The organism is Cupriavidus basilensis (genome assembly GCF_008801925.2).
Classification (GTDB): Bacteria; Pseudomonadota; Gammaproteobacteria; order Burkholderiales; family Burkholderiaceae; genus Cupriavidus; species Cupriavidus basilensis.
In genome coordinates this window covers 2997433-3111217 of record NZ_CP062803.1, presented here as the reverse complement: position 1 = coordinate 3111217, position 113785 = coordinate 2997433, and the positions used below count along the sequence as shown (strand labels likewise).

General features: G+C 65.4%; 100 protein-coding genes, 2 tRNA genes and 4 pseudogenes (2 of these 106 running past the window's edge). 69 read left to right on the top strand and 37 right to left on the bottom strand.

Annotated features, from left to right (window positions below):
- From trbB to F7R26_RS14290, 15 genes and pseudogenes are all read left to right on the top strand, one after another.
- On the top strand, window positions 1–373 hold the 3' portion of the coding sequence (gene trbB, locus F7R26_RS14360) for a P-type conjugative transfer ATPase TrbB (protein ID WP_050873413.1). 665 nt of this gene lie to the left of the window's left edge; 373 of the gene's 1038 nt are visible here — the last part of the coding sequence; its start codon lies off the left edge, out of view; the stop codon is at window positions 371–373.
- The gene (locus F7R26_RS14355) at window positions 370–753 is read left to right on the top strand and encodes a TrbC/VirB2 family type IV secretion system protein (protein ID WP_050873415.1); all 384 of its coding nucleotides are present in this window, start codon (window positions 370–372) and stop codon (window positions 751–753) included. Before trbB ends, F7R26_RS14355 begins: the two co-directional genes overlap by 4 nt.
- A complete protein-coding gene (locus F7R26_RS14350; RefSeq protein WP_050873417.1) occupies window positions 750–1046 on the top strand; it encodes a VirB3 family type IV secretion system protein in 297 nt (98 codons plus the stop codon). Before F7R26_RS14355 ends, F7R26_RS14350 begins: the two co-directional genes overlap by 4 nt.
- Window positions 1047–1065: 19 nt before the next feature.
- Entirely contained in the window at window positions 1066–3531 is a 2466-nt protein-coding gene (gene trbE / locus F7R26_RS14345; protein WP_050873419.1) for a conjugal transfer protein TrbE, read from the top strand.
- Window positions 3528–4283, top strand: a complete 756-nt coding sequence (trbJ, locus tag F7R26_RS14340; protein ID WP_043373357.1) for a P-type conjugative transfer protein TrbJ — start codon at window positions 3528–3530, stop codon at window positions 4281–4283. The genes trbE and trbJ overlap by 4 nt, the downstream gene beginning before the upstream one ends.
- Before the next feature lie 12 nt (window positions 4284–4295).
- Entirely contained in the window at window positions 4296–5663 is a 1368-nt protein-coding gene (gene trbL / locus F7R26_RS14335) for a P-type conjugative transfer protein TrbL (protein WP_043373355.1), read from the top strand.
- A gap of 11 nt (window positions 5664–5674) precedes the next feature.
- The gene (gene trbF / locus F7R26_RS14330; protein WP_043373352.1) at window positions 5675–6379 is read left to right on the top strand and encodes a conjugal transfer protein TrbF; all 705 of its coding nucleotides are present in this window, start codon (window positions 5675–5677) and stop codon (window positions 6377–6379) included.
- On the top strand, window positions 6376–7389 hold the full coding sequence (trbG, locus tag F7R26_RS14325; protein ID WP_043373349.1) for a P-type conjugative transfer protein TrbG: 1014 nt from the start codon (window positions 6376–6378) through the stop codon (window positions 7387–7389). The genes trbF and trbG overlap by 4 nt, the downstream gene beginning before the upstream one ends.
- A 2-nt stretch (window positions 7390–7391) precedes the next feature.
- Window positions 7392–8659, top strand: a pseudogene (locus F7R26_RS14320) (TraB/TrbI/VirB10 family type IV secretion system protein).
- The gene (locus F7R26_RS14315; RefSeq protein ID WP_027015124.1) at window positions 8656–8889 is read left to right on the top strand and encodes a DUF2274 domain-containing protein; all 234 of its coding nucleotides are present in this window, start codon (window positions 8656–8658) and stop codon (window positions 8887–8889) included. The pseudogene F7R26_RS14320 and the gene F7R26_RS14315 overlap by 4 nt, the downstream one beginning before the upstream one ends.
- Before the next feature lie 152 nt (window positions 8890–9041).
- Window positions 9042–10184, top strand: a complete 1143-nt coding sequence (locus F7R26_RS14310) for a hypothetical protein (protein WP_050872232.1) — start codon at window positions 9042–9044, stop codon at window positions 10182–10184.
- Window positions 10181–11431, top strand: coding sequence for a trypsin-like serine peptidase (locus tag F7R26_RS14305; RefSeq protein ID WP_193692076.1), 1251 nt, complete (start codon window positions 10181–10183; stop codon window positions 11429–11431). The genes F7R26_RS14310 and F7R26_RS14305 overlap by 4 nt, the downstream gene beginning before the upstream one ends.
- Window positions 11365–11935, top strand: a pseudogene (locus F7R26_RS14300) (TraB/TrbI/VirB10 family type IV secretion system protein); the annotation flags it as partial. The gene F7R26_RS14305 and the pseudogene F7R26_RS14300, both read left to right, overlap by 67 nt.
- A pseudogene (locus F7R26_RS14295) lies at window positions 11932–12176 on the top strand (DUF2274 domain-containing protein). The pseudogenes F7R26_RS14300 and F7R26_RS14295, both read left to right, overlap by 4 nt.
- 141 nt (window positions 12177–12317) lie before the next feature.
- The gene (locus F7R26_RS14290; RefSeq protein ID WP_027015119.1) at window positions 12318–13046 is read left to right on the top strand and encodes a hypothetical protein; all 729 of its coding nucleotides are present in this window, start codon (window positions 12318–12320) and stop codon (window positions 13044–13046) included.
- Between the two features lie 216 nt (window positions 13047–13262).
- Here F7R26_RS14290 and F7R26_RS14285 read toward each other — a convergent pair whose 3' ends face one another.
- The 9 genes from F7R26_RS14285 to F7R26_RS14245 all read right to left on the bottom strand — a co-directional run bounded on the left by F7R26_RS14285 (window position 13263) and on the right by F7R26_RS14245 (window position 21534).
- The gene (locus F7R26_RS14285; protein WP_150986364.1) at window positions 13263–14939 is read right to left on the bottom strand and encodes an L-lactate permease; all 1677 of its coding nucleotides are present in this window, start codon (window positions 14937–14939) and stop codon (window positions 13263–13265) included.
- Window positions 14940–15428: 489 nt separating this feature from the next.
- Window positions 15429–16073, bottom strand: a complete 645-nt coding sequence (locus tag F7R26_RS14280) for a glutathione S-transferase family protein (protein WP_150986435.1) — start codon at window positions 16071–16073, stop codon at window positions 15429–15431.
- A 156-nt stretch (window positions 16074–16229) separates the two neighbouring features.
- Window positions 16230–17417 (bottom strand): aminotransferase-like domain-containing protein, encoded by a 1188-nt coding sequence (locus F7R26_RS14275; protein ID WP_150986362.1) that lies wholly within the window; start codon window positions 17415–17417, stop codon window positions 16230–16232.
- Between the two features lie 39 nt (window positions 17418–17456).
- A complete protein-coding gene (locus F7R26_RS14270; protein WP_150986360.1) occupies window positions 17457–17786 on the bottom strand; it encodes a DHCW motif cupin fold protein in 330 nt (109 codons plus the stop codon).
- Between the two features lie 126 nt (window positions 17787–17912).
- Complete coding sequence (locus F7R26_RS14265; RefSeq protein ID WP_035873879.1) at window positions 17913–18371, bottom strand: RidA family protein; 459 nt, start codon at window positions 18369–18371, stop codon at window positions 17913–17915.
- Window positions 18372–18382: 11 nt separating this feature from the next.
- Window positions 18383–19372: a DMT family transporter gene (locus tag F7R26_RS14260; protein WP_170301881.1), complete on the bottom strand. Its 990-nt coding sequence runs from the start codon at window positions 19370–19372 to the stop codon at window positions 18383–18385.
- 10 nt (window positions 19373–19382) lie between these two features.
- Window positions 19383–20021, bottom strand: a complete 639-nt coding sequence (locus tag F7R26_RS14255; protein ID WP_150986359.1) for a LysE family translocator — start codon at window positions 20019–20021, stop codon at window positions 19383–19385.
- A 17-nt stretch (window positions 20022–20038) separates the two neighbouring features.
- Window positions 20039–20755, bottom strand: coding sequence for an alanyl-tRNA editing protein (locus F7R26_RS14250; RefSeq protein WP_150986358.1), 717 nt, complete (start codon window positions 20753–20755; stop codon window positions 20039–20041).
- Between the two features lie 86 nt (window positions 20756–20841).
- Entirely contained in the window at window positions 20842–21534 is a 693-nt protein-coding gene (locus F7R26_RS14245) for a VOC family protein (RefSeq protein ID WP_150986357.1), read from the bottom strand.
- 198 nt (window positions 21535–21732) lie between these two features.
- Between F7R26_RS14245 and F7R26_RS14240 the strand changes: the two genes are divergently transcribed.
- The 6 genes and pseudogenes from F7R26_RS14240 to F7R26_RS14215 all read left to right on the top strand — a co-directional run.
- The gene (locus F7R26_RS14240) at window positions 21733–23154 is read left to right on the top strand and encodes an aminotransferase-like domain-containing protein (RefSeq protein WP_241754535.1); all 1422 of its coding nucleotides are present in this window, start codon (window positions 21733–21735) and stop codon (window positions 23152–23154) included.
- A gap of 169 nt (window positions 23155–23323) precedes the next feature.
- The gene (gene htpG, locus F7R26_RS14235) at window positions 23324–25237 is read left to right on the top strand and encodes a molecular chaperone HtpG (RefSeq protein ID WP_150986355.1); all 1914 of its coding nucleotides are present in this window, start codon (window positions 23324–23326) and stop codon (window positions 25235–25237) included.
- 127 nt (window positions 25238–25364) lie between these two features.
- Window positions 25365–25883, top strand: a complete 519-nt coding sequence (locus F7R26_RS14230) for a DNA-deoxyinosine glycosylase (protein WP_150986354.1) — start codon at window positions 25365–25367, stop codon at window positions 25881–25883.
- 169 nt (window positions 25884–26052) lie between these two features.
- Entirely contained in the window at window positions 26053–27186 is a 1134-nt protein-coding gene (locus F7R26_RS14225; protein WP_150986353.1) for a PLP-dependent cysteine synthase family protein, read from the top strand.
- Between the two features lie 39 nt (window positions 27187–27225).
- Entirely contained in the window at window positions 27226–27753 is a 528-nt protein-coding gene (locus F7R26_RS14220; protein WP_150986352.1) for a hypothetical protein, read from the top strand.
- A 31-nt stretch (window positions 27754–27784) separates the two neighbouring features.
- Window positions 27785–27958: pseudogene (locus F7R26_RS14215) on the top strand (AMP-binding enzyme); the annotation flags it as partial.
- 177 nt (window positions 27959–28135) lie between these two features.
- On the opposite strand, the gene F7R26_RS14210 reads toward F7R26_RS14215, so the two are convergent.
- Window positions 28136–28831 carry a P-loop NTPase family protein gene (locus tag F7R26_RS14210; protein WP_150986351.1) on the bottom strand — a complete coding sequence of 232 codons (696 nt, stop codon included), beginning with the start codon at window positions 28829–28831 and terminating at the stop codon, window positions 28136–28138.
- 248 nt (window positions 28832–29079) lie between these two features.
- Here F7R26_RS14210 and F7R26_RS14205 point away from each other — a divergent pair, with 248 nt between their 5' ends.
- Complete coding sequence (locus F7R26_RS14205; RefSeq protein WP_150986350.1) at window positions 29080–29835, top strand: tetratricopeptide repeat protein; 756 nt, start codon at window positions 29080–29082, stop codon at window positions 29833–29835.
- A gap of 75 nt (window positions 29836–29910) precedes the next feature.
- Entirely contained in the window at window positions 29911–30807 is an 897-nt protein-coding gene (locus tag F7R26_RS14200) for a class I SAM-dependent methyltransferase (protein ID WP_150986349.1), read from the top strand.
- A gap of 61 nt (window positions 30808–30868) precedes the next feature.
- Here the strand turns inward: F7R26_RS14200 and F7R26_RS14195 are convergent, their stop codons facing one another.
- Window positions 30869–32503: an ABC transporter substrate-binding protein gene (locus F7R26_RS14195; protein WP_241754321.1), complete on the bottom strand. Its 1635-nt coding sequence runs from the start codon at window positions 32501–32503 to the stop codon at window positions 30869–30871.
- Window positions 32504–32761: 258 nt separating this feature from the next.
- On the opposite strand from F7R26_RS14195, the gene trmB reads away from it, so the two are divergent.
- Complete coding sequence (gene trmB / locus F7R26_RS14190; protein ID WP_193692075.1) at window positions 32762–33436, top strand: tRNA (guanine(46)-N(7))-methyltransferase TrmB; 675 nt, start codon at window positions 32762–32764, stop codon at window positions 33434–33436.
- Window positions 33437–33493: 57 nt separating this feature from the next.
- On the opposite strand, the gene F7R26_RS14185 is transcribed toward trmB, so the two are convergent.
- The 8 genes from F7R26_RS14185 to F7R26_RS14150 all read right to left on the bottom strand — a co-directional run bounded on the left by F7R26_RS14185 (window position 33494) and on the right by F7R26_RS14150 (window position 43900).
- Window positions 33494–34696 (bottom strand): DUF2863 family protein, encoded by a 1203-nt coding sequence (locus tag F7R26_RS14185; RefSeq protein ID WP_150986348.1) that lies wholly within the window; start codon window positions 34694–34696, stop codon window positions 33494–33496.
- 132 nt (window positions 34697–34828) lie between these two features.
- Window positions 34829–34975, bottom strand: a complete 147-nt coding sequence (locus F7R26_RS14180) for a hypothetical protein (RefSeq protein ID WP_170301880.1) — start codon at window positions 34973–34975, stop codon at window positions 34829–34831.
- Window positions 34976–35249: 274 nt separating this feature from the next.
- Window positions 35250–37955, bottom strand: coding sequence for an aconitate hydratase AcnA (gene acnA, locus F7R26_RS14175; RefSeq protein ID WP_150986347.1), 2706 nt, complete (start codon window positions 37953–37955; stop codon window positions 35250–35252).
- Window positions 37956–38248: 293 nt separating this feature from the next.
- Complete coding sequence (locus F7R26_RS14170; protein WP_150986346.1) at window positions 38249–39700, bottom strand: bifunctional 2-methylcitrate dehydratase/aconitate hydratase; 1452 nt, start codon at window positions 39698–39700, stop codon at window positions 38249–38251.
- 119 nt (window positions 39701–39819) lie between these two features.
- The gene (locus F7R26_RS14165; RefSeq protein WP_150986345.1) at window positions 39820–40356 is read right to left on the bottom strand and encodes a hypothetical protein; all 537 of its coding nucleotides are present in this window, start codon (window positions 40354–40356) and stop codon (window positions 39820–39822) included.
- 196 nt (window positions 40357–40552) lie between these two features.
- Entirely contained in the window at window positions 40553–41716 is a 1164-nt protein-coding gene (prpC, locus tag F7R26_RS14160) for a bifunctional 2-methylcitrate synthase/citrate synthase (RefSeq protein WP_193692074.1), read from the bottom strand.
- Between the two features lie 91 nt (window positions 41717–41807).
- Window positions 41808–42788, bottom strand: a complete 981-nt coding sequence (locus F7R26_RS14155; protein WP_150993522.1) for an HpcH/HpaI aldolase/citrate lyase family protein — start codon at window positions 42786–42788, stop codon at window positions 41808–41810.
- A gap of 128 nt (window positions 42789–42916) precedes the next feature.
- Complete coding sequence (locus F7R26_RS14150) at window positions 42917–43900, bottom strand: malate dehydrogenase (RefSeq protein ID WP_150993520.1); 984 nt, start codon at window positions 43898–43900, stop codon at window positions 42917–42919.
- A 340-nt stretch (window positions 43901–44240) separates the two neighbouring features.
- Between F7R26_RS14150 and F7R26_RS14145 the strand changes: the two genes are divergently transcribed.
- The 29 genes from F7R26_RS14145 to F7R26_RS14005 all read left to right on the top strand — a co-directional run bounded on the left by F7R26_RS14145 (window position 44241) and on the right by F7R26_RS14005 (window position 77000).
- Window positions 44241–45062, top strand: coding sequence for a GntR family transcriptional regulator (locus tag F7R26_RS14145; protein ID WP_150993518.1), 822 nt, complete (start codon window positions 44241–44243; stop codon window positions 45060–45062).
- A gap of 260 nt (window positions 45063–45322) precedes the next feature.
- Entirely contained in the window at window positions 45323–45730 is a 408-nt protein-coding gene (gene sdhC / locus F7R26_RS14140) for a succinate dehydrogenase, cytochrome b556 subunit (protein ID WP_150993516.1), read from the top strand.
- A 13-nt stretch (window positions 45731–45743) separates the two neighbouring features.
- Window positions 45744–46109, top strand: a complete 366-nt coding sequence (gene sdhD, locus F7R26_RS14135; RefSeq protein ID WP_043348033.1) for a succinate dehydrogenase, hydrophobic membrane anchor protein — start codon at window positions 45744–45746, stop codon at window positions 46107–46109.
- A gap of 3 nt (window positions 46110–46112) precedes the next feature.
- On the top strand, window positions 46113–47891 hold the full coding sequence (sdhA, locus tag F7R26_RS14130; RefSeq protein WP_150993514.1) for a succinate dehydrogenase flavoprotein subunit: 1779 nt from the start codon (window positions 46113–46115) through the stop codon (window positions 47889–47891).
- 31 nt (window positions 47892–47922) lie between these two features.
- Window positions 47923–48624: a succinate dehydrogenase iron-sulfur subunit gene (locus tag F7R26_RS14125; protein ID WP_043348027.1), complete on the top strand. Its 702-nt coding sequence runs from the start codon at window positions 47923–47925 to the stop codon at window positions 48622–48624.
- An 81-nt stretch (window positions 48625–48705) separates the two neighbouring features.
- Entirely contained in the window at window positions 48706–48993 is a 288-nt protein-coding gene (locus F7R26_RS14120) for an FAD assembly factor SdhE (RefSeq protein ID WP_006161620.1), read from the top strand.
- 40 nt (window positions 48994–49033) lie between these two features.
- The gene (gene gltA, locus F7R26_RS14115; RefSeq protein WP_006161619.1) at window positions 49034–50335 is read left to right on the top strand and encodes a citrate synthase; all 1302 of its coding nucleotides are present in this window, start codon (window positions 49034–49036) and stop codon (window positions 50333–50335) included.
- 641 nt (window positions 50336–50976) lie between these two features.
- Window positions 50977–52092, top strand: a complete 1116-nt coding sequence (locus F7R26_RS14110) for a branched-chain amino acid ABC transporter substrate-binding protein (protein ID WP_150993326.1) — start codon at window positions 50977–50979, stop codon at window positions 52090–52092.
- A 195-nt stretch (window positions 52093–52287) separates the two neighbouring features.
- Window positions 52288–53214, top strand: coding sequence for a high-affinity branched-chain amino acid ABC transporter permease LivH (gene livH / locus F7R26_RS14105; protein WP_150993324.1), 927 nt, complete (start codon window positions 52288–52290; stop codon window positions 53212–53214).
- Window positions 53215–53221: 7 nt separating this feature from the next.
- A complete protein-coding gene (locus tag F7R26_RS14100) occupies window positions 53222–54496 on the top strand; it encodes a high-affinity branched-chain amino acid ABC transporter permease LivM (protein WP_150993322.1) in 1275 nt (424 codons plus the stop codon).
- Window positions 54493–55272 carry a high-affinity branched-chain amino acid ABC transporter ATP-binding protein LivG gene (gene livG, locus F7R26_RS14095; protein ID WP_150993320.1) on the top strand — a complete coding sequence of 260 codons (780 nt, stop codon included), beginning with the start codon at window positions 54493–54495 and terminating at the stop codon, window positions 55270–55272. The genes F7R26_RS14100 and livG overlap by 4 nt, the downstream gene beginning before the upstream one ends.
- Window positions 55272–55973, top strand: a complete 702-nt coding sequence (locus F7R26_RS14090) for an ABC transporter ATP-binding protein (protein ID WP_043348012.1) — start codon at window positions 55272–55274, stop codon at window positions 55971–55973. The genes livG and F7R26_RS14090 overlap by 1 nt, the downstream gene beginning before the upstream one ends.
- Before the next feature lie 294 nt (window positions 55974–56267).
- Window positions 56268–57677 (top strand): 3-isopropylmalate dehydratase large subunit, encoded by a 1410-nt coding sequence (leuC, locus tag F7R26_RS14085; RefSeq protein ID WP_150993318.1) that lies wholly within the window; start codon window positions 56268–56270, stop codon window positions 57675–57677.
- Between the two features lie 16 nt (window positions 57678–57693).
- The gene (locus tag F7R26_RS14080) at window positions 57694–57825 is read left to right on the top strand and encodes an entericidin A/B family lipoprotein (protein WP_043348007.1); all 132 of its coding nucleotides are present in this window, start codon (window positions 57694–57696) and stop codon (window positions 57823–57825) included.
- A gap of 10 nt (window positions 57826–57835) precedes the next feature.
- On the top strand, window positions 57836–58486 hold the full coding sequence (leuD, locus tag F7R26_RS14075; RefSeq protein WP_150993316.1) for a 3-isopropylmalate dehydratase small subunit: 651 nt from the start codon (window positions 57836–57838) through the stop codon (window positions 58484–58486).
- A gap of 52 nt (window positions 58487–58538) precedes the next feature.
- Window positions 58539–59606 carry a 3-isopropylmalate dehydrogenase gene (gene leuB, locus F7R26_RS14070; protein ID WP_150993314.1) on the top strand — a complete coding sequence of 356 codons (1068 nt, stop codon included), beginning with the start codon at window positions 58539–58541 and terminating at the stop codon, window positions 59604–59606.
- Between the two features lie 328 nt (window positions 59607–59934).
- Window positions 59935–61071 (top strand): aspartate-semialdehyde dehydrogenase, encoded by a 1137-nt coding sequence (gene asd, locus F7R26_RS14065; RefSeq protein ID WP_150993312.1) that lies wholly within the window; start codon window positions 59935–59937, stop codon window positions 61069–61071.
- 326 nt (window positions 61072–61397) lie between these two features.
- Window positions 61398–64280 carry a motility hub landmark protein FimV gene (locus tag F7R26_RS14060; RefSeq protein WP_193692073.1) on the top strand — a complete coding sequence of 961 codons (2883 nt, stop codon included), beginning with the start codon at window positions 61398–61400 and terminating at the stop codon, window positions 64278–64280.
- 187 nt (window positions 64281–64467) lie between these two features.
- Entirely contained in the window at window positions 64468–65292 is an 825-nt protein-coding gene (truA, locus tag F7R26_RS14055; protein WP_150983117.1) for a tRNA pseudouridine(38-40) synthase TruA, read from the top strand.
- Window positions 65276–65977, top strand: a complete 702-nt coding sequence (locus F7R26_RS14050) for a phosphoribosylanthranilate isomerase (RefSeq protein ID WP_150983118.1) — start codon at window positions 65276–65278, stop codon at window positions 65975–65977. The genes truA and F7R26_RS14050 overlap by 17 nt, the downstream gene beginning before the upstream one ends.
- A gap of 127 nt (window positions 65978–66104) precedes the next feature.
- Complete coding sequence (gene trpB / locus F7R26_RS14045) at window positions 66105–67298, top strand: tryptophan synthase subunit beta (RefSeq protein ID WP_150983119.1); 1194 nt, start codon at window positions 66105–66107, stop codon at window positions 67296–67298.
- On the top strand, window positions 67298–68206 hold the full coding sequence (locus F7R26_RS14040) for a DNA-methyltransferase (protein ID WP_043347990.1): 909 nt from the start codon (window positions 67298–67300) through the stop codon (window positions 68204–68206). The genes trpB and F7R26_RS14040 overlap by 1 nt, the downstream gene beginning before the upstream one ends.
- 2 nt (window positions 68207–68208) lie before the next feature.
- Window positions 68209–69006, top strand: coding sequence for a tryptophan synthase subunit alpha (gene trpA, locus F7R26_RS14035; RefSeq protein WP_150983120.1), 798 nt, complete (start codon window positions 68209–68211; stop codon window positions 69004–69006).
- Between the two features lie 182 nt (window positions 69007–69188).
- The gene (gene accD / locus F7R26_RS14030) at window positions 69189–70061 is read left to right on the top strand and encodes an acetyl-CoA carboxylase, carboxyltransferase subunit beta (protein ID WP_043347984.1); all 873 of its coding nucleotides are present in this window, start codon (window positions 69189–69191) and stop codon (window positions 70059–70061) included.
- Window positions 70062–70995: 934 nt separating this feature from the next.
- Window positions 70996–72306: a bifunctional tetrahydrofolate synthase/dihydrofolate synthase gene (folC, locus tag F7R26_RS14025; RefSeq protein ID WP_150983121.1), complete on the top strand. Its 1311-nt coding sequence runs from the start codon at window positions 70996–70998 to the stop codon at window positions 72304–72306.
- 110 nt (window positions 72307–72416) lie between these two features.
- Entirely contained in the window at window positions 72417–73160 is a 744-nt protein-coding gene (locus tag F7R26_RS14020) for an SPOR domain-containing protein (RefSeq protein WP_150983122.1), read from the top strand.
- 78 nt (window positions 73161–73238) lie between these two features.
- Entirely contained in the window at window positions 73239–73736 is a 498-nt protein-coding gene (locus F7R26_RS14015; RefSeq protein WP_150983341.1) for a CvpA family protein, read from the top strand.
- Between the two features lie 98 nt (window positions 73737–73834).
- Window positions 73835–75370, top strand: a complete 1536-nt coding sequence (gene purF / locus F7R26_RS14010) for an amidophosphoribosyltransferase (protein WP_150983123.1) — start codon at window positions 73835–73837, stop codon at window positions 75368–75370.
- Window positions 75371–75794: 424 nt separating this feature from the next.
- Entirely contained in the window at window positions 75795–77000 is a 1206-nt protein-coding gene (locus F7R26_RS14005) for an O-succinylhomoserine sulfhydrylase (RefSeq protein WP_150983124.1), read from the top strand.
- 29 nt (window positions 77001–77029) lie between these two features.
- On the opposite strand, the gene F7R26_RS14000 is transcribed toward F7R26_RS14005, so the two are convergent.
- The 6 genes from F7R26_RS14000 to nodI form a co-directional block, all read right to left on the bottom strand.
- Window positions 77030–77323 (bottom strand): hypothetical protein, encoded by a 294-nt coding sequence (locus F7R26_RS14000; protein ID WP_206702524.1) that lies wholly within the window; start codon window positions 77321–77323, stop codon window positions 77030–77032.
- Window positions 77324–77446: 123 nt separating this feature from the next.
- The gene (locus F7R26_RS13995) at window positions 77447–79495 is read right to left on the bottom strand and encodes an ABC transporter permease (RefSeq protein ID WP_150983126.1); all 2049 of its coding nucleotides are present in this window, start codon (window positions 79493–79495) and stop codon (window positions 77447–77449) included.
- Complete coding sequence (locus F7R26_RS13990) at window positions 79489–80691, bottom strand: efflux RND transporter periplasmic adaptor subunit (protein ID WP_241754320.1); 1203 nt, start codon at window positions 80689–80691, stop codon at window positions 79489–79491. Before F7R26_RS13990 ends, F7R26_RS13995 begins: the two co-directional genes overlap by 7 nt.
- Window positions 80688–80831, bottom strand: a complete 144-nt coding sequence (locus F7R26_RS13985) for a hypothetical protein (protein ID WP_170301714.1) — start codon at window positions 80829–80831, stop codon at window positions 80688–80690. The genes F7R26_RS13990 and F7R26_RS13985 overlap by 4 nt, the downstream gene beginning before the upstream one ends.
- A gap of 195 nt (window positions 80832–81026) precedes the next feature.
- The gene (locus tag F7R26_RS13980) at window positions 81027–81887 is read right to left on the bottom strand and encodes an ABC transporter permease (protein ID WP_150983128.1); all 861 of its coding nucleotides are present in this window, start codon (window positions 81885–81887) and stop codon (window positions 81027–81029) included.
- 24 nt (window positions 81888–81911) lie between these two features.
- Window positions 81912–82823 carry a nodulation factor ABC transporter ATP-binding protein NodI gene (gene nodI / locus F7R26_RS13975; RefSeq protein ID WP_150983129.1) on the bottom strand — a complete coding sequence of 304 codons (912 nt, stop codon included), beginning with the start codon at window positions 82821–82823 and terminating at the stop codon, window positions 81912–81914.
- 202 nt (window positions 82824–83025) lie between these two features.
- Here nodI and F7R26_RS13970 point away from each other — a divergent pair, with 202 nt between their 5' ends.
- Both F7R26_RS13970 and F7R26_RS13965 read left to right on the top strand, forming a co-directional pair.
- A complete protein-coding gene (locus tag F7R26_RS13970; RefSeq protein ID WP_150983130.1) occupies window positions 83026–83559 on the top strand; it encodes a PaaI family thioesterase in 534 nt (177 codons plus the stop codon).
- A 97-nt stretch (window positions 83560–83656) separates the two neighbouring features.
- Window positions 83657–84274 carry a LysE family translocator gene (locus tag F7R26_RS13965; protein WP_150983131.1) on the top strand — a complete coding sequence of 206 codons (618 nt, stop codon included), beginning with the start codon at window positions 83657–83659 and terminating at the stop codon, window positions 84272–84274.
- Window positions 84275–84677: 403 nt separating this feature from the next.
- Here the strand turns inward: F7R26_RS13965 and rpsU are convergent, their stop codons facing one another.
- Both rpsU and F7R26_RS13955 read right to left on the bottom strand, forming a co-directional pair.
- A complete protein-coding gene (gene rpsU, locus F7R26_RS13960) occupies window positions 84678–84890 on the bottom strand; it encodes a 30S ribosomal protein S21 (RefSeq protein ID WP_006158571.1) in 213 nt (70 codons plus the stop codon).
- A 34-nt stretch (window positions 84891–84924) separates the two neighbouring features.
- On the bottom strand, window positions 84925–85122 hold the full coding sequence (locus F7R26_RS13955; protein WP_006158572.1) for a cold-shock protein: 198 nt from the start codon (window positions 85120–85122) through the stop codon (window positions 84925–84927).
- Between the two features lie 129 nt (window positions 85123–85251).
- On the opposite strand from F7R26_RS13955, the gene F7R26_RS13950 reads away from it, so the two are divergent.
- Window positions 85252–85327: transfer RNA gene (locus F7R26_RS13950), tRNA-Met, on the top strand.
- A 199-nt stretch (window positions 85328–85526) separates the two neighbouring features.
- On the opposite strand, the gene F7R26_RS13945 is transcribed toward F7R26_RS13950, so the two are convergent.
- Entirely contained in the window at window positions 85527–86855 is a 1329-nt protein-coding gene (locus F7R26_RS13945; RefSeq protein ID WP_150983132.1) for an ATP-binding protein, read from the bottom strand.
- On the bottom strand, window positions 86856–87590 hold the full coding sequence (locus F7R26_RS13940; RefSeq protein ID WP_150983133.1) for a response regulator: 735 nt from the start codon (window positions 87588–87590) through the stop codon (window positions 86856–86858). It lies immediately after the preceding gene.
- Window positions 87591–87845: 255 nt separating this feature from the next.
- Here F7R26_RS13940 and F7R26_RS13935 point away from each other — a divergent pair, with 255 nt between their 5' ends.
- From F7R26_RS13935 to F7R26_RS13910, 6 genes are all read left to right on the top strand, one after another.
- Window positions 87846–88580, top strand: coding sequence for a MipA/OmpV family protein (locus tag F7R26_RS13935; protein ID WP_150983342.1), 735 nt, complete (start codon window positions 87846–87848; stop codon window positions 88578–88580).
- A 10-nt stretch (window positions 88581–88590) separates the two neighbouring features.
- Complete coding sequence (locus tag F7R26_RS13930) at window positions 88591–89787, top strand: SDR family oxidoreductase (RefSeq protein WP_150983134.1); 1197 nt, start codon at window positions 88591–88593, stop codon at window positions 89785–89787.
- Entirely contained in the window at window positions 89784–92186 is a 2403-nt protein-coding gene (locus F7R26_RS13925; protein ID WP_170301715.1) for a penicillin acylase family protein, read from the top strand. The genes F7R26_RS13930 and F7R26_RS13925 overlap by 4 nt, the downstream gene beginning before the upstream one ends.
- 201 nt (window positions 92187–92387) lie before the next feature.
- The gene (fusA, locus tag F7R26_RS13920) at window positions 92388–94496 is read left to right on the top strand and encodes an elongation factor G (RefSeq protein WP_150983136.1); all 2109 of its coding nucleotides are present in this window, start codon (window positions 92388–92390) and stop codon (window positions 94494–94496) included.
- 75 nt (window positions 94497–94571) lie between these two features.
- Window positions 94572–94853, top strand: coding sequence for a hypothetical protein (locus tag F7R26_RS13915; protein WP_150983137.1), 282 nt, complete (start codon window positions 94572–94574; stop codon window positions 94851–94853).
- 81 nt (window positions 94854–94934) lie between these two features.
- Window positions 94935–95996 (top strand): tripartite tricarboxylate transporter substrate binding protein, encoded by a 1062-nt coding sequence (locus F7R26_RS13910; RefSeq protein ID WP_150983138.1) that lies wholly within the window; start codon window positions 94935–94937, stop codon window positions 95994–95996.
- A gap of 176 nt (window positions 95997–96172) precedes the next feature.
- On the opposite strand, the gene F7R26_RS13905 is transcribed toward F7R26_RS13910, so the two are convergent.
- The 3 genes from F7R26_RS13905 to fdxA form a co-directional block, all read right to left on the bottom strand.
- Window positions 96173–96248 (bottom strand) — tRNA-Asn (locus tag F7R26_RS13905).
- A gap of 209 nt (window positions 96249–96457) precedes the next feature.
- A complete protein-coding gene (locus F7R26_RS13900; RefSeq protein WP_150983139.1) occupies window positions 96458–97567 on the bottom strand; it encodes an NAD(P)/FAD-dependent oxidoreductase in 1110 nt (369 codons plus the stop codon).
- Between the two features lie 98 nt (window positions 97568–97665).
- Window positions 97666–97989, bottom strand: coding sequence for a ferredoxin FdxA (gene fdxA / locus F7R26_RS13895; protein WP_045235607.1), 324 nt, complete (start codon window positions 97987–97989; stop codon window positions 97666–97668).
- Between the two features lie 353 nt (window positions 97990–98342).
- Here fdxA and F7R26_RS13890 point away from each other — a divergent pair, with 353 nt between their 5' ends.
- From F7R26_RS13890 to F7R26_RS13865, 6 genes are all read left to right on the top strand, one after another.
- Window positions 98343–98876 (top strand): hypothetical protein, encoded by a 534-nt coding sequence (locus tag F7R26_RS13890; protein WP_150983140.1) that lies wholly within the window; start codon window positions 98343–98345, stop codon window positions 98874–98876.
- 89 nt (window positions 98877–98965) lie between these two features.
- A complete protein-coding gene (gene pncB / locus F7R26_RS13885; RefSeq protein WP_150983141.1) occupies window positions 98966–100144 on the top strand; it encodes a nicotinate phosphoribosyltransferase in 1179 nt (392 codons plus the stop codon).
- A gap of 84 nt (window positions 100145–100228) precedes the next feature.
- Window positions 100229–100915, top strand: coding sequence for a LutC/YkgG family protein (locus F7R26_RS13880; protein WP_150983142.1), 687 nt, complete (start codon window positions 100229–100231; stop codon window positions 100913–100915).
- Between the two features lie 177 nt (window positions 100916–101092).
- A complete protein-coding gene (locus F7R26_RS13875) occupies window positions 101093–102535 on the top strand; it encodes a sodium:proton antiporter (RefSeq protein WP_193692071.1) in 1443 nt (480 codons plus the stop codon).
- Between the two features lie 8 nt (window positions 102536–102543).
- Complete coding sequence (locus F7R26_RS13870; protein ID WP_150983143.1) at window positions 102544–103542, top strand: 2-hydroxyacid dehydrogenase; 999 nt, start codon at window positions 102544–102546, stop codon at window positions 103540–103542.
- Window positions 103543–103584: 42 nt separating this feature from the next.
- Entirely contained in the window at window positions 103585–105054 is a 1470-nt protein-coding gene (locus F7R26_RS13865) for a DNA recombination protein RmuC (protein ID WP_150983144.1), read from the top strand.
- A gap of 73 nt (window positions 105055–105127) precedes the next feature.
- On the opposite strand, the gene F7R26_RS13860 is transcribed toward F7R26_RS13865, so the two are convergent.
- The 5 genes from F7R26_RS13860 to F7R26_RS13840 all read right to left on the bottom strand — a co-directional run bounded on the left by F7R26_RS13860 (window position 105128) and on the right by F7R26_RS13840 (window position 112060).
- On the bottom strand, window positions 105128–105394 hold the full coding sequence (locus F7R26_RS13860) for a hypothetical protein (RefSeq protein WP_006158586.1): 267 nt from the start codon (window positions 105392–105394) through the stop codon (window positions 105128–105130).
- A 192-nt stretch (window positions 105395–105586) separates the two neighbouring features.
- Window positions 105587–106864: a molybdopterin molybdotransferase MoeA gene (moeA, locus tag F7R26_RS13855; protein ID WP_150983145.1), complete on the bottom strand. Its 1278-nt coding sequence runs from the start codon at window positions 106862–106864 to the stop codon at window positions 105587–105589.
- A 30-nt stretch (window positions 106865–106894) separates the two neighbouring features.
- The gene (gene mobA, locus F7R26_RS13850) at window positions 106895–107494 is read right to left on the bottom strand and encodes a molybdenum cofactor guanylyltransferase MobA (protein ID WP_150983146.1); all 600 of its coding nucleotides are present in this window, start codon (window positions 107492–107494) and stop codon (window positions 106895–106897) included.
- Window positions 107495–107540: 46 nt separating this feature from the next.
- Window positions 107541–108665, bottom strand: coding sequence for a GTP 3',8-cyclase MoaA (gene moaA, locus F7R26_RS13845; RefSeq protein ID WP_150983147.1), 1125 nt, complete (start codon window positions 108663–108665; stop codon window positions 107541–107543).
- A gap of 227 nt (window positions 108666–108892) precedes the next feature.
- The gene (locus F7R26_RS13840; protein ID WP_150983148.1) at window positions 108893–112060 is read right to left on the bottom strand and encodes an Rne/Rng family ribonuclease; all 3168 of its coding nucleotides are present in this window, start codon (window positions 112058–112060) and stop codon (window positions 108893–108895) included.
- A gap of 767 nt (window positions 112061–112827) precedes the next feature.
- Here F7R26_RS13840 and F7R26_RS13835 point away from each other — a divergent pair.
- Window positions 112828–113785: the 5' portion of an RluA family pseudouridine synthase gene (locus tag F7R26_RS13835; protein ID WP_150983149.1), read on the top strand. Its footprint extends 44 nt past the window's final position; only the first 958 of its 1002 coding nucleotides appear in the window; its start codon is at window positions 112828–112830; the stop codon falls past the right edge of the window.

The window sequence follows — 113785 nt, the reverse complement described above, 5'->3', positions numbered from 1 at the left end:
GGATCGCGTCGTCGTCGGCGAGGTGCGCGGCGCCGAGGCACTGGATCTCATCAAGGTCTGGGGCACGGGTCACCCCGGCGGCATCGCCACGATCCATGCCGGCTCCGCGCTGGGTGCGCTGCTGCGCCTGGAGCAACTGATTCTCGAAGTGGCGGTGAACCCGCCCCGTGCGCTGATCGCGGAAGCGGTCAACGTGGTCATCCACATCGCCGGGCGCGGGCGCAAACGCCGCATCGAGAGCATCGCCCGCGTCGTCGGTTTCGATGGCGTGGGCTACCACCTGGCGGATGCGCTGGAGGCTCCATTCCCGGAGCTGCTGCCGCAGTCCGACCTTTCTTCTCTGTCCCCTGACCACTCTGGAGAACTGCCATGACGCAGATGATCGTTCCTGCTTTCCGTACTTCCGCAAATCCTCTTCGCCAGCCCGCGCGACTGGATAGCCTGGCTCGCCCGGCCATGCAGGGCTTGTTGCTCGCGGCGCTGATGCTGCTGCTCGCAGGCACTGCTCAGGCCGCCGGCTCCAGCATGCCCTGGGAAGGGCCGCTGCAATCCATCTTGGAGTCAATCCAGGGGCCGGTGGCCCGAATCATTGCGGTCATCATCATCATCGCCACGGGCCTGGCACTGGCCTTTGGCGATACCTCGGGCGGGTTTCGCAAGCTGATCCAGATCGTCTTCGGTCTGTCGATCGCGTTCGCGGCTTCGAGCTTCTTCCTGTCGTTCTTCAGCTTCTCGGGCGGGGCCGTCGTATGAACGCGGCCCACGATGGCGTGCAGGGCAATTCATACGGTTCTTTACCCGGCTTCGAGGTGCCACTGCACCGCTCGCTGACCGAGCCGATCCTGCTGGGCGGCGCGCCGCGCACGGTGGCGATTGCCAATGGCACCTTGGCCGCGGCCGTGGGCTTGGGCCTGCAACTGTGGATTCCGGGCCTGGTGCTCTGGATCGCCGGCCATGCGTTGGCGGTCTGGGGCGCGCGTGTCGATCCGCAGTTCATGCAGGTCTTCGCGCGCCATATCAAGCACCGGCCGCTGCTGGACGTGTAGGGGCAAAGGGAGATATCGCATGCTGAACCTTGCCGAATACCGCCAGCGCCCGGCCTTGCTGGCTGACTGGCTGCCTTGGGCCGGGCTGATCGCTCCGGGCGTCGTGCTGAACAAGGATGGCTCCTTCCAGCGCACGGCGCGCTTTCGGGGGCCAGACCTCGACAGTGCCACGCAGGGCGAGCTGATCTCTACGTCAGCACGGTTGAACAACGCGCTGCGCAGGCTGGGTTCGGGCTGGGCCTTGTTCATCGAAGCCGAGCGCCGGCCCGCCGCCAACTACCCGCACTCGGAGTTTCCCGAGCCGCTGTCCTGGCTGGTGGACGAAGAGCGACGGGCAGCCTTCGAGGACTCCGGCAACCATTTCGAGAGCGGCTATCACCTCACGCTGGTGTATCTACCGCCCGAGGAGGCCCGCGCCCGTGCGGTCGGAATGCTGTACGAGAACCGTCCGACCGAGGGCGTGGACTGGCGTGAGCGCCTGACCGCGTTCGTCGCGGAGACGGATCGGATTTTCGACCTGCTCGATGGTGTGATGCCGGAGATTGCGTGGCTCGATGACAGCCAGACGCTGACCTACCTGCACTCGACTATTTCCACGCGGCGCTACCGCGTGGGCGTGCCAGAGGTGCCATTCCACCTCGATGCCTTGCTGGCCGATTCCGCGCTGATCGGCGGACTGGCACCGATGCTGGGCGACCAGCACCTGCGCGTGGCGACGGTGCGGGGATTTCCAACTTCGACTTGGCCGGGGATTCTGGATGACCTCAACCGTCTCAGCTTTGCGTACCGCTGGAGTACGCGCTTTCTCTGCCTCGACAAAGCCGATGCGGAAAAAGAGCTTTCCCGCCTACGCCGCCAGTGGTTCGCCAAGCGCAAAAACGTCATCGCGCTGCTGCGCGAGACGATCTTCCAGCAGGAAAGCCCGCTGGTCGATACCGACGCCAGCAACAAGGCCACCGATGCGGATGCTGCCTTGCAAGAGCTGGGCAGCGATCAAGTGGCCTTCGGCTACGTGACGGCGACCGTCACAGTCATGGACGCGGATGCCGCCGTGGCCGACGAGAAGCTGCGCAGGGTGGAGCGCGTCATCCAGGGGCGTGGCTTCGTCACCATCCCCGAAACGCTCAACGCCGTGGATGCGTGGCTGTCGTCCATTCCGGGCCATGCCTACGCCAACGTCCGCGAGCCCATCGTCTCGACGCTGAACCTGGCGCACCTGATGCCGGTGTCGGCGGTATGGGCCGGGCCGGAGAAGAACGCGCATCTCGACGGCCCGCCGCTGATCGTCACGCGCACTGAGGGCGCGACGCCGTTCCGGCTGGTTACGCACATCGGCGACGTGGGCCACACGCTGGTGGCTGGGCCAACCGGTATGGGCAAGTCCGTGCTGCTCGCCACTTTGGCGATGCAGTTTCGGCGCTATCGCGGCTCGCGCATCTTCGCCTTCGACATGGGGCGCTCGATGCGCGCCACGATCCTGGGCCTGGGCGGCGAGCACTACGACCTTGGGCTGGATGGCGAGATCGCTTTCCAACCACTCGCGCGCATCGACCGCGAGGGCTACCGCACCTGGGCGGCTGAATGGATCGAAGGCCGTTTGCGGCATGAGGGCGTGGCCGTCGGCCCCGAGGAGAAGGTGGCCATCTGGTCGGCGCTGGGAAGCCTGGCCGGAGCTCCGGTGGAGCAGCGCACGATGACGGGCCTTTCCGTACTGTTGCAATCGAACGCGCTGCGGCAGGCGCTCGCGCCCTATGTGCTCGGCGGCGCCCACGGCAAGCTGCTGGACGCGGATTCGGATCGACTGGGCTCCGGCTCCGTGCAGTGCTTTGAGATGGAAGAGCTGATGCACAGCAAGGCCGCCGTCATGGCCGTGCTGCATTACCTCTTTGCACGGTTCGATGAACGCTTTGACGGCGCACCGACGCTGCTGATCCTCGATGAAGCATGGCTGTTCCTCGATGACCCGGTGTTCGCGGCGCGCATCCGCCAATGGCTCAAGACGCTGCGCAAGAAGAACGTGAGCGTCATCTTCGCCACGCAGAGTCTGGCGGACATCAAGGATTCGAGCATCGCGCCCGCGATCATCGAGAGCTGCGCGAGCCGCATCTTTCTGCCGAACCCGCAGGCGACCGAGCCGCAGATTCGCACGATCTACGAGGGCTTCGGTCTTAACAGGCGGCAGATCGAAATCGTCACTACCGCGCAGCCCAAGCGCGACTACTACTACCAATCGCGCCTCGGCAACCGTCTGTTCGACCTCGACCTGGGCGCCGCGACTTTGGCCTTCGCGGGCGCCTCCACGCAACAAGACCAGCGTGACATCGACGCGGTGCTCGCTGCCGCTTCATCCGTCTCCACCCCGTTCGCAGCCGCATGGCTGCGCCACCGCAGCCTCGATTGGGCGGCCGATCTGCTGCGCGATTTCCCCGGCCCCGCGCCGGGTGCCGCCCCCATCCCCAGCCATCTCCAGGAGAACCTGCCATGAAGCCCCATGCCCACAAGCTCGCTGCGCTGACCACCGCCTGCGTGCTCGCCTTCGGCATCGCGCAGCCCGCGCATGCACTGTTCGGCGTTGGCGACATCGTGTTCGATCCGACCAATCTGGTGCAGAACACGCTCACCGCCGTTCGCACGCTGGAGCAGATCAACAACCAGATCCGCCAGCTCCAGAACGAAGCGCAGATGCTCATCAACCAGGCGCGCAATCTGGCCAGCCTGCCGTCCAGCGTGGTGGGCCAGTTGCGCGCGAACCTGGCGACCACTCAACGGCTGATCGCCCAGGCCAAGGGCCTGGCCTACGACGTGACGAGCATCGACCGCGAATTCGCACGCCTGTATCCCGAGCAGTACGCCGCCACGGTGAGCGGCAATCAGATGTACCGCGATGCGCGGGAGCGCTGGAAGCATACGCTCAATGGCCTGCAGACCACCATGCAGATGCAGGCCCAGGCCTCGCAGAACCTGAGCGACGACGAAGGCGCGCTGGCCGACCTCGTGGGCAAGAGCCAGTCGGCCGTCGGCGCCCTGCAGGCGATGCAAGCCATGAACCAGTTGCTGGCCCTGCAGGCCAAGCAGTCCATCCAGACGCAGCGGCTGCAGATCACGCAGGATCGCGCGGCCTCGCTGGAGCTGGCGCGGCAGGCCGCTGCCGTGGAGCGTGGCCGCGAGGTGAACCGGCGCTTCGTGGGCACTGGTACGCCGTACACGCCGCAGCCCGTGAACTTCTACAGCCGCTGACGGAGCCGGGCCATGAACGATGTTTCGGTCATTGACCGCTTCCTCGACGTTTTTTCGCGCTACATCGACTCGGGATTCGGCCTGGTGCAGGGCGAGGTGGCGTTCCTGACCGCAACGTTGATCGTCATCGACATGACGTTGGCCGGGCTGTTCTGGGCGATGGGGCATGCCACCGGCCAGGGCGAGGACGTGATCGCCAAGCTGATCCGCAAGGTGCTGTACGTGGGTGCCTTCGCCTACATCATCGGCAACTTCAACACCCTGGCGGGCATCCTGTTCCGTTCCTTCGCCGGGCTGGGCCTGACGGCCAGCGGCTCGACCTTGAGCATGGGCAACTTCCTGCAGCCGGGACGGCTGGCCAAGGCCGGTATCGACGCGGCGGCACCCATCCTCGACCAGATCCGGGAGATGGCGGGCTTCCCCGAGGTGTTCATCCACATCGCGCCCATCGTCGTGCTGTTCCTCGCGTGGCTGGTGGTCATCGTCAGCTTCTTCGTGCTGGCGGTGCAGCTCTTCGTCACGCTGATCGAGTTCAAGCTGACCACGCTGGCGGGCTTCGTGCTGGTACCGTTCGCCCTCTGGAACAAGACGGCGTTCCTCGCCGAGAAGGTCTTGGGCAACGTGGTGTCCTCAGGCATCAAGGTACTGGTGCTTGCCGTCATCGTGGGCATCGGCTCGGGGCTGTTCGCCGAATTCCGGATACCGCCTGGCTCCGAGCCCTCCATCGACCAGGCACTGGTCATCATGCTGGCCTCGCTGTCACTGCTGGCCCTGGGCATCTTCGGGCCGGGTATCGCGACGGGGCTGGTGTCCGGCGGGCCGCAGCTCGGCGCGGGTGCGATGGCCGGTGCTGCCATCGGCGCGGCCGGAACCGCCGTGGTGGTCGGCGCCGCGGCCTCTGGCGTCGGCAGCGCCGTGGCGGCCGGAGCGCGCATGGCACCTGCCGCCGCCAGGATGGCTGGGGACGGTGTCCGCTCGATGGCATCGACCGCCAGCGGCGCCCGGTCGGCGTACCTGGCGGGCTCCGCCTCAGCCGGTGGCGGCCTCAAGGGGGCCGCCGCTGGCGTGGGCAATGTCGCCAAGACCGGCGCACACGCGGCCGGGCAGAAGGTGGCCGACGGAGCGCGCTCGATGAAGGAGCGCGTCGCCGCCGCCTTCCGACCCGATGACGCCGAATCGACGTCGGGGGCAGCTGCTGGGACGCAGAGCAGCAGCGAAGCCGCCGCACCGCCCCCATCCACCGAGCAGCCCGCCTGGGCCAAGCGCCTGCATCGCAGGCAGCAGCTCACCCATGCCGCGACCACCGCCGCCCACACGCTGCGCGGCGGCGATGGCGGCAGCTCCAGCCAGGGCCCAAGCCTTCGCGATTCCGATTCATAAGGAGAACTTCCATGCGATTCAAACGACCGCAGGTGCGCTACGCCGACACACCGCAACCTGCCACTCCGTACCAAGCCGCAGGCCAGGTGTGGGACGAACGTATCGGCTCGGCCCGCGTGCAGGCAAAGAACTGGCGTTTCATGGCACTGGGCTGCCTCACCTTGGCCGTGCTGATGGCGGGCGGCCTGGTCTGGCGTTCCGCGCAGTCCATCGTGACGCCCTACGTGGTGGAGGTGGACAACGCGGGCCAGGTGCGCGCGGTCGGCGAGGCCGCCACGCCATATCGACCCAACGATGCGCAGATGGCCTATCACCTGGGCCGCTTCATCGGGCTGGTGCGCTCGCTGTCCATCGACTCCATCGTCGTGCGACAGAACTGGCTCGATGCCTACAACTACACCACGGACAAGGGTGCCGTGGCGCTCAACGAGTACGCCCGCGTGAACGATCCGTTCGCGCGCATCGGCAAGGAGTCGGTGACGGTGCAGATCAGCAGCGTGACCCGCGCCAGCGACCAGTCGTTCAACGTGCGCTGGACGGAGACGCGCTTTGTGAACGGTGCGCTGGATCGCACCGAACGCTGGAACGCAGTGGTTTCCATCGTGCAGCAGACGCCGCGCACCGAGCAGCGGCTGCGCAAGAACCCCCTGGGTATCTACGTCAACGGCCTGTCGTGGAGCCGCGAACTGGAAGGAAGCGAAGGAGCAAAACCATGAATTATCTTTTGCGTAAATCCGCCTTGCCGGTGATCCTGCTGGCATCCACCGTCCTGTTTGCAGGCTGCGCTTCGCAGGGCAAGCCGCCGCCGGCCATCTCGCTCGATGAGCCGGTACAGGCCCAGCCGCTGCCGGAGCCGCCTGCGCCTGTGGAGGTGGTGGCCGTGCCGCAGGTATTGCCGATGCCGGCGCAAATAAAACCTGTGCCGGATACCAAGCCCACGCCGGAGCCCGCCGATGAAACCGTGCGGGTGTCCCGCGCCAACGCCGAGGCGCGCATCGCGCCGACGCGCGAGGGCTACGTCAACGCAATCCAGGTCTGGCCCTTCACCGATGGCGCGCTGTACCAGGTCTATGCGGCCGTGGGCCGCGTGACGGTGATCGCGCTCCAGCCGGGTGAGGAACTGGTGACGGTGGCCGCTGGCGACACGGTGCGCTGGATCGTTGGGGACACATCGAGCGCCAGCGGCGATGCGTTGCGCGTGAACGTGATGGTCAAGCCGATCCGCTCGGGGTTGAAAACCAATCTCGTCATCACCACCAGTCGCAGGACGTATCTGCTGGAGCTGACCTCGACCGAGAAGACGTGGATGGCTTCGGTGTCCTGGGAGTATCCGAAGGACAAGATGCTGGCCTTGCAGCGCCAGGCACAGGTCGCGAATGCGGCTGCGCCGTTGGACGCTGGCCTGTCGCTGGAGAAGATCCGTTTCCGCTACGCCGTCAGTGGCAGCAATCCGCCGTGGAAGCCGCTGCGGGCCTTCGATGACGGGGAGAAGGTCTACATCCAGTTTCCGCCGGGCATCGCGCAAGGCGAGTTGCCGCCGCTGTTCGTCATCGGCGCGCAGGGTGACGGGCAGTTGGTGAACTACCGCTTCCGCTCGCCGTACTACATCGTGGACCGCCTGTTCGGCGCGGCCGAGCTGCGCCTGGGTGGTGGCAAGGGCACTGATGGCGACGTGGTGCGGATTGAGCGCACGGATGGCGCTTCGAGTGGCACGCGGAGGAACTGACCATGAGCCAGGACGATTCTCCTGACCTTGCGCCGCAGGCGGGCAAGGTGGCACCCGAGGCGGTGGCGCTGCGCGCGCAGCCGCGTCCGGTCACGCGCCTGAACCGGCGCACGCTGGCCATCCTTACCGGCGGGCTGTCGGTCGCGGTGCTCGGGGCCACGATCTGGTCGCTGCAGCCGCACCGGCGCAATGCGGGCGAGCAGCCCGAGCTGTACAACGTCGATCGTGTCTCGAAGTCAGAAGGGCTGGATGGCCTGCCTTCGGACTATTCCAAGCTGCCGGCCAAGGTGCCGGAGCTGGGGCCGCCGCTGCCGGGCGATCTGGGCCCGGCCATCGTGAAGTCGCAGCAGCCGGTGACGCCCACCTATGCGCCACCAGGCCACGATCCAGAGGATGCAAGGCGCAAGGAGGCCGACGCGGCCGCAGCATCCTCGGTGTTCTTCCGCTCGGGCACGCCCGGCAAGGGTCTAGCGACAGGCTCGGCGCAAGTCGCCGCCGCCGGTCCTGCATCGGCTTTGGCGGGATTCGATCCACTGGCCGCCGGGCCGGCCTCGACGGCGGCTCAGCCCACCGACCCCACCGCAGCGCAGAACCGGCAAGATCAAAAGAGGCTTTCCTGAAAGGCGGCTCTACAGAAACCCGCAATTCCGGGAATCTGCAAATGCCGGCCTCGCCGTACCAGGTCATGGCAGGCACCGTGATCGCCGGGGCGCTGGTGACGGGCATCAAGTCCGATCTGCCGGGCGACGTGATCGCCACGGTGACGGAGCCGGTCTACGACACGGCCACGGGCAGGTTCCTACTGATCCCGCAGGGCTCGCGCATCCTGGGCAAGTACAACAGCCAGGTGAGCTACGGGCAGAGCCGCGTGCAGGTGGTGTGGAACCGCATCATCCTGCCAGACACGTCTTCGCTGAAGCTCGACAACCTCGCGGGCACTGATCCGGCCGGCTACGCCGGCCTGGAGGATGGCGTCGATTGGCATTGGGATCGCGTCTTTGCCGGTGCGGCGCTGACAACGCTGCTGGGCGTGGGTGCCGAGCTGGCCGCACCGGAGAACCGGCAGAACGGCAACCGTATCGTGATTGCCGGGCGCGACAGTGCGCAGGACAACATCAGCCAAGTGGGCCAGGAGATGACCCGGCGCAACATGAGCATTCAGCCGACCTTGACGGAGCGACCGGGCCTACCAGTGCGGATCATCGTCAATCGCGATCTGGCGTTGCGACCGTACCAGCCGGTGTTCTTCCAGCGGGGAGCAATGCGATGAGCACCACCAAGAAGCTGCGGCTCGGGCCGCTGCCCAAGACTGAAAGCGTCAAGCTGACCTTTGCCTGCCCGGTCAGCCTGAAAGCCGACCTTGACCGCTACGCAGCGCTACACGCGCAGACTTATGGCGAGGCTGTGGACGCAGTGACGCTGATTCCGCACATGCTGGAGGCATTCATCGCTGGGGATCGGGGGTTTAAGCGCAAACATGAAGCAAGTCGCGGCCTATAGGTGAGTGATCCCGAAGCCGGGTGCGTACCTCGGAGATCTTGGTCAACAAATTTCGCGAGAACTCTCCCTTGGGGGATGCGTCGGAGCAGACCTCCCATTAAAATTTTTAACAGAGTCGCTACGACTCTGCGGCAGCACCACAGGAGGGAACTATGAAGCGTCTCTGGATCGTACTGGGAGTGTCCGTCGCGTTTGCACTGGGCGGGTGCAGCGCAACAACGTCAGCCTATGTGAAGGCGGGCGAAGGTTTCACCGAGACCATGGATGGCGCGAAAGCCAGCGTCAAGCTGCTGGCCGACCAGCGCACTCGCGTGGCGCGCGTAGCGTATGCCGACAACTTGATCGTGCGTGGCCAGACTGCTGGCGGCACGGTAGAGAAGGAATTCGGCGACTTCGTCTGCAAGGGTGCAGGCGCGTTGGTCGACGCGCGTTCCGGCATGAAAGTGCTAGGGCAGTACGGCAAGTCTGTGAACGACCTGCTCAAGAAGCCTGATCAGGACGTGGCGAGCTTGTGGGAGTCGATGGCGACGATCGAAGAGCGGCAGGCAAAGCTCAAGAAGCCCAAGCAGTCCACGGAACAGTCGGATTGCGCAGACGAAGTGGCTGGACTGCTAGCGATGAATATGCCCACCGTGCAGGAGTCAGGCCTGCTCGCAGGCATCCTGACGATTCAGACGGTGATTGATGGTTTGAACAAAGCGGTAGTGGCCGTGATGAGTATGCAAGACGAGGCGGCCCGAGCCAAAGCATTGCAGGTCTACATCACCGCCAACACGAAGACGGTCGCTGACTTGATCGACAAGGTTGGCCAGATCAGCCCCGAATACGATGATCTTTGCCGTAGTGATACTGGTAAGCATCGCATTTTTTGCAAGGTCTACACAGAGAGGCCCGATGGCGCAGCGGCGGACTACGTGATCCCCGAGCCGAACAAACTTGCGGCGCAATTGCTGTGGCAGAAGTGGGCGTCGCTGCGCCAGCCGTACCTACACTTCCAGTCCTTTTCAGCGGCCGCTCCGGCCGCGCGCACGCCGCAGGAAAAGGCGCGCGCCATGGACATGGCTTTGCGCATCCATCGACAACTCGGGGAATACGACGCACTGCGCGTCACCCCGTCGCCGCAGATGCTGCCCGGCGGCCTGCGCGAGGCACAACAGGCGCTGGTTGACGTAGCCGAAGGCAAAGTGCCACCGGGCACTGGCTGGGGCCGCATCATGGCCTGGGCTAAGACTTTGGGTGACGTAGCGTCAGGCCTGGGCGATGCGAAGAAGGCCATTGAAGGGGATGCTGAATGAGTACACACCGTCAACACTGGCTTCGTCGAGGCATTGTGGTCGCGGTGTTGTGGGGCAGTACGGTTTGCGCCTGGGCACAGGTGGAGAAAATCGCGTCGCGGATAGAGGAGCTGGGGCCGACACAGCAGCGTCAGCTCCAGGCGCTGATGGCGTCACGCCAGGAGCGAGGTGGCGCTCAATTGTTCACCGACGAGGAGGTCCGCACCGTCCGCGCCGCTGTGCCGACCGCGGTAACACCGCTGCCCAAGTCGGACATCGATCAACTATCACTGCGCATTCACAATGTGTTTGGCTCACGCGGCAATTACATGGATCGCATCGTTAGCGGCGATCCGGTATTTCCGGTCTGTCCAGGGTGCAACGATGGACTCGGTAAGACTTGCCACCAATCATCGTCGCAATCTCGCAGAGCCACTGCCAGTAGTCTGCTGACCCAGCGCCCTCATTTGGCTGAAGCGGTTGGTGGTCTGTACTTGATACAGGTGGATAGTCCACCGCAGCTCATGGGCACGGTTTTCGTGCTGCAAGGGCGTATCGTGACCAACGGGCATGTCTTGCTTAATGCAACTCAACCGACTGGGTCAGCCGACGTGCGTAAGCTCAAGCCTCAATACCGTTTGGAGGCAGTGTTCGGTGCCGGTGGAGTACGCCGAGTGGTCTTACCGGCAGATTCACCTTGGCGCCGTCATCCAAGTCTGGATCTCATTGTGACTGCATGGCCTGTAGGCGCGGTGGCGCCAATGGGGCTGACGCTTGCGACAGGGACACTCGCCACCAGCACGTCCGTGGCGCTGCTGGGTTTTCCGTCGGTAAACAACAATACGGATCGGCCTGAGGACGTTGATCGGGCTTTTGGCCGCTGCCCGGAGGTGCCTGTCTCCGAGCCGTCCATGGTGATATCAATGGGCCAGATCACGTCAGTGTCTGATGTGACCTTGGAGCACGATGCCAACACCATGGGCAACAGTTCCGGCTCACCGCTCATTCGAATGGCCGACGGCGGTTGTCGGAGTGCAGCGTGCCGACGGCCTGTCGTCGGATCGCAATTTGGCTGTGGTAGCAAGCGGGCTGGCCGAACTGGTGCTGGCCGCAGCGCCATGACTAGCGATGCGTACATTGGCAGCCGCGCACTCGTGCCTGCTGATGCGGCGGTCCATGCGCTACCTAACATTCCATATGGACAAGTTTTGATTCCGTCCCAGCCACCGCTGTGCGGAACCGGCAAGACCAGAAAGAGGCTTTCCTGAAAGGCGGCTCTACGGAAACCCGCAATTCTGGGAATCTGCAGATGCCGTCCTCGCCATACCAAGTCATGGCCAGGACGGTAATTGCGGCGGCGCTGGTGACTGGCAGCAAATCCGATTTGCCGGGCGACGTGATCGCCACGGTGACTGAGCCTGTCTACGACACGGCCCAGGCAAGCTCCTGCTAATCCCGCAGGGCTCGCGCCTCATGGGCAAGTACAACAGCCAGGTGAGCTATGGGCAGAGCCGGTGTGGAATCGCATCGTCCTGCCGGACGCGTCTTCTCTGAAGCTCGACAACCTCGCGGGCATCGATCCGGCCGGCAACGTCGGCCTGAAAGATAGCGTCGATTGACATTGAGATCGGTTTTTTGCTGGCGCGGCTCTGGCCACGCTGTTGGGCCAGGGCGCCGAGCTGGTCGCGCCGCAGAACCGGCAGGACGGCAACCGCGACCTCGTGCTGCTGCCGTGCCAGCCTCTGTTCTTCAACCAGGGAGCCGCGAAATGAACACCACCAAGAAGCTGCGTCTTGGGGCGTTGCCCAAGACCGAGGCCACGAAGCTTACGTTCTCTTGCCCAATCAGCCTGAAGGCTGAACTCGACCGCTATGCCGCGGTGTATGCACAAACCTACGGAAAAGCGGTTGATGCGGCTACGCTGATTCCGTACATGCTGGAGGCTTTCATGGCGAGGACCGGGGCTTCCACCGCAAAGCGCAGAAGAGCCTGCCGGTGCGCGCTCCAGCCTGAACTTGCTAAAATGGTGCCATGCACGGGTAGGTGCTGGCCGTCCGCAATGGCAAAGTTCACTCACTACCAATGGCGATTTCCATTGGAATCTTGATCGGATTCCTACTGAGCGGGCCCTAGGAGTCTTCGATTGAGAAACCAATGAAGATGAACACCATCACATGGGTCGATCTGGCCCGCCTCAAGAAGGCCGCCAAGGCGGCCAAAGCAACACTCCCCGACCTGACGCATATGCAACGGCTCAATGCCATTGCCGCGGCCGAGTATGGAGTGCGCCACTTCCACGAACTGGAGAAGCGCTACGACGCGCAAGTGGCCAGCCACGTTGACGTGGACGGCGGTGCGCACCACTGCCGCTTCTGCTCCTTCACCTTTGATGGGACGCTGCCAGCTGACATCAAGGCGCACAGCGAGCGGCATCAGCTCTTCGCGGAAGCGCAGGCGACGCTGGGCTTCGTACCCATGTCGTACAAAGAGCGCGAGCAGGTCAAACGCACCGGATACGAATGGATGCGTTCGCCCGATCCGGGAACTCAGCGGCAAGGTGCGCTGGCTGTTCTGCTGTCCCACTTCGAACGCTCGATGGAGCACGCCGTCGACGGCGGGCGTTGGCACAAGCACCCATACTTCGTGGAGTACCTGGCGTATGCGCTGCCCGGCGCTGGCTTTGTTCCTGAGTCGATCCGACAGCGGCTTGCCAAGGAGTTCGGCGATAAGCCTGGGGGCATTCCGGCTGGCGCTACGGACTGGCCGTCGCAGGCCGCCGTCAAGGTGACCCGTTCGGCCTCAGATGCCGCTGCCTCTGTGCGGCTTCGCGAAAGTGTGTCGCAGGCGGCGAAAACTGCCGCAGAAGGATTGGTCGCTACCTGACTTGGGCTGCCCAAAGGAGGGGGAATTCCCCCTCCCGAGCATGACGGTGTTTGCCACCGCCATGCTCCCATATGGCACCTAGCTCACGAAGGCCAACCGCCGAAGAGTGCCCCGATCCGAGCCTAACTGCTTGTGGCGTATGGGAATTTACGCCCGATGCAGATCCACCTTGGGGACTTGACATTGGACATTTTTCATGGCCGCTGGTTTGCCAGCTCAGTGAATCACCATCTGCGTGAACGGATGCACATAAGCCTGCAGCGTAATGAACAGCCCCACCAGGATCGCCAGCGCGATCGAGTGGAAAAACACATAGCGCAGGATCTCGCCTTCGTGTCCGTACCACTTGGTGGCGGTGGACGCCACCACGATGGACTGCGCATCGATCATCTTGCCCATCACGCCGCCCGAGCTGTTGGCCGAGGCCATCAGGATCGGCGATAGGCCCAGCTGCTCGGCCGTGGTTTTCTGCAGGCCGCCAAAGAGCACGTTGGAGGCGGTGTCGGACCCGGTCAGCGCCACGCCCAGCCAGCCCAGCATGGTGCCGAACAGCGGGTAGAGCACGCCGGTGTGGGCAAAGGCCAGGCCCAGCGTGGCATCCAGGCCCGAGTAACGGGTCAGGTAGCCCACGCCGAACATCGCACAGATGGTCAGCAGCGAATACTTCACCAGCTTGATGGTTTCCCAGTATTCCTTGACCAGGCGCGGCACGGAATAGCCCATCAGCAGGCCGCCGAGAATGCCGGAGACCAGGATGCCGGTGCCGGCCATCGACAGCACGTTGAACGTGAAGACGGCGCCTTCGGCAGTGGCCTTCGGCACCACCGGCGGCACCTTGAACACGGCTTTGTCGAGGCCGGGGATGGGGAATTTCCATTGCCACAGGCCGTCCATCAGCTTCTTGAATTCCGGCACGCCCCAGACAAAGACGAACACGGTCAGGATCACCCAGGGCATCCAGGCCTTGACCACCGAGATGCCGGCGGAGGCGGCGCTGGCGCGGGCTTCGGCGGCTACCGCTTCAGGGTCGTCGACCTTGGAGTCGTCCTTGCGGCCGAGGATGCGCGTGGAGGTCCAGATTTCCTTGGGCTTCCAGACCTTCAGGAACAGCGTCAGGCAGCCCATCGACACCAGCGCGGCAATCACGTCCACCAGCCAGGGGCCGTGGTAGTTCGACACCAGGAACTGCGGCACGGCAAAGGTGACGCCGGCCACCAGGATCGCCGGCCAGATCGCCAGCATGCCGCGGAAGCCGGCAAAGGCCCAGATCAGCCAGAACGGCACGAGCACCGAGAAGAAGGGCAGCTGCCGGCCGACCATGGCCGAGAGATGCAGCAGGTCCAGGCCCGTCACCGCGGACAGGCCGATCAGCGGCGCGCCCAGCGCACCGAAGGCCACTGGCGCGGTATTGGCGATCAGCGCCAGGCCGGATGCCGCCAGTGGCGAGAAACCGAGGCCGATCAGGATGGCGCCGGTGACTGCCACCGGCGTGCCGAAGCCTGCTGCGCCTTCGAAGAATGCGCCGAAGCTGAAAGCCACCAGCAGCAGTTGCAGGCGCCTGTCTTCGGTGATGCCGGAGATCGAGTTCTGCAGCACCTTGAAGGAGCCGTTGATGGTGGTCAGCCGGTGCAGGAAGATGATGTTCAACACGATCCAGCCGATCGGGAACAGGCCCGATGCGATGCCCAGGCCGGCAGCCTTGCCAGCCATGTCGGCGGGCATGCCGAACACCGCGGAGGCAATGACCACGCCGACCACCAGGGCCAGCCCGGCGGCCAAGTGGGCCTGCAGGTGAAAGAAGGCTAGCGCCGCCAGCAGTACGGCGACGGGAATCCCCGCTGCCAACGTGGACAATGCCAGGCTGCCTAACGGGTCATAGACTTGAGTCCACACGATGAGTCCTCCTCGGGTTGGGGCGACAGGTTTATTTTCTATTGAGCCCGGCCTGCCGTTTTGTCTTTTGTCCGGGCGCGCTTCGGCAACGACGCGACCAGCAAACTTCGGATTCTAAGGATGGGTTCCTGCCGCGCTACCCTAAATCCGGTCACCGCCATCGTGAGCCGGATTCATGGATCAGGGTTTGCCTGGGGGCAGGTTGGCGCACTCGCTGCCTGATTGGCAGAGTACTCCAAACCACTCGATACGCAAATGTATGCTGGCCAGGCCCATGGTGGCAGAATGTGCCGGTCGTCCTTGTGCGCCTTGGCGCTGCCGATAAGCTGACCGGCCCGGCATGAAAGGCGGCGTTCCTGTTTCTGGAGGCGCATTGCCATGCTGCACATCCTTCCCGGTGGTCACGTGCTTGCGGCGGTGTCGGGCGGGCGCAACAGCAAGTAAATCAGCCAGTAAATCAGCAGGCAAATCGGCAAATAAGGGGGCGGCTCAGACCAGCGGCAGCGTCAGGATGGTGCGGGCGGCAGGCCGTGCGCGCATGGCCGCTGCCCAGCGCTCAAGGTGGGGGCGGGGCTGGTGTGTGACAGGCAGGCCCAGCCAGCGGTGGGCGGCGCAGGCAACCGGGATGTCGGCCATGGTGAAGCGGTCGCCGCAGATGAATTCACGCTGCGCCAGGGCTTCGTCGAGCCGGGCCGCGAGCGGTTCGGTGCGTTCCAGGGAACGGGCGATCAGGTCGGCGTCGCGCTGCTTGGCGGGCAGCCGCACCAGGTGGCGGAATGCGTCGACCATGGCCGGGCTGAAGGCGTTGGTCTGCCAGTCCATCCAGCGGTCGGCCAGCGCGCGCGCCTTGACGTTGCCGGGCCACAGGGTGTCCTCGCCGTCGTGCGCGCACAGGTAGCGCACGATGGCGTTGGATTCCCACAGCACAAAGGGCTCGCCGCCCACGTCGGTGCCGCGGAAGTCCTCGATCACGGGGATGCTGCGGTCGGGATTGAGCCGGACATAGGCCTCGGTGTCGAGGTCGCCGTCGCTGACGCCAATGTCGATGCGTTCGTGGTCCAGGTGCAGCTCGCGCGCGCACCAGACCACTTTTTGCACGTTGATCGATGAGAGTCGACCCCAGATACGCAGCACGAAAACCTTCTCCTCAAGGCGTGGGCCGCGCATGCGCAATGCCTGCGCGTTCGTGGCCCGGACTGACAGGCGATGGCCGTTATCTTGCCATGAAGCCCGCCAGCCCGGTATCAGCCAGGAAGCGTATCCGTGCCATGCGTGTCGCTCAAGCGACGCTCAGGCAGCCTTGGCTTGCGGCGCGTGCCTGGCGATGGCTTCGCGGAACAGCGTGCCGAGGATGGCCACGCCTTGCTCGATGCGCTCTGGCGCCACCGTGACAAAGGCCAGGCGCAGCGCATTGCGGCGCGGGTTGCTGGCGTAGAACGGCGCGCCCGGCACATAGGCCACATTGCGCTTGACCGCTTCTTGCAGGATCTCCATGCTGTCCAGGCCCTCGGGCAGCTCCATCCAGATGAACATGCCGCCTTCCGGCGCGTTCCAGGTCACGCCTTCGGGCATGTGGCGCGCGAGCGAATCCAGCATGGCCTGGCACTGCGCCGCGTAGAGCGTGCGGATGGTGGGGATGTGCGAGTCCAGCAGGCCATCGCGCACCACTTCATAGGCAAGGCGCTGGGTGAAGCTGGGCGTATGCAGGTCCGATGCCTGCTTGGCCTGGCACAGCTTGAAGTGCAGGTCGGGCGGGGCGATCACAAAGCCTAGGCGCAGGCCGGGGGCCAGGATCTTGGAGAACGAGCCCATGTAGATCACGCCATCGGGGTTCATCGACAGCAGGCTCGGCAGCTGGTCGCCGCGATAGCTCAGTTCGCCGTAGGGATCGTCCTCGACCAGCAGCACGCCGAGCTCGCGGGCGCGGGCCACCAGGGCCTGGCGGCGCTCCAGCGGCATGCGCCGTCCGGTGGGGTTCTGGAAGTTGGGCAGGGCGTAGAGGAAGCGCGCGCCAGCGGTCAGCTCGGGCGTGAGCGCTTCCGGCAGCAGGCTCTTGTCGTCGCCCGGCACCGAGACGAACTCGGGCTCGAACAGCGAGAAGGCTTGCAGCGCGCCGAGGTAGCTGGGCGTTTCCACCAGCACCGGGCTGCCCGGGTCGATCAACACCTTGGCGATCAGGTCCAGCGCCTGCTGCGAGCCGGTGGTGATCAGCACGCGCTCCACGTCCACGTGATGGCGCTTGGCGATGAATTCGCGCAGCGGCATGTAGCCTTCGGTGGCGGCGTACTGCAGGGCGGCTTGCGGGTTGTCGGCGAAGATCCGGGCCACCGCCTGTTCCATGGCCGCTACCGGGAAGGTGGCCGGCGACGGCAGGCCGCCCGCGAAGGAAATAACTTCCGGACGCTCGGTCACTTTCAGGATTTCGCGGATAGCCGAGCTGGTCAGCTGTTGCGCCCGGCGGGAAATGGCCCAGTTCATGATGTTCTCTTGGTGTGTGGGGAGTCGGGTTGGCTCGACTCAGTCAACGATAAAAAGCCGCGCCCCGGTCGGGGTGGACGAACGGTGCGGCTCGGCCTGGTCGGCGACCTGGTAGCTCGTGCCCGCGCGGAGCACGAAATGCCGGCCGTCTTCCAGCTCGGTATGCAACTCGCCTTCCAGCACAAAAAGGATGTGCCCTTTGGTGCACCAGTGATCGGCGAGGTACCCGGCAGAATACTCCACCATGCGAACGCGGATGTCGCCAAACTGGCGGGTGCGCCAGAGGGCTTCCCCGGTGTCGCCGGGGTGGCGGGTCGGGGTGATGCCGGACCAGTCGGTGGTGCCGAAAGGCAGGTTGTCGATGCGCATGGGTGGGAGGTGCCTTCAGCTGGTTGGGCGCAGGGCGGGGAGAGCCCCCGGTCCCTGGCCTGACTTCAATTCACTTGGTTCTGCCTTCTCGCGTCTCGCTGTCTCGCTGTCACGCTTCTCGCCGGCTTACTTCACTTCGACGATCATCTCGATCTCGACGCAGGCGCCCAGCGGGATCTGCGCTACGCCAAAGGCGCTGCGGGCATGCTTGCCGGCTTCGCCGAAGACTTCCGCCAGCAACTCCGAGGCACCGTTGGTCACCAGGTGCTGCTCGGTGAAGTCTTCCGTGGAGTTGACCAGGCTCATCACCTTGACGATGCGGGTGACGCGGTCCAGGTCGCCGCCCAGGTGGGTGTTCAGCGTGGCCAGCAGGTCCACGGCGATGCCGCGCGCGGCAACCTTGCCGTCTTCGGTGCCCAGGTCCTTGCCCAGCTTGCCGACCCAGGGTTTGCCATCCTTGCGGGCAATGTGGCCCGAAAGGAACACGGTGTTGCCGGTTTGCGCGGCCATGACGTAGGCGGCGGCAGGTGCGCCAGCGGTCGGCAGTGCGATGCCGAGGCGGGCAAGGGTGTCGTGAACGGACATAGGGTCTCCAGTCAGAGGGATCGTCCCGTAGGGGCAGGGTGGGGTTCTTCGACGGCGGGCGCGGGCATGGGGCTCGCGGGGGCGCTGCGCACGGCGGTTCGGCGACCCAGGGCTACCACGCCGATCACTGCCACCGCAAACGCCAGGGTGACGGCGTCGAGCGGCTCGGCCAGCAGCAGGGCGCCGCCCGCCAGCGTGAGGAACGGCTGCAGCAATTGTATCTGCCCGACGCGCGCCACGCCGCCTTTTGCGAGCCCGGCGTACCAGAACAGGAAGCCGATGAACATCGAGAAGACGGAAACATAGCCCATGCCGAGCCAGGCGCGTGGCGAGGCGGCTGCGATCTGGCCAGCATGCGCAAGCCCAAGCCAGGCCACCACCGGCAGCAGCAGCGGCAGCGCCACGGCCAGTGCCCAGCTGATGGTTTCCAGCCCGCCAAGCTCGCGCGACAGCTTGCCGCCCTCGGCATAGCCCAGCGCGCCCAGCACCATCGCCGCGAACAGCAGCCAGTCGGCATGCTGCAACCCGCCGGCGCCCTGCCACAGGGCAAAGGCGACCACCAGCGCACTGCCGGCGGCGGCCGACAGCCAGAATGCCGGCGACGGCCGCTCGCGGCCGAACCAGGCGGCGAAGACCGCCGTGGCCAGCGGCAGCAGGCCGGTGATGATGGCGCCGTGGCCGGCCGGCACTTCACGCATGGCCAGTGAGGAAAACAGCGGAAAGCCCACCACCACACCCAGCGAGGTCACCCCCAGGCGCCACCACTGCCCGCTTCGCGGACGGCGCGCGCGGGCGAATGCGCCGCGCTGCCACAGCAGCACCAGCGCCAGCAGCGCAGCCACCACCGCACGGCCGAGCGCGACGAAGGTGGCGTCCAGCTCGGCCACCGCCATGCGCGTGAAGGGCAAGGTCTGGCTGAACACGGCCACGCCGATAAAGCCGAGCAGCATGCCGCCGCTGTGGGTGTCGATGGATTGAACAAGGGGGGTCTTGGCAGCCATGGCGTTTGAATTAGTGCAGGGCGGGCCGGCCAGCCAGCGCAATCCACAGCGCCGTGAGTGCCAGCGCCAGGCCCATTGCGCGGTTGAACCAGCGGATGCGGTGGCCTACCTGCAGCCATTGCCGCAGCGTGGCGCCAATCACGCCGTACACGCCATTGCTGACAAAGCCGAACACGCCGAACACCGCGCACACCAGCATGGCCCGATGCACCGGCGACTGCGCGCCCGCCATATACGAGGCGGCCGTCGCCAGCGCCAGCATCCACGCCTTGATATTGGCGTACTGCAGCACGGCCGACTGCCACACCGACAGCGGGCGCAGCACCTGCTTGTCCGACAGCACGGTACTGCGCGCCAGTTTGAGCGCCAGCCACAGCAGGTAGAGCACGCCGGCGGCATGCACCAGCAGCGCGAGCGCCGGGCTGGCCAGGATCAGCGCGCCAATGCCCGCCGCGCACAGCGCCAGGATGCTGGCAAAGCCGAACGCGACGCCCACGCAGTGCGGCAGCGTGGCGCGCAGGCCAAAGTTGGCGCCCGTGACCGCGGCAATCGTTGTGTTGGGGCCGGGCGTGAAGGCGCCGACTGCCATCAGCGACAGCAGCGCGGCGAACTGGGCGGCCGACAGCCCGGTGAGCAGAGCGGGATCCATCTATCGTCCTGCCGCTCTCACGCTGCGAACTGCACAACCACGCGGCGGTTGGTGCGGCTCTTCTTCTCGATCTTGGTCACCAGCACGGCGCCGATCTCGCCGGTGGCCGCCACATGGGTGCCGCCGCAAGGCTGGCGGTCCACGCCGGGGATGTCGATGATGCGGATGACGCCGCTGCCCGCGGGCGGCGCCGCGCCCACCGTGCGCACCAGCTCGGGCTGCTCGGCGAGTTGCTCGGACGTGATGCGCTCCACCTGCACGCGGCTGTCGGCATCGATCAGCGCATTGAGCTGCTCGGTGAGCACGGCCTTGTCGAGCGTGGATTCCGGCAGGTCGAAGTCGATGCGCGCCGAGTCGGGCGAGATGCCGCAGCCGGTCACTGGCACCGGGATCAGCGAGCCCAGCAGGTGCAGGCAGGTATGCAGCCGCATCAGCCGGTGGCGGCGCTCCCAGTCGATCGTGACGGCCACGATGTCGCCCGCCTCCGGCAGCGCCGTACCCGGCGCCGGGACGTGCAGAATATGGCTGCGGTCCGGGCCGTACACGGTTTCCAGCAGTGCGATGGTCGCGCCGTTGGCCAGCTTGAGCGTGCCGGTATCGCCCGCCTGGCCGCCGCTGCGCGCGTAGCACACGGTCTGGTCGAGCTCGATGCCGTCAGCGTGAACGGCTACCACGGTGGCGGTGCAGCTGCCGAGATAGGCGTCGTCGTCGAAGCGTTTGCGGGTGGCGGACATCTGGGGCTCCTTGGCGGTTGTTCTTGTTGTGAAAGTTTTTTTGCGTATTGCGTATTGCGTATTGCGTATTGCGTGCGGCGTGCGGTTCAGCGCAGCGTGCGCACGCCATCGGGCGTTTCTATCTCCGCGCTCAGTTCGGCGAGCGTGGATGCTTCCGGGACGAACGGGGTGCCGCCTAGCCATTGCAAGGCCCCGGCCAGCCGCGCGGCCTGCGGATGGCGTGCCCGCAGCGAGCGCAGCGCCAGGCCCTGGTTCGGCAGCCGGGACGACGGATGGGTCGATACATCCCACTGGATCAGCGTGGGGAGGATGCCATCGCCCGGGGTCGCCGCGTGCTCTGTGCCATCCGCATCGTCGGCCGGCCACGCGGGCAGGCTGCCATCTTCCGGCACGGTGATGCGCCAGCGCAGGTCGCCACGGGTCATCGGGATGACCGGCGGGATGCGCTTGGGGTACTGCGCCTGCCACAGGGACAGGTCGGTGGGGCGTTCCACCCGCGCGACCCAGTGCATCAGGAAGGGACCATGGCGCAGCCGGGCCTGCACTGCCTCGGTGTCCAGGCCAAACCAGCGCGGCCGCGTGGGGGGCGGTGCCTCGGGGTCGATGGCGATGACTTCCAGGTAGATGCCGCCGAACAGGCCGAGCAGGCAATTGTGGGTGCCCATGCCAGGGTGCGCGCCGCTCGGCTGGGGCATCACGCCGAGCGCGTCGGCGACATGCTGCGCCCCCGCTTCAAGCGTGGGGGCGGCAATCACGAGATGGTCGAGGGCGATTGTCATGGTGTGTTGATGGTAGACAAGGTTGTCGGTACAGTACCGATACAGTTATGCAGAACATTCTCAGTACAGTGGCGGGAGCAAGGCATGAACAGCAGGGAACCGGTTGCGCCAGGGCTCAAGGATAAAGGAGCCGGGGCGGGCAAGCAGAAGGGCGCGGCTCCCCAGGGTGGCGAGCAGGTGCGCTCATTGCGCCTGGTCATGCCGCCCCCCACCGAGCGCATGCCCGACCCGGTGCCCTCGGCGCAAATGACGCTGGTGGAGCAGTTGACCGAGTGGGCGCGGCTGCGTATCGACGAGCGGGTCTTCCGCGCCGGCATGCGCATGCCCTCGATCCGCCAGCTCGCGCAGGAAAAGGGCATCTCGCGCTTCACCGTGGTCGAGGCCTATGAGCGGCTGGTGGCGCTGGGCTACCTCGAATCCCGCCGCGGCTCGGGCTTCTATGTGCGCGAACGCACGCCGCTGGTGGCGGCGGTAGCGCCCGTGGCTACCGGCGCGCGCAATATCGACGTGACCTGGCTGCTGCGCAGCATGTTCCACTCCACCGAGCCGCATAAGTCTCCGGGGATGGGTTTCCTGCCCAACGACTGGCTGGACGGCGAGCTGATCGCCAGCGCGCTGCGCGGCCTGGGCCGCCAGCCGGGCAGCCACTTCCTGGCCAGCGGCACGCCGCAGGGCTTCCTGCCTTTGCGCCAGCAACTGCGCAACCGCCTGGCCGAACTGGAGATCGGCGCCACCCCCGAGCAGATCGTGCTCACCTCCGGCATCACCCAGGCGCTCGACCTGATCGCCCGGCTTTACCTGCGCCCCGGCGACGCCGTGCTGGTGGGCGACCCGGCGTGGTTCGTCATGTTCGGCCGCTTCGCCGCCCAGGGCGCGCAGCTGATCGGCATGCCTTACACTGCCGAGGGCCCGGACCTGGAGGCGCTGGAGCGCATTCTGCAGGCGCGCCGCCCGCGCCTGATGGTGATCAACTCGGTGCTGCACAACCCCACCGGCACCTCGCTGTCGGCCGCCAAGGCCTTCCAGCTGCTGCGCCTTGCCGAGCAGTACGACCTGCTGATCGTCGAGGACGATATCTATTGCGACCTGTGCCCGCCGGGTCACTCCGCCACCCGGCTGGCCAGCCTGGACCAGTTGCGCCGGGTGATCTACCTGGGCAGCTTTTCCAAGACGCTGGCCGCCAACCTGCGCGTGGGCTTTATCGCCGCCCACCCGGAGCTGGCCGCCAGCCTGACCGACAGCAAGCTGCTGGCGGGCCTGGCTTCGCCGGAGATCAACGAGCGCGTGCTGTACAAGGTGCTGACCGAAGGCCATTACCGCAAGCACGTGGAGCGCGTGCGCAACCGGCTCGACCGGGCGCGCGACGAGACCCGGCGCACCATCGAGCGGATGGGCCTGTCGCTCTTTCCGGGCCAGCACGCCGGCATGTACCTGTGGGCGGACACCGGGCGCGATACCAACGCCATCGCCGTCGCCGGGCATGAGGAGGGCTACCTGTTCGCCCCCGGCAGCTTGTTCTCGCCATCGCAGATGCCGTCGGGCTGGATGCGCTTCAATGTGGCCAGCAGCCAGGACCCTGCCATGCTGGCCTACCTGGCGCGCCAGCTGGAGCGGCGCTAACCGGGTCCCAACCTGGTCCTAGCCGGTCCATGTCTTGAAAACCGCTCGGATGCCCTTATGTCTCGGGTCACCGGCCTGACGCCGGCCCGCAGTCCCCGGGCTGCCGGCCCGTCACATTGCCCAGATTCCCAAATCAGCCAAGTTAGCCAAGATTGTTAAGAGGAGAACCATGACCGCACCGCACGAGACGATGAGCTTCCAGGCGGAAGTGAAGCAACTGCTGCACCTGATGATCCACTCGCTGTACAGCAACAAGGAAATTTTCCTGCGCGAGCTGGTTTCGAATGCTTCCGACGCCACTGACAAGCTGCGCTTCGAGGCGATTGCCAATCCGGCCCTGCTTGAGAACGACGCCGACCTGGCGATCCGTATCGAGGCCGACGCCAAGGCCCGCACGCTGAAGATCACCGACAACGGCATCGGCATGAGCCGCGACGAGGCGATCCGCAACCTTGGCACCATCGCCCGCTCGGGCACCAAGGAATTCTTCCAGCAGCTCTCCGGCGACCAGCAGAAGGATGCCGCCCTGATCGGCCAGTTCGGCGTGGGCTTCTATTCGGCGTTCATCGTGGCTGACAAGGTCACCGTGGAAACGCGCCGCGCCGGCCTGCCCGCCAGCGAAGCCGTGCGCTGGGAAAGCGCAGGCGACGGCGAGTTCACCGTCGATGCCATCGATCGTGCCGAGCGCGGTTCCACCATCACGCTGCACCTGCGCGAAGGCGAGGACGATTTCCTCTCCGCCTGGAAGATCAAGGGCATCATCCAGAAGTATTCCGACCACATCTCGCTGCCGATCCGCATGCCCAAGGAAGTCTGGGATGCCGAGGCCAGCGCCTACAAGGCCACCGGCGAGTGGGAAAGCGTGAACCAGGCCAGCGCCCTGTGGACCCGCTCCAAGTCGGACATCACCGAAGAGCAGTACAACGCTTTCTACCAGCACATCGCGCACGACAACGAAGCGCCGCTGGCCTACACCCATAACCGCGTCGAAGGCCGCAGCGAATACACGCAGCTGCTGTACGTGCCGGCGCGCGCGCCGTTCGATATGTGGGACCGCAACCACAAGGCCGGCCTCAAGCTCTATGTGAAGCGCGTCTTCATCATGGACGATGCCGAGCAGCTGCTGCCGGCATACCTGCGCTTCGTCAAGGGCGTGGTGGATTCGGCCGACCTGCCGCTCAACGTCTCGCGCGAACTGCTGCAGGAAAGCCGCGACGTGAAGGCCATCCGCGAAGGCTGCACCAAGCGCGTGCTGTCGATGCTGGAAACGCTGGCGGACAGCGAGGACGAAGCCGAACGCGCCAAGTACACCACCTTCTGGCAGCAGTTCGGCCAGGTGCTCAAGGAAGGCCTGGGCGAAGACGCCGCCAACCTGGAGCGCATCGCCAAGCTGGTGCGCTTTGCCTCCACGCATCAGGACAGCGCCGAGCAGAGCGTGGCGCTGGCTGCCTACGTGGGCCGCATGAAGGAAGGCCAGGACAAGATCTACTACGTCACGGCCGATAGCTGGGCCGCGGCCAAGTCGAGCCCGCACCTGGAAGTGTTCCGCAAGAAGGGCATCGAAGTCCTGCTGCTGACGGACCGCGTGGACGAATGGATGCTGTCCTTCCTGCGCGAATTCGATGGCAAGGAACTGGTCTCGGTGGCACGCGGCGACCTGGAGCTTGGCGCGCTGGCCGACGCCGACGAGAAGGCCGAGCAGGAAAAGGCCGAAGGCGACTGGAAGGACGTGCTGGAACGCGCCAAGGCCGTGCTTGAAGGCAAGGCCAAGGACGTGCGCGTCACGCTGCGCCTGACCGAGTCGGCATCCTGCCTGGTGTCGGACGAAGGCGACATGAGCGGCTACCTGCAACGCCTGCTGAAGCAGGCCGGCCAGAAGGCGCCCGACGCCCAGCCCATCCTGGAGCTGAACCCCGACCACGCGCTGGTGAAAAAGCTGCGCGCGCTGGTGGAGGCCGGTCCCACGGATGACGCCTTCGGCGACCGTGTGCACGTGCTGTTCGACCAGGCCCTGCTGGCCGAGGGCGGCACGCTCGAAGATCCGTCGATCTACGTGCGGCGCGTCAACAAGCTGCTGGCGTAAGCGCAGCGGGTTTGCGCCCTCCCCGGTCTGCGGGAGGGACCGGGAGAGGGCGGGCGCCGACGGCAAGCATGCTGCATGCAAGCCGCGCAGGCGCCTGTCCTCTGCCGGGGCCAAGTACACTCAACCCATGCCCGTCCCATCTCCCGCATCCCCTCTGGTTCTTCCCCCCGATCTACAGCAAGGCCTTGCACCGGTCATCGATCGGCATATCCGCGTGCTGGTGCTGGGCAGCTTTCCCGGGGAGGCATCGCTGGCGGCGCAGCAGTATTACGCGCATCCGCGCAACCAGTTCTGGCCGCTGCTGGGCGCGCTGACCGGCGAGCCCCTGCCTGATTTGCCTTACGCCGACCGGTTGGCGCGGCTCCTGTCCCACGGCATCGGCGTGTGGGATGTGCTCGGCGCCTGCGTGCGCGAGGGCAGCCTGGACAGCAATATCCGCCATGCGCAGGCCAACGACTTCGTGCGGCTCAAGGCGCTGGCGCCTGCGTTGCGCCGCGTCGGCTTCAACGGCGGTACGTCGGGTCGTTTCGCCGCGCAGTTTGAGGCGGCAGGCTATGAGACTGTGGTGCTGCCCTCATCGAGCCCGGCACATGCGGCGCGCAATTTTGAGCAGAAGCTGGCGTTGTGGCGTGCGCTGCTGAACTAAGCGCTGATATTCGTGCCGGCGGGCAAGCCGTCGGCTGCCGCAGAAGGGCAAATTACCGCAGAGCCGCTCGGGCGTCTATCATCGAAATCTCGATAGGCCAACCGGCGCGAAGCCGTGCCGGGCGCCCAAGGCCATTGTTCTGTTCGCAGTCATTTCAGTGAAGGTCCCCATGCCACGCTCTGACTGGACCCGCGAAGCGATTCGCAAGATCGAAGCCGACTTCAACCGCTGCGCCGATACGCACCTGATTCCGCTGGACCTGCCGGGATATCCGCAAATCCGCTTCTATTTCAAGGATGAATCCAGCCATCCGACCGGCAGCCTGAAACATCGCCTGGCGAGATCGCTGTTTCTCTACGCGCTTTGCAATGGCTGGCTGAACGAAAAAAGCACCGTCGTGGAGGCGTCCAGCGGCTCGACGGCCATCTCCGAAGCTTACTTTGCCAGGCTGCTCGGCTTGCCCTTTGTGGCGGTGATTCCGGCGGGTACCTCAAGGGCGAAAATCGAAGCGATCGAATTCTATGGCGGGCGCTGCCAACTGGTTGCCAATCCGGCGGACATCTATACGGAGTCGCACTGCATAGCGGTGGAAACCGGAGGCCATTTCATGGACCAGTTCACCTATGCGGAGCGTGCCACCGACTGGCGCGCCAACAACAATATCGCCGAGTCGATTTTCAAGCAGATGGCTGACGAGGAACATCCGGTTCCGACGTGGCTCGTGGCCAGCGGAGGTACCGGTGGCACCGTCGCAACATTGGGCCGCTACGTAGCCTACAGCCGGCATAGCACCCGCATTCTTTGCGCCGACCCGGAGAACTCCGTATTTTTTGACTATTTCAAAAGTACGCTGGCGGGCCAGCCGGACAGCAGCCTGAGCCTGGATGTCGGATCTAGGATCGAGGGCATCGGCCGCCCGCGTGTCGAGCGCTCCTTTATTCCGACGTGCATCGATGCGATGCTCAAGGTGCCCGATGCCTTGTCCTTTGCCGCAATGCGCTATCTGGCCGCGCGCCTCGGGCGTCGCGTGGGCGGCTCGACAGGCACTAACTTCGTTGGTGTGCTGTACCTGGCCGAGCGGATGGCGGCGGCGGGCGAGCAGGGCGCCATCGTCGGCCTGCTGTGTGATAGCGGTGAACGCTATGGCAATACTTACTATGATGATGCATGGTACCGGGCGCAGGGAATTCCCGTCGCGCAGCCCGATGCCCTGATCGCTCGCGCAGTCAACGGCGAACCGCTGCTGACCCGGCAGGCCGCAGGGATCGAGGCTGCCGGGCTAGGGATTCGGGGCGCACCCTAGCGCTGGATTTCGCAGTGTCAAACTGGACGGAATATCCATATGAACAAGCTGGCCGCCACGATCAAGCATGAGTTCATGGAGATGCTGCCGCCGACGCTCTTCTTCTTTGTCATCCTCCACATCGTCGCGATCGTTCGCACGTTGATGACCCGGGATGCTGGCATCTCGCTGCCGACTTCGGCCTCGGTGACGATCGCCGCCCTGGTACTCGGGAAATGCGTGCTGCTCGCCAACCTGCTGCCGTTCGTCAATCGTTTTCCCGAGAAGCCGCTGATCTGGAATGCCGGCTGGAGGACGTTGATCTACACCCTGGTGGCGTTGCTCGTGCATTACCTGGAGCACCTGTTCGATTACTGGAAGGAAGCGCCCGGCCTGGTTGCCGCCAACCATCGGCTGCTTGCCGAGATCAACTGGCCGCATTTCTGGGCCATCCAGATCCTGCTGGTGACGCTGATTGCCAACTATTGCTTGTTCGCCGAACTGGCCCGCGTGATCGGCCCCGACAAGCTCAGGAGGATCGTCTTTGGTCCGTTGCCCACGAAGCCGGCCGAGCGGGCTGACAACTAGCGCAACCCGAGGCGCGGCTCGCGCGGGCACGATGACCCGCCCCCAGGTGCCGCGCGGTTCGGTGGGCGAAGCGGTCCACGCGGTCGTCGTCCTGAAGGCGGGTATGCAGGCAACCGAAGACGATATCCGTGCGCACTGCCGCGGTTTGATCGCCGGGTACAAATGTCCGAAGACGGTCGCGTTGCGGGACCAGATGCCTTTGTCCGGTGCGGGCAAGGTGCTCAAGCGCGATTTGCGCGCCCAGCATTGGCAAGGCAAGACGCGGGCAGTCAACCGAGATGCGGGCGATGGGGCGGGTGCTGCTTTGACAACAGCGCCCGGCCGCCAGCGATCTGCCTCGCAACGCTTCCATTCACAGCGATTCCACTGGCGGCGCTTCCACTCACAACGCCAGCGCAGCCATCTCCCCATACGCCCGGTTCAGCCAGACCTTGACGCGCTGGCGCTCCAGCATGCCGAGCCCGGTGGCGGCGCGGTCCGGATGATTGACCGCGGCCCAGAAGCTGGTGCTTTGCTGGTCGATCTTCTGCATGGTCGTATCGGGCAGGTGGCGCAGCGTCATCACGCTGGCGCCCAGCGCTTCGGCGCGGGCGCGTTCGCCCGAGGCTTCCAGGATCTCGAAGCGATCGCCGCGGACTTCGTTGAGGACCAGCACCAGCTTGATGCGGCCGCCGAACTGGTCAAGCCATTGGCGCAGCAGGTCGACCGAGTCGCGGCCCGCATCCATCACGTGCCACCAGGTGAGCGTCAGGCCATGGGCTTCGGCCAGCGCCAGCACGTCGGCGTCGTCCATCCATTTTGCAAGTGCGTGCTGCGTCTGGGCCGCGAGGTCGACCAGGATGCGCCGCTGTGGATCTTCCACGGCGTGCTCGATAATGGGGTCCAGGCTGTCGTGCTTGTCCAGCACGGCGGGCGCGGCAAAGTCGGCATAGAAGCGCAGCAAGGCGCCGTGCGATTTGTCGGTGTCGAAGCCCAGGAACGGCATGCTCCGGTCGATAAAATGCTGGGCTAGCAGGCGGGCGACGAGCGATTTGCCGACGCCGCCTTTTTCACCACCGATGAAGTGGATGTAGCTCATATCTGCGGATCCTTTGTCGTGGAGGGCCGGGTTGGAGGGAGCGTCTCGGGTTTTGGTGAGGCAAGCCAGGCCGGCCGGCCGTGAAGCCAGGCGCGGAACGTAAGCGCAAGACAGCCTTACCGTAAAAGGCATTTGTGACAGTAGCAAGTAGCATGCCGCATCGGGCGCCCCGGCCGCATCTGTCACAATCACGGCTATGCATGCCGGTGGGAAGGCCGCCGGCCAACGCTTTGCAGGATAGATAGACAATGCCGTATCTAGGAATTGGTTTTCACGTCATCATCGCCGTGTTCTTCGCCGTGCACGCGGTGCGCACCCAGCAGAACATGTACTGGCTGCTGATCCTGTTTGCCTTCCCGGGCCTGGGCAGCGTGGTGTATTTCTTCGCCATCTACCTGCCCGGGCTGCGCCAGACGCGGGGTGCGCGGGCCGCCAAGCGCGCCATTGGCCAGTTGGTCGACCCCAACCGCGCGGTGCGCGAGGCGCGCGACGCGTTCGACCGCGCGCCCACCGTCGATCACCGCATGCGCCTGGGCGCCGCCTTGCTCGAGGCTGGCGAGCCCAAGGCCGCGCTGGAACACTATGAGGCCGCCGCCAGCGGGCCGTTCGCCACCGATCCGGCGCTGCTGCTGGGGCTGGCGCGCGCGCAGTTCGCCACCGGTGGCCATGTTGCTGCCGTGGCCGCGCTGGAGCGTTTGTTTGCCTCCCAGCCCCAGGCCCGCCAGCAAGCGGACCCTGTATTGCTGTACGCCCGCGCGCTGGCCGCGTCGGACGCGCCCGGCACGCGGGCCGCATTCGAGCAGGCGCTGACCTGCGCCAGCGATGCCGCCGCGCGCTGCCTGTTTGCCGACTGGCTGACGGCCCAGGGGGAGCCGGCCGACCGCGAGCGCGCCCAGGCGCTGTACGCGGAGATCGTGCACGACGGCAAGCACTGGCCGCGCCACGCCCGCGAGCACAACCGGGAGTGGCTGCAGCGTGCCCAGGGCGCGCTCGGCAAAGCCTGAGCCCCGGATTGATCCGAACCGACTGACATGCCGCCCCGCTGGGCGGCACGCTGACACGTATTCTTGCTGACCACCATGACTCTTCTCAAACGTAAATCGATTGAAGCCGTGGCCTCGCGCCGTCCCGCGCGCGGCGCACGCAGCCCCGAGGACGGACGCGGCGCACGCGGCGCGCAAGCAGCGCAGCGCGAGGAAAAGCGCATGACCCCGCGCTTCGCGCCCGTCACCTTCTCCGAGATGGACGGTGTGCGCTACCTGCATTTCGGCACCGAATGGGTGCAAGGCGCCATGCGACTGCGCAAGCCCGATGCCATCGAGCTGGAGTACGCGCAGCAGATGATGGCGTGGCTGTTGTTCCTGTCGCCCTCGGCGCCGGAGTTTCACGTGACGCAGCTGGGCCTGGGCGCGGCTGCGCTCACCAAGTTCTGCCATCGCCAGTTCAGCCGCGCGCGCGTGACGGCGGTGGAGCTCAACCCGGCCGTGATCATTGCGGGCCGCAGCATGTTCGGCCTGCGTGAAGACGACGAGCGCCTTACCGTGCGGGAGCAGGATGCGTGGGACTACGTGATGGATGGCGCGCACACCGGCGCGCTGGATGTGCTGCAGGTGGACCTGTATGACGCCACCGCGCGCGGGCCGGTGCTTGACACTACGGCGTTCTACAAGGCGTGCCGGCGCGTGCTCAAGGCGCCGGGCGTGATGACGATCAACCTGTTCGGCGACCACGACAGCTTCCCGAAGAACATCGTGCGGATCTGTGAAGCGTTTGATAACCGCGTGCTGGTGTTCCCCGAAGTGCATGACGGCAATGTCATTGCGCTTGCCTTCAATGGGCCGGCGATCGATGTATCGTGGGATGTGCTGGAGATTCGCGCGAAGGTGCTGGAGGATACGACCGGGTTGCCGGCGCGGGAATGGGTGAAGGGCTTGCGCGCGGCAAACGCGAACCAGGAAGACGGCCTGCGGATCTGATCCAAGCCGCCAGCTAGCTGGCGGCGCCGGGTTCAACGCCCGGCGCCGCCTCGCGAGACGCTTACTGCTTGTGGAAGAACTGCGCCAGCGACCATTCGTCGGTGCGTGCTTCGTACTTCAGGTCCTTGCGCATGGCCCACATCGCCAGCTGGCTGTGCGAGGGGATGATGGCGTGGTCGGCCAGGGCGAACCTGGCTGCGGCGCGAGCGTTCTCCTCGCGGGCCTTATCGCTGCTCACCGTGGTCAGCGATTTCTCGATCAGCTGGTCGAGCTGGGTATTGCTGTATTTGCCCCAGTTCCACGTGCCATATCCCGTCTTGGGGTTCGGCGTGCCAGTGATCGATCGCAGCGCCACGTCGGCCGCTGCCGACCCCCAGCCCAGCATCTCGAAGGCAAAGTCGCCCTGGCGCGCGCGCGTGAAGTACGCGGCGACCGGTAGCGTTTCCACCTTGGTCTGGATGCCGATGCGCGTGAGCATGCTGGCGGTGGCCTGGGCCACGGCGGCATCGTTCAGGTAGCGGTTGTTGGTGGCGTGCAGCGTCAGGCCGAAGCCATCCGGATAACCCGCCGCGGCCAGCAGCTTCTTGGCGCCTTCGGGGTCATAGGCATCCGGCTTGGTGCCGGGGTGGCCAAAGATCTGCGGCGAGACGATCGACGAGGCCGGCACGGCCAGGCCTTCCATGATGCGGCTGACGATGGCGTCGCGGTTCAGCGCGTGGCTGATGGCGGCACGCACGCGTGCGTCCTTGAAGGGGTTCTTGCCCAGCGGCTTGCCGGCCTTGTCGGTGACGTAGGGCGGGTTGTCGCGCGACTGGTCCATCTGCCAGAAGATGGTGCGCCACGAGACCTGCTGCTCGATGCGGAACTTGGGGTTCTGCTTGAGCTTGGCCACGTCCGCGGACGGCACGCTTTCGATCACGTCGACGTCGCCGGACAGCAGCGCCGCGCTGCGCGCGCCATTGTCCGTGATGATGCGAAAGATCGCGCGATCCCATTCCGTCTTCGGGCCCCAGTAGTCGGGGTTCTTTGCCATCACGATTTCCTGCCCGCGCGCGAAGCGCACGAACTTGAACGGGCCGGTACCGATCATCGCCTTGCCGGAGTCGAAATCCGCCTGGCTCAGCGTGGCAGCTACCTTCTTCGGCATGATCGGCACGCTGTTCAGGTCGTTGGCCAGGTTGGCGTAGTTCGGCACGCTCATGGTCAGGCGCACGGTCAACGGATCGGGCGTGTCGATGCGCGCGATCGGCTTCGTGTAGCTGGTGAAGGAGCCCGGGCTGTTGGTGAGCTTGTCGGGGCGCTCGAGCGAGGCCTTGACGTCTTCGCTGGTAAACGGCGTGCCGTCATGCCATTTCACGTTGGGGCGCAGCTTGATTTCCCAGGTGATGGCGTTGACCGGTTTCCACGACAGCGCCAGGCCGGGGATGTAGCGGGCGTTCTTGTCGAGGAACACCAGCGACTCGAAGATATGCAGCGCGATGGCGTTGTTGGGGCCGGAGTTGTTCCACTGCGGGTCCATCGAAGTCACGTCGGCGGACAAGCCGATGCGCAGGTCTTCAGCCTGCGCCGCACCGGCGGGCAACAGCATCAGCGCGGCACTGCCGAGCGCGAGCGCGGCACCGGCTTGCAGCAGCGCGCGGCGCGGCATCATGGCGGTGAGGCTGGAAGTGTGGCGTGTGCGGCGTGTGGCGGTCATCGGGATGCGCTCCTCGTACGGGCCGCCGCCAGGATGGGATGGCGGCGGCGGGTTCTCAGATGGGGTGGCGGGACACGCTTGGGCGGCCCGCTTGTCCACCCCGGTTGCCCGCATTGTGCCGTCAAAACGACATCTGCGTGCGACATCGACGTCATATCCTTATGCTCGCAGCACTGGATGGCATTTGTCCATGCCCGTCGCCCGAGCCGCAAGCCCCGGCGAGCCCGCGGCGCTCGGCAGCCGGGTAGAATCCCGCCCATGTTTGCCAACTCCCGCACCATCACCTCGGCCCAGGCCGATGTCCACGACCACCTCGAGGCGCGCCTTGCCCGCCACCTGGCCGAGCCCTTTCGCAAGCCCATCGGCGAGCCAAGCCGGCGCGCGCTGGATCTTGCGTTGCAGCAATGGCAGCAGGCCGGGGCGGCCCCGCTGATCCTGGACGCCGGCTGCGGCGTGGGGGAGAGCACCTTGCGCCTGGCCACGGCGTTCCCCGGGCATTTTGTGATCGGCGTGGACCAGTCGGAAAAGCGGTTGACTGGGGGGAAGGACTGGTGGGATGGCCCGATGCCGGCCAATTTTGCCTGGGCGCGCGCGGACCTGGTCGACGTCTGGCGGATGCTGCAGTCGGACTGCATCGCGGTGGACCGCCACTACGTGCTGTATCCCAACCCCTGGCCCAAGATCGGGCACCTGGGGCGGCGCTGGCAGGGGCATGCGGTGTTCCCGGCGCTGGCTGCGTGCGGCCGGTACCTGGAGTGCCGCAGCAACTGGCAGATCTATATCGACGAGTTTGCCCAGGCCCTGGCGCTGGTCGGCCGGCCTGCGCAGGTCGAACTGTGGCAGCCGGCCGAGGCCATCACACCGTTCGAGCGCAAATACGCGGCCTCCGGCCATGCGCTGTGGCGCTGCATCAGCCCGGCGGCCGCCGGCTGAAGAAAAAACGGCCCGCGCAGGGCGGGCCGTTGGTCAGGCAGGGCGAAGCGACGCAGCTTAGTGGAACAGCGGTTGCTGCGTGGGCGCGTCTTCCGGCAACTCGGCGTGGACGATCTCGCCAGAGCGGTCGGCGTAAAGCGGCGTGCCACAGTCTTCGCAATACTCGGGGTCGAACAGCGCGGCGTGGCGGAAGATGTCTTCCACCCCGGCGTTGCGCAGTTCCTCGCAGATCTGCTCCAGCGGGTTGTCCTTCTCGCTGGCATCGATCTCGCCGGACTCACGGCCGTACACCGGCCAGACGATGCCGTAGATCACATCCTTCTCGCCGCGCATGGTGAAGCCTACGCGGTATTCCTCGACTTCCTCTTCGCCGAATGCCGCCACCACGGCCGCCATCTGGCCGGCCGGCACATCCAGCGTGCCGCACAGGTAGTTGACGGCGGCGCGCACGGTCAGCGGGCGGATGCTCTTGTCGGATTCGCGGCAGGACAGGAAGAAGGCGTCGGGCAGCAGCAGGTCGAACTCGCAGCCAGGCATCAGCAGCGCGATCGAGGGCTGCACCTGGGTGCGCCATTGCTCCAGGCAGACGCTGCGCTCGGCATGGTGTTCCTTGGCGTCTTCCTGCCAGCGGAACAGAGCCTGCTCGTGCGGCGCCACCACCACGGCCAGCAGATAGCGCGGATCGGCCAGGATGGGCGCGGTTTCCGGCAGGTCGCGCAGGTCGACCTTGGGCGTGGTGCCGGCCATGGCAGCCGATACCAGCTTGTAGGTCAGGGCAAAGGTGTCGCTGTGCGTGCGCGGCAACTGGTCGATGCTATACAGGTAGGGCGACAGCGCCATCTTGGTGTTGGCCGCCAGCACATGCGCCTGCATGTGCACAGCCAGCGTCTGCGACAGCTCGGGCTTGAGCGCGCCGGACGGGATGGCGTAGCGGGTGTGGGCCAGGATGGGCGCGGCGATCAGCAGGGCGTCGTAGCTGACGCCGTCGATTTCGACGGTAGCCGATTCGGCCAGGGTCTCGGCTTGCTCGGCAAGCACGTCGGAGGCGTCGGCGTTGTGCTTGAACAGGTGTTCGAGCGCTGCGTCGAGCGCGGATTGGCTGCCGTTCTTCAGGAGCCGGCCAAGGCGTTGCGAAAGACGCCGCTCCCAGTAGCCATCCTCCATGCGGCTGCCCGAGGCATCGAGCGCAAGCGCATCGGCCACCAGACGCTCGGCGTCAGGCGAAAGACGTTGGGAAGCCTTGGGGCGAAAACCTGCCATAAGTCGAAATCATCCGTTTTTCGGTAAAACGGTATTCTACTCGCTGCGTTGACAAAAAAAGCCGCCAGGGGGCCGGGCGGCTGTATTGCGTTGCGTCAGGCAGCGCCGCGCAGTGGCGGAACCGACCGGGTTTTACTTCTGCGCGGGCGCTTGCGCAGCCTCCGGCGCGTGGGTTTCCACGCCGTGCTGCTCGCCGCCCATCGAGATGTCGCCGCCTTTTGACAGCATATACAGTGCGGCGCCGGCAATGACGACGAATGCGATGAAAATCTTTGCCATGATGTCTCCTGTGCGTTTCAGGCGGGGTTGGCCGGCATGGCTGTCCCGCGCAAGGCGTTTTTCTTTGTGGATGACGGGCAGTTTGGCAGGGCAGCCTTGCGTGGAACTTACACCGGCCAACACTTGGGGCAAGCCCGGTGCAAGCGACGGCTGATGCGCTTTGGGGCCAGCGCGAATGGCGCCCCAAAGAAAAACGCCGCTGGCCATGGCCTCCGAAAGAGGCGCAGAGCCAGCGGCGTCACCCCTTGGCCCCGAAGGGCCAGGAGCACTCCGGTCAGGCAGCCAGCAACTGACGCAGCACGAACGGCAGGATGCCGCCGTGGTTGTAGTAGTCGACCTCGATCGGGGTGTCGATGCGCAGCAGCACCGGCACGCGCTGCACGTCGCCATTGGCGCGCTTGATTACCAGCGTCACGTCCTGCTGCGGCTTCAGGTCGCCTTCGATGCCTTCGATATCGAAGGTCTCGTTGCCGATGATGCCCAGCGTCTGCACGCTGTCGCTGCCCTTGAACTGCAGGGGCAGCACGCCCATGCCGACCAGGTTGGAGCGGTGGATGCGCTCGAAGCTGCGCGTGATCACGGCCTTCACGCCGAGCAGTTGGGTGCCCTTGGCCGCCCAGTCGCGCGACGAGCCCGTGCCGTACTCTTCGCCGCCGAACACCACGGTGGGCGTGCCTTCGGCGATGTACTTCATGGCGGCGTCGTAGATCGACATTTCTTCGCCGGAAGGCTGGTGCAGCGTGACGCCGCCTTCCACGCGCGAGCCGTCTGCCTTGACCGGCAGCATCAGGTTCTTGATGCGCACGTTGGCAAAGGTGCCGCGCATCATGACTTCATGGTTGCCGCGGCGCGAGCCGTAGCTGTTGAAGTCCGCCTTGAGCACGCCGTTGGCCAGCAGGTACTTGCCCGCGGGCGACGATTCCTTGATGGAGCCAGCCGGCGAGATGTGGTCGGTGGTCACGGAGTCGCCGAAGACGCCCAGCGCGCGCGCATTGCGCACGCTCGACTGCGTGGCGGCCGGCTCCATGCCGAAGCTTTCGAAGAAGGGCGGCTCGGCGATATAGGTGGACTTCGGCCAGTCGTAGACCTGGCCCTTGGTGCCCTTGACCTTGGCCCACAGCTTGCTCGGCTTCTTGACCTGCTCGTAGTTGACCTTGAACACCTTCGAGTCCATCGCGTACTTCATCAGCGCGTGGATTTCTTCCGAGGTCGGCCAGATGTCGCCCAGGTAGATCTCGCGGCCGCGCTTGCCCGTGCCCACCGGCTCGGTCATCAGGTCGCGCGTGACGTTGCCGGCGATGGCGTAGGCCACCACCAGCGGCGGCGAGGCCAGGAAGTTGGCGCGGATGTTCGGGTGGATGCGTGCTTCGAAGTTGCGGTTGCCCGACAGCACGGCGGCGGCCACCAGGTCGTTCTTGGTGATGGCCTCGTTCAGTTCCGGCGTCAGGTCGCCGGCGTTGCCGATGCAGGTGGTGCAGCCGTAGGCGGTCACGCCGAAGCCCAGCTTTTCCAGGTACGGCAGCAGGCCGGCGGCTTGCAGGTATTCCGTTACCACGCGGCTGCCAGGGGCCAGCGACGTCTTGATGTGCGGCGCCACCTTGAGGCCGGCTTCCACCGCCTTCTTGGCCAGCAGGCCGGCGGCTAGCAGCACGCTCGGGTTGGAGGTGTTGGTGCAGGACGTGATGGCGGCGATCAGCACGTCGCCGCTCTTCACGTTCACGCCGTCGGCCGTGGTGTAGGTCTTGTCGAGTTCCGCGATGTCCTTGTTGAAGCCGTTCTCGGCGGTCGGCTTGGCGAACAGCGAGGCAAAGGTGGACTTGACATTGCCGATTTCGATACGGTCCTGCGGGCGCTTGGGGCCGGCCAGCGAGGGGGCCACGGTGCCCAGGTCCAGCGTGACCACATTGGTGTAGTCGATTTCGCCGGCCTTGGGCACGCCGAACATCTTCTGGGCACGGAAGTAGCCCTCGAAGGCGGCAATTTCTTCTTCGGTGCGACCGGTCCCCTTGAAGTAGTCGATGGTTTTCTCGTCGACCGGGAAGAAGCCCATGGTGGCGCCATACTCCGGTGCCATGTTGCCGATGGTGGCGCGGTCCGGCAGTGCCAGGCTGGCCGTGCCTTCGCCGAAGAACTCGACGAACTTGCCGACGACCTTCTCGCGGCGCAGCATTTCGGTGATGGTGAGCACCAGGTCGGTTGCCGTCACGCCTTCGCGCAGGCGGCCCTTCAGTTCCACGCCGACCACGTCGGGCGTCAGGAAATAGACCGGCTGGCCCAGCATGCCGGCTTCCGCCTCGATGCCGCCCACGCCCCAGCCCACCACGCCGATGCCGTTGATCATGGTGGTGTGGCTGTCGGTGCCGACCAGGGTGTCGGGGTAGTACACGCCGTCCTTCTTGTGCACGCCGCGGGCCAGGTACTCCAGGTTCACCTGGTGCACAATGCCGAAGCCCGGCTGCACCACGCCAAAGGTATCGAAGGCCTGCATGCCCCATTTCATGAACTGGTAGCGCTCGTTGTTGCGCTGGAACTCCAGTTTCATGTTCAGGTCCAGCGCGTTCTTCTCGCGGAAGTGGTCAATCTGCACCGAGTGGTCGACCACCAGGTCCACGGGAACCAGCGGCTCGATCTTCTTGGGGTTCTTGCCCATTTTCTCGGCCACGTTGCGCATGGCGGCCAGGTCGGCCAGCAAGGGCACGCCGGTGAAATCCTGCAGCACCACGCGCGCAACCACGAAGGGGATCTCGTCGACACGCTCGGCGACGGGCTTCCAGTGGGCGAGCTGCCTGACGTGCTCCTCGGTGACTTTTTTGCCGTCGCAATTGCGCAGCACCGATTCCAGCACGATGCGAATCGATACCGGCAGGCGCTCGACCGCCACGCCTAGTGCCTTGCCCAGTTGCGGCAGGGAGTAGAACTGGCCCTTGCTCGACGGGCCGGTCTTGAATTCTTTTAGCGTCTTATTGAGATTGTGGGGCATTGCCTTACTCCAATCGAAGGATGGTGCGGACTTGCTTGGACTCGTAAATCGTCTATTGCCGCCGGCTGCCGGAGAAGCAGGGTTGCCGCGCGGTGCGCGGCGCGGGTTGCGCGCCGTGTTCATGCCTACTGCTTTCCTCGCTGATTGATCTTGCAGGACTGCTTTGCTGCCGAATCGCTAAACCAAGGTACTTGCCGCGTGGATTTTAGGCCAAGGCGTCAGCCGGCGTCAGCCCCCATTGGCTTTGGCGCGCGCGAATCGGCCCTGTTTTTTTCTCAGGCAGCCCAGTTCACTCAGATCACGTACAGGTCGACATACTCATTGACCGGCATGGCCTCCAGGCGCGCCTGGTCCAGCGACACCGCCAGGATCGCTTGCTGCTGCCTGGCCGGAAAGCGGCGGGCCAGGTTGGTCTTGAACTTCTCCACCAGCAGTGGGATGCCCTCGTCGCGCCGGCGCTTGTGGCCGAGCGGGTAGTCCACCACGACTTCGGGCAGCACCGTGCCGTCGTCCAGCGTCACGGTCAGCGCATTGGCGATGGAGCGCTTCTCCGGGTCGTGGTAGTCGGCGGTGAACTGCGGATCCTCCACGCACACGATCTTGTCGCGCAGGGCGTCGATGCGCGGGTCCGCCGCCATCTTGTCTTCATAGTCCTCGGCAGTCAGCTGGCCGAACAGCAGCGGCACCGCCACCATGTACTGGATGCAGTGGTCGCGGTCGGCGGGGTTGGCCAGCGGGCCTTTCTTGTCGATGATGCGGATGCAGGCCTCGTGGGTGCGGATGGTGACCTGGCTGATCTGCGCTGCCGTCTTGCCCGCGGCGGACAGCTGGCCGTGCAGGGCCATGGCGGCCTCTACCGCGGTTTGCGCGTGGAATTCTGCCGGGAAGGCGATCTTGAACAGCACGTTCTCCATCACGTAGGTGCCATACGGGCGCTGGAACCTGAAGGGCTGGCCCTTGAACAGTACGTCGTAGAAGCCCCAGCCCTTGGCGCTCAGCACCGAGGGATAGCCCATCTCGCCGGTCCGGGCGATCAGCGCCAGGCGCACCGCGCGGCTGGTGGCATCGCCGGCGGCCCAGCTCTTGCGGCTGCCGGTATTGGGGGCGTGGCGGTAGGTGCGCAGCGCTTGCCCGTCGACCCAGGCAAGGGACACCGCGTTGAGGATTTCGTCACGGGCGAGGCCGAGCATCTGCGCAACCACGGCGGCGGAAGCCACCTTGACCAGCACCACGTGGTCCAGGCCCACCTTGTTGAATGCGTTTTCCAGCGCGATGCAACCCTGGATCTCATGGGCCTTGATCATGCCGGTGAGCACGTCCTTCATGGTCAACGGCTTGCGCCCGGCGGCCACGTTGTTGCGCGAGAGCCAGTCAGCGGTGGCAAGGATGCCGCCGAGGTTGTCGGACGGGTGGCCCCATTCGGCGGCCAGCCAGGTGTCGTTGAAATCGAGCCAGCGGATCATGGCGCCGATATTGAAGGCGGCCTGGACCGGGTCGAGCTGGAATTGGGTGCCGGGCACCTTGGCGCCGTTGGGGACTACCGTGCCGGGCACGATCGGGCCCAGCAGCTTGGTGCAGGCCGGATACGACAGGGCTTCCAGGCCGCAGCCGAGCGTGTCGATCAGGCAGTTGCGGGCCGTGTCGTAGGCCAGCGCGCTCTTGACCTGATACCTGGTGACGTAGTCGACGATGTCGGCCAGGACCGGGTCCGGTTCGGGGCGGACGTTCGAAATAGGCGCGGACATGGGGTTCCCTCGGATATTTGTGCTTCCTGGTGCCCATGGGGCCGTAGCCGGGCGATGCCAGGCTACGGCCCCTTACTACTGATTACCGCTTACTGCTCTTACTGCTTATAGGTTGGTGCTTACTGCTTGGGGGCGGCCGGTGCCTGCGCGGCATCGGCTGCCGGTGCCGACGGGGCGACCAGCAACGGGGTGGCTACCGGAGCGCGCAGCGCGCCTGCCTGGGTCGGGGCCGAGCCGCCAGCCTGCATGTCCGCGGTCTGGCACTCGTCGGCCAGGCGCTGGCCGGCGTTCTTGTTGAACAGCATGGCCTTGCTCGGGATCACGACCAGGTCCAGGCCGGAGCGGGCGTCGAAGTAGCGGTCGGCGCCGGTTACGGTGGACAGGCGGGGCAGGCGGTATTCCTTGCCCTCCCAGTTCACGGTGATGACTTCATCGCGCTGCATGTTGCCGCCGATGTACAGGACATGGCCCAGTTCGCACTGCCATTTTTCACCGCTCGGGACGACTGCGGGTGCTGCGGCCGCGGTCTTCTTGGAGCTTTTCGCAGGGGCCTTCTTGGCGGGAGCGGCCTTCTTGACCGGTTCCTGGGCCATCGCAACGCCAGCGGTGGTCAGCGTAAAGGCGCCGATGCAGGCGGCGAGGACAAGATGCTTCATTCTGTGGGTTCCTTCTGGAGTTGGGTCAATGGCGGTGGCTTGCCGGCAAGGCCGGCAGCCATATCCGCCGCTATTCTCTACGATTTGAAAGTCGGGGCGTAGTGCCCCTACCATCCGTTACATAATTCGCGGCAGCCCCAGGCCGGGCAAGGGGGCGCCTTCGCTACATGGCAAGGTGGTTTGCGGCCTGCGCGGCTTATTTCCGTTTTCCGATCGGCACGAACTTCAGGTTTTCCGGCCCGGTGTAGTTGGCGCTGGGGCGGATGATCTTGTTGTCGATGCGTTGCTCGATGATATGCGCAGCCCAGCCCGAGGTGCGGGCGATCACGAACAGCGGGGTGAACATGGCGGTGGGCACGCCCATCATGTGATAGCTCACCGCGCTGAACCAGTCCAGGTTGGGGAACATCTTCTTGGCGTCCCACATGGTGGTTTCCAGGCGCTCGGCGATGTCGAACATCTTCATCGAGCCGGCATCCTTGGACAGGCGCCGCGCCACTTCCTTGATCACCTGGTTGCGCGGGTCGCCGGTGGTGTACACCGGGTGGCCGAAGCCGATCACCACTTCCTTGTTCTCCACGCGGCGCGAGATGTCGATATGCGCCTCGTCCGGGCTGTCGTAGCGCTTCTGGATCTCGAACGCCACTTCATTGGCGCCGCCGTGCTTGGGGCCGCGCAGCGCGCCGATGGCGCCGCAGATCGACGAGTACATGTCCGAGCCCGTGCCGGCGATCACTCGGCCGGCGAAGGTGGAGGCGTTGAACTCGTGCTCGGCGTACAGGTTGAGCGAGGTCTGCATGGCGCGCTCCCACAGCGCGGACGGCTTCTGGCCGTGCAGCAGGTGCAGGAAGTGCGCGCCGATGGTGTCGTCGTCGGTTTCGACTTCGATGCGCCGGCCGTTATGGCTGTAGTGGTACCAGTACAGCAGCATGGAGCCCAGGCTGGCCATCAGGCGGTCGGCGATGTCGCGCGCGCCGGGGGTGTTGTGGTCGTCCTTTTCCGGCAGCACGGTGCCAAGCACGGACACGCCGGTGCGCATCACGTCCATCGGGTGGGCGCTGGCGGGCACCCATTCGAGGGCGGCCTTGACGTTGGCGGGCAGGCCGCGCAGGGCCTTGAGCTTGGCCTTGTAGGCAGCCAGTTCGGCGCGGGTGGGGAGCTTGCCGTGCACCAGCAGGTGGGCGACTTCCTCGAATTCGCAGGTCTCGGCGATGTCGAGGATGTCGTAGCCGCGGTAGTGCAGGTCGTTGCCGGTACGGCCGACCGTGCACAGCGCGGTATTGCCGGCGGTCACGCCCGACAGGGCGACGGATTTCTTCGGCTTCGGGGCGTTCTGCGGGACTGGCTGCTGCTCTGACATCGCGTCTCCTGTCTGGTCTCTTGCCCGAGCCAAGCGCGGGGTCGATCCTGTGGCACACCGTGGTCATCGCCTGGCGCGTGCCAGGCAACGTTCATGCAAAAAAGCGTTCGAGCACCGTGCCGGGCAGATCAGCACCGGTGGCGTGCGCCCGCTGCAGAAGGGACCAGAAATAGCGGTAGCTGGCGCGGTCGTGCAACTGGCCCTGGTGGCGGATCGGCGCCCAGTTGTTCTCGTAGGCGGCCAGCAGGATCTCGCTGGACGCGCCAATCTCCGTGCCGCTGGGGCGGAAGGCCGACACGATCGGCTGGATCTGGCTCGGGTGGATGCTCCACTTGCGCAGGTAGCCGAATTCGGCCCGGGCGCGCAGGGCATCGTCCCCGGCGCGGGATGGCTGCTCGATATCGGTGCTGACGTTATGCGAGGGCACCTTGCCGTACCGATGGCAGGCGGCCGAGATCTCCAGCATGGCGCGCCGGATCAGCGGGTGCTCGAACTGCTGCGGCGAGCGCATGGCGTCGCCCGGGATGGCACCGTGGTGGGCGGAAACAAAATCCATCAGCCCGAAGCTGAGGCATTCCACCTGCACCAGGCGGGCGATGTCGAATACCTGGTCCAATGCGGCATGCGTCTCTATCAGCACATGAATGGGGATGTGCCGTGCGATGCCGGCGGCGCGGGCCGCCTGGTTCACGTGGTCGGTGACGCGCGCCACCTCGACCACATCGGTCACCTTGGGCACCACCACATAGGCCAGCCGGGCGCCGGCGCTGCCTACCAGGATGTCGATGTCCTGGCGCCACCAGGGGTGCGCCGGGTCATGGATGCGCACGCCCACGCGGTTGAAGTGGTTTTGCGGGCTGTTGATGAGGCGTGCGCACAACTCGGCGTGCTCGCGCTCCAGCCCGACGGCGGCGCCGTCTTCGCAGTCGAAGGTGATATCGAAGACGGGCCCAAGCTCTTGCTGCAGGGCAAGCGACTTCAGCATCAGCTTTTCGTTGCCGGCATAGTGGTCGCAGACCGGCAGTTGCGTCGGAATGGCTTCGCCCTGGAACAAGACCTCGGAAGGATGCACTTTATTCAATCGAATAGCGGTTGAGGGAGGCAGGGGCGGGGCGCCGGAATGAAAAAACCGGAGCCCGCGCCGATTCGTGAATCGATGCGAAGCTCCGGTCTGGTCATTGGCGCTGCCTGGATCCTGGATCAGCCGAGCAGGTGCTGCACGCCGGCACGCTCTTCTTCCAGTTCCTTGAGCGTGATATTGATCTTTTCCTGGCTGTAGGCGTCGACTTCGAGGCCCTTGACCATTTCGTACTTGCCGTTGGCGGTGGTCACCGGGAAGCCGAACATGGTGTCTTCGGGGATGCCGTACGAACCGTCCGACGGGATGCCCATGGTGACCCACTTGCCGTTCGAGCCCAGGACCCAGTCATGCACGTGGTCGATGGCAGCGTTGGCGGCCGAAGCTGCCGACGACAGGCCACGGGCCTCGATGATGGCGGCGCCGCGCTTGCCAACGGTCGGCAGGAACACGTCGTTGTTCCAGGCGTGGTCGTTGATCAGGTCCTTGACGCTCTGGCCGTCGACGGTCGCGTAGCGGTAGTCGGCGTACATGGTCGGGCTGTGGTTGCCCCAGACGAACATCTTCTCGATCGACGCAACCGGCTTGCCGGTCTTGGCGGCGATTTGCGACAGGGCACGATTGTGATCCAGGCGCAGCATGGCGGTGAAGTTCTCCTTGGGCAGGCTCGGAGCCGACTTCATCGCGATGTAGGCATTGGTGTTGGCCGGGTTGCCGACCACCAGCACCTTGATGTCGCGGGCGGCGACTTCGTCCAGCGCCTTGCCTTGCACCGTGAAGATCTGTGCGTTGGCTTCGAGCAGGTCCTTGCGCTCCATGCCCTTGCTACGCGGACGGGCACCGACCAGCAGCGCGACGTTGGCGTCCTTGAACGCGACCTTGGGGTCGTCGGTGATCACCACGCCGGCCAGCAGCGGGAATGCGCAATCTTCCAGTTCCATCACCACGCCCTTGACGGCGGCCTGGGCTTGCGGGAGGTCGAGCAATTGGAGGATGACCGGCTGGTCTTTGCCAAGCATGTCGCCATTGGCGATGCGGAACAGCAGGGAGTAGCCGATCTGGCCAGCGGCGCCGGTGACTGCGACGCGCATTGGGGCTTTAGCCATGAGTAATTCTCCAAACAAGAAGAGGGGGAAACTGGTCGGTGCCTGGCCGGAGGGTAGTCCGGACGTCACCGGTTGCGGGTTTGTCGCCACGGCGGCAAGCGGCAATCCGCCGGCGCGCTGCTAGCGATACCGACTGGAGGGAGCCACAACGGGTCATGGGGTGCGACAAAGCGTAAGTCTACTGCGAAGAGGGGTGCCGTATCCAGAGCGGGTGTCGGCGTGAAACCTGCGGGAGTGTAGGCCTGCCCATTTGTGTTGTCAATTCATATGTCTTATATAAGACATAAGACATTTAATGGCGGGCTGGACGCGCTTCCTCGTTTTGTGGTGAAATTCGCCTATGTCATCCCTGCCCCCGTCCCTCGCCGGCACTGCCGTTGCTGCAGTGCAGGATAACGGCGCCGCTACGTCCGGCGCCGGGACGCAGCCGTCCGCTGCGGCGGCCTCGCCAACATTCAGCCCACTCTACCAGCAGATCAAGGCGCTCATCACGCAGAGCCTGCAGTCCGGCGAATGGAAGCCCGGCGACATGATCCCCAGCGAAATGGACCTGGCGGCCCGCTACAAGGTCAGCCAGGGCACGGTACGCAAGGCCATCGACGAACTCGCAGCCGAGAACCTGGTGGCGCGCCGCCAGGGAAAGGGCACCTTTGTCACGACGCACCACGAGGATGGCGTGAAGTTCCGCTTCCTGCGCCTGGTGCCCGACGAGGGCGAGCCCCATTATGGGGCCAGCCAGGTGCTGGAATGCAAGCGCCTGCGCGCGCCGGCCGAAATCGCACGCCTTCTTGACATCCGCACCGGCGATGGCGTGGTGCAGATCCGCCGCGTGCTGTTTTTCTCCGGCGAGCCGACCGTGCTGGACGAAATCTGGCTGCTGGGCACCAACTTCAAGGGCCTGACAGCCGAGAAGCTGACCGAATGGAAGGGCCCGATGTATGCGCTGTTCGAGGCCGAGTTCGGCACGCGCATGATCCGGGCGAGCGAAAAAATCCGCGCGGTGGCCGCTGACGAGGCCACCGCGTCGCTGCTGTCCGTGGACGCTGGCACGCCGCTTTTGTCTGTCGAGCGCGTCTCGTTTACCTATGGCGACCGGCCCGTCGAAGTCCGTCGCGGCCTGTATGTAACCACCCGGCACTATTATCAGAACGATTTGAGCTGATACACCGGAATGCAATCCATGTCGATTATTGCTGTTGCAGCTACGGCAGCCGCCGCTGTTGCGCAAAGCAGGGATGATTACCTCGCGGCATGGTTGCGTGCGATTGTCGGGCACGCCATGTTGGTGCGCGATAGCTGAAAATTATTGGTGCGCCGCGCAACAAAGGCGCTAAAATTATCGGGATTTGCTCCGGCTGCATCCATTTGCATCCAGGGCGCTCAGAAGTTTCGTTTTTTGTTTACCGCAAATGGGGTCTAGCAATGGCTGAAGCCAAACAAGCCAGGCCGGAGTTCAGGAACATCCATGTGACGCAGCTGGCGCGTTACAGGTTGCCCTGGGCCGGCAAGGTGTCCATCCTGCATCGCGCAAGCGGCGCTCTGATGTTCCTCCTCCTTCCTTTCGTCCTGTATCTCTTCGAACAGAGCGTCACTTCCGAACTGAGCTTCGCAAAGTTCTCGGCGCTTCTGTCCGGCGGCTTCGTCAAGCTGGTTCTGCTGGCTCTGATCTGGGGTTACCTGCACCACTTCTGCGCCGGCATCCGTTTCCTGCTGCTCGACGTGCACGTTGGCGTGACCAAGCCCGCTTCGGCGAAGTCCGCTGTTGCCGTGCTGATCATCAGCCTGTTGCTCACCGCTGTGTTCGGCCTGAAGCTGTTCGGCCTGTTCTGAGGAGAGAGTCAACGTGGCAAATAATAATATCGGTCCCAAGCGTCTGGTCGTCGGTGCGCACTACGGTCTCAAAGACTGGCTTGCGCAGCGCGTCACCGCTGTCATCATGGTGGTCTTCACCATCGTGCTGGCAGTCGCCTTCCTGCTCTCGAACGGCGCTTCCTACGAAGCGTGGGCGGGTCTCTTCTCCAACCAGTGGATGAAGATCATCACGTTCCTCACCATCCTGTCGCTGCTGTATCACGCCTGGATTGGCGTGCGCGACATCTGGATGGACTATGTGAAGCCGATGGCCGTGCGCCTCGTGCTGCAAGTTCTTACGATTCTGTGGCTCGTCGGTTGTGCGGGCTACGCAGCTCAGATTCTCTGGAGGGTGTAATAAATGGTCGCAGTCAAGACAGGATTGCCGCGTCGTCGCTTTGACGTGGTCATCGTCGGGGCGGGCGGCGCTGGGATGCGCGCATCCCTCCAGCTCGCGGAAGCCGGCCTGAATGTCGCCGTGCTCTCCAAGGTTTTCCCGACGCGCTCGCACACCGTGGCGGCGCAGGGTGGCATTGGCGCTTCGCTCGGCAACATGAGCGAGGACAACTGGCACTATCACTTCTACGACACCATCAAGGGTTCCGATTGGCTGGGCGACCAGGACGCAATCGAATTCATGTGCCGTGAAGCCCCCAAGGTCGTCTACGAGCTCGAGCACTTCGGCATGCCGTTCGACCGTAACGCCGACGGCACCATCTACCAGCGTCCGTTCGGCGGCCATACGTCGAACTACGGCGAGAAGCCGGTCCAGCGCGCTTGCGCGGCTGCCGACCGTACCGGCCACGCACTGCTGCACACGCTGTACCAGCGCAATGTGCGCGCCAAGACCCACTTCTTCGTCGAGTGGATGGCGCTGGACCTGATCCGCGACGCCGACGGCGACGTGCTGGGCGTGACCGCGCTGGAAATGGAAACCGGCGAGGTCTACATCCTCGAGGCCAAGACCACGCTGTTCGCCACCGGTGGCGCCGGCCGTATCTATGCCGCTTCGACCAATGCCTTCATCAACACCGGTGACGGCCTGGGCATGGCAGCGCGCGCAGGCGTGCCGCTGGAAGACATGGAGTTCTGGCAGTTCCACCCGACCGGCGTGGCCGGCGCGGGCGTGCTGATCACCGAAGGCGTGCGCGGGGAAGGCGGTATCCTGCGTAACAAGGACGGCGAACGCTTCATGGAGCGCTATGCGCCGACGCTGAAGGATCTGGCGCCGCGCGACTTCGTCTCGCGCTCGATGGACCAGGAAATCAAGGAAGGCCGCGGTTGTGGCCCGAACGGCGACTACGTGCTGCTGGACCTGACGCACGTCGGGGCCGACACCATCATGAAGCGCCTGCCGTCGATCCGCGAGATCGGTGTCAAGTTCGCCAACGTCGACGCGATCAAGGAACCGATCCCGGTGGTGCCGACCATCCATTACCAGATGGGCGGTATCCCGACCAATATCAATGGCCAGGTGGTGGCGCCGAAGAACGGCAACCCCAACGAAGTCATCAACGGTTTCTACGCGATCGGCGAATGCTCCTGCGTGTCGGTGCACGGCGCCAACCGCCTGGGCACCAACTCGCTGCTGGACCTGGTGGTGTTCGGCCGCGCGGCCGGCAACCACATCGTCGCGACCTCGATCAAGCAGAAAGAGCACAAGCCGCTGCCGGCCGACGCTGCCGACCGCGCCATGTCGCGCCTGGCCAAGCTGCAATCGTCGTCGTCGGGTGAATACACCCAGGACGTGGCCAACGACATCCGCAAGAACATGCAGTCGCATGCGGGCGTGTTCCGTACGCAGAAGCTGATGGACGAAGGCGTCGAGCGCATCCTGGAAGTGGCGGAACGTGCTGACAACATCCATCTGAAGGACAAGTCCAAGGTCTTCAACACCGCGCTGGTGGAAGCCCTGGAAGTGGCCAACCTGGTGGAAGTGGCCAAGGCCACCATGATTTCGGCAGCTGCCCGCAAGGAATCCCGCGGTGCGCACGCGCACAGCGACTTCCCGAATCGCGACGACGAGAGCTGGCTCAAGCACACGCTGTTCTACAGCGAAGGCAACCGCCTCGACTACAAGCCGGTGAAGATGAACCCGCTGACGGTGGAAAGCGTTCCTCCCAAGGCCCGGACCTTCTAAGCACCGCGTAGGACCCACAGGACCCACAGAAATGAAGCGTATTTTCGAAGTCTACCGCTACGACCCGGACAAGGATGCGGCCCCCCGCATGCAAACGTACGAGGTCGAGCTCGACGGTCATGAGCGCATGTTGCTGGACGCGCTGGTCAAGCTGAAGAAGCTGGACGAAACCATCTCGTTCCGCCGCTCGTGCCGCGAAGGCGTGTGCGGTTCGGACGCGATGAACATCAACGGCAAGAACGGTCTGGCCTGCCTGACCAACATGCTTGAGCTGCCGGAACGCATCGTCTTGCGTCCGCTGCCCGGCCTGCCGGTGGTGCGCGACCTGATCGTCGACATGACGCAGTTCTTCAAGCAGTACAACTCGATCAAGCCGTACCTCATCAACGACGAGCCGCCGCCCGAGAAAGAGCGCCTGCAGTCGCCCGAGGAACGCGACGAGCTGGACGGCCTGTATGAGTGCATCTTGTGCGCAAGCTGCTCGACGTCGTGCCCGTCGTTCTGGTGGAACCCGGATAAGTTCGTCGGCCCGGCCGGCCTGCTGCAAGCCTATCGCTTCATCGCGGACAGCCGCGACCAGGCGACCAGCCAGCGCCTGGACGACCTGAACGACCCGTACCGCTTGTTCCGTTGCCACAGCATCATGAACTGCGTCGACGTTTGCCCGAAGGGGTTGAACCCGACCAAGGCCATCGGCAAGATCAAAGAGCTGATGGTTCGCCGCTCGGTCTGATCCTGCGCGGTTGTTGTAAGCGGCGCGTCAGTCCGGGCTATCAAACTGCATACCCGACCGGCGCGCCGGAAGTAGGTACCTATGACCGAAAGTGTTTCCCCCAGTTTCTCCCACCAGGCCGACCCGCACCGGCGTGCACGACTGCGCTGGCGCGCGCGGCGCGGCCTCCTGGAGAACGACATCATCGTCGAACGTTTTTTCAACCGTTACGAAGAAAGCCTCTCCGACCAGGACGTGGCCTCGCTCTCCGAACTCTTCGAGCTGAGCGACAACGAGTTGATGGACCTGCTTCTTGCACGCAAGGAGCTGGACGGTGAGCTCGACACGCCCCCGATGCAGCACGTGATTGCCCTGCTGCGTTCGGTCTGAGTTTCGTCAACATTATTAGTCAGCATTAGAAGGAACCGACATGACGCCGTCCGATGTGAAAGCCACGCTATCGTTTTCCGATGGTTCCCCCAGCGTTGAGCTGCCGATTTATACGGGTACCGTTGGCCCCGACGTAATCGATATTCGCAAGCTGTACGGACAAACCGGCAAGTTCACCTATGACCCCGGTTTCATGTCGACGGCTTCGTGCAATTCGAAGATCACCTACATCGACGGGGACAAGGGTGAGCTGCTGTACCGCGGCTACCCGATCGAGCAACTGGCCACCAAGTGCGACCACCTGGAAACCTGTTACCTGCTGCTCAAGGGCGAACTGCCCAACGCCAAGCAGAAGGAAGAATTCGTGGGCGCCGTGATGAACCACACCATGGTTCACGAGCAGATGCAGTTCTTCCTGCGCGGCTTCCGCCGCGATGCCCACCCGATGGCCGTCCTGACGGGCCTGGTGGGCGCCATGAGCGCGTTCTACCACGACGCCATGGACATCGATGATCCGCACCAGCGCGAAATCTCCGCGATCCGCCTGATCGCCAAGATGCCGACCCTGGTCGCCATGGCCTACAAGTACAACATCGGCCAGCCGTACATCTATCCGCAGAACGACCTGTCCTACTCGGGCAACTTCATGCAGATGATGTTCTCCACGCCGTGCGCCCCGTACAAGGTGAACCCGGTGCTCGAGCGCGCGCTCGACCGCATCTTCATCCTGCACGCAGACCACGAGCAGAACGCCTCCACCTCCACGGTGCGCCTGGCTGGCTCCTCGGGTACCAACCCGTTCGCCGCCATCGCTGCCGGCGTGGCTTGCCTGTGGGGCCCTGCCCACGGTGGCGCCAACGAAGCCGCCCTCAAGATGCTTGAGGAAATCGGCAGCGTCGACAACATCACCGAGTTCATCAAGCAGGTCAAGGACAAGAACTCGGGCGTGCGCCTGATGGGCTTTGGCCACCGCGTGTACAAGAACTACGATCCGCGTGCCAAGCTGATGCGCGAAACCTGCTATGAAGTGCTGAACGAACTGGGCCTGCACAACGACCCGCTGTTCAAGCTCGCCATGGAACTGGAAAAGATCGCGCTGGAAGACGAGTACTTCGTCAGCCGCAAGCTGTACCCGAACGTCGACTTCTACTCGGGCATCGTGCAACGCGCACTCGGCATCCCGACGTCGCTGTTCACCTGCATCTTCGCCCTGGCACGCACCCCGGGCTGGATCTCGCAGTGGGAAGAAATGATCACCGATCCGGAATACAAGATCGGCCGTCCGCGCCAGCTGTTCAACGGCGCGGCAAGCCGCAACGTGCCGGATATGGGCACGCGTTAATGCCCCGGTAAGGTGGCGCCGGCAGTCACGGCGCCGCATGCAGCATGAAACGCCCCGGCCTTGGCCGGGGCGTTTTGCTGTTGTGCGCGCGCACAGGCACAGATCCGGTCCTTCAGCCAAGACGCGAAACGACTCGCCGGGGCGGCGCAGCAATACCAAACGCTCCGGTCTCGACAAGGCCTTGTCCTCCAAGCCCGGCAGCACTTGTGCGGCGCAAAAGATTTATTGCGTGAAACGTGGCGATAACGCCAATTTCCGACGCTTTGTGCTGTGTTACTACCATTAAGATCCTCATTTGTTGTGCAAATGTGCCATCCGGCGCGGAATTTGACCCTATAATGCGGGCTGCTTTGCCGACAGCAGCCGGGCCACCCTTCCGGACTGCGTTGAGGCGAGCGGGGCAGGCGAATCACCTGCGCAATAGAGAACGCATCAACGTTGTCTTTCCGAACCAAGGTCTTCCGTTGCATGGATTGCACAGGAGGGCTGACACATGCCGGGCCCCGCACACGCTTCATTTCTTGCAGGCCCGTCTTCCGCGTCTCGGGCGTCTTTTCCAGGTTTTCGCTCGCGGGTGTTGTTCGATTGCGCAGGTCATGCCGTCTCAGCCCATGACCCAACCATAATCGAGGAGCTCCTGAATGACGCTGTCCCGTCTTACGTCCATCTCCCTGGCCACGGCCCTGTGCGCTTTCGGCGCTGCTGCCAACGCTGAAACCGTCAAGATTGCCATTGCCGGCCCCATGAGCGGCTCCGTTGCCCAGTACGGCGACATGGTCAAGGCTGGTGCGCTGACTGCCATCGAGCAGATCAATGCCGCCGGCGGCGCGGGCGGCAACAAGTTCGAAGTGGTGATGATGGACGACGCCTGCGAACCGAAGCAGGCCGTGGCGGTAGCCAACAAGATCGTCAGCCAGAAGATCCATTACGTGATCGGCCACGTGTGCTCGGGCTCGACCATCCCGGCTTCGGACATCTACGAGAACGAAGGCATCGTCATGGTGACGCCGTCGGCCACCGCGCCGCAGCTGACCGAGAACAAGAAGCGCAAGTTCATCTTCCGCACCATCGGCCGCGACGACCAGCAAGGCCCGGCTGCTGCCCAGTACATCATCACCAAGATCAAGCCCAAGAAGGTCGCGATCCTGCATGACAAGCAGTCGTACGGCCAGGGCATTGCCTCGTCGGTGAAGAAGGACCTGGAAGCCGCCAAGATCCCCGTGGCTGTGTTCGAAGGCGTGAACGCAGGCGATTCGGACTACTCCGCCGTCATTACCAAGCTCAAGTCGCAAGGCGTGGACTTCGTCTACTTTGGCGGCTATCACCCGGAAATGGGCCTGCTGCTGCGCCAGGCGCGCGAGCAGGGCGTCAAGGCGACCTTCATGGGTCCTGAAGGCGTGGGCAACAAGGACGTGACGGCCATCGCCGGCGCGTCTTCGGAAGGCATGCTGGTCACGCTGCCGGCCGACTTCTCCGCCGATCCGTCCAACGCCGCGCTGGTCAAGGCCTTCGCCGACAAGAAGCGTGACGCCAACGGTCCGTTCCAGATGCCGGCCTACGCCGCGGTCCAGATCATTGGCGACGCCATCGCCGGCGCCAAGAGCACCGACCCGACCAAGGTTGCCGCGTACATGCACAAGAACGCCTTCCAGACCCCGATCGGCAAGGTCGAGTACGACGCGCAGGGCGACCTGAAGTCGTTCAAGTTCGTTGTGTTCACCTGGCACAAGGACGCCACCAAGACCGCTGCCAACTAAGCCGCACATTGGCTTTGCGCGCCCCGCTCATGGCTTGAGCGGGGCGTTTTGGTATCGGGGTCCGGATGCGCAGCCGGCGCGGTTTATCCGCCGCGTCCGGGGCCTGGGCATATCCGGCATCACGGAGCCGGCCCGGCGCTTGCGCACCTCCTGCAACGCCGGCTTCTCCAGCTTCAAAGTTATGGGGCTTCCCGCATGAACGAGTTCCTTCCACAGTTTACCCAGCAGCTGGTCAATGGCCTGACGCTGGGTGCGATCTATGCGCTGATCGCCATTGGCTACACCATGGTCTACGGCATCATCGGCATGATCAATTTTGCCCATGGCGAGATCTATATGATCGGCGCCTACGTGGGCCTGGTGACGCTCACCGCCATCGGCGCGAGCGCGGGCTATCCGCTGCCGCTGGTGCTGGGCGCCGCCTTGCTGGTGTCCGTCCTGGTCACCGGTTTGTATGGTTTCGCCGTGGAGCGCGTGGCCTACCGGCCCCTGCGTGGCGGTCCGCGGCTGGTGCCGCTGATCTCCGCCATCGGCATGTCGATCTTCCTGCAGAACTACGTGCAGATCGGGCAGGGCGCGCGCGACATGTCGGTGCCGGTGCTGATTTCCGGCGCCATCGAGTTCCAGATGGGCGGCGATTTCACCGTGACCGTACCGTATTCGCGCCTGCTGATCGTCGGCGTCACGCTGGTGCTGATGCTGGCGCTGACGCTGTTCATCGGCCGCTCGCGCATGGGCCGCGCCTGCCGCGCCTGCGCCGAGGACATGCGCATGGCCAACCTGCTCGGCATCGACACCAACCGCGTGATCTCCTTCACCTTCGTGCTGGGCGCGATGCTGGCGGCGGTGGGCGGTGTGCTGATCGGCCTGACCATCGGCAAGCTCAACCCGTATATCGGCTTCGTGGCGGGCATCAAGGCCTTCACCGCGGCCGTGCTGGGCGGCATCGGCAGCATCCCGGGCGCCATGCTCGGCGGCGTGCTGCTGGGCCTGGCCGAGACCTTTGCCTCCGGCTATATGCCGGCCGAGTACAAGGACGTGGTGGCGTTCGGCCTGCTGGTGCTGATCCTGCTGTTCCGCCCGACCGGGCTGCTGGGCAAGCCTGACGTTGAAAAGGTGTGAGGACGCTATGACACAAGCTATTTCTACGCCAATCAGTTTGGCGCAGGGCGCGCCGGCGGGGCAGACCCTGAAGAACGCCATCGTCGCGGCCGTGATGACGGCCATCCTGACCATTCCCGTGCTGGGGCTGCAGTTGAAGCTCGACGGCTACAAAGTCGTGCTCGAGCCGCACTGGAAGCCGGTGTGGCTGGCGGTGGGCGCGGTCTTCCTGTTCCAACTCTTCAAGCCGCTGTTCCAGCGCGCCACGGCCGGCGTCAAGGTGCCGAGCCTGCCCGCGCTGGGCGCGACCCAGCAGCGCAAGGTGATCTGGCTGCTGCTGGCGGTTGGCCTGGTGTTCCCGTTCTTTAGTTCGCGCGGCGCGGTGGACGTGGCCACCCTGGCGCTGATCTACGTGATCCTGGGCCTCGGCCTGAACATCGTGGTGGGCTATGCCGGCCTGCTCGACCTGGGTTACGTCGGCTTCTACGCGGTTGGCGGCTATACCTACGCGCTGCTCAACCAATACTTCGGGCTGAGCTTCTGGGAGTGCCTGCCGATCGCCGCCGGCATGTCGGCGCTGTTCGGCTTCGTGCTGGGTTTTCCGGTGCTGCGGCTGCGCGGCGACTACCTTGCCATTGTCACGCTGGGCTTCGGCGAGATCATCCGCCTGCTGCTCAACAACCTGACCAGCCTCACCGGCGGACCGGATGGCGTGTCCGGCATCCCGAAGCCGACCGTGTTCGGCATCGAGATGGCGCGCAGTTCGAGCGTGGAAGGCGTCAAGACCTTTCATGAGTTGCTGGGCTGGGACTACAGCGGCGAGCACATGGTGATCTTCCTCTACCTGCTGGCCCTGCTGCTGGTGGGCTTCACGCTGTTCGTCACCAGCCGGCTGATCCGCATGCCGATGGGACGTGCGTGGGAAGCCCTGCGCGAGGACGAAATCGCCTGCCGTTCTCTGGGCCTGAACCCGACCCGCATCAAGCTGTCGGCGTTCACGCTGGGCGCGGCGTTTGCCGGCCTGGGCGGCGCGTTCTTTGCCGCGCGCCAGGGCCTGGTCAATCCCGAATCGTTCACCTTTATCGAGTCCGCGCTGATCCTGGCGGTGGTGGTGCTGGGCGGCATGGGCTCGCAGCTCGGCGTGATCCTGGCCGCCATCCTGTTGACCGCGCTGCCGGAAGTGGCGCGCGGCTTTGCCGAGTACCGCATGCTGATTTTCGGCCTGGTGATGGTGCTGATGATGATGTGGCGTCCGCAGGGCCTGCTGCCCGCGAGCCGCCCCCATGTGGAGTTGCCGCAATGAGCCAAGTTCAATCAGCGGAACTGCTGAAAGTCTCCGGTCTGCAGATGCGCTTCGGCGGCCTGCTGGCGGTCGACGGCATCGATTTCGATGTGCGCCGCGATGAGGTCTTCGCCATCATCGGCCCCAACGGCGCGGGCAAGACCACGGTGTTCAACTGCGTGGGCGGCTTCTATAAGCCCACCGCCGGCGAGGTCATGCTGGACGGGCATTCGATCGCCCGCTTGCCGAGCCACCAGGTGGCGCGCCGCGGCCTGGTGCGCACGTTCCAGAACATCCGCTTGTTCAAGCAGCTGACGGTGGTCGAGAACCTGCTGGTGGCGCAACACCTGCAGGTACGCTCGGGGTTGCTGCGCGGTCTGTTTGCTACGCCGGCCTATCGCCGCGCCGAGCGTGAGGCGCTGGAGCGCGCGTCGGTGTGGCTCGAGCGCATGGGTCTGCGTGGCGTGGCCAACCGCGAGGCGGGAACGCTGTCGTATGGCCACCAGCGCCGGCTGGAAATCGCGCGCTGCATGATCACCAATCCGCGCCTGCTGATGCTTGACGAGCCGGCTGCCGGCCTCAACCCGCAGGAAAAGGTCGAGCTGTCGCAGCTGATCGACCAGCTGCGGCGCGAGTTCAAGATCTCGGTGCTGCTGATCGAGCATGACATGAGCCTGGTGATGGGCGTGTCCGACCGCATCCTGGTGATGGAACACGGCCGCCCGATCCTGGTCGGCAAACCGGCTGAAGTGCGCAACGACCCGCGCGTCATCAAGGCTTACCTGGGAGAGGACTGATGCTGAAGCTGGAACAAGTCCATACCCATTACGGCGCGATCGAAGCGCTGTCTGGCGTATCGATTGAGGTGAACAAGGGCGAGATCGTCACGCTGATCGGCAGCAACGGCGCTGGCAAGACCACGCTGATGATGACCGTGTGCGGCTCGCCGCGCGCGTCGAGCGGGCGCGTGATGTTTGAAGGGCAGGACATCACGCGCCGTCCCACGCACGAGATCATGCGCCTCGGCATGGCGATCTCGCCGGAGGGGCGGCGCGTGTTTCCCAGCCTGACGGTGCTGGACAACCTGAAGATGGGCGCCTTCTTCGGCAAGCGCGACGAGATCGAGGCGGGCGTCGAGCACGTCTACAAGCTCTTCCCGCGGCTCAAGCAGCGCTCCACGCAACGCGCCGGCACCATGTCCGGCGGCGAGCAGCAGATGCTGGCCATCGGCCGCGCACTGATGAGCCGGCCCCGCCTGCTGTTGCTGGACGAGCCGACGCTCGGCCTGGCACCGCTGGTGATTGCGCAGATCTTCGACATCATCCGGACCATTCGTGACGAAGGCGTCACAGTGTTCCTGGTCGAGCAGAACGCCAATAAGGCGCTTGGCGTGGCGGATCGCGGCTACGTGCTGGAGACGGGGCGCGTGGTGCTGGCGGACACCGGCGCCAACCTGCTGGCCAACGACCGCATCAAGAGCGCTTACCTGGGCGGTTGAGCCCGGTTTTTCTCCCGCTCACCCGCCTGGCGGGCGAGCGGGAGAAGAGCTACGCCATTCCCCTTTTCGCCATCGGCGAAATCCCCCTTTCGCCAATCACATTATATTTCCGCCGCCGCGCAGGCCGGCCACGGCCCGGTCGCGCGCTATCGCTGTGGCATAATCGATTGTGAAGTCAAGCATCGCAGCAAGCCGCATTTCGTTGCCCGCATTTCTGCGAAAAATCCCCCAAACTACCGCGCGACGCCGCTAACCGTGCTGTACCAAACGGTCCCGGCCCGCCCCCCCTGCATCATGGCCAAGACGCTTTACGACAAACTTTGGGATGACCACACCGTGCACGTCGAAGATGACGGCACCACGATGCTGTACATCGATCGCCATCTGCTGCACGAAGTCACCAGCCCGCAGGCGTTCGAAGGCCTGAAGCTGGCGCAGCGCCCGGTCTGGCGCATCAGCGCCAACCTGGCCGTGTCGGACCACAACGTGCCGACCACGGATCGTAGCCAGGGCATTGCCGATCCGGTGTCGAAGCTGCAGGTGGATACGCTGGACAACAACTGCGACGCGTACGGCATCACCCAGTTCAAGATGAACGACCTGCGCCAGGGCATCGTGCACGTGATCGGGCCGGAGCAGGGCGCTACGCTGCCGGGCATGACGGTGGTCTGCGGCGATTCGCATACCAGCACGCACGGCGCGTTTGGCGCGCTGGCGCACGGCATCGGCACCTCCGAGGTGGAGCACGTGCTGGCCACGCAGACGCTGCTGGGCAAGAAGGCCAAGAACATGCTGGTGCGCGTGGAAGGCAAGCTGCCGCGCGGATGCACCGCCAAGGACATCGTGCTGGCCGTGATCGGCAAGATCGGCACCGCGGGCGGCACCGGCTACACCATCGAGTTCGCAGGCTCGGCCATTCGCGACCTGAGCATGGAAGGGCGCATGACGGTGTGCAACATGGCCATCGAGGCGGGCGCGCGCGCTGGCCTGGTGGCGGTGGACGATGTCACGCTCGAGTACGTCAAGGGCCGCCCGTTCTCGCCGCAGGGCGTGGAGTGGGAGCAGGCCGTAGCCTACTGGCGCACGCTGCATTCGGACGCCGGTGCGCATTTCGACCAGGTGGTCGAGCTGCGCGCGGAAGAGGTCCGTCCGCAGGTGACCTGGGGCACCTCGCCCGAGATGGTGGTCAGCATCGAGGACCGCGTGCCGGATCCCGAGAAGGAAAAAGACCCGAACAAGCGCAACGCCATGGAGCGCGCGCTCGAGTACATGGGCCTGCAGCCCAACGTGCCAGTGGACAGCATCAAGATCGACAAGGTCTTTATCGGTTCCTGCACCAACTCCCGCATCGAAGACATGCGTGCCGCTGCGTGGGTCGTGCAGAAACTGGGACGGCGCGTGGCTTCCAACGTGAAGCTGGCGATGGTGGTGCCGGGCTCGGGCCTGGTCAAGGAGCAGGCCGAGCGTGAAGGGCTGGACAAGGTCTTCAAGGCGGCGGGTTTTGAATGGCGCGAGCCGGGCTGCTCGATGTGCCTGGCCATGAACGCCGACCGCCTGGAAGCGGGCGAGCGCTGCGCGTCGACTTCGAACCGCAACTTCGAAGGGCGCCAGGGCGCGGGTGGCCGCACTCACCTGGTGAGCCCGGCGATGGCCGCCGCGGCCGCCATCGAAGGCCACTTCGTCGATATCCGCCAGCTCAGCTAATTCGCGCAGGCTCATCATGAAACAAGCCCTGATTGTGTTGCTCGCATGCCTGGGCATGCTGCAACTGGCCGGCTGCCATACGATGGCCGGCCTTGGCAAGGACACACAGGCCGCAGGCCGCTCGCTCGAAAGCGCGGCAAGGAAGTAAGGAACCGACCATGGACAAGTTCACTGTACACAGCGGGCTCACGGTGCCGCTGGACCGCGAGAACGTCGACACCGACGCCATCATCCCGAAGCAATTCCTCAAGTCGATCAAGCGCACCGGCTTTGGCCCGAACCTGTTCGACGAATGGCGCTACAAGGATGTGGGCCAGCCCGGGCAAGACAACAGCCTCCGCCCGCTGAACCCGGACTTCGTGCTCAACCAGCCGCGCTACCAGGGTGGCTCGATCCTGCTGGCCCGCCGCAACTTCGGCTGCGGCAGCTCGCGCGAGCACGCTCCCTGGGCGCTGACGCAATATGGCTTCCGCGCCGTGATCGCGCCGAGCTTTGCCGACATCTTCTTCAACAACTGCTACAAGAACGGCCTGCTGCCGGTGGTGCTGACCGAGTTGCAGGTCGACCATATCTTCAACGAGACCAATGCGTTCAATGGCTACAAGCTGACCATCGATCTCGATAAGCAACTGGTGGTCACGCCGGGCGGCAACAGCTATCCGTTCGACATCGCGCCATTCCGCAAGTACTGCATGCTCAACGGCTTTGACGATATCGGCCTGTCCCTGCGCCATGCCGACAAGATCAAGGCGTACGAGGCAGAGCGCGTGGCCAGGATGCCGTGGTTGAACAACCGCGTGGTCGGCTGAGGCCGGCCGGTTGGTACGCTGAGACGCTGAGACAAAACAAGGAAGACAAAGCATGAAAATCGCAGTCCTGCCGGGTGACGGCATCGGTCCCGAGATCATCGCGGAGGCCGTCAAGGTCTTGAACGCGCTCGACGAAAAATTCGAGATGGAAACCGCCCCGGTGGGCGGCGCCGGCTACGAGGCCAGCGGCCATCCGCTGCCCGACGCCACGCTCAAGCTGGCCCAGCAAGCCGACGCCATCCTGTTCGGCGCCGTGGGCGACTGGAAGTACGACAAGCTGGATCGCCCGCTGCGTCCCGAGCAGGCCATCCTCGGCCTGCGCAAGCACCTGCAGCTGTTCGCCAACTTCCGTCCGGCGATCTGCTATCCGGAACTGACCGGTGCGTCCAGCCTGAAGCCCGAGCTGGTGGCCGGCCTGGACATCCTGATCGTGCGCGAGCTGAACGGCGACATCTACTTTGGCCAGCCGCGCGGCATGCGCGAAGCCCCGGACGGTCCTTTCAAGGGCGCACGCGAAGGCTTTGACACCATGCGCTACAGCGAGCCGGAAATCCGCCGCATCGCCCACGTGGCCTTCCAGGCCGCGGCCAAGCGCGGCAAGAGGCTGTGCAGCGTGGACAAGGCCAACGTGCTCGAGACTTTCCAGTTCTGGAAGGACGTCGTGATCGACGTGCACAAGGAATACCCGGAAGTCGAGCTGTCGCACATGTACGTGGACAACGCGGCCATGCAGCTGATCAAGGCGCCCAAGAGCTTCGACGTGATCGTCACCGGCAATATGTTCGGCGATATCCTGTCGGACGAGGCTGCCATGCTGACCGGCTCGATCGGCATGCTGCCGTCGGCTTCGCTGGACGCCAACAACAAGGGCCTGTACGAACCGTCGCACGGTTCCGCTCCGGATATCGCCGGCAAGGGCGTGGCCAATCCGCTGGCCACCATCCTGTCGGCCGCGATGATGCTGCGTTTCTCGCTGAACCGTGCCGAGCAGGCCGACCGCATCGAGAACGCCGTCAAGAAGGTGCTGGCCCAGGGCTATCGCACCGGCGACATCCTGACACCGGGCTGCAAGCAGGTCGGCACGCGTGAAATGGGCGCGGCCGTGCTCGCTGCACTGTAAGCCGCATTAAAGTTGAAAAGGCGCCGCATGCGGCGCCTTTTCTTTCATTTGTCCCCGATTTCCCCCGTGTGGCAGCGCCACAAAATCGTGTAGACTTTGCGAATGGTCCGAATCTTCCAGTCCCCCTCGACTGCCATCGCCGCCCCGGTTGCTACCCGCAGCCCGGTTGGCCTGGGTTCGCACGGCCACCCGCTTACCGCAACGACGATTAAAACCATTACTACCAAAACGATCGGCTAGATCGTTCGTCGTGCCTGCTCGTCTTCCCCGCGCAGTCACGTCGGGCGAGGAAAGCGCGGGGAAGTTCAAATCACATCCGAGGTTACTCATGATTGTAGGTCTCGTCGGCTGGCGAGGAATGGTCGGCAGCGTCCTGATGCAACGCATGCAGGAAGAGCGCGATTTCGACCATATCGAGCCCGTATTCTTCAGCACGTCCAACGCTGGCGGCCAGGCTCCGGCCATGGCCAAGAATGAAACCAGGCTCAAGGACGCGAACGACATCGAAGCGCTGAAGAAGTGCGACGTTGTCCTCACCGCCCAGGGCGGTGACTACACCAACGAGATTTTCCCGCAGCTGCGCGCAGCTGGCTGGAAGGGCTACTGGATCGACGCGGCGTCCTCGCTGCGGATGAAGGACGATGCCATCATCGTGCTGGATCCGGTCAACCTTGGTGTCATCAAGGACGCGCTCACGAAGGGCGTCAAGAATTTCATCGGCGGCAACTGCACGGTCAGCTGCATGATGATGGGCCTGGGCGGCCTGTTCCAGCACGACCTGATCGACTGGATGACGTCCATGACCTACCAGGCTGCTTCTGGCGGTGGCGCGCAGCACATGCGCGAGCTGCTGACGCAGTTCGGCACGCTCAACGCGTCGGTCAAGTCGCTGCTGGATAACCCGGCATCGGCCATCCTGGAAATCGACCGCACCATCCTTGCAACCCAGCACGGCCTGTCCGCTGACGAAACCAAGCAGTTCGGCGTGCCACTTGCTGGCAACCTGATTCCCTGGATCGACAAGGACCTGGGCAACGGCGTGTCGAAGGAAGAATGGAAGGCCGGTGCCGAGACCAACAAGATCCTCGGTCGCGGCGAAGGCTTCCTGGGTGCGACCGGCGCTGCGCCGATCGCCGTGGACGGCCTGTGCGTGCGCATCGGCGCCATGCGCTGCCATTCGCAGGCGCTGACCATCAAGCTGCGCCGCGACGTGCCGCTCGATGAGATCGAAGCCATGCTGGCTGAGAACAACCAGTGGGCCAAGGTGGTGCCGAATACCCGTGAGGCCAGCATGACCGACCTCACGCCGGCTGCCGTGACCGGCACCCTGACCATTCCGGTCGGACGCCTGCGCAAGATGCAGATGGGTGGGGAATACCTCTCGGCCTTCACCGTTGGCGACCAGCTGCTGTGGGGCGCCGCCGAGCCTCTGCGCCGTATGCTGCGCATCCTGATCGAAGCCTGAGCCAGGGACTTGCTCCCAAGGCGCCCTTGAGTCATGTCTTGGTCCATGTCTTGAGGCTCCGCGCAAGGCCTCCGTGGTTCCGTTGCAGCCAGGCAACAGAAACCACGGGCTTTGATGACAACGCCGCGCCTGTGCGCGGCGTTGTCACGCCCGGCCGCCTATTTTTCCCGGCGTTGCGTCACAATACAGGCGGCATATGCCGGGCTGCGGGGCGGTCATCCGCACGTCCGTACGAGTTGGCGCGGGGCTCAGTCGGGACGCTAACTTGCTGCGCTAAACCATTGATGTTAAGTTAATTTCACTACTAGAACACAACGGAGCACAAGGTGAGTGTGAGCCAACATCGCCGGAAAGATGCGCCTACCGCCCGCCAGCGCTGGTCAACGCTGGCCTTCACGGCACTCGGTTTGCTGCTCGCGCAGCCGGCCGCTTATGCCGCGGGGTTTGGGCAATTACGGGTACAGTCGAATCTGGGTCAGCCGCTGCAAGCGGAAATCGATATTAGTGGCGTCAGTGCGGAAGAAGCGGACGGCCTGGCCGTCAAGCTGGCGTCGCCCGATGCGTATGCCAAGGCCGGCCTGACATATCTGCCGGCGGTCAGCAGCCTGCGGCTGCAGGTCGAGCGCCGCCCCAATGGGAGCTATGTGGCACGGGTCCGGTCAACCCAGCCGCTCAGCGAGCCCTTTGTCGACATCCTGGTCGACATGACATGGGCGAGCGGCAAGGTGTCGCGCGCGTACACCTTCCTGCTGGATCCGGCAGGGGCCAAGCCTTCCAACCAGACTTTCTCGCCTACCACGGTAGTGCAGGCGGGCACGCCCGACGAATCCGGCGCCTCCAGCCCGGCGGCGCCCGCGCCAAGCGCCGCGCCCGTGCCGGCGCCGTCGGTGCAGGCCCCGGCTCCCGTCGCGGCTAGCCCGGCGCCACGGCCCCAGGCCAAGGCACCCGCGCCACGTCCGCACCGTGCCGCTACGCAGGCTTCCGCGGACGGTGCCGCCGCGGCTGGCGGCACCTACACCGTACAACGCGGCGACAACCTCTCCGCCATTGCCGGCGAGGCGTCCCAGGGACAGGATTCGGTATCGCTGGACCAGATGCTGGTCGCGCTTTATCGCAACAATCCGAACGCCTTCGTCGGTGGCAATATGAACCGCCTCAAGGCGGGCGCCGTGCTCAAGGTGCCTAGCCAGCAAGAAGCGCAATCGGTCACACCCCGCGCGGCACGCCGCGAAGTGGTGGCGCGCACGCAGGGCTTCGACGCCTACCGCAGCCGCCTGGCTACGGCGGCGGCGGGGCGCTCGGTCGAGGCCGGCAGTGGCCGCGAACAGTCGGGCAACGTCACCGCGCGCGTGCAGGAACAGGCCGCTCCGGCCGCCGGCCCACGCGACGAGCTCAAGCTCAGCAAGCCCGATCGCGGCAGCCAGGCTGCCGCCGCTGCGGCAACCGAAGCCAATATCGCCAAGGAACGGCAGCTCAAGGAGGCCGAGGCACGTCTCGCGCAGCTTGAGAAGAACGTGAACGACATGCAGCGGCTGGTCGAGCTGAAGAACGCCGAGATCGCCAAGCTGGCCCAGGTACAGAAGGGGGCGGGCAAGGACTCGGCCGCGGCCCCTGCAGCCCCTGCCGCCGCCCCGGCCGTGGTTCCGGCCGAGGCCGCCAAGGCCGACGCAGCCGCGCCGGCCCCGGCAACGGCTAGCGCTGGCGCTGGCGCCAGCGCGGCCACGGCTGCTGCTGCAGCAGCGCCGCTCGCAGCATCCCCGGCGTCCGCGCCTGCGGCCGCTGCTGGCGCCAGTAGCGCCGGCACGAATGCCGCTGATGCCACCGTTGCGGCTGCCGCCAAGCCTGCAGCCGCTTCCGCGCCTGCCGCCAAGCGCCCGCCGGTCGTGACGCAGCCCACGCCGGTGGCCCAGCCGTCCTTCCTCGAAGACCTGCTGGCCAATCCGATGCTGCTGCCTGGCGGCGGACTCTTGATTGCCCTGCTGGGCGGCTACGCGATCTATCGCCGGCGCCAGCAACAGAAGACCAGCGACGGCGCGGCCTTCGGTGACAGCATCCTGTCGCAGGAAAGCACCGTCATGGCTGGCGGCAATTCGCTGTTCGGCACCGCGGGCGGGCAGAGCGTGGACACCTCGCAGCACAGCGTGTTCGGAGCGGATTTCCGCATTGGCAACAATGCCGCGGAAGCCAACGAGGTCGATCCGATCGCCGAGGCCGATGTCTATATCGCCTACGGGCGCGATGTGCAGGCCGAGGAAATCCTGCGCGAAGCCCTGCAGCAAAACCCTGAGCGCCAGGCGATTCGCCTGAAGCTCATGGAGATTTACAACACTCGTCAGGATGTGGAAGGTTTTCGCGTGATTGCAGAAGAAATGTTCGCCCAGACTGGAGGACACGGGGCGGAGTGGGCACAGGCAACGGAGATGGGGCGTAGCCTCGATCCGAACAATGCCTTGTATTTGAGTGTGGCGCCCGATGTCGCGTCGGTTGATACCACCACCTTGCCGGCCGACCAGTGGCGCACCCACGATCCGTCGCAAGACCTGGCGGCGGCACCGCGCGAAACCCCGCTGGCGGACCTGGCAGACTTCGCGCTGCCGCTGGATGGGTTCCCCGCGCCCGCAGCCGGTGCGCCGATCACCGCGCCCGAGTCCGCCTCGCGCGTGTTCGGCAATGGCGAGGCGGCGCCTTCGGCGCTAGCCGCGCGCCTGGACGATGGCCTTGATCTGCCCGAGACCCATGGCCTCAGTGGTCATGACGGTCATGACGACATCCCGGCGCTGGATACGCCTACGCGCAGCCGTCCGCTCGACTTCGACATGTCCGGCATTTCGCTGGACCTCAGTCCGGCGGGCCATGCCGACGCGTCGGCCGACATCCCGGCGCAGGCGCATGAAGAGGCCCGTGCCTCATTCAGCTCGTCCCTGCCGGCGCCGACCATGCTGCGCGACGGCAAGCTGTCCGAGCCGATCGACTTGTCCCGCGTGAGCGCGGAAAGCGGGCTCGACACGGCGCGCGGCATCTCGCCGAGCACGTTGTCGGCCGACTCCGCCGATGGTGGCCGCGACATGCAGATCAAGTTCGACCTGGCCCGCGCCTATATCGAGATCGGCGACAGGGAAGGCGCGCGGGAGTTGCTGCAGGAAGTGGTGGAGCAGTCGCAGGACCCGCTGCTGACCGAAGCCAAGACTTTGCTGCGGGACGTGGCCTGACAGGCAAGCTGTAGAATGGCGGGCTGTGCGCAAGCGATGCGCCCGGCAGCTCGCCACCAATGCGCCGGGAGCGTGGCTCCCGGCGCATTTGTTTTTTGCGAGCCGGCAGCCGGGCGTTTTTCATCGGCGCCGCGCCGTTTTCGCTAGCCCCCGTTGATCGTCAACTTCCGTCGTCAATTTCCGCCCCATGACCCGCATTGCCCTCGGCCTCCACTATGACGGCGCCGCCTTCTCAGGCTGGCAGTCGCAACCGCACCGCAATACGGTGCAGGACCGGCTCGAGGACGCCATCGCGCAGTTCGCCGGCAGCCGCGTGCTGACCACGGTGGCGGGCCGCACCGATACCGGCGTGCACGCGCTCGGCCAGGTGATCCATATCGACACCGAGCTGACGCGCGAACCGTTTTCCTGGGTGCGCGGCGTCAACGCCTTCCTGCCGCCCAGCATCTCGCTGCAATGGGCCAAGCCGGTGGACGACAGCTTCCATGCGCGTTTCCTGGCCTTCGAGCGCATGTATTACTACGCGCTCTACGTGGGGCCGCACCGTGTGCCGCTGGTGCACGGCAGGGCAGGCTACCTGATGCTGCCGCCAGGCAAGGGCCTGGACGTCGACGCCATGCGCACGGCCGCGGGCTGCCTGCTGGGCGAGCACGATTTCTCGGCCTTTCGCGCCGCCGAGTGCCAGGCGAAGTCGCCGGTCAAGACCATGTACGACATCACCTTGAAGGCCGACGGCGACTGGCTGTTCGTGCGCTTTCGCGCCAGTGCCTTCCTGCACCACATGGTGCGCAACCTGATGGGTTGCCTGGTGGCGGTAGGGCGGGGACGCAACCCGCCGGAGTGGCTGGCCGAAGTGCTGGCGGGGCGCAACCGTGCCAGGGCCGCACCCACTTTCATGCCCGACGGCCTTTACCTGGCCGGGGTGAAGTATCCTGAGCAATACCAGATCCCGGTCGCCGACACGGCCGCCAGCCTGTTTCATGGAGTGTTTGCCAATGACCCAGTTGCCTGAAGCGGGCAGCGCGCCGCGCCGCACCCGCATCAAGATCTGCGGGCTGACGCGCGAGGACGATGTCCGCGCCGCGGTCGATGCCGGCGCCGACGCGATCGGCCTGGTGTTCTATCCCGGCAGCCCGCGCTTTGTCGAGGTGGCGCGCGCCGCAGCGCTGGCTGAAGCCGCCGGCCCCTTCGTGTCGGTGGTGGGCCTGTTCGTCAACGCCGAGGCCGACCATATTGCCCATGTGGTGGAGCGTGTGCCGCTTACGCTACTGCAATTCCACGGCGACGAGCGCCCCGAGGACTGCACCCTGGTGGCCCAGCGCTGCCGGCTGCCGTTTCTGCGCGCGGCACGCGTGCAGCCGGGCCTCGATTTGGTAGAATTCGCGGATCTGTATCGTGATGCCGCTGCCTTGCTGCTTGATGCCTTCGTCGAAGGCTACGGCGGTGGCGGGCACGTCTTCGACTGGACCTTGATACCCCCGGCATGGCTTCCGCCCACCCACAACCCGACCGCAAGCGCCGCTCCTCGGATCGTTTTGAGTGGTGGGTTGAACGCGCAAAACGTCGCTAGCGCGGTTGAGCGCGTGCGGCCCTACGCTGTCGATGTAAGCAGCGGCGTGGAGGCTGCCAAAGGCGTGAAAGACCACGCCAGGATTGCCGCCTTCGTGCGCGCGGTGCGCAGCGCGGATGCCGGGTGAGTCAAGTCGCCGTCCAGGCGCTCGGCCTCCCGCATATCCCCCGCAAACCGCACCTGCCCCGCGCACGACCCTAACGTCATCGAGCCCCTGCCAGAACGGCAAGGGCCCTGTTCAGAAGAGCTGACTCATGTACGACCTGCCCGATTCCCGTGGCCATTTCGGCCCCTATGGTGGTTCCTTTGTATCCGAGACCCTGGTGCACGCGCTGGACGAACTGCGCGAAGCCTATGCGCACTTCCAGAAGGATCCTGAATTCGACGCGGAGTACCGCCGCGAGCTGAAGCATTTCGTCGGCCGCCCCTCGCCGATCTATCACGCACAGCGCTGGAGCGAGATGCTCGGCGGCGCGCAGATCTATCTCAAGCGCGAAGACCTCAACCACACCGGCGCCCACAAGATCAATAACGTGATTGGCCAGGCACTGCTGGCCAAGCGCATGGGCAAGCCGCGCGTGATCGCCGAGACCGGCGCCGGCCAGCACGGCGTGGCCACCGCAACCATCGCCGCGCGTTTCGGCATGGAGTGCGTGGTCTACATGGGCTCGGAAGATGTCAAGCGCCAGGCCGCCAACGTCTACCGCATGAAGCTGCTGGGTGCCACCGTGGTGCCGGTGGAAAGCGGCTCCAAGACCCTCAAGGACGCGCTCAATGAAGCCATGCGCGACTGGGTCACCAACGTCGAGAACACCTTCTACATCATCGGCACCGTGGCCGGACCGCATCCTTACCCGATGATGGTGCGCGACTTCCAGTGCGTGATCGGCCAAGAGGCCAAGGTGCAGATGCCGGAAATGACGGGCCGCCAGCCCGATGCCGTGATCGCCTGCGTGGGCGGCGGCTCCAATGCCATGGGTATCTTCCATCCGTACATCGAGCACAAGGATGTGCGACTGATCGGCGTGGAAGCCGCCGGCGACGGCCTGGAAACCGGCCGCCACGCCGCCGCGCTGATCGGCGGCACGCCGGGCGTGCTGCACGGCAACCGCACCTACCTGCTGCAGGACGCCAACGGCCAGATCATCGAGACCCATTCGATCTCCGCCGGCCTGGACTATCCCGGCGTCGGCCCCGAGCACGCATGGCTCAAGGATATCGGCCGCGCCGAGTATGTCCCGATCACCGATGAGGAGGCGCTCAAGGCTTTCCACGACTGTTGCCGCATCGAAGGGATCATCCCGGCGCTGGAGTCCAGCCACGCCATCGCCTACGCCTGCAAGCTCGCGCCCACGCTGCCCAAGGACAAGCTGCTGCTGGTGAACCTGTCCGGCCGTGGCGACAAGGACATGCATACCGTGGCCGAGCGTTCGGGGCTGACCCTCTGATGCGCGACTTTCTCCCGCCGGGCGCCGCTGAAGGCGGCGCCCCGTCCGCGCCTATCGCCGCACCGCAGCTGACGCTCTACCAGGAAGACGTGCTGGAGGGCATCAAGCGCATAGCCGACGGCTCCATCGACCTGATCGTGGCTGATCCGCCCTATGGCCTGGGCAAGGACTACGGCAATGACTCCGATCGCCTGTCCGGGGATGCCTACCTGGAATGGTCAGCGAGCTGGATCGATGCGGTGGTGCCCAAGCTGGCGCCGCGCGCCTCGCTCTATCTGTTCTGCACCTGGCAATACTCGCCGGAGCTGTTCGTGATGCTCAAGCAGCGCCTGACCATGATCAACGAGATCATCTGGGACCGGCGCGTGCCGAGCATGGGCGGCACCACGCGCAAGTATTCCTCGGTGCACGACAACATCGGTTTTTTTGCCCGGGCCCGCGACTACTACTTTGACCTTGACCCGGTGCGCGTGCCGTACGACGCCGAGACCAAGAAGGCGCGCAGCCGTCCGCGCTTCGAGGGCAAGAAGTGGCTGGAGGTTGGCTATAACCCGAAGGACCTGTGGAGCGTGCCGCGCATCCACCGGCAGGATCCGGAACGTGCCAATCACCCGACCCAGAAGCCCTTGCATATCGTGCAACGCATGGTGCTGGCCAGCTGCCCGCCGGGCGGGCTGGTGCTCGATCCGTTCACCGGCAGCGGCACCACCGCCGTAGCCTGCGCGTTGCACGGGCGCCGCTTCGTCGGCTTCGAGATGAATCCCGACTATGTCGACGTGGCGCGCGCGCGCGTCGCGGCATGCATCACGACGCCGCAGGCCGCGCCCGCTACCCTGAACATCGCAGCCGCGAACGATGAGCCCCTGCTGGCTGCCTCGTCCACGCCGCTGCCCACTCTCGCTCAATGACCATGTCCCGAATCAAAACGACTTTCGCGGCGCTGGCCGCGCAGAACAAGAAGGGCCTGATTCCGTTCATCACCGCTGGTGACCCTGAGCCCGGCCTGACCGTCGCGCTGATGCACGCGCTGGTGGCGGGTGGGGCCGACGTGATCGAGCTTGGCGTGCCGTTCTCCGACCCGATGGCCGACGGCCCGGTGATTCAGCGCGCCTCCGAGCGCGCGCTTGCGCAGGGCGTGACGCTGACCAAGGTGCTGGCCTGGGTGGCCGAGTTCCGCCAGACCAACGCGGCGACGCCCGTGGTGCTGATGGGCTACGCCAACCCGATCGAGCGCATGGGTGAGGAAACCTTCGCCAAGGCCGCGCGTGCCGCCGGTGTCGATGGCGTGCTGGTGGTCGACTACCCGCCCGAGGAGTGCGAGTCCTTCGCCGCGCAGATGCGTGCCAACGAGATGGACCCGATCTTCCTGCTGGCGCCGACTTCCACCGACGATCGCATCGAAGCCGTGGCCAAGCTGGCCAGCGGCTACCTGTACTACGTCTCGCTCAAAGGCGTAACCGGTTCGGCCACCATCGACCTCGACAGCGTGGCCGCGCGCATTCCGCTGATCAAGCGCCATGCCAACCTGCCGGTGGGCGTGGGCTTCGGCATCCGCGACGCGCAGACCGCGAGCACGATCGGCAGCGTGGCCGACGCCGTGGTGATCGGTAGCCGCCTGGTGCAATTGCTGGAAGATGCGCCGCGCGACCAGGCGGTACAATCGCTGCAGTCGTTCATCGCGGAAATCCGCCAGGCGCTGGATGCCTGAATGTGATTGAAGCGCCGCCGCTCGTGTCGACGCGCGGGCGGTGAATGCAGCAAAAAACACGGATTTTGACGGCCGTTGTGCCGCAACAGGCGCATCGCCCCGGCGGAACGGGGACTGCGGACCGCAGGCATGGTAAATTCGCGGCCTGACATGTTCCGCACATGTGCCGAAAGGAGCCTTTCATGAGCTGGTTGGATAAACTCCTCCCCCCCAAGATTCAACAGACCGACCCCTCCACCCGCAAGGGCATTCCGGAAGGGCTGTGGGTCAAGTGCCCGTCGTGCGAGTCGGTGTTGTACCGGACCGACGTCGAGGCCAACCTTCACGTCTGCCCCAAGTGCGACCACCATATGCGCATCCGCGCCCGCGCCCGCCTCGACGGGCTGCTGGACGCCGAAGGCCGCTATGAAATCGGCCAGGAAATCCTGCCGGTCGACGCGCTCAAGTTCAAGGACACCAAGAAGTACCCGGACCGCATCAAGGCCGCCATGGACGACACCGGCGAGACCGATGCCATGGTCGTGATCGGCGGCGCCATCCACACCATTCCGGTCGTGGTGAGCTGCTTCGAGTTCGAATTCATGGGTGGCTCCATGGGCTCGGTGGTGGGCGAGCGCTTCGTGCGTGGCGCCCAGGCGGCGCTGGAGCAGAAGGTGCCGTTCATCTGCATTACCGCCACGGGCGGCGCACGCATGCAGGAAAGCCTGCTGTCGCTGCTGCAGATGGCCAAGACCACGTCCATGCTGAACCAGCTGTCGAACGCCAAGCTGCCGTTCATCAGCGTATTGACCGATCCCACCATGGGTGGCGTTTCGGCCAGCTTTGCGTTCCTGGGCGATGTGGTGATTGCCGAGCCCAAGGCACTGATCGGCTTTGCCGGTCCCCGCGTGATCGAGCAGACCGTGCGCGAGAAGCTGCCGGAAGGCTTCCAGCGGGCTGAGTTCCTGCTGCAGAAGGGTGCGATCGACATGATTGTCGACCGTCGCAAGCTGCGGGATGAGTTGGCGCAGTTGCTGGCTTTGCTGCAGAAGCAGCCGGCGGATGCTGTGGCATAAGGGTTGGGTTGGTTGATGGTGATCAGGCGCGGGCGGTTGTTCGCGCTTTTTCGCTTTTTGGGGTGATGGGTGGTGGGTTTTAGTTGCAGCTGCTTAGCTGCTTAACTGCTTAACTGCTTAACTGCTTAACTGCTTAACTGCTTAACTGCAAAGTCAAAGGCAGTTTCACCTCCCCTGCGGGGAGGCGACCTACTTTCTTGTCTCGCCAAGAAAGTAGGCAAAGAAGCGACCCGGATGGGGCGAAAGACTCCTCGTCGGCAGGCAAAAAGAGCGGCCGGGGGCCAAACTCACATCGCCTTAAGGCGATGCTCAGACATGGCCCCCTCGTTTCCGCTCTTTTTGCCTGCCGACGAGGCGCCCCATAACGGGAGATGAAAACCCAGACGGCTCGCTTCGCATCGCGGGCGGGTGATTGCCGCCTGGGGGCGGCAATCACGGCGACACCGAATGGTGTTTGAGCCCCACGACCACTGGTTCTGCCGTGTTTCCCGCCCGGGGGCGGAAAACACCCATGGCGATGCGAAGCGAGCCGTGGAGGTGTACCAAGGCCGTATGGGGCGCCTCGGGATTTCATGAAAAGAGCGGAGAAGAGGGACCCATGTCTGAGTATCGCCGTAAGGCGATGCGAGTTTGGGTCCCGGCCGCTCTTTTTGTGAAATCCCGAGGGGGTGTCGCCCCATCCGGCGCGCCTTCTTTGCCTACTTTCTTGGCAAGACAAGAAAGTAGGTCGCCGCCCCGCAGGGGTGGTGAAACTGCAGTTGAAGTTGAAGTTGTAGTTGAAGTTGCCTTTGACGTTAGACCTTTGACTTACCCCAACACGCCCCAACATCACCCCTACGCAAATCCAAACTCAACCAATCCGCCCGCAAAAGAACCACTTACCCCAAAACCGGCTCCAATAAGCCACCCCCCCGATTAACGCCGTCTCCCCACCATGCCTATCTTCCCCTCCCTCCCCGAATGGCTAACCCATCTCGAATCCGCCCACCCGGTCGGCATCGACATGGGCCTGGCGCGTATCACCCGCGTCAAGGAGGCCCTGGGGCTGCGCATCGATGCAGTGGTGTTTACCGTCGCCGGCACCAACGGCAAAGGCTCCACCTGCGCCATGCTGGAGCGCATCCTGCTTGAGGCGGGCTATAAGGTGGGTTGCCATACGTCGCCGCACCTGATGGCGTTCAACGAGCGTGCGCGCATCAATGGCGAGTTCGCCACCGACGCGCAGCTGTTGCCGCACTTCGAGGCGGTGGAGCGGGCGCGCACGAGCTTTGCGGATCCGGTGAGCCTGACGTATTTCGAGTTCACCACGCTGGCCATCATCCATGCTTTCGCCGCGGCCGGCTTGGATGCCATGATCCTGGAGGTGGGGCTGGGCGGCCGGCTGGATGCGGTGAACGTGATCGATACCGATTGCGCCATCGTGACCAGCGTGGACATTGACCACACAAGTTACCTGGGCGATACGCGCGAGAAGATCGGCTACGAGAAGGCGGGCATCTTCCGTCCGGGCGTGCCGGCCATCGTGGCGGACCCGGTGCCGCCGCAGTCGGTGATCGATCATGCCGAGGCGATCGGCGCGGATCTCTGGCTGGTGGGCCGGGACTTCCACCAGCAGGCTTCCAAGGGGCAGGAGCGTCAGCAGTGGGACTGGAGCAGCCGCGAGCGCAAGCTCAACGGGCTGGGCTATCCCGCACTGCGCGGCGCCAACCAGTTGCTCAATGCTTCGGCTGCGCTGGCTGCGCTGCAGGCGATGCGCTCGCGGCTGCCGGTGAGTGCGCAGGAAGTGCGCAACGGGCTCGCCTTCGTGGAGTTGCCGGGACGCTTCCAAGTGATGCCGGGGCGCCCGACGGTGATCCTGGATGTGGCGCATAACCCGCATGCGGCTGCCACGCTTGGCCAGAACCTCGACAACATGGGCTTCTTCCGCTACACCTACGCGGTGTTCGGCGCGATGGAGGACAAGGACATCGCAGGCGTGCTGCGCCATCTGGCCGACAAGGTCGACCACTGGTGCCTGGCCGACCTGCCGACGCCGCGCGCGGCCAGCGCGGCGGACCTGCTGGAGAAGCTGGAAGAGGGCGGTTTCCGTCCGGGTCCAGATGCCACGGCAGCCTGCTTTGCCAGCCCGGAGGCGGCTTACCGGGATGCGCTCGGCAGAGCGACCGAGGATGATAGAATTCTGGTCTTCGGATCGTTCTACACCGTGGCGGGCGTGATGGCATATCGCGCCACCCGGGCAAATTGAGTCGCGCGGCCGCCGGGCAGTTTTCCGGGGCTAACACCGGGGCAAATCGCCGCGCAATCTGAGCGACAATTTCAACGGCCGGTTTTGCGGCCGTCGCACCGAACCAATCTATGGGCCTGCTTTCGCTGTTTTCTTCCCGCAAGGGCAACGCCCCGGCACCGGAGCGTGGGCGCCGCTCGCGTTCGGACCCGGGTGCAGGCATCGCTTCGTCGCGGCGCCTGGCCGAAGAGTACGCGGATGACACGCTCGACCCGGAGTTTCCGCAAAAGCAGCGGGCGCGCCGGCGCCTGATCGGCGCGGTGGTGCTGATGGCCGCTGCCGTCATCGTGCTGCCGATCGTCTTCGAGACCCAGCCAAGGCCGGTCGTCGACAATATCGCGGTCAAGATCGATGGTGGCCCGGGGGGCGCCGCGGGCAAGGTGAAGCCTGATGCCCGCAAGGCGGATCCGTTGCCGCCCGCTCCGCAATCCAAGCTCGATAGCCAGGCGCTCGATGCCGGCGAGGAACTGGTTGCCGATTCGGCGGCGGCCAAGCCGGCCGCTGCGGCCACCGTCGCAGCGACTGCGGCAGCGCCTGCCGAGAAAATCGCCGACAAGCCGGCCACCCCAGCAGCCAAGCCGGGCAGCGGCAAGTTTCTGGTGCTGATCGGCGCGTTCTCCTCGGAGGAGAAGGCCAAGCTCTGGCTGAGCAAGCTCAAGGCAGGCAAGGTGCCCGCTTATATCGAGAAGAAGGTGTTGGCCGACGGCGAGCGTGTGCTGCTGCGTGCCGGTCCTTTTTCGGATCGCGACGCGGCTGACGCCGCCGAGAAGCGGGTGCGCGCCGCAGGCCTGACCGCCAAAGTGATCGAACAGTAAAGCCCGGCGCGGGCTGGTTGCCCCATGAGCCCCACTATCCTCATTACCCAGCCGCCGCACCGGGACACCGTATTACGCATGCAGCCGACTTTATTCGATTACAGCGTTGTTTTCATCCTTATCGCCTCGGGCCTGATCGGCGTGCTGCGCGGGCTGGTGCGGGAAGTGTTATCGCTGATCGGCTGGGTGGTGGCGTTCCTGGTGGCCTACCACTTCGCGGGCACAGCGGCTGGCTGGATCCCCGAATCGGTGCCCGGCGGGCAGTTGGCGCGCAGCGCACTGGGCTTCGCGGTGGTCTTCATCGGCACCGTGATCGCCGCGGCACTGGCCGGCACGGTGCTGGGCCAGTTGCTGGAGAGCACCGGGCTCAAGCCCGCCGACCGTGGCCTTGGGCTGGTGTTCGGGCTGCTGCGCGGCGCGTTGGTCGTGATGTTCGTGGTGACCGTGGCCGGGTTCACCAAGCTGCCTGAGGAAGCATTTTGGCGCGATGCGCTGTCCCGGCCCTACGTGATGCAGGCGATGGAGTCGCTGCGGCCCTGGTTGCCCCCCGAAGTCGCCAAATACGTCAAGACATGACATGAAGCCGGGCAGACCCGCCCGGCTGGTAGTACGCGGGCTCCTCCCTGAAGGGCGGGGCCGCCCCCTGATTCAAACGCCTTTCCTGGGAGCTTGGCATGTGCGGTATCGTCGGTGTGGTTTCATCCACGCCCGTTAACCAATTGATTTACGACAGCCTGCTGCTGTTGCAACACCGCGGACAGGATGCAGCCGGCATCGCTACCGCAAACGGCAGCACCTTCCACATGCACAAGGCCAACGGCCTGGTGCGCGACGTGTTTCGCACGCGCAATATGCGCGGCCTGCCGGGTGCCGCCGGCATCGGCCAGGTGCGTTACCCCACCGCCGGTTCGGCCTCGAGCGAGGAAGAAGCCCAACCGTTCTACGTCAATGCGCCCTACGGCGTGATCCTGGCCCACAACGGCAACCTGACCAACTGGAAACAGTTGCACGAGGAGCTGTTCAGCCGCGACCGCCGCCACATCAACACGCACTCCGACACCGAAGTGCTGCTCAATGTGCTGGCGGACGAGCTGCAGCGCGCCAGCAGCGGCCTGGCGCTGGATCCGCCCACGATCTTCAAGGCCGTGGCCGGCATGCACCGCCGCGTGCGTGGCTCGTACGCCATCGCCGCGCAGATCGCTGGCTACGGCATGCTGGCCGTGCGCGATCCGTTCGGTATCCGTCCGTTGTGCCTGGGCAGCGTGGAAACGCCGACCGGCAAGGAGTGGATGGTGGCGTCGGAGTCGGTGGCGCTCGAAGGCATCGGCTACAAGCTCGAGCGCGACGTGGCGCCTGGCGAGGCCATCTTCATCGACCTCGACGGCAAGCTCTACACCCAGCAATGCGCCGATAATCCGGTGCTCACACCTTGCATCTTCGAGTACGTCTACCTGGCCCGCCCGGATTCGTGCATCGATGGCGTGCCCGTCTACGACGCGCGCCTGCGCATGGGCGACTACCTGGCCGAGAAGATCCGCCGCGAAGTCTCAGCAGGTGACATCGACGTGGTGATGCCGATTCCCGACTCCAGCCGTCCGGCCGCGATGCAGGTGGCCAACAAGCTGGGCGTGAACTACCGCGAGGGCTTCTTCAAGAACCGTTATATCGGCCGCACCTTCATCATGCCCGGCCAGGCGGTACGCAAGAAGTCGGTGCGCCAGAAGCTCAACGCCATGGGCGTGGAGTTCAAGGGCAAGAACGTGCTGATCGTGGACGATTCCATCGTGCGCGGCACCACGTCTTTCGAGATCGTGCAGATGGCGCGCGAAGCTGGCGCCAACAAGGTGATCTTTGCCTCGGCCGCGCCGCCGGTGAAGTTCCCCAACGTGTACGGCATTGATATGCCCACCCGCAGCGAACTGGTTGCCTACGGCCGCACGGATGAAGAAATCGCCCGTATCATCGGCGCCGACAAGCTGGTCTACCAGGACGTCGAAGCCATGAAGCAGGCCGTGCGCGACATCAACCCCAAGCTGAACGACTTCGATGCCTCGTGCTTCGATGGCCGTTACGTCACAGGGGATATCGACGAAGCCTACCTGGAGCGCCTGGAAACTGCGCGCAGCCAGGCCGATCGCGATGGCACCGGCGGCCTTGGCGATGGCGAGCGCTCGCAACTGCACTTGCAACGCTCCGGCGGCAACGAGTAAGACGGCGCCCGCGCGCAATCGCCGTGATGACCGGCGTGGAGTTGACGAGAAGCGAGGCCCGGCCGTAACATTGCCGGGCGTCGATTTGATTGTCAGCTTGCGGACGCGGGTACTGCCGGAGCGATAGGTTGATCGTTGTTGTTGATCATTGCTCGCGGAACAGGAAATTGCCCGTCACAGGGAAATGCCCGAAACAGCTAAAGCGGAACGCCGGCTTCCCGGTTGTGCGCCCCACAGGCACATTGGCAAGCCGGATTCCCGCCGCAGCGCGGGGCCTATCCCAACGAACACAAGCAGCCCGTCGATTCGGCCCCCGGCCAAAGATCGCACGGGCTTTTTTATTGCTGCCGCCGGCGCGCAACCGGGGCAGCCAGGCTACCACCACTTACACGGATAACCGCGCGGGTACCACCGCCTCCCCATCATGAACGAACCGCTTCCCCTCGACTCCCTCGGCATCGATACGCTTGGCGTGCGCGCCGGCACCATGCGCAGCGAGTTCATGGAGCACTCGGAGGCGATGTACCTGACCTCCAGCTTCTGCTTCAACAGCGCTGCCGAGGCCGCGGAGCGCTTCGCCAATTCGGAGTCGGGCTTCACCTACTCGCGCTTCACCAACCCCACGGTGGCGATGTTCCAGAGCCGCCTGGCCGCCCTGGAAGGCGCCGAGGCGTGCATGGCAACCGCATCCGGGATGAGCGCGATCATGTCGATCGTCATGTCGTCGATGCAAGCGGGCGATCACCTGGTCAGCTCGCGCGCCATCTTCGGCTCCACCATGACGCTGTTCTCCAACATCTTCGCCAAATTCGGCGTGGAAACCACCTTTGTCGATGGCACCGACCTGGCGGCCTGGCGCGCGGCGGTCAAGCCGAACACCAAGCTGTTCTTCCTGGAAACGCCGTCCAACCCGCTCACCGAAGTGGCCGACATCGCCGCGGTGGCGGACATTGCCCACAACGCTGGCGCGCTGCTGGTGGTGGATAACTGCTTCTGCTCGCCAGCGTTGCAGCAGCCGATGAAATTCGGCGCCGACATCGTGGTCCACTCGGCCACCAAGCATATCGACGGGCAGGGCCGCGTGCTGGGCGGCGCGGTGCTGGGCTCGCACGATTTCATCATGGGCAAGGTGTTCCCCTTCGTGCGCACGGCCGGGCCGACGCTGTCGGCATTCAACGCCTGGGTGCTGCTCAAGGGCATGGAAACGCTGGCGATCCGCATGGAGCGCCACAGCCAGAGCGCGCTGGCACTGGCCGAGTTCCTGGAGTCGCATCCGGCGGTTGCGCGCGTATATCACCCGGCGCTGAAGTCCCACCCGCAGTACGAGGTGGCCCAGCGCCAGCAAAGCGGCGGCGGCGCCATCGTGTCGTTCGAACTCAAGGGGGAGTCACCGGAGCAGCAGCGCGCCAATGCCTGGCGCGTGATCGACAACACACGCGTGTGCTCGATCACCGGCAACCTGGGCGACACGCGCACCACCGTGACCCATCCCTACACAACCACGCATGGACGCGTCAGCCCGGAAGCCAAGGCGGCCGCCGGCATCGGCGAAGGGCTGATCCGCCTGGCTGTCGGCCTCGAATCGGTAGCAGACCTGAAGGCGGACTTGCTGCGCGGCCTGCAGGGCTAAAGCATCAGGGAGCCAAGGCGCCCGAGCGCTCAGTGCGCCGGCACGGCGTCGTCGCCGCTGCCGGCCACGGCCTTGACCCCGGCCTTGGTCACGTCGTAGGTCGTCTCGACCACGGTCGATCCCACGCTCACTGCTGCGGAGCCAACCGTGGCCACGGTAGAGACCGCAGCACTGCCCACCGCCACGGTGGCGCCAACCACGCTGCAAGCGGCCATGGCGCCGCACAGGCCCAAAGCGGCCAATGCTGCAGCAGCGCGCATGAGGCGGCTCTGCTGCGGCTTTTTCTTCGCTGGCGCGACGCGGACGTACATTGGAAATGGCATGGGCACTGCTCGCGCTTGCGGGACGGTGGAGGTGACGTGGGCGGCCGGCGCCTAGTCTCCAGGTACACCGGACACCTTGCGCCGTGCCCGGCATCATACTCTCCCCCGGGCCGCTCGCTACCGCTATTCGCCCGCCAGCGCCACCACCGGATCCAGCCGCGCCGCGGTGCGTGCCGGCATGTAGCCGAACACCAGCCCGGTTGCCACCGCGCAGCCGAAAGCGCCCGCCATGGCCGACACGGAAAACACCGTCGGCACCCCCGCCGCGATCAGCGCCGCCCCCACCAGCAGGCCGGCGGCGAGGCCCGCCGCGCCGCCCAGCACGGTGACCATGGTGGCCTCGGTCAGGAATTGCCGCAGGATATCGCGCTGGCGCGCGCCGGTGGCCATGCGGATGCCGATCTCGCGGGTGCGCTCGCGTACCGTCATCAGCATCACGTTCATTACGCCGATGCCGCCCACCAGCAGCGATACCGCCGCGATCAGCCCCAGCATCATCGACATGCTGCGGCGCGTGGCTACCTCGGCCTGCAGGCGCGCGGCGGCATTGCCGATGGAAAAGTCCTCGCGCCCGCCGTGCCGGGCCAGCAGCAGTGCATGCATGGCCGCTTCGGCGGCATGCACCTGCGCCGACGAGGCGGCTTCCACCACGACATAGTCGGGCTGCGTCTGCGCCTGGTAGACGCGGGCGCGGCCTGCCTGGTAGGGAATGAAGACCATGTTGTCATAGTCTTGCGCGCCGGAGTCGGCGCCGCGCTCGGCCATCACGCCGATGACCTCGAACGGCGAATTGCCGATCAGCAACTGCTGGCCGAGCGGATTTGCCATGCCGGCGAAGAAGTGCTCGCGCGCCTTGTGGCCCAGCACCACCAGCGGCGCCAGGTCGCGGTCCTCGGCCGCGGTGTAGTAGCGGCCTTGCGCCACCTGCCAGTGATGCACGGCTGGCATCTCCGCGCTGGCGGCGAACACATAGAGCTGGCGGTCAGCGTTGCCGCGGCGCACGGTAATGGGGTCGCCGATCACCGGCATCACGCTATGGATCGAGGGCAGCGCGGCAATGGCCTCCAGGTCCTCCGGCGTTAGCTGGCCGGCGGGGCCGCCGGTGGGGGGAGGGCGGCTGCCCAGGTACATGATGGTGGTGCCCAGCGTGCCCATCTGCGCCATCACGCGCTGGCGCGCGCCTTCGCCCACGGCCAGCATCACGATCACCGATGCCACGCCAATGATGATGCCAAGCAGCGTCAGCCCGGTGCGCACGCGGTTCAGCCGCATGCCGCGCCAGGCGGTGCGCGCGGCCTCGCGGATGTCGGCCAGCAGCGTGGCCCCGCCATCGGCGCGTGCCCTGCCTGGTATTTGCAATGTGGGCAATGCCGGCAGGACGGCTGTGTCGCTGCGAGCAGTCACTTGGGCGGCATCGCCCGCGTTGTCGGCGACGATGCAGCCATCGCGGATCTCGATCACGCGCCTGGCCTGCGCCGCCACGCCGCGGTCGTGGGTAATGAGGATCACCGTGTGTCCGGCAGCGGCCAGTTCGCGCAGCAGCGCCATGACCTCTGCGCCGCTCTTGCTGTCGAGCGCACCGGTGGGCTCGTCGGCCAGGATGATGCGCCCGCCGTTCATCAGCGCGCGCGCGATCGACACGCGCTGCTGCTGGCCGCCGGACAACTGGCTGGGGCGATGGTGAAGCTTGTCCGCCATGCCCAGGCGCGTGAGCAGCGCGGCCGCGCGCGCGGCGCGTTCAGCCTCGGGCAGCCCGGCGTAGATGGCCGGCACCTGCACGTTCTCGCTGGCGGAGTCGGTGGCGACCAGATGGTATCCCTGGAACACGAAGCCGAATGCCTCGCGCCGCAGCCAGGCGAGCGCATCGGCATCCAGGCTGGCCACATTGTGCCCGTTGAAGTGATAGGTGCCGGCGCTGGGCCGGTCCAGGCAGCCCAGCAGATGCATCAGCGTGGACTTGCCCGAGCCGGAAGCACCGACGATGGCCACAAACTCGCCGGCATGGATGTCCAGGTCGATGCCGTGCAGCACCTCGACTGCGGGCGGCTGGTTGCCGTGCGCGGCGCTGCCTTTGCCGGCGCCGCCGTAGCGCTTGCGTATGCCGCGCAGCGAAATCAGCGGCTGCCCGTTTGTGCCGGTTGCACTGCTGTCGACGTTGGCGGTGCTCACCATTTCAGCCACCGCACGCCGTCGCGAACGTGCTCGCCGGTGACCAGCCGGTCGCCGTCGCGCAGGCCCTCGCGCACTTCGGCCAGATGGCGGCTGCGCACGCCGACGTGCACGCGGCGCGCCTGCGGCGTGCCGTTCGCATCGAGCACGCGCGCCGCAAAGATGCCGGGCGCGTCGGCGCTGGCGGTCAGCGCCGCCAGCGGCACGGTGACAACGTTGCGCGCGTGCGCGGCAACGAAGGACACCTGCGCCGTCATCTGCGGCATCAGCGCGCCGTCCGCGTTGTCGACATCAAACAGCACGGTGTAGACCACTGCCTTGGTGGCCGCGGCGGGGGCATTGCCGTCGCCGCTGGCTGCCGCGCTGGCCGTCTTGGGCGGGGCCGGCAGCACCTGGCGCACGGTGCCGGTCCAGCGGCGCGGCGAGCCTTGGTCGTTGCTGCCCAGCGTGGTGAAGTACACCGGCATGCCGGGCCGCACGCGCGCGATGTCGGCCTCGGACACCTCGGTCCATACCGTCATGCCGGAGAGGTCGGCAATGCGCAGCACGTTAGGGGTCTGGTAGGTGGCGTTGAGGGTCTGGCCCTCGCGCGCCTCGACGGATACCACCGTGCCGCCCATCGGTGCGTAGACGCGCGTATAGCCCAGGCGCGCTTCCTCGGCACGCTGCGAGGCCTGGGTCTCGGCAATCTGCGCGCGCAGCCGGTCGAGCTTGGCGGCGGCGGAATCGAAGGCGGCCTCGGCAACCTGCAGGTCTTCGTCGCGGGTGGCACCGTCGGCCGCCATGGCCTTCTGACGCGCCAGTTGCCGGCCCGCCAGCCGGTGCTGCGCCAACTGGTCGGCCAGCTGCGCGCGCAGTCCCGCGAGCGCGGCACGGCCGCCATCCACCGTGGCGCGCTGCACGCTCGGGTCGATCTCCAGCAGCAGGCTGCCCTTGTCGACCACCGCGCCGGGCTGCGCGTGCAGGCGCAGGATCTGCCCGGAGACCTGCGCGCCCACGTCCACATAGCGGCGCGGCTGCAGCGTGCCGATGGCATTGACGGTGGCCTCGATGTCGCCGCGCGCCACCGGCACGGTGACGTAGTCGACGGCCGGGCGCTGTGCCATCCACAGCGCGGCGGCGGTGCCGGCGACCAGCAGCAGTAGCGCGCCGCGCCGAAGCGCGCGCGGGGAGGGGCGGAAGCGGTGGGCGCGATTCACGGGGCGGTCTCCAGGCATACGTTGGTGGCGCGCGGCACGTCCAGGCGAGCGAGCGCGGCGCGGTGCCAGTCATGGAGCCAGCCGTGGTGATCGCAGCAATAGAGGGAACGGAGGTCTAGCGATGTGTTGCCTGCCGGCATGAGCTGCTCACCTGCGTGATGGAATGATAATCTAAACGATAATCGTTCGCATTTTAGCAGAGTGCGCGATCAGCAACACAAGCCGTAGGGCAACAGAAACAGAACGGAAGGCGCAGGTTGCTTGTCATCGCGTCCCGCGCCAGGATGCATGTCCGGCGCGGGCGCTCGCGGCAGTCCCTTCCCTATGCCGCAACCTCAGCGCAGCAAGCGCCGGCGCAGCAGCACCAGCGCCACCACCAGCGCCACGGCTGCGTAGGCACCGAGCACGATCAGGTGCAGCGCCAGGTTGTCGACCGGGCGCCCCAGCATGATGGGGCGGATCAGCGCCACTGCATGCGCCAGCGGCAGCACCTGGGTGGCGGCCTGGGCGCCCGCGGGCAATTGCTCCAGTGGGAAGAACACGCCGGAGAGCAGCAGCATCGGCGTCATCACCAGCGTCTGGTAGAACATGAAGAAGTCGTAGCTGGGCGCCAGCGCCGTGACGATCATGGCCAGGCTGGCAAACGCGATGCCCGCCAGCACGATCACGGGCAGCGCCAGCAGCGCGCCCGGCAACTGCGCATAACCCAGCACGCCGGCCACCAGCATGATGGCCATGCCCGACAGCACCGCCTTGCTGGCGGCCCACATGATCTCGCCCAGCACCACGTCGCCGAGCGTCAGCGGCGCATGCATGATGGCTTCCCAGGTACGCTGCACATGCATGCGCGAGAAGGCGGAATACATCGACTCGAAGCTCGCCGACATCATCACGCTGGACGCCGTGGTGCCAGCCGCGAGAAAGGCGATATAGGACACGCCGTTGACCTGTCCCACCAGCAGGCCAAGTCCGAGGCCAAGCCCGAACAGGTAAATCATCGGATCGGCCAGGTTGCCGATCATCGAGGGAATCGCCAGCTTCTTCCACACCATGAAGTTGCGGTACCAGACCATGGTCCAGTTGCGCATGTTCATCGGCAACAGCGGCTGCGGGTAATGCTGCCGCGGCGCGGCGCCAGGGCGCGCCGCGGTGGGGGCGGCCGGCGCGACGGCGGGGCGGGGATCTTGTTCGCTCATGTTCATTCCGTTGTCAGTCTGGCCTTAGTCCCGCATCTCTCGGCCGGTCAGCTTGAGGAAAACGTCTTCCAGGTTGGCCGGGCGGTGCAGGTAACGCACGCCGGTGCGCCCGTGCAGCGCCGCCAGCAATGGCGCGGGCTCCTTGACGTAGCAAAACAGTGTCTCGCCGCTCATCTCGGTGCGCGTCGCCAGCGGGTGCAGTTCGCCGCGCAGGGGCTCCAGGTTGTCGCCATACACTTCCACCACGTCGCAGCCGATCTGGCTGTCGATCAGTTCATGCGGCTTGCCTTCGGCGATCTTGCGGCCGCTGTCGATCACGCACAGGTAGTTGCACAGGCGCTCGGCTTCTTCCATGAAGTGCGTGGTCAGCAGGATGGTCTTGCCATTGGCCAGCAGCGACTTCAGGCGCTCCCAGATCAGGTGGCGCGCTTGCGGGTCCAGCCCCGTGGTGGGCTCGTCCATCACCAGCAGGTCGGGGTCGTTGATCAAGGCGCGTGCCACCGTCAGCCGCCGGCGCATGCCGCCCGACAGGTCTCTTACCTGCGCCTTGGCGCGGCTCTCCAGCCGCGCGAATTCCAGCAGCGCCGGCACGCGCGCCTCGATCACGGCGCGCTCCAGGCCGAAGTAACGGCCAAAGATGCGCAGGTTCTCCACCACGGTGAAATCGGGATCGAGGTTATCGAACTGCGGCACTACGCCCACTCGCATGCGGGCCTGCGGCGCACGTTGTGGAATCGGCTCGCCGCACAGCGTGAGCGTGCCGGACGCCGGCGTGGTCAGTCCCAGCAGCAAGCGCAGCGTGGTGGTCTTGCCGGCGCCGTTCGGGCCCAGCAGGCCGAAGCACTGGCCGCGCTGCACGCTCAGGCTGAGATCGTCGACCACGACGGTGTCGCCGTATTGCTTGCTTACATTGCGTAGTTCAAGAATGGCAGTCAAGGCAGGAGCGGGAGTTGGGCGCGCCGCAGGCGCAATATCCACCATTATGCAGGCAGCTGCGCGGATGCTCTGTGGCGCGCTGCAGCAAGAATGCGCGGATGCGGTTATCGTGCTGGTTCGCGCCGGGGCGCGCATACCCGCAAAAGTAGCTGCGTGCACGGGACACAAAAACAGATCAGAGCGGATCATGGAGACAAAGCAGATGAGTGCGCAAGACACGCTGGCACAGTGGCAGGAAGCTGAACGACTAGCGCGCGCCAGGCTGGGAGGGCCGGGCGTGGCAACGCTCGCGCAGTTGAGCGAACGCGCCGGGCTGCAGTTCTTCGAGGACATGCTGGCTGGCAAGCTGCCGGGTGCGCCGATTGCGCAACTGATGGACTTCTTCCCGGTGGAGTTCGAAGCGGGACGCTTCGTCTTCCAGGGCACACCCGGCCCGCAGCACTACAACCCGATCGGCAGCGTGCACGGTGGCTATGCCGCGACCTTGCTCGATTCCTGCGTGGGTTGCGCTGTCCACACCATGCTGCCGGCCGGCAAGGGCTACACCACCCTGGAGCTGAAGGTGAACTACGTGCGCCCGCTGACCGTCAAGACCGGCCCGATTCGCGCGGAGGGCAAGGTCATCAGCCTGACCACGCAGATCGGGATTGCCGAGGGCCGCATCGTCGACACGCAGGGCAAGCTCTACGCTTACGCCACTACCACCTGCCTGGTTTTTCCGATGCCGGCTGGCTGAGACGCGGCAAGGCCGGCGCCGCTGTCACCAGCAAGCCATGTTGCTTATACTGATGTGTCACCCGCGGGATGCCCAATCAACGAAACCTGGAGTCGCAATGTCCTTCGAGCACTGGCTGGCCTTTGTGTTGACAAGCATCGTCGTACTGATCATTCCCGGCCCGACCATCCTGCTGGTGATTGGCGATGCGCTTGCCCATCGTGGCCGCTCCGCCTATGCGACCGTGGCTGGCGTTGCCGCGGGCGACCTGACCGCGTTCACGCTGTCGATGGCCGGCCTCGGCGCAGTGCTGGCCACCTCGGCGGCCTTGTTCACGGCATTGAAGTGGGCCGGTGCGGCTTATCTTGTCTACCTGGGCATCCAGGCCCTGCGCGGCGCCTCGCGTGCCGGCGCCATGGCTGTCACGGCACAGTCCGGCAGCAGCCGCCAGCGCTTTGCCAAGGCATGGCTGGTCACCGCGCTGAATCCCAAGAGCATCGTGTTCTTCGTGGCCTTCGTGCCGCAGTTCCTTGACGCACGCCTGGCCTTCTGGCCGCAGGCCGTGGTGCTGATTCCCACCTTCGTGGTGATGGCGAGCGCCAACGCCGCTGTCTACGCGCTGCTGGCGCGTGCGCTGGCCAAGCGGCTCACTACCCAGCGCGCCCAGGCCAATGTACAGCGCGCGGGCGGTATCACATTGATTGGCGCGGGCGCGCTGATTGCGGCGCGCAGCTGAGGCAGGGGAGGGGGGCGTTGCCGAGCAAGCGGGCCGCCATGCATTGTGCGGCCTGTTTTTTGCCAGTTGCAGCGGCAAGTGCCGTAGTTTTGTAGCGTTAGTGCGAGGCAAGGCGGCAGCAGCACATACGTGCGTCTGGAGCCAATAAAAAGCGAAGAGGGGAGTGAAAGTGCTGGCCGTGTCGCACGCAAAGGGCGAGCGCAAGCATGGCGCCGGCCGCGCTCGATCCGATTGGAGCGATGGGCAGGGCGGTATCAGGGCTGGTCGGCGGTTGTCAGGCCACGGAGGGCCGGACATCCGACGGCGCCGCTAAAACAAGAAAATCCGCCAGGCAATGACTGGCGGATTTATGCGGCCTGCGGCAGAAACGCGTCGAAGCGCGCTCGCCGCTTGCTGTGCCGAATCAGTACATCTTCTTCGGCAACATCTGCATGCGCAGGCGTTTGCGAAGGCGCGATTCCGCGGCTTTCTTCTTGCGCTTGCGCTCGGTCGTGGGCTTCTCGTAAGCGGTACGGCTCTTGAGTTCAACGATCAGGCCGGTCTGGAGGATGGCCCGACGGAAACGCCGCATTGCAACTTCAACGGGCTCACCTGGTTTCAAGACGATCTTAGTCAATTCTGTCCTTTAGCATTGCCGCAAAGCGGCGGGTTCAAACGGGGGAAACATTGGCCGCTTCAGGACCCTTCTTGCCCTGCTGCGACTGGTATTGCACTCGCTGGTTATCTTGCAGCGGAGCACCCCCGCGAACCTGAGAGATGTGGACGAACAAGTCCTTGCCACCAGCGTCCGGGGTGATGAAGCCAAAACCCTTCTGGGCGTTGAAGAACTTGACGGTACCAGTTTCCATGGAAAAATCCTTTTTTGAGCGCAAAGAATGCGCCCACTTGCTTTTACACGTTTACGTAAACGCTGTCAAGAAAGCGTGCCGGAAAAGCTATGCAAATACGTCAGGGTGGCGTATAGTACGCCCCTCTGACGCGGGGTGGAGCAGTTGGCAGCTCGTCGGGCTCATAACCCGAAGGTCGCAGGTTCAAGTCCTGCCCCCGCAACCAGACCGTATTCTACTAAAAAGCCTGCCCGGAGTCCCGGCAGGCTTTTTGTTTTGTTGCGTGGGCAGATTCCGTCACTACCGCGCTATTACTGCGCCGTGAGGCCGGAAAACGCCATCGCCAGCCAGCCGGCGGCGGCGCAGGCGCCCATCCACGCGAGCAGCACGGTAACAATCGTCGACCATTTCATGGGAGCGGCTCCTCAACTCGCCGGCTTGCCGGGCATGGCGGGCTTGTCCATGGCTGGCAAACTGATCACAAAGCGCGCGCCGCCTTCGCTGCTGCTGTCCAGCCTGACCTGGCCGCCATGCAGCAGCACGATGCGCCGCACAATGGCCAGTCCCAGGCCGAACCCCCCGGTATGACGATTGCGGCTGGAATCGGGCCTGTGGAAGGGCTCGAAAATGCGGGCGCGCTCCTCCGGCGCAATGCCGGGGCCATCGTCCTCCACCGTCAAGGTCAATGTGCCTGCGGCGTTGGTCTCGGCGTGCAGGCGGATGGCGCTGCGCGCGTAGCGGGTGGCGTTGCGGCAGAGGTTGAGCAGCGCCCGCGCCACCAGCCGCGGATCGCAGACATGGTGGGGCGCGGGGCCGCTGGCATAGGCCGACAGCGTGAGCTTGTTATCCGCCACCTCGTTGGCCACGCTGGCTGCGACACTATCGATCAGCTCACTCACCGACACGCGCATCAGCATCATCGGCGCCGCGCCTTGCTCAAGCTGGCCTAGCGTCAGCAGCTCGGTGACCAGCTCGTCGAGCTCGCGCACGTCGCGGCGCAGGTCTTCCAGCCGCAGCGCCTGGCGCGCCTGCTCCGCTTCGCCTGTGCCGGCCGACTGCAGCAGCGCGATGCCGAACTCCAGCCGCGCGATGGGCGTCTTCAGCTCGTGCGAGATGCCGTGCATCATTTCGCGCTGGTGCACGATCGAGGCTTCGATCCGTTCGGCCATCTCATTGAATTGCCTGGCGAGTGCGGCGATGTTGGAGCGCCGGGGCAGGTTGGCCCGGGTCGACAGCTTGCCGTTGCCGAAATCCCTTGCCGCCTGCTGCAGCTTGTCCAGGTCGCGCCAGTGGTACCACACCCAGGCGATGATCGACAGCAAGGTGGCGAGGGCGATCAAGCCGTAGGCCAGCACCGAGATGTTGGTGTGGTCGTCTTCCTCGCTATACGCGTGCAGGATCTGGCCATCGCGCAGCGGCAGGTAGTAGTTCTTGGCGTCCTGGCTCAGCACCAGCTTGCCGGCGGCAAGGTCGCTGCGTTGCTGCGCATCGAGATGCGTGAGGCTGGCGGCATCGACCAGGTCAAACAGCTCGCGCGAGTGCTTTTGCAGGATGGCAAGCGCGGCTTCGCGCTCGGGGCCCCGTTGCGGCCCGAGGAATTGGGAGAGCGTAAAGGCGTAACCCTTGCGGCTTTCCCGTTCGGTCTCGGTGAAATGCTCATGGAACAGCGGGATAAACGTGTTGTTGATGATGGTTACCGCGCCGGCTGCGGCCAGGATCACCAGCAGATAGAGCTTGAGTAGCGAGCGGACCATTCATTCCTCCCATGCCGACGGGCTGAACAGGTAGCCGCGGCCCCAGATGGTCTTGATCTTGTGCGGCTCGGGCGAGGCATCCTCGAAGCGGCGGCGCAGCCGCGAGATGCCGGAGTCGACGGTGCGGTCGATGCCATCGAACTCGATGCCACGCAATGCCTTGAGGATGTCGTCGCGGCTCAGCACGGTGCCGGCGGCGCGCGCCAGGATCAGCAGCAGGTTGAACTCGGTGGTCTTCAGGTCCACCTCCTGCCCGCGCCACGTCACCTGCCGGTTCGGCGGCGAAATCACCAGCGCGCCGAATACCAGCTCATGGTCCCGCTGCGCGGGCGTGGCGGTCTCGGCAACCCGCTCTGCCGCGGCACGCCGCAGCAGGGCGCGGGCGCGCGCCACCAGCAGCCTCGGCTCGATGGGCTTGACCACATAGTCGTCGGCGCCGATCTCCAGTCCCGCCACCTGGTCATACGTATCGACGCGCGCTGTCAGGATCAGCACGGGCACACGCGAGAAAGCGCGAATGCCGCGGCACACCTCCATGCCGTCCATATGCGGCAGCATCAGGTCGAGTATGACCAGTGCCGGCCGCAGGGCCTGGACGGCGGCCACCGCGATATCGCCGCGCCGTACCACCTCCACCACGAATTCGTAGTTGCCCAGATATTCGCTGACAAGTTGCGCGAGGCGATCATCGTCCTCGACCAGTAAGACCTTGTACTTGGCCATGGTATCGCTCATGACAGGGTTCCCCGGGGCAGAAAAGTGCCGATTCTATCCGGCGAACGACTTGGTTTGGGTGCCGGAGACGCTTCAAGACAAATTTGCACAATTGAACAAGATTTCGCGCGATTTCAGGACAGACAGCCCGCCGAGCCATCCTTAATCTGCGTGCTTCGACATCAAGGCGGAGCATCCGTGCAAGAGCAAACAAGAAATCAGGGGGGCGTGGCAAGGTTACCGGCAGCGTGCAAAGGCGCGCTTCTCGTGGCCGCGATGGCAAGCCTGTGCCCGGCAGCGCATGCGGAAAGAACCTATTCGGTTGGCCTGGCCGCCGGCGCCGCACCGCGCTATGCGGGAAGCCAAGACTACCGGGTTGTCGGCGCGCCAGTGCTGCGAGCCGACTTCGGTAACGGCGCCTTCATCGATATGCTGCAAGGCGCTGGTTATACCTACAAGTTTGGCAACGGCATGTTTGCCACCGCCTCGCTCGGCTACGCGCTGGGCCGTACCGACAAGAACCGCGTGGACCTGCCTGGCTCCGATCACCTGAAGGGCATGGGCGATATCCGGGGCTCGCTGATGGGCGCGTTTCAGCTCGGCGCGCGCGTGTACGGCGACACCACATTGAGCGTGACGCTGGACGCGCCGCTGACGCATCGCGAACGCGGGCTGAGCGGGCACATTGACCTGGTCGTGCCGGTGATTCAGTCGGGTGCGCACATGGTGACGCTCGGTCCGAGCGTGCATTACGGCTCGGGCCGCTACATGCAGACCCTGTTCGGCGTGACCGATGCGCAGGCCGCCAACAGTGCCTTCAGCGCGTACGCCCCCAAGGCCGGATTCGATGCCGCGACGCTGTCGCTCGCATGGAACTACACCCTCTCCAAGGAATGGTCGGTGCGCACCCTGGTTGCTGCGACACGCCTGCTGGGGGACGCAGCGAAAAGCCCGATCGTGCAGAGCAAGCAGTCGTACTTCGGCATGAGCTCGATCAACTATACGTTCTGAGGAGAACGCCATGATGTGGGATTGGCACGCCAGCCCGCCCGCGCAGGATCTCGCCGCCCGTGCGCGTGCCTGTGACACACGCCTGCCCGGCGTTGACTCCCTGCTGCTGACCGGCGCCACCGGCTTTATTGGCGGCAATGTGATGGTGGCCGCCATCAACGCCGGCCTGGCCCGGCGCTTGCTCTGCCTGGTGCGCGGCGTCGATGCCGCAGATGCACTGGCTCGCCTGCGCGAGAACGCCATCCAGTGCGGCCTGTTGCGCAGCCGGGTGGACTGGCTCACCGAGGACAACGTATTGCTTGGCGCGCTGGACAGCGATTTTTCTCCTGCCGCGCAGGCGCGCCTTGCTGGCGTCACCCATGTCATCAACTGCGCCGCGATGGCCTCGTTCTCTGCCGATGCGCAGGTCACGCGCATCAACGTGCAAGATACGTTGCGCTTTGCCTCGCACTTCGCGGGCAGCGCAGCCTTGCAGCGCTTCATTCATGTCGGCACCGCCATGGCTTGCGGCACGCAGCGCGGGCCGCGGATTGCCGAGCGGGATGCTGGCCATGGCGGCACCAGCGATTTCGGCCACCTGGTGCCTTACACGCGCAGCAAGCAGGAAGTGGAGGTGCTGCTGCGCCACAGCTTCCCCGACCTGCCGCTCGTGGTGGCGCGTCCCTCCATCGTGGTGGGGCATACCGTGCTGGGCACGCAGCCCTCGGCCAGCATCTTCTGGCTCTTCCGGATCATCCAGCAGTCGCGCCGCTACACCGCGGGCCCGCTTACCCGCATCGACGTGATCGCGGTGGACGACTGCGCGCGGGCGCTGCTGCGGCTCGCGGTCAAGCCCGAACTAGCCTTCGATGCCTACCATCTCTCGGCCGGCGCGCGCGCGCCCACCATCGCGCAGGTGATCGCCGCCATGGACGAGGCGGTCTCGATCGATGGCGAGCCAGCTTATCGCAGGTGCCCGGCCAGCGAGCTGCCTGCGCTGGCGAGTGACGTGGCACGCAAGGAGCGCAACAGCAACCGGCGCCTGATCGAGCGCGCACTGCGGCTGTACTCGGGCTTTGCCGAGCTTGGCTATGTCTTTGACAACGGGCGCATCCGGGAGGAGATCGATTTCGAGCCCTTGTCGATCACGGACTATGTCAGCGAATGCATGCGCACGTCGCGCGGCGTCGGCATCCTCGAGCAGATGAGCTGGGATTTCAAGTCATGACGGGCATGCGTCGCGCCGTGGCCGCTTGCGTCGTCATTGGCCGAGGCATGGTGCTGGCCGGCGGGCTCTGTGCCGTGCTGGCCGCCTGCGGCGGGGACGAGGGCGGGCAGGTACAGGGCGAGCGCTACCGCGCGCAGATTCGCCGCACGAGCTACGGCGTGCCGCATGTGATGGCCAATGATGAAGCGGGCCTGGGTTTCGGCGTGGGCTATGCGCAGGCGGAGGATAGCGTGTGCGTGCTGGCCGACCAGTTCCTGACGGTGGCGGGCGAGCGCGCGCGGTACCTGGGTGGCAGCGCAATGGCTGACCCGGACCGGCTCTTCGACAACCGCGGCTCCGATTTCTTCTACGCGCAGCTCAACCAGGCCAGCGCGCTTGACGACGCGTGGCGCGCGCAGCCGCCCGAAGTGCGCCAGCTGCTCAAGGGCTATGCGGCGGGCTACAACCGCTTCCTGAAGGATGCCGGCCGGACGGCGTTGCCTCAGGCCTGCCGCAACGCGCCGTGGGTGCGGGATATCACCGAGCGCGACCTGTTGCGCCTGATGCGCTTCTACACCTCGCTGGACGGCGTGGTGGCGTTCGCCCCGTGGTTGGTGGCTGCCGAGCCGCCGCGTGGCAATGCCGCGCCCGAGCCGGCGCGCCGTGCGCGGGCCGCGCTCGCTCAGGCGGCGGTGGCAGGGCGCGCTAGCGCCTATCGGACTGGCAGCAACGGCGTGGCCCTGGGCCGCGATGCTACCGAGAACGGCCAGGGCATGCTGCTGGGCAATCCCCACTTTCCCTGGCAGGGCATTACGCGCATGGTGCAGCTGCATCTCACGCTGCCGGGCCGAATGGATGTGATGGGCGCCACGCTGCCGGGCATCCCGCTGGTTGGCATCGGCTTCACGCGCGAGTTTGCCTGGACCCATACCACGACGTCCTCGGCGCATGAAACCTTGTTCGAGCTGGAGCTCGATCCGGCCGATCCCACGCGCTACCGCGTGGGCAGCGCTTACCGGCCGATGCGGCGCCAACAGGTGACGATCGACGTGCGGCGCGCCGACGGCACCATCGTGCAAGAGTCGCACACGTTCTACTTGAGCGATTTCGGCATGGTGCTGGCGCTGCCGGACATCGTGCCAGGTTACGGCTGGACCACGGCCAAGGCCTATGCCTTGCGCGATGCCAATACCGAGAATCACCGGATGCTGGCCCAGTGGCACGCGATGAACAGTGCGCGTTCGCTGCGCCAGCTCAGGGAGTCGGTCGAGCGGGTCCTGGGCAATCCGTGGAACAACACCATCGCGGTCGACAGCGGCGGCACGGCATTGTTCATGGCGGCAACGCCGGTGCCAAATGTCAGCGAGGCTCAGCTTGCCCAATGCGGGCGAGGCACGGCGGCAGGCCGGTTTGTGCTGCGCGGCACGCCGTTGTGCCATTGGGGCGATTATCCAGACACGCCGCAACGCGGCATCGTTGACGCCGCGCATCTGCCGGCCATCGAGCGCCACGACTATGTGCAGAACGCGAACGACAGCGCCTGGCTGACCCAGCCGGCCGCGCCGATCACCGGGTACTCGCCACTGGTGAGCCAGTCGGGCTATCCGCAAGGTGGGCGTACACGCATTGGCATCGCGCAGCTGGAAGCCCGGCTCGCAGGCAAAGATGGCCTGCCGGGACGCCACATGTCGCTGGCGCAGCTTAAGGCCATGACTCTGAGCAATCGCGTGTACTTCGCGGAGCAGGTGATGGATGACGTGCTCACGCTGTGCCGTACCACGCCGGTAGCGCTGACGCGCGATGGCGTGCCGGTCAGGCTGGGGGCCGCCTGCGAACGCCTGGCGCAATGGGACCGAAAGGCCGAACTGAGCAGCAACATCGGTTATCTCTACTTCGAGAAATTCTTCGCGGCCATCAGCACCCAACCCTCGGTCTGGGGCGTGCCGTTCGATGCGCGCGATCCGGCCCGCACGCCGCGCGGCCTGAAGCTGGGCGATGCCGCCATCGCGGGGCTGCTGCGGCGGGCGCTGGCCGACGCGGTGCATGCGGTGGATAGCACTGGCATGCGGCCTGATATCACCTGGGGCGAGGTGCAGGGCGCACAGCGCGGCACGCGCAGGGTTCCCATCCATGGTGGCGCCGATGCGCTAGGTGTCTACAACATGATGGAAACCCGGGACCTGCCCGATGGCAAGCGCGAGGTCGTGCATGGCACCAGTTACCTGCAAGTGGTGTCGTTCAGCGTCGCGGGGCCGCATGCCGAAGCGTTCCTTGCCTATTCGCAGTCGTCGGACCCGGCGTCGCCGCATGCAGCCGACCAGACCGAGCGTTTTTCGGACAAGCGCTGGATTAGCCTGCCATTTACCGACGCGGAGATTAACGCCGACCCTGGTTTCAGCGAGAGGCAGATCGCGCAATGATGGGGCCCCTGGCCGCGGCACGCTTGCCCGCCCAGCACTCGAGCGAACGTGATTCTGGCGGTACTTTTTGCAAGGGCATGAGCTAGGGCGAGGTAGGCCGGCACTGGCCGTGGCGGCCCGGCGAGCCGCGCGTGGCGTGCCTTACGATGCGGCGCCTGCAGAAGTGTTACTCTTTTGAGTGATGCCTACCAGGAGATCACCGTGAGCCGCAAAACCCCCATCGAGCGCTATCGGAACATCGGTATCAGCGCGCACATCGACGCCGGCAAGACCACCACCACCGAACGCATCCTCTTCTACACCGGGGTCAACCACAAGATCGGCGAAGTCCACGACGGCGCGGCCACCATGGATTGGATGGAGCAGGAGCAGGAGCGCGGCATCACCATCACCTCGGCCGCAACCACGGCCTTCTGGAAGGGGATGGCCGGCAATTATCCTGAACATCGCATCAATATCATCGACACCCCCGGGCATGTGGATTTCACGATCGAGGTGGAGCGCTCGATGCGCGTGCTCGATGGTGCCTGCATGGTCTATGACGCGGTAGGCGGCGTGCAGCCGCAGTCCGAAACGGTCTGGCGCCAGGCCAACAAATACAAGGTGCCGCGCATCGCCTTTGTCAACAAGATGGACCGCGTCGGCGCGGACTTCTTCCGGGTGCGCTCGCAGATTGCCGAGCGGCTCAAGGGCACGCCCGTACCGGTCCAGATACCGATTGGCGCCGAGGACGGCTTCCAGGGTGTGATCGACCTGGTCAAGATGAAGGCGACCGTCTGGGACGACACCAGCCAGGGGCTGCACTTCGAGTATCGGGAGGTGCCGCCCGAACTGCTGGAACTGGCCAAGGAATGGCGCGAGAAGATGGTCGAGGCCGCGGCGGAAGCCAGCGATGAGCTGCTGCACAAGTATCTCGGTGGCCAGCCGCTGACGGAGGACGAGATCAGGGCCGCGCTGCGCAAGCGCACCATTGCCAACGAGATCGTGCCGATGCTGTGCGGCAGCGCGTTCAAGAACAAGGGCGTCCAGACGCTGCTCGATGCGGTGATCGACTACCTGCCGTCGCCGGCGGACGTGCCCGCGATTCTCGGCCATACCGAGGACGACAAGGAGGCCGAGCGCCATCCCAATGACGACGAGCCGTTCTCCGCGCTGGCCTTCAAGATCATGACCGATCCCTTCGTCGGGCAGTTGATCTTCTTTCGCGTCTACTCGGGCGTGGTGAACTCCGGCGACACGGTCTACAACCCGGTCAAGGAAAAGAAGGAGCGGCTGGGGCGGATCCTGCAGATGCACGCCAATGTGCGCAGCGAAATCAAGGAAGTGCGCGCTGGCGACATTGCAGCGGCGGTCGGGCTGAAAGAGGCCACCACCGGTGACACGCTATGCGATCCCGATCACGTGATCATCCTCGAACGCATGAGCTTCCCGGACCCGGTGATCTCGCAGGCGGTTGAGCCCAAGACCAAGGCCGACCAGGAGAAGATGGGCCTGGCGCTGAATCGCCTGGCGCAGGAAGATCCTTCGTTCCGCGTGCATACCGACGAGGAGTCGGGCCAGACCATTATCTCTGGCATGGGCGAGCTTCACCTGGAAATCCTGGTCGATCGCATGCGCCGCGAGTTTGGCGTGGAGGCCTCGGTCGGCAAGCCGCAGGTGGCTTACCGCGAGACCATCAAGCAGGCGGTGAAGGACATCGAAGGCAAGTTCGTCAAGCAGTCCGGCGGGCGCGGCCAGTATGGCCACGTAGTGCTCGACCTGGCGCCGCAGGCGCCGGGCAAGGGCTATGAGTTCGTCGATGCCATCAAGGGCGGCGTGGTGCCGCGCGAGTTCATTCCCGCCGTGGACAAGGGCATCCGCGAAACGCTGGCGTCGGGTGTGCTGGCCGGCTACCCGGTGGTGGACGTCAAGGCCACGCTGGTGTTCGGCTCCTATCACGATGTCGACTCCAACGAGAATGCCTTCCGCATGGCCGGCTCGATGGCGTTCAAGGAGGGCATGCGCCGCGCCAAGCCGATCCTGCTCGAGCCGATGATGGCCGTGGAGGTCGAAACGCCCGAGGAATTCACTGGCAACGTGATGGGCGACCTGTCGTCGCGCCGGGGTATCGTGCACGGCATGGAGGACATCGCGGGCGGAGGCGGCAAGTCAGTGCGCGCAGAAGTGCCGCTGGCCACCATGTTCGGCTACTCGACCTCGCTGCGCTCCCTGACCCAGGGCCGCGCCACCTACACCATGGAGTTCAAGCACTACACGGAAGCCCCGGCGAGCGTGGCCGAGGCAGTCATCAACAGCCGGCACACGCGCTAGCGCGCATGGAGTGGCCGGACAGGGAAATGGCGCCGCGCGCCACGCGGCGCCGCTTCGACTTGACGGGAGAGTGCAATGGCCAAGCATCCGTTTTCCCAATTTCCCGAGGACGAACAACGAGAAGTCGTGGCCCTGTGCACGCGGCTCGGCTTTGCGCCGGAGGACTTCGAGATTTCCGACGATGGCTTCCTGCCGGATGACGGCGACCCGGCGCAACGCCAGGTCAGCGTGCGGCGCCCCGCGACGGATGCGCAGAGCGCCTATGACGCGAGTGAAGGGGCCGGCTGGATCGAAGAGTTCGAGAGCGATCTCGAGTGCGGCCTGTACGGGCAACCTTCCGGGCAGGCGCCAGCCTAGTGCCCACGCATCGGCGCGGCGTCCCGCCGCGCCACATAAATAGTTAGGAGACAATCTATGCAGCAGGGTTTGCAGGCAGGCATGTCAGCGCTTGTACGTTCTTTCTGGGCATCTTTTTCGCCTGCCTTCCCGCCGGATTTTGCCTCGTCGCCCCCGGCCGCGCATGCCGGCCGGCGCCGGCAACTTGCCGCATGGCTCGCCACCGCGCTCCTTGGCCTGCCGGCGTTGGTCGCGGCACAGGCCGTGGATAGCTATCCCTCCAAGCCGATTCGCGTCGTGGTGCCTTATTCGGCGGGCGGCGGCGCGGACAACGCGGCGCGCGTCATCGCCGCCCAGATGAGCGTGCTGCTCAAGCAGCAGGTGGTGATCGACAACAAGCCAGGCGCTAGCGGCACCATCGGCGCCGCGGCGGTCGCGCAGGCGCCGGCCGATGGTTATGTCGTGCTGTACGACGCGTCCACTTTCGTTGTCAATCCGGCGCTGCGCAAGCTGCCGTTCGACGCAGCCAGGGATTTCCTGCCGGTCTCGCTGGCGGTCACGGCGCCCAATATCCTGGTGGTGCCACCCAACGCCCCCTACAAGACGGTTGGCGAGTTCCTCGGCTACGCACGTCAGCATCCCGGCAAGACAACCTATGCGTCGTACGGTCCCGGCAGCCCCGCACACATGGTTGGGGAACTGCTCAAGAGCCAGGCCAAGGTCGACCTGCTGCATGTGCCGTACAAAGGCGGCGCGCCGGCGCTGACCGACGTGATGGGCGGGCAGGTCGATGCCTACTTCGCCAACGCGGCGTCAGGCCTGCCCTATGTGAAGGCCGGCAAGCTGCGGGCGCTGGCCGTGACTTCCGCCAAGCGCATGCCGGCATTGCCCGACGTGCCGACGTTGGTGGAAAGCGGGCTGGCGGGCTTCGACGTGCTGGAGTGGAATGGTTTCTTCGTGCCCAAGGGCACGCCGCCGCAGGTGGTGGAGCGGCTGGCAGCGGCCGTGCAGGCCGCGGTCAACGATCCCAAGGTGCATGCCCGGCTGCTGGATCTTGGCGTGGTGCCGGTCGGCAGCGGTCCACAGGCCTTCGGGCAATTCCTGCAAACCGAGCTGACGCGCTGGGCGCGGCTGGTCAAGCAGAACGGCATCGCGATCGAGTAGGGGGAGGTGGGATGGGCGGGATGTGGCTGCGGGGCTGGGACCCGCAGCGGTTGTACGGCCGGGTGCGACGTTTCGATGCCGAAGCACGACGCATCGAACAAGTCCAATTCCGATGCACGAACAGCAAGGCACAAATGGAAAAGGCCCGCAATTTCTTGCGGGCCTTTCACATTCTTTGGCTCCCCGAGCTGGGCTCGAACCAGCGACCTGCGGATTAACAGTCCGTCGCTCTACCAACTGAGCTATCAGGGAACAGCTGAGAAAAGGATTTTAACCAGTTTCTCGTTTATCCGTCAACACCCGCGCTGTAATTTCTTGCTGCCGGTACTGCGGAACTTCTGGTTCCGCCCCGATGTTCCGAGGCAGGGCCGCATTATAGGAGGTCTTTCAGGTTTCCGCCATAAAAAATCGCCCCGAAGGGCGATTTTTTTGCACCATGCACTGGGTCAGGCGCGCCAGGCTCAGTCGAACACCGGCGAATCGACACCGAGGATCTTGTGCAGCTTTGGCGAGGTGGTCGTGTACTGCATGTGGATCTTCTTCTCGGGGAAGATGTAGGGCGCGGCGCCGAAGGCGGCCAGCGCGGCTTCATGGAAGCCCGAGAGGATCAGTTTCTTCTTGCCCGGGTAGGTGTTGATGTCACCCACCGCGAAGATGCCCGGGATGTTGGTCTCGAACTTCTCCGTGTCCACCTTGATCTGCTTGCGCTCGAGGTCCAGGCCCCATTCGGCGATCGGGCCCAGCTTGGGTGACAGGCCGAAGAACACCAGCAGGTCGTCGAGCGGCAGGCGGCGGGTCACGCCGTCGGCGCCCGTCACCTTGATCTCTGTGAGCAGGCCGTCCTTTTCCTCGTAGCCGCTGATCTGGCCCACCAGGAACTGCATTTCCATCTGCTCGCACAAATCCTTCATCTTGGCGACCGATGCTGGCGCGGCGCGAAAGCCGTCGCGGCGATGGATCATCACCACCGATTCGGCCTTGCCGACCAGGTCCAGCGTCCAGTCGAGCGCGGAGTCGCCGCCACCGACCACGACCAGGTTGCGGCCGTGGAAGCGGCTCGGATCCTTGACGCGGTAGAACAGCTGCTTGCCGTCGAACTTGTCGATGCCGTCCACCTTGACCGTGCGCGGCTGGAATGAACCCACGCCGGCGGCGATGAAGATGGTCTTGGTGATGAAGCGGGTGCCGAGCGAGGTTTCGACGAAGAAGCGGCCATCTTCGCGGCGCTCCACCACGGCCACTTCCTGGCCCAGGTGGAAGGTCGGCTCGAACGGCTCGATCTGCTTGAGCAGGTTGTCCGTCAGTTCCTGGCCGGTGCAGATGGGCACGGCCGGGATGTCGTAGATGGGCTTGTCCGGATAGAGCTCCACGCACTGGCCGCCAACCACCTTGAGGGAGTCGATCACGTGCGCCTTGATTTCGAGCAGGCCCAGTTCGAAGACCTGGAAGAGTCCGACCGGACCGGCACCGACGATCAGCGCGTCGATTTCCAGCGGGTGACCGCCGCCAGCGTTGCCTGCGGCAACGTGGTTGGTGGCGTCGGCGACGGGGTTAGGGATGCTCAAGTCCATATTCGTCCTGATACGTTGTGGGCACAGGCGTGCCCGGCATTACGGGAAAGCGCGCGGGTGGGGACGGCTTTCTGACCTGTCTTTTGGTGTTGCAGGTATCAGCGTTGCAGGTACTGCAGCTTCTCGGCCGTGTCCTTCCATTCCTCGGCTTCGGCCAGCGGGGCCTTGGTCTTGGTGATGGAGGGCCAGTTGCGTGCCAGCTCGGCGTTCAGGTCGATGAACTGTTGCTGGTCGGCCGGCACGTCTTCCTCGGCGTAGATCGCGTTGACCGGGCATTCCGCCACGCACACCGCGCAATCGATACACTCATCCGGGTCGATGGCGAGGAAGTTGGGGCCTTCGCGGAAACAATCGACCGGACACACGTCAACGCAGTCGGTATAGCGGCAACGGATGCAGGATTCGGTGACAACGTGAGTCATTTCGGTTCCAGAAAAACGGGATCGGCTTCGATGGGAATGGATTTGGCCTGTTGTGCCTTGCTCGTCACGCCGGTGCAGGCCCAACCCAGAGTTCACCGGGTTCACCATACGCGGCGCGAGCGAAGGCCGTGGCCTATCAAAGACCGATATTGTAGCTGAGCCATAACGCTAGGGTAGTCGCTCTATATAGCCAGATCAGATAGTTTTCTTATTTCTTTATGTGCATTTGATCCAAGGCAGCTGGTGTCACGCCTGCCGATGTGCTTTCCTGGCCGGTGCGGCGTTGCCGTTGTATGCTGGCTGAGCTTACCCGCGCGGTATTGCCGCGTGCCCAATCGAGTGAGGAGTGCTCCATGCCAAGACCAGTCCGGGAGTCGCCGCGCAACTTCCGTTTCAGCCGCGCGGCGAGTGCCCTGCTATGCCTGGCGGCGCTGGCCATGCCTGCCGCGCATGCGCAGACCCTGGCCAAGGCCGGACCGCCGGACAGCGTGGTGGCCCGCCTGATGGCCTGGCGCATGATGAGCGACAGGCCGGTATCCCTGAGTGCGCTGGCGCTCTTCGAGTGGGATGATTTCGGCGTGGTGGTCGAGGCGGCGGGCGAGGGCATGGCCAACTGCGGCCAGGCCGGCTTTCTGCCATGCGATGCCAGCCTGCAGCCCGAGCGCGGCACGCCGGTGCAGGTGCTGGTGTTCCGTCGCGGCACGCAGCGGGTCTACCAGGAGCGCATCACGGCCCGTTCGGCAACCTTCGCCGAGCCGCTGCCCGCCGAGGTGCCCCGGGCACAGGCCACGCTGGTTGGCTGCCCTGGCTATCGCGGGCAGGTCCTGTGGTGCCTGCGCGGCAGCGCGCGGGGCCGCCAGCCCGATCCTTTCCTCGATGGCGCATGAGGCCGGCGTGGCCGATGCGGCTTCATAGCTTGAGCGCCGCGCTTTCGGGTAGCATGGCGCTCTGACCCGGCACTGCCGTTTGGCCCGACATGATCATTACCTCATTGCTCGACACCGACCTGTACAAGTTCACCATGATGCAGGTGGTGCTGCATCACTTCCCGGCGGCACAGGTCGAATACCGCTTCAAATGCCGTAACGCGGGGGTCGATCTGACGCCCTACGTGGACGAGATCCGCGAAGAGGTGGCGCAGCTCTGCCAGGTCCGCTTTACGCCGGACGAGCTGCAATACCTGCGCGAGCTACGCTTTATCAAGAGCGATTTCGTCGACTTCCTCGGCCTGTTCCACCTCAACGAGAAATACGTGACGATCGCGCCGGCTGCTCCCGGCAGCGGCGAGATCGAGATCACCATTCGCGGGCCGTGGCTGCATACCATCCTGTTCGAGGTGCCGTTGCTGGCCATCGTCAACGAAGTCTATTTCCGCCGCACCCAACCGCAACCTGACTGGAGCGAGGGGCGCAAGCGCCTGGAAGACAAACTGGCCTTGCTGAAGATGCCAGCCCACGCGGACTGCGTGATTGCCGACTACGGCTCGCGTCGCCGCTTTTCGCGCGACTGGCAGGAGGAGGTGTTGCGGACCATGCGCCGGGTACTCGGCCCGCAACTGGCCGGCACCAGCAATGTGCATTTCGCGCGCACGCATAACCTGGTTCCGCTCGGCACCATGGCGCATGAATACCTGCAGGCCTGCCAGGCCCTGGGGCCGCGGCTGCGCGACTCGCAGGTGTTCGCGCTGGAAGTCTGGGCCAAGGAATACCGCGGCGACCTCGGCATTGCCTTGTCCGACACGTATGGCTTTGACGCGTTCCTGCGCGATTTCGACCTGTACTTCTGCAAGCTGTTCGACGGCGTGCGGCACGATTCCGGCGACCCCATCGCCTGGGGTGAACGCATGCTGGCGCACTACGCCGCCAGCCGCGTCGACCCGCTGGGCAAGACGCTGATCTTCAGCGACAGCCTCGATATCCCGCGCGTGATCGAGCTTTACGAGCGCTTTGGCGGGCGCTGCCGGCTTGCCTTTGGCGTGGGCACCAACCTGACCAACGATCTTGGCTACACGCCGCTGCAGATTGTCATCAAGATGACCCGCTGCAATGGCCAGCCAGTGGCCAAGTTGTCGGACACGCCCGAAAAGACCATGTGCGACGATCCCGCCTACCTGGCTTACCTGCGGCAGGTGTTCGGCATCAAGGCGCCGGCGTAGGGTTCGAGTTCGATGCAAGCGCACCGTCGCCGCAGCCTCCAGATCCACTAAGCCAACAGCCCACTAACCTCCGGAAATCGACTCATGGACACCACCTCTGCCCGCGATCGCATCTTTGCCCGCATCCGCGCCGCCCAGGGCCGCGCGCCCGGGGTGAGCAATGGCGAGCGTGCGGCGGTGGCCGACTATCTCGCGCGCCATCCCGCCGGGCCCCGCCCGCCTGCGCCGGTGGACCGGATCCAGGCCTTCCATGAGCAGGCGCAGAAAATGGCCTCCACGGTGGAGCGGGTGGCCACGATGGCAGATGTGCCGGCCGCGGCCGCGCGCTACCTGGACAGCCTTGGCCTGGCGCGCCGCGCCGTGGCCTGGGACACCCTGGCGGCACTGGACTGGCAAGGGCAGGGCTTGGCCGTGGAGTGCCGCCCGCCCATCCGCGATGCGCAGGCCGATCACGACCATGGCGACATGGTCGGCATCACGGGCTGCTTTTGCGCGATCGCCGAAACCGGCTCGCTGATGCTGCTGTCCGGCCCGCAGACCTTCGCTTCGGCGGCGCTGTTGCCGGAGACGCATATCGCGGTGGTGCCGGTCTCGCGCATCGTCGATGGCCTGGAAGACGCCTTCGCGCTGGTGCGCAGCGAGCGCGGGGAACTGCCCCGTGCCACCAATACCATCAGCGGGCCCTCGCGCACCGGCGATATCGAGCAGACCATCGTGCTCGGCGCGCACGGCCCATACCGCGTGCACGTGATCCTCGTCGAGCAGGACTGAGCGCGGCAGTCCGGGGCGTCCGGAATTGGTGGAGCCGCGCGGCGATTGCTTTACACTTGAGGGTCTCGCCGCGCGCCTGCGGCCCGCTTGCCGGGCCACTCGGGCTCGTGCGCTTTCTCCGCTCGCGGCCGCCATCAGGCCCGGGTGACGCAATCCGATACAAGGAGATCCCGCCCGATGCGACGTGCCCCCGCACTGCTGTCCCTGCTGGCCCCGCTGTTGTTCACCCTGCTGTTCACGCTGGCGCCGAGCCTGGCCCATGCTGCCGATCTCGATGGCGCCACGCTGTCGCCAATGTGGGCGTTGCCCTTCGCCGGCACATTGCTGTCGATCGCGCTGTTCCCGTTGATCGCACCGCGCTTCTGGCATCACCACTACGGCAAGATCATCGCAGCCTGGGCGGTGCTGTTCCTGGTACCGTTCGCGCAGACTTTCGGCATGCATGCCGCCGCCGCCAATGCCGTGCACGCGCTGCTCTCGGAGTACATCCCCTTTATCGCGCTGATCGCCGCGCTCTATATCGTGGCCGGCGGCATCTGCGTGCGTGGCAACCTGCATGGCACGCCGCGCCTGAATACCGGCCTGCTTGCACTCGGCACGGTGCTGGCCAGCCTGATGGGCACCACCGGCGCCGCCATGCTGCTGATCCGGCCGCTGCTGCGCGCCAACGACAACCGCAGGCATGTGGCGCACGTGGTGGTGTTCTTTATTTTCCTGGCGGCCAATGCGGGTGGTGCGCTGACGCCGCTGGGCGATCCGCCGCTGTTCCTGGGTTTCCTGAAAGGCGTGGATTTTTTCTGGACCCTGCGCAACATCCTGCCCGAGACGCTGTTCATCTGCATCGCTCTACTGGTGATTTTCTATTTCGTCGATCGCCACTACTACCTGAACAAGGAAGAAGAGCTGCCGCAGGCGGCGGACCCCACGCCCGATTCCGCAGGCATCCGTATCGAAGGCAAGCGTAATTTCGTGCTGCTGCTGGCGGTGGTGGGCCTGGTGCTGATGAGCGGGCTGTGGAAGCCCGGCATAGAGTTCAACGTGATGGGCACCATGGTCGGCCTGCCGGCGGCGGTGCGCGATGTGCTGCTGGTGGTAGTGGCGCTCGTCTCCCTTGTGATCACGCCGGGCACGGCGCGCACGGGCAACGAATTCAACTGGGAGCCGATCCTGGAAGTCGGCAAGCTGTTCGCCGGCATCTTCCTCACCATCATTCCCGTGATCGCCATGCTCAAGGCCGGTACCGACGGCGCCTTCGCCGGCGTGATCCGCATGGTCAGCGATAGCGGCGGCCAGCCCATCGACAGCATGTATTTCTGGGCCACGGGCATTCTTTCGTCTTTCCTGGACAATGCGCCGACCTACCTGGTGTTCTTCAACACCGCGGGCGGCGATCCCGCTACGCTGATGACGCGCGATGCCTCAACGCTCGCGGCCATCTCGGCCGGTGCCGTGTTCATGGGCGCCAATACCTATATCGGCAACGCGCCCAACCTGATGGTCAAGGCGATTGCCGAAAGCCGCGGCGTGCGCATGCCCAGCTTCTTCGGCTACATGCTGTGGTCGATCTGCGTGCTGGTGCCGCTGTTCCTGGTGATGACCTTTATCTTCTTCCGCGTGTGAGAGTGAGCATGACCAAGCCTTCCGTTCTCGTGACCCGCGCCGTCTTTCCCGAAGTGATCGACCGGCTCGCGCAGTACTTCGACGTCGACGACAACCAGCCGGACGTGGCGCTGGATGGCGCCGCGCTCAAGGCGCGCCTCGCCGGCAAGGCCGGTGTGCTGGCCAATGCCGCGGACCGCATCGATGCCGGCCTGGTAGCCGGGCTGCCGGCCTTGCGCGCGGTCTGCAACATGGCGGTGGGGTACAACAACCTTGATGTGCCGGCGCTGACCGCCGCCGGGATCGTGGCCACCAATACGCCCGATGTACTGACGGAGACCACGGCCGATTTCGGCTGGGCCTTGCTGATGGCGACCGCACGCCGCGTGACGGAGTCCGAGCACTGGCTGCGCGCCGGCAAGTGGGAGCGGTGGAGCTACGACATGTTCCTCGGCATGGACCTGTACCGCAGCACGCTCGGCATCCTTGGCATGGGCCGCATCGGCCAGGCCCTGGCACGCCGCGCTGCGGGGTTTGGCATGTCGGTGCTCTATCACAACCGCAGCCGTTTGCCCGAGGACACCGAGCGCGCGCTGAACGCGCGCTATGTCAGCAAGGCCGAACTGCTGGCACAGTCCGATCATTTGCTGCTGGTACTGCCGTATAGCGCGCAGAGCCATCACAGCATCGGCGCCGCCGAGCTGGCGCAAATGAAGCCGTCGGCCACGCTGGTCAACCTGGCGCGCGGCGGCGTGGTCGACGACGCCGCGCTGGCCCTGGCGCTGCGCGAACGGCGCATCTTCGCTGCCGGCCTCGATGTGTTCGAGGGCGAGCCACAGGTGCATCCCGACCTGCTGACGGTGCCCAACGTGGTGCTGACCCCGCATATCGCCAGCGCCTCGGAGAAGACCCGCCGCGCCATGGCGGACCTGGCCGCCGACAACCTGATCGCCGCGCTTGGCGTGGGGCCGCAGGCAGGGCAGCCGCCTTCCGTGATCAATCCCGAAGTGATGGCGCGCCGCCGCTGATCCTATCGCTGCCAACACCTGCCTACACCTGCCAACCTATTCATGACGTTGATTTCCCTGTTGACCCTGGCCCTTGCACTGGCAGCCGTGCTGCTGCTGGTGGTGTTGCTGCTGCGACCCCGCGCGGCACAGGACGGTGCCGGCCCGGAGTTGCTACGCCAGCTAGCCGATCTACGCGCCGAAGGCGCGCGCGGCAATGAGCGCCTGGAGCGTGAGCTGCGCACCGAGGTGACCGAGAGCGCGCGCGTCGGCCGTGGCGAAGCCGGCCAGCAGATGATGCGTTTCCAGCAGGCTCTGTCCTCCCAGCTAACCAGCATTGCCACGCTGCAGAACAACCAGATCGACATGTTCGCGCAGCAGCTTGCCAAGCTGACCGAGTCCAACGCCCAGCAGCTCGAGCAGGTCCGGCAGAACCTGCTGCAACAGGGCCAGCAGGCGCGCGACGAGCAAGGCAGCGCGCTGCGCCGGTTTGGCGACGGGCTGCAGCAGCAACTGGCGCAGATGTCCGAGGGCAACGAGCGCCGCCTGGGCGAAGTGCGCGCCACGCTTGAGCAACGGCTCAAGGAGATCGAGGTCAACAACGCGGCCAAGCTCGAGGAGATGCGCCGCACCGTCGACGAGAAGCTGCACGCCACGCTGGAGCAGCGGCTGGGCGAGTCCTTCAAGCTGGTCTCGGACCGGCTCGAGCAGGTGCACCGGGGCCTTGGCGAAATGCAGGCGCTGGCCCAGGGCGTGGGCGACCTCAAGCGGGTGCTGACCAACGTCAAGTCGCGCGGGACATGGGGCGAAGTGCAGCTGGAGATGTTGCTGGAGCAGGTGCTAACCGCCGAGCAGTACGCCAAGAACGTGGAGACGGTGCGCAATACTGGTGCGCGCGTGGAGTTTGCGATTCGCCTGCCGGGCAAGGATGCTGCCGGTGGGCAAGTGTGGCTGCCCATTGATGCCAAGTTCCCGAAGGAACAGTACGAGCGCCTGCTCGACGCGCAGGAGCGCGGCGATGTCGATGGCGTGGTGCTGGCCGGGCGCGAACTGGAAGCCGCGATCAAGCGCGAGGCCCAGACGATCTCCGAGAAATACGTGTCGCCGCCGGCGACCACGGATTTCGCCATCCTCTTCCTGCCCACGGAGGGGTTGTATGCCGAAGTCTTGCGGCGCCCGGGGCTGGCCGATCTGCTGCAACGCAATTTCCGCGTCACGGTAGCCGGGCCGACCACGCTGGCCGCGTTGCTCAACAGTTTGCAGATGGGGTTTCGCACCCTGGCGCTGGAGCGCCGCTCAAGCGAAGTCTGGGAGGTGCTGGGCGCGGTCAAGACCGAGTTCGGCAAGTTTGGCGATGTGCTGGCCAAGACCCGCGACACGCTGGAACGCGCTGCCCGCAACATCGAGCAGGCCGAGGTGCGTACGCGCCAGATGGAGCGCAAGCTGCGCACCGTGGAAGCGCTGCCAGGCGAAAACGCGCAGGAGCTGCTTGGCCTGGCCGCTGTGGTGGATGACGAGGCTGCAGGCGGTTGAGGGGCAAAGAACGCTGGGCAAAAAAAAGCGCATCGATTCGATGCGCTTTTTTACATTCCGGTGGCCGTCCGTTTCAGGACAAGTCGCGGATTGTCACCTCGATGCCGCCGAAACGTGCTGCCACCCAGTTGTAGGCCTTGCAGGCGAGCCAGAGCAGGCCGAAACCGATCAGCGCATTGAGAATCAGTGCCGTGAAGACGGTGATGCCGGGCAGGTCGCCGTAGCGGATAAAGGCCACGAACAGGCCCAGCGAGACGATGGGTACCGAAAAGCACAGGTACACGAGCACGAGCGCGCGGGCGGTTTTGACCGGGTGGAGGTACGCAATCTCCTGATTCATGACAGCTTGGGCAGTAAGCAAAGTAATGTTGCGCAAGTGTATCCAATGGGGGCGGCGGCGCATAGTCCGGCACTCGCGGGGTACGGAAAACCGCCGATCTGCTTGCTAAACCCTGGCAAAACTGCTGCGCAAAAACGACACAAAGGCGCAGCCGGCGTACCGTTTCGGGCTTTCCGCCAGCGCTTACAGTGCTTACATCAGCCCGTCGAACAGCATGACTTCGACCTCGTCGCCAGCGGCGACCATGCCCTGTTCGTGCCCGAGCACGATGAAGCAATTGGCCTCGCTCATCGAGCGCAGCACGCCCGAGCCCTGCTGCCCGGTGATGCTCACCTGCCAGCCGCCCTCCGGGGCAGGCGCCAGGATGCCGCGCTGGTACTCGGTGCGGCCAGGTTTCTTGCGGATAGCCTGGGCACTGCGCACGCGCATCAGCGGCAGGGGCGCCACCTTGGCGCCCATCTGGCGGTGCAGGGCAGCCCGCACGAAATGATAGAACGTCACCATCACCGCCACGGGGTTGCCCGGCAGGCCGAACAGCAGCGCTTCGCGGCCGTGGGAAGCGATGCGGCCGAAGGCCATGGGTCGGCCGGGGCGCATGGCGATCTTCCAGAAGGTCACATCGCCAAGCTGGGCCATGATCTGCTTGGTGTAGTCGGCTTCGCCCACCGATACGCCGCCCGAGGTGATGACCGCATCGGCGTTTTCGCACGCGCTGCGGAACGCCGCTTCGAGCGCGGCGGGATCATCGTGCACCACGCCCATGTCGATCAGGTCCACGTTTAGCCGCCGCAGCATGCCGTGCAGCGTGTAGCGGTTTGAGTCGTAGACGCAGCCCGCATCGAGCGGCTCGCCAATGGAGCGCAGTTCGTCGCCGGTGGAGAAGAATGCCACGCGCAGGCGGCGCCTCACCTTGACTTCGGCCACGCCCAGCGACGCCAGCAGCCCGAGGTCGGCCGGCTGCAGGATGCGCCCGGCGGCCAGTGCCGGCTGGCCGATGGCGAGGTCTTCGCCCCGCAGGCGGCGGTTGTCGCCGGCTCGTACCGCCTTGGCATCAAAGCGAATCAGCTCGCCCTCGACGTCGACGAATTCCTGTGGGATCACGGTGTCGCAGCCGGCCGGCATGATGGCGCCCGTCATGATGCGCGCCGCCTGCCCGCGCGCAACCGCTTGCTCGCAGGCGGCGCCGGCGAAGGCGCTGCCGACCACAGCCAGGGTCACGTTGCCGCCCACGGCCAACTCGCTGCTGGCGAACGCATAGCCGTCCATGGCGGAGTTGTCGTGCGCAGGCACATCTAGCCTGGAGACGACGTCTTCGGCCAGCACGCGGTCGAGCGCGGTGCGCAGGGCGACCTGTTCGGTGCCCCTCACGGGTTCGACCACCTCGCCGATGATCTGGTTGGCCTGCGCCACCGGCAATGCACCGGGGTCATAGTCGGACAGGCAGGAAATGACGGATTGTAGTGATGGCATGGACCGTTCCCGGGGCAGCGGCCTGGCTTGTCAGCGCGCTTCGAGCGTGCGCAACTCATCCAGGGTATTGATATTGGCGAAGGCGCCGGCGTCTTCGAACAGCACTTCGGCCAGGCGGTGCGAGGCGGCCCAGGTTTCGATCTTGCGCCCGCCGCCGTTGAGGAAAGCCACCAGGCCGTCGAGCGCCGTGACCGGCATCAGGCAAAACACCGGCTGGACCTGCCGGCGGCCATCGGCGTCGATGGTGACCGGGATGGCCATTTCGGCGCCTTGCGCGTCGATCGCGCTCGCCAGGCGCGCGGCCAGGTCGGATGGCAGGAAAGGCGAGTCGCAGGGGGCGCTCAGCATCCAGCCCGTCTGGCATTGTTCCAGCCCGGCCAGCATGCCGGCGAGAGGCCCGGCGAAGTCCGGCACCGAATCGGTGACCACCGGCACGCCGAAGGACTCATACGCGGCCAGGTTGCGGTTGGCGTTGATCAGCATGTCGCCGGTCTGCGCGGACAGGCGCATCAGCGTATGCATCGCCATGGGCGCGCCGCGAAACGGCTGCAGGCCCTTGTCGGTGCCGCCCATGCGGCTGCCCCTGCCGCCAGCCAGGATCAGGCCGGTAATGTCTTCGCGAGAAATCATCGGGGGATGGGAGGATAGGGTGATAGGTTGGGCGGGGCGGCTGTGGTCAGCCGCCGATATAGGACATCTCGATCTTGTTCTCGGCACGCGCCTGCCGCACCGCGGGGTCGCTGCGCTGCTCGGAGTAGTGATCGGTGCGGCCTTGCCAGACCCCGGCAATGGCGTTCGAGATTTCCAGGTCGCTGTGCTCGCCGCGCAGCAGCGCGCGCAGGTCGTAGCCTTCAGTGGCGAACAGGCACAGGTAGAGCCGGCCTTCGGTCGACAGGCGGATGCGGCTGCAGTCGCCGCAGAAGGCGTGGGTCACGCTGGAGATCACGCCGATCTCGCCGGCGCCGTCGCGGTAGCGCCAGCGCTCGGCGGTCTCGCCGCTGTAGTTGGCTGGGATGGCTTCCAGCGGGAAGGCCTCGTGGATGCGGCGCACCACGTCGGCCGAGGGCAGCACCTCGTCCATCTGCCAGTGGTTGCTCGCGCCCACGTCCATGAACTCGATAAAGCGCATGATGATGCCGCTGCCGCGGAAATGTGCGGCCATCGGCACGATTTCACCGTCGTTGGTGCCGCGCTTGACCACCATGTTGACCTTGATCGGCGCCAGGCCGGCCGCCTGGGCGGTCTCGATGCCGTCCAGCACGTCGCGCACCGCGAAGTCGACATCGTTCATGCGGCGGAAGGTGGCGTCGTCGATGGCGTCCAGGCTCACGCTTACCCGCGTCAGGCCTGCATCGCGTAGCGCGCGCGCCTTGCGTGCGAGCAGCGAGGCGTTGGTGGTAAGGGTGAGGTCCAGTGGTTTGCCGGACACCGTGTCGATGCGCGCCAGCATTTCCACCAGTTTTTCGATGTTCTTGCGCAGCAGCGGCTCGCCGCCGGTGAGGCGGATCTTCTCGACGCCGTGCGCAACGAAGAGGCGAGCCGCGCGCTCGATTTCCTCGAAGCTCAGCAACTCGGAATGGGGCAGGAAGGTGTAGTCCTTGTCGAACACTTCCTTGGGCATGCAGTAGACGCAGCGGAAATTGCAGCGATCCGTAACCGAGATGCGCAGATCATGCAGTGGCCGGCCGCGCGTGTCGGCAACCAGCCCGGACGGTGCGGCGAGCACGGCCGGAATGCTTGGCGTCATCGAGCGGTAGCGATGATCGCGCAGGTCGAAAATGGGAATGACGGATTCGGTCATGGCCTGGGGGCGTGGCAGTGCGGGTGACGGGCGGTTCTGGCGCGATTGCATGGGGCAGCATCGCCCGTTCCGGGCACCATCTTTCGGGTGCCATCTATTTGTCATTCTAGCCGAGCCGGGCATGGTACCGCCGGCATCACCCGGGACAAAGCCCGCAAACAAAGCCCGCAGGCATGAAAAAGGGACGGCATCGCCGTCCCTTTCCTTGCTACCCGCGAGGGTGCCGCTTACTTCTGCGGTGTCCCTGCGGTATCGACACCGGTTTCGACCAGGATCATCGGACCTTCAGGCAGCGGCGGCAGGGGCTTGCGCTCCCGCACGACGCGCGGTGCCGGCGGGATGCTGGCAGCCGCTTCCTGCGCAGCGCGCAGCTTGCTGGTGTCGGTGTTGACCCACTCCAGGCCAGCCGAGGCCAGCATCGGCTGCAGGCTTTCGACCGCGACCGCGACCGCGACCGGGGCCACCGGGGCCACCGGGGCTACCGTTGCCACCGGGACAGCGGCCGGCACTTCAACGGCAGGTGCCACGACAGCAGGCGCTTCCACGACAGCTTCAGCCACAACCGGAGCCGGAGCCGGCTGGTAGGCGGCCGGGCTCGCTGCGATCGTCTCAACCACCGTTTCAGCCACCGGCGCGGCAACCGGTTCGACGATCGGCGCAACGACTGGCGCAGCGACCGGCGCGGCCTGCACGAACACCGGCTCCGCCGGCAGTGCCACGGGCTGTTGCGTCACTACGGCAGCTTCGGCGGGCTGGTAAGCCGGCGCGCTCGGCGCGCTTTCGGCAACCGGCACGGCAGCGGCTTCGATCGCAGGCGCTTGGGCGACCACAGCCGGGGCGGCGGCCTGGGTGCTTTCGCGCACTTCCGCCGTGTACTCGCCTTCAGCGCTTTCCGCGCCTTCGCTTGCCTGGGCGCTGTCGTCGCGTTCGCGGCGATAGCGGTTGCGGCCACGGCGATTGCGGCGGCGGCGTTCTTCGCCTTCACCGTTCTCGGTGCCTTCCGTGCCTTCCGGCAGGTCGGTGCGTGCGTTGTCGGCGTCGTCGTGCGAGGCAACCGCTGCGGCTACGGCCGGCGCTGCCACGACAGCTGCGGCGGTCGCGGCTACGGCTTCGGCAGCCAGGCCTTCGGTGGCTTCGCCTTCGCGCGGCGCGTCGCCTCGTTCACGCTGGCGGTCGCGCTGGCGCTCGCGGCGTTCCTGGTTGCGGTCGCGGCGGCCTTCGCCACGGCCTTCCGTACGCTCGGCCGGTGCGCCTTCGGGCTGGCGGGCCGGCTGGACTTCCAGTGCGGCCTGGCGCGGGGCACGGCTGTTGCGCTCGCCGCGTTGTTCGCCACGCTGTTCGCCACGTTCACCGCGCGCTTCGACGCGCTCGCCACGCTCCGTGCGCTGTTCGCCGCGGTCCGCGCGCTCGGTGCGCTCGCCACGTTCCTGGGGTGCGCGCTCGCCGCGCTGGCCACGGCCCTGGCGTTCGCCACGTTCGCCGCCACGCTCGCCACGCTCGCCACGCTCGCCACCGCGTTCGCCGCGCTGGCCACGGCCTTCACCGCGTTCGCCACGTTGGCCGCGTTCGCGACGGTTTTCAGCGCTGCGCTGCTCCGCGTCAACCGGCTTGGCCGGCTCGACGGCGGGTGCCGCGGGCTTGGCGCCGAACAGGTTCTTCAGCCAGCCGATAAATCCACCGCCGACCACCGGCTGGGTAGCCGGCACCGGACGCGCGGCTGCCGCCGCGGCTTCCGGGCGCGGGGCGCGCTCTGCGCGCGGCACGGAGACGGGGGCCGGCTGTTCCGGGGTGATGCCCTTGACGGCAGCTTCCTGGCGCGGCTTGGCATCTTCCTTCTTGCGGCTGCTGTAGCTGGTGTCGGCTTCCAGTTCCTTGGCGGCAGCCTCGGCCATCTTGTAGCTGGCCATGCTGTCTTCCAGGCGCGGGTCGTCGTGACGCAGGCGCTCCAGCTTGTAGTGCGGGGTCTCCAGGTGCTTGTTGGGGATCAGCAGCACGTTGACCTTGAAGCGCATCTCGATCAGGTTGATGTCCTGGCGCTTCTCGTTGAGCAGGAACGCGGCCACTTCCACAGGCACCTGGCAGTGGATGGCGGCGGTGTTTTCCTTCATCCCTTCTTCCTGGATGATGCGCAGGACCTGCAGGGCGGAGGATTCGGTATCCCGGATATGGCCGGTGCCGTTGCAGCGAGGGCAAGTGATGTGCGAGCCTTCCGACAGCGACGGGCGCAGTCGCTGGCGCGACAGCTCCATCAGGCCGAAGCGGCTGATCTTGCCCATCTGGACACGGGCACGGTCATGGCGCAGGGCATCCTTCAGGCGCGTTTCCACGTCCTTCTGGGCCTTGCTGGCTTCCATGTCGATGAAGTCGATCACGATCAGGCCGCCCAGGTCGCGCAGGCGCAGCTGGCGGGCGATTTCATCGGCGGCTTCGAGGTTGGTGCGCAGCGCGGTTTCCTCGATGTCGGCGCCCTTGGTGGCGCGGGCCGAGTTCACGTCCACCGACACCAGGGCTTCGGTGTGGTCGATCACGATGGCGCCACCCGAGGGCAGCATCACCATGCGCGAATAAGCCGACTCGATCTGGTGTTCGATCTGGAAGCGCGAGAAGAGGGGGACGTCGTCCCGGTACTTCTTCACGCGGTTCATGTTATCGGGCATGACCACGCTCATGAAGGCGCGGGCCTGCTCGTAGATTTCGTCGGTGTCGATCAGGATCTCGCCGATATCCGGCTGGAAATAATCGCGGATGGCGCGAATCACCAGGCTGGACTCGAGATAGATCAGCAGCGGGGCCTTGTTGTCGCCAGCGGCGCCGTCGATGGCCTTCCACAGCTGCAGCAGGTAGTTCAGGTCCCACTGGAGTTCTTCGGCCGAGCGGCCGATGCCCGCGGTGCGGGCGATGATGCTCATGCCCTCGGGCACGGCCAGCTGGCCCATGGTCTCGCGCAGTTCCTGGCGGTCCTCGCCCTCGATGCGGCGCGATACGCCGCCGCCGCGCGGGTTGTTGGGCATCAGCACCAGGTAACGGCCGGCCAGCGAGATAAAGGTGGTCAGCGCAGCGCCCTTGTTGCCGCGCTCTTCCTTTTCTACCTGGACGATCAGTTCCTGGCCTTCATGCAGCGCGTCCTGGATGCGGGCGTTGCGCACGTCCACGCCTTCCTTGAAAAAGGCGCGTGCGACTTCCTTGAAGGGCAGGAAACCATGGCGTTCTTCGCCATAGTTGACGAAGCAGGCTTCCAGCGAGGGCTCGATCCGGGTGATGACACCCTTGTAGATGTTGCCCTTGCGCTGTTCGCGCCCGGCGGCTTCGATGTCGATGTCGATCAGCTTCTGACCATCGACGATGGCGACGCGCAGTTCCTCTTGCTGCGTCGCGTTGAAAAGCATGCGTTTCATCGCATTACCTCACTCAATGCCGCGGATTGCACCGGCATGCGGTGCCCGCGGCGTTCGTTCCGTGGAGCACGCGAGGGAGCGAGTGAGGGCGCGAGAATTGCCAAAAGCGCCGTCGCGCAAATGAGCGCGGCCGGCTGGGCACGGGTGAAAGAGAGGTAACGACGTCGAAAGCGCCGTCCGCATGGTCGGAGAGAACGCCGGTGTGCTGCTTTGCGCAGCGACCCAGCGGGTTTCCGGCTGGCATGGCGGCGGTGCGGGCGCAAAGAGGCGCCATCGCACCGCGGCCGGCCGCGGAAGGCTAGACGCGTCAAAGAGCAAGTTTGTCGTCACGGCAATGCTGCTTCGCTTCCTGACATCTCCTGGCGGGCGCACCTACTGCTTCTTGGAGTTCTGCGACCGGGCGCCGGTATAACCAGTCAGGCGGCGTTGGAAGCATGCCGGCGGCACCGTTTCCCGGTGCGGGCGGGACTTCTCTCACCAGAGTGGATGCCGGGTGGGCATCCACTATCAAATTCTGTTCTACCTGAACACTACTCCCACGTGACCGCCGTCAGCGCCGAAGTTGCCTTTGGGCGACTTCCTGCGCGGGCGATACCGTGCGTGCTGCGTTTTTGCTGCCATTTACCAACCCCGGGCTCGCGTGGTACGCAAAGAAGCGGGAGGCTGGCAGGGTTGGCGGCAACCCGAAGTGTAAAATACGACGAATCGCCTACACCTGACTTGCGCTGCCGGTCTTTGGCCGGAACAGCGAGGAAATTATATTGAAAATGAATGAGTTACGCCATCAAATTGAAAAAGAGGTGCGGCCCGCCGCGGCCGGGCCCCAGGTGGCGTACGTAACGATTGGCGACGAAGCCGATGGCCAGCGTATCGACAACTTCCTCCTGAAGCTCTCGAAAGGGGTGCCCAAGAGCCATGTCTACCGCATCCTGAGGTCGGGTGAAGTGCGTGTGAACAAGGGGCGGGTCGATGCCACGTATCGCCTGCAGCTGGGCGACGTGGTCCGGATCCCGCCTATGCGTGTGGCGGCTTCGGCACCTGATGCCGGCAAGTTCGTGCCGCCGGCCAGCTTTCCTGTGGTCTTCGAGGATGAATACCTGCTGGTGATCAACAAGCCTGCCGGCGTGGCCGTGCATGGCGGCTCCGGCGTGGCATTCGGCGTGATCGAGCAATTGCGGCGCGCCCGCCCGCAGGCCAGGTTCCTTGAGCTTGTGCACCGTCTCGACCGCGAGACCTCAGGCCTGCTGGTGCTGGCGAAAAAGCGTACGGCGCTGGTGAACCTGCATGAGCAGATGCGCGGCAGTGCGCTGGACAAGCGCTACTTCGCCTGCGTGGCGGGGCATTTCGAGAATGCCCGGCAGCACGTGAAATTCCCCCTATATAAGTACACCACCCCGGAGGGCGAGCGCCGCGTGCGGGTGCAGGAAGATGGCATTGCCTCGCACACCGTGTTCAACCGGCTCGAGGTCATGCCTGGCTACACCTTGCTCGAGGCCGAGTTGAAGACTGGGCGGACCCACCAGATCCGGGTCCATCTGGCGCATTCCGGCTTCCCTATCCTGGGTGACGAAAAGTACGGCGATTACGCCCTCAACAAGGCGCTGGCCCGCAGCGGCGCCAATCCCGGGCTCAAGCGCATGTTCCTGCACGCGCACAGCCTGACATTTACGCATCCGATAAGTGGAGAAATCACCACTGTCGTTGCGCCCATGCCGCCGGAGTGCG

What these genes read in the sequence shown, in the direction of transcription:
- F7R26_RS14355 (WP_050873415.1), top strand. Translation starts at nt 370, where the DNA reads ATGACGCAGATGATCGTTCCTGCTTTCCGTACTTCCGCAAATCCTCTT.
- F7R26_RS14350 (WP_050873417.1), top strand. Translation starts at nt 750, where the DNA reads ATGAACGCGGCCCACGATGGCGTGCAGGGCAATTCATACGGTTCTTTA.
- trbE (WP_050873419.1), top strand. Translation starts at nt 1,066, where the DNA reads ATGCTGAACCTTGCCGAATACCGCCAGCGCCCGGCCTTGCTGGCTGAC.
- trbJ (WP_043373357.1), top strand. Translation starts at nt 3,528, where the DNA reads ATGAAGCCCCATGCCCACAAGCTCGCTGCGCTGACCACCGCCTGCGTG.
- trbL (WP_043373355.1), top strand. Translation starts at nt 4,296, where the DNA reads ATGAACGATGTTTCGGTCATTGACCGCTTCCTCGACGTTTTTTCGCGC.
- trbF (WP_043373352.1), top strand. Translation starts at nt 5,675, where the DNA reads ATGCGATTCAAACGACCGCAGGTGCGCTACGCCGACACACCGCAACCT.
- trbG (WP_043373349.1), top strand. Translation starts at nt 6,376, where the DNA reads ATGAATTATCTTTTGCGTAAATCCGCCTTGCCGGTGATCCTGCTGGCA.
- F7R26_RS14315 (WP_027015124.1), top strand. Translation starts at nt 8,656, where the DNA reads ATGAGCACCACCAAGAAGCTGCGGCTCGGGCCGCTGCCCAAGACTGAA.
- F7R26_RS14310 (WP_050872232.1), top strand. Translation starts at nt 9,042, where the DNA reads ATGAAGCGTCTCTGGATCGTACTGGGAGTGTCCGTCGCGTTTGCACTG.
- F7R26_RS14305 (WP_193692076.1), top strand. Translation starts at nt 10,181, where the DNA reads ATGAGTACACACCGTCAACACTGGCTTCGTCGAGGCATTGTGGTCGCG.
- F7R26_RS14290 (WP_027015119.1), top strand. Translation starts at nt 12,318, where the DNA reads ATGAAGATGAACACCATCACATGGGTCGATCTGGCCCGCCTCAAGAAG.
- F7R26_RS14275 (WP_150986362.1), bottom strand. Translation starts at nt 17,417, where the DNA reads ATGAACTGGGCCATTTCCCGCCGGGCGCAACAGCTGACCAGCTCGGCT.
- F7R26_RS14270 (WP_150986360.1), bottom strand. Translation starts at nt 17,786, where the DNA reads ATGCGCATCGACAACCTGCCTTTCGGCACCACCGACTGGTCCGGCATC.
- F7R26_RS14265 (WP_035873879.1), bottom strand. Translation starts at nt 18,371, where the DNA reads ATGTCCGTTCACGACACCCTTGCCCGCCTCGGCATCGCACTGCCGACC.
- F7R26_RS14260 (WP_170301881.1), bottom strand. Translation starts at nt 19,372, where the DNA reads ATGGCTGCCAAGACCCCCCTTGTTCAATCCATCGACACCCACAGCGGC.
- F7R26_RS14255 (WP_150986359.1), bottom strand. Translation starts at nt 20,021, where the DNA reads ATGGATCCCGCTCTGCTCACCGGGCTGTCGGCCGCCCAGTTCGCCGCG.
- F7R26_RS14250 (WP_150986358.1), bottom strand. Translation starts at nt 20,755, where the DNA reads ATGTCCGCCACCCGCAAACGCTTCGACGACGACGCCTATCTCGGCAGC.
- F7R26_RS14245 (WP_150986357.1), bottom strand. Translation starts at nt 21,534, where the DNA reads ATGACAATCGCCCTCGACCATCTCGTGATTGCCGCCCCCACGCTTGAA.
- F7R26_RS14240 (WP_241754535.1), top strand. Translation starts at nt 21,733, where the DNA reads ATGCCGCCCCCCACCGAGCGCATGCCCGACCCGGTGCCCTCGGCGCAA.
- htpG (WP_150986355.1), top strand. Translation starts at nt 23,324, where the DNA reads ATGACCGCACCGCACGAGACGATGAGCTTCCAGGCGGAAGTGAAGCAA.
- F7R26_RS14230 (WP_150986354.1), top strand. Translation starts at nt 25,365, where the DNA reads ATGCCCGTCCCATCTCCCGCATCCCCTCTGGTTCTTCCCCCCGATCTA.
- F7R26_RS14225 (WP_150986353.1), top strand. Translation starts at nt 26,053, where the DNA reads ATGCCACGCTCTGACTGGACCCGCGAAGCGATTCGCAAGATCGAAGCC.
- F7R26_RS14220 (WP_150986352.1), top strand. Translation starts at nt 27,226, where the DNA reads ATGAACAAGCTGGCCGCCACGATCAAGCATGAGTTCATGGAGATGCTG.
- F7R26_RS14210 (WP_150986351.1), bottom strand. Translation starts at nt 28,831, where the DNA reads ATGAGCTACATCCACTTCATCGGTGGTGAAAAAGGCGGCGTCGGCAAA.
- F7R26_RS14205 (WP_150986350.1), top strand. Translation starts at nt 29,080, where the DNA reads ATGCCGTATCTAGGAATTGGTTTTCACGTCATCATCGCCGTGTTCTTC.
- F7R26_RS14200 (WP_150986349.1), top strand. Translation starts at nt 29,911, where the DNA reads ATGACTCTTCTCAAACGTAAATCGATTGAAGCCGTGGCCTCGCGCCGT.
- F7R26_RS14195 (WP_241754321.1), bottom strand. Translation starts at nt 32,503, where the DNA reads ATGACCGCCACACGCCGCACACGCCACACTTCCAGCCTCACCGCCATG.
- trmB (WP_193692075.1), top strand. Translation starts at nt 32,762, where the DNA reads ATGTTTGCCAACTCCCGCACCATCACCTCGGCCCAGGCCGATGTCCAC.
- F7R26_RS14185 (WP_150986348.1), bottom strand. Translation starts at nt 34,696, where the DNA reads ATGGCAGGTTTTCGCCCCAAGGCTTCCCAACGTCTTTCGCCTGACGCC.
- F7R26_RS14180 (WP_170301880.1), bottom strand. Translation starts at nt 34,975, where the DNA reads ATGGCAAAGATTTTCATCGCATTCGTCGTCATTGCCGGCGCCGCACTG.
- acnA (WP_150986347.1), bottom strand. Translation starts at nt 37,955, where the DNA reads ATGCCCCACAATCTCAATAAGACGCTAAAAGAATTCAAGACCGGCCCG.
- F7R26_RS14170 (WP_150986346.1), bottom strand. Translation starts at nt 39,700, where the DNA reads ATGTCCGCGCCTATTTCGAACGTCCGCCCCGAACCGGACCCGGTCCTG.
- F7R26_RS14165 (WP_150986345.1), bottom strand. Translation starts at nt 40,356, where the DNA reads ATGAAGCATCTTGTCCTCGCCGCCTGCATCGGCGCCTTTACGCTGACC.
- prpC (WP_193692074.1), bottom strand. Translation starts at nt 41,716, where the DNA reads ATGTCAGAGCAGCAGCCAGTCCCGCAGAACGCCCCGAAGCCGAAGAAA.
- F7R26_RS14150 (WP_150993520.1), bottom strand. Translation starts at nt 43,900, where the DNA reads ATGGCTAAAGCCCCAATGCGCGTCGCAGTCACCGGCGCCGCTGGCCAG.
- F7R26_RS14145 (WP_150993518.1), top strand. Translation starts at nt 44,241, where the DNA reads ATGTCATCCCTGCCCCCGTCCCTCGCCGGCACTGCCGTTGCTGCAGTG.
- sdhC (WP_150993516.1), top strand. Translation starts at nt 45,323, where the DNA reads ATGGCTGAAGCCAAACAAGCCAGGCCGGAGTTCAGGAACATCCATGTG.
- sdhA (WP_150993514.1), top strand. Translation starts at nt 46,113, where the DNA reads ATGGTCGCAGTCAAGACAGGATTGCCGCGTCGTCGCTTTGACGTGGTC.
- F7R26_RS14125 (WP_043348027.1), top strand. Translation starts at nt 47,923, where the DNA reads ATGAAGCGTATTTTCGAAGTCTACCGCTACGACCCGGACAAGGATGCG.
- F7R26_RS14120 (WP_006161620.1), top strand. Translation starts at nt 48,706, where the DNA reads ATGACCGAAAGTGTTTCCCCCAGTTTCTCCCACCAGGCCGACCCGCAC.
- gltA (WP_006161619.1), top strand. Translation starts at nt 49,034, where the DNA reads ATGACGCCGTCCGATGTGAAAGCCACGCTATCGTTTTCCGATGGTTCC.
- F7R26_RS14110 (WP_150993326.1), top strand. Translation starts at nt 50,977, where the DNA reads ATGACGCTGTCCCGTCTTACGTCCATCTCCCTGGCCACGGCCCTGTGC.
- livH (WP_150993324.1), top strand. Translation starts at nt 52,288, where the DNA reads ATGAACGAGTTCCTTCCACAGTTTACCCAGCAGCTGGTCAATGGCCTG.
- F7R26_RS14100 (WP_150993322.1), top strand. Translation starts at nt 53,222, where the DNA reads ATGACACAAGCTATTTCTACGCCAATCAGTTTGGCGCAGGGCGCGCCG.
- livG (WP_150993320.1), top strand. Translation starts at nt 54,493, where the DNA reads ATGAGCCAAGTTCAATCAGCGGAACTGCTGAAAGTCTCCGGTCTGCAG.
- F7R26_RS14090 (WP_043348012.1), top strand. Translation starts at nt 55,272, where the DNA reads ATGCTGAAGCTGGAACAAGTCCATACCCATTACGGCGCGATCGAAGCG.
- leuC (WP_150993318.1), top strand. Translation starts at nt 56,268, where the DNA reads ATGGCCAAGACGCTTTACGACAAACTTTGGGATGACCACACCGTGCAC.
- F7R26_RS14080 (WP_043348007.1), top strand. Translation starts at nt 57,694, where the DNA reads ATGAAACAAGCCCTGATTGTGTTGCTCGCATGCCTGGGCATGCTGCAA.
- leuD (WP_150993316.1), top strand. Translation starts at nt 57,836, where the DNA reads ATGGACAAGTTCACTGTACACAGCGGGCTCACGGTGCCGCTGGACCGC.
- leuB (WP_150993314.1), top strand. Translation starts at nt 58,539, where the DNA reads ATGAAAATCGCAGTCCTGCCGGGTGACGGCATCGGTCCCGAGATCATC.
- asd (WP_150993312.1), top strand. Translation starts at nt 59,935, where the DNA reads ATGATTGTAGGTCTCGTCGGCTGGCGAGGAATGGTCGGCAGCGTCCTG.
- truA (WP_150983117.1), top strand. Translation starts at nt 64,468, where the DNA reads ATGACCCGCATTGCCCTCGGCCTCCACTATGACGGCGCCGCCTTCTCA.
- F7R26_RS14050 (WP_150983118.1), top strand. Translation starts at nt 65,276, where the DNA reads ATGACCCAGTTGCCTGAAGCGGGCAGCGCGCCGCGCCGCACCCGCATC.
- trpB (WP_150983119.1), top strand. Translation starts at nt 66,105, where the DNA reads ATGTACGACCTGCCCGATTCCCGTGGCCATTTCGGCCCCTATGGTGGT.
- F7R26_RS14040 (WP_043347990.1), top strand. Translation starts at nt 67,298, where the DNA reads ATGCGCGACTTTCTCCCGCCGGGCGCCGCTGAAGGCGGCGCCCCGTCC.
- trpA (WP_150983120.1), top strand. Translation starts at nt 68,209, where the DNA reads ATGTCCCGAATCAAAACGACTTTCGCGGCGCTGGCCGCGCAGAACAAG.
- accD (WP_043347984.1), top strand. Translation starts at nt 69,189, where the DNA reads ATGAGCTGGTTGGATAAACTCCTCCCCCCCAAGATTCAACAGACCGAC.
- folC (WP_150983121.1), top strand. Translation starts at nt 70,996, where the DNA reads ATGCCTATCTTCCCCTCCCTCCCCGAATGGCTAACCCATCTCGAATCC.
- F7R26_RS14020 (WP_150983122.1), top strand. Translation starts at nt 72,417, where the DNA reads ATGGGCCTGCTTTCGCTGTTTTCTTCCCGCAAGGGCAACGCCCCGGCA.
- F7R26_RS14015 (WP_150983341.1), top strand. Translation starts at nt 73,239, where the DNA reads ATGCAGCCGACTTTATTCGATTACAGCGTTGTTTTCATCCTTATCGCC.
- purF (WP_150983123.1), top strand. Translation starts at nt 73,835, where the DNA reads ATGTGCGGTATCGTCGGTGTGGTTTCATCCACGCCCGTTAACCAATTG.
- F7R26_RS14005 (WP_150983124.1), top strand. Translation starts at nt 75,795, where the DNA reads ATGAACGAACCGCTTCCCCTCGACTCCCTCGGCATCGATACGCTTGGC.
- F7R26_RS14000 (WP_206702524.1), bottom strand. Translation starts at nt 77,323, where the DNA reads ATGCCATTTCCAATGTACGTCCGCGTCGCGCCAGCGAAGAAAAAGCCG.
- F7R26_RS13995 (WP_150983126.1), bottom strand. Translation starts at nt 79,495, where the DNA reads ATGGTGAGCACCGCCAACGTCGACAGCAGTGCAACCGGCACAAACGGG.
- F7R26_RS13985 (WP_170301714.1), bottom strand. Translation starts at nt 80,831, where the DNA reads ATGCCGGCAGGCAACACATCGCTAGACCTCCGTTCCCTCTATTGCTGC.
- F7R26_RS13980 (WP_150983128.1), bottom strand. Translation starts at nt 81,887, where the DNA reads ATGAGCGAACAAGATCCCCGCCCCGCCGTCGCGCCGGCCGCCCCCACC.
- F7R26_RS13970 (WP_150983130.1), top strand. Translation starts at nt 83,026, where the DNA reads ATGAGTGCGCAAGACACGCTGGCACAGTGGCAGGAAGCTGAACGACTA.
- F7R26_RS13965 (WP_150983131.1), top strand. Translation starts at nt 83,657, where the DNA reads ATGTCCTTCGAGCACTGGCTGGCCTTTGTGTTGACAAGCATCGTCGTA.
- F7R26_RS13955 (WP_006158572.1), bottom strand. Translation starts at nt 85,122, where the DNA reads ATGGAAACTGGTACCGTCAAGTTCTTCAACGCCCAGAAGGGTTTTGGC.
- F7R26_RS13945 (WP_150983132.1), bottom strand. Translation starts at nt 86,855, where the DNA reads ATGGTCCGCTCGCTACTCAAGCTCTATCTGCTGGTGATCCTGGCCGCA.
- F7R26_RS13940 (WP_150983133.1), bottom strand. Translation starts at nt 87,590, where the DNA reads ATGAGCGATACCATGGCCAAGTACAAGGTCTTACTGGTCGAGGACGAT.
- F7R26_RS13935 (WP_150983342.1), top strand. Translation starts at nt 87,846, where the DNA reads ATGGCAAGCCTGTGCCCGGCAGCGCATGCGGAAAGAACCTATTCGGTT.
- F7R26_RS13930 (WP_150983134.1), top strand. Translation starts at nt 88,591, where the DNA reads ATGATGTGGGATTGGCACGCCAGCCCGCCCGCGCAGGATCTCGCCGCC.
- F7R26_RS13925 (WP_170301715.1), top strand. Translation starts at nt 89,784, where the DNA reads ATGACGGGCATGCGTCGCGCCGTGGCCGCTTGCGTCGTCATTGGCCGA.
- F7R26_RS13915 (WP_150983137.1), top strand. Translation starts at nt 94,572, where the DNA reads ATGGCCAAGCATCCGTTTTCCCAATTTCCCGAGGACGAACAACGAGAA.
- F7R26_RS13910 (WP_150983138.1), top strand. Translation starts at nt 94,935, where the DNA reads ATGTCAGCGCTTGTACGTTCTTTCTGGGCATCTTTTTCGCCTGCCTTC.
- F7R26_RS13900 (WP_150983139.1), bottom strand. Translation starts at nt 97,567, where the DNA reads ATGGACTTGAGCATCCCTAACCCCGTCGCCGACGCCACCAACCACGTT.
- fdxA (WP_045235607.1), bottom strand. Translation starts at nt 97,989, where the DNA reads ATGACTCACGTTGTCACCGAATCCTGCATCCGTTGCCGCTATACCGAC.
- F7R26_RS13890 (WP_150983140.1), top strand. Translation starts at nt 98,343, where the DNA reads ATGCCAAGACCAGTCCGGGAGTCGCCGCGCAACTTCCGTTTCAGCCGC.
- pncB (WP_150983141.1), top strand. Translation starts at nt 98,966, where the DNA reads ATGATCATTACCTCATTGCTCGACACCGACCTGTACAAGTTCACCATG.
- F7R26_RS13880 (WP_150983142.1), top strand. Translation starts at nt 100,229, where the DNA reads ATGGACACCACCTCTGCCCGCGATCGCATCTTTGCCCGCATCCGCGCC.
- F7R26_RS13875 (WP_193692071.1), top strand. Translation starts at nt 101,093, where the DNA reads ATGCGACGTGCCCCCGCACTGCTGTCCCTGCTGGCCCCGCTGTTGTTC.
- F7R26_RS13870 (WP_150983143.1), top strand. Translation starts at nt 102,544, where the DNA reads ATGACCAAGCCTTCCGTTCTCGTGACCCGCGCCGTCTTTCCCGAAGTG.
- F7R26_RS13865 (WP_150983144.1), top strand. Translation starts at nt 103,585, where the DNA reads ATGACGTTGATTTCCCTGTTGACCCTGGCCCTTGCACTGGCAGCCGTG.
- F7R26_RS13860 (WP_006158586.1), bottom strand. Translation starts at nt 105,394, where the DNA reads ATGAATCAGGAGATTGCGTACCTCCACCCGGTCAAAACCGCCCGCGCG.
- moeA (WP_150983145.1), bottom strand. Translation starts at nt 106,864, where the DNA reads ATGCCATCACTACAATCCGTCATTTCCTGCCTGTCCGACTATGACCCC.
- mobA (WP_150983146.1), bottom strand. Translation starts at nt 107,494, where the DNA reads ATGATTTCTCGCGAAGACATTACCGGCCTGATCCTGGCTGGCGGCAGG.
- moaA (WP_150983147.1), bottom strand. Translation starts at nt 108,665, where the DNA reads ATGACCGAATCCGTCATTCCCATTTTCGACCTGCGCGATCATCGCTAC.
- F7R26_RS13840 (WP_150983148.1), bottom strand. Translation starts at nt 112,060, where the DNA reads ATGAAACGCATGCTTTTCAACGCGACGCAGCAAGAGGAACTGCGCGTC.